Annotated in this window: 115 protein-coding genes, 6 tRNA genes, 1 other RNA gene and 2 pseudogenes (2 of these 124 only partly in view); 49 read left to right on the plus strand and 75 right to left on the minus strand. The window is 51.7% G+C overall.

Going from position 1 to position 115,001, the window contains the following annotated elements:
* On the plus strand, positions 1–55 hold the end of the coding sequence (locus NM686_RS18230) for a hypothetical protein (protein WP_255189259.1). Its footprint begins 449 nt before the window's first position; 55 of the gene's 504 nt are visible here — the last part of the coding sequence; its start codon lies beyond the left edge, outside the window; its stop codon occupies positions 53–55.
* A 38-nt stretch (positions 56–93) separates the two neighbouring features.
* Here NM686_RS18230 and NM686_RS18235 read toward each other — a convergent pair whose 3' ends face one another.
* Positions 94–1,401: a DUF3422 family protein gene (locus NM686_RS18235; protein WP_255189260.1), complete on the minus strand. Its 1,308-nt coding sequence runs from the start codon at positions 1,399–1,401 to the stop codon at positions 94–96.
* Positions 1,402–1,548: 147 nt separating this feature from the next.
* On the opposite strand from NM686_RS18235, the pseudogene NM686_RS21835 reads away from it, so the two are divergent.
* The 8 genes and pseudogenes from NM686_RS21835 to NM686_RS18275 all read left to right on the plus strand — a co-directional run.
* Positions 1,549–1,773: pseudogene (locus NM686_RS21835) on the plus strand (transposase); the annotation flags it as partial.
* Positions 1,774–2,551: 778 nt separating this feature from the next.
* The gene (locus tag NM686_RS18245; RefSeq protein ID WP_255189262.1) at positions 2,552–3,769 is read left to right on the plus strand and encodes a tyrosine-type recombinase/integrase; all 1,218 of its coding nucleotides are present in this window, start codon (positions 2,552–2,554) and stop codon (positions 3,767–3,769) included.
* A gap of 101 nt (positions 3,770–3,870) precedes the next feature.
* Positions 3,871–4,941 carry a hypothetical protein gene (locus tag NM686_RS18250; protein WP_255189263.1) on the plus strand — a complete coding sequence of 357 codons (1,071 nt, stop codon included), beginning with the start codon at positions 3,871–3,873 and terminating at the stop codon, positions 4,939–4,941.
* A 124-nt stretch (positions 4,942–5,065) separates the two neighbouring features.
* Complete coding sequence (locus tag NM686_RS18255) at positions 5,066–5,272, plus strand: helix-turn-helix domain-containing protein (RefSeq protein ID WP_255189264.1); 207 nt, start codon at positions 5,066–5,068, stop codon at positions 5,270–5,272.
* Between the two features lie 9 nt (positions 5,273–5,281).
* A complete protein-coding gene (locus NM686_RS18260) occupies positions 5,282–5,437 on the plus strand; it encodes a hypothetical protein (protein ID WP_255189265.1) in 156 nt (51 codons plus the stop codon).
* Positions 5,430–7,868 (plus strand): DUF3987 domain-containing protein, encoded by a 2,439-nt coding sequence (locus tag NM686_RS18265; protein ID WP_255189266.1) that lies wholly within the window; start codon positions 5,430–5,432, stop codon positions 7,866–7,868. The genes NM686_RS18260 and NM686_RS18265 overlap by 8 nt, the downstream gene beginning before the upstream one ends.
* Positions 7,865–8,143 carry a hypothetical protein gene (locus tag NM686_RS18270; RefSeq protein WP_269021887.1) on the plus strand — a complete coding sequence of 93 codons (279 nt, stop codon included), beginning with the start codon at positions 7,865–7,867 and terminating at the stop codon, positions 8,141–8,143. Before NM686_RS18265 ends, NM686_RS18270 begins: the two co-directional genes overlap by 4 nt.
* Positions 8,136–8,774: a hypothetical protein gene (locus NM686_RS18275; protein ID WP_255189268.1), complete on the plus strand. Its 639-nt coding sequence runs from the start codon at positions 8,136–8,138 to the stop codon at positions 8,772–8,774. Before NM686_RS18270 ends, NM686_RS18275 begins: the two co-directional genes overlap by 8 nt.
* Before the next feature lie 194 nt (positions 8,775–8,968).
* On the opposite strand, the gene NM686_RS18280 is transcribed toward NM686_RS18275, so the two are convergent.
* The 53 genes from NM686_RS18280 to NM686_RS18540 form a co-directional block, all read right to left on the minus strand.
* Positions 8,969–9,044: transfer RNA gene (locus tag NM686_RS18280), tRNA-Thr, on the minus strand.
* Between the two features lie 13 nt (positions 9,045–9,057).
* Positions 9,058–9,417 carry a 50S ribosomal protein L17 gene (gene rplQ, locus NM686_RS18285; protein WP_255189269.1) on the minus strand — a complete coding sequence of 120 codons (360 nt, stop codon included), beginning with the start codon at positions 9,415–9,417 and terminating at the stop codon, positions 9,058–9,060.
* A 17-nt stretch (positions 9,418–9,434) separates the two neighbouring features.
* Positions 9,435–10,442 carry a DNA-directed RNA polymerase subunit alpha gene (locus NM686_RS18290; RefSeq protein ID WP_255189270.1) on the minus strand — a complete coding sequence of 336 codons (1,008 nt, stop codon included), beginning with the start codon at positions 10,440–10,442 and terminating at the stop codon, positions 9,435–9,437.
* Positions 10,443–10,458: 16 nt separating this feature from the next.
* A complete protein-coding gene (gene rpsD / locus NM686_RS18295; protein ID WP_255189271.1) occupies positions 10,459–11,079 on the minus strand; it encodes a 30S ribosomal protein S4 in 621 nt (206 codons plus the stop codon).
* 19 nt (positions 11,080–11,098) lie between these two features.
* Positions 11,099–11,485 (minus strand): 30S ribosomal protein S11, encoded by a 387-nt coding sequence (rpsK, locus tag NM686_RS18300; protein WP_255189272.1) that lies wholly within the window; start codon positions 11,483–11,485, stop codon positions 11,099–11,101.
* A gap of 21 nt (positions 11,486–11,506) precedes the next feature.
* Entirely contained in the window at positions 11,507–11,863 is a 357-nt protein-coding gene (gene rpsM, locus NM686_RS18305; RefSeq protein WP_255189273.1) for a 30S ribosomal protein S13, read from the minus strand.
* A gap of 69 nt (positions 11,864–11,932) precedes the next feature.
* Entirely contained in the window at positions 11,933–12,046 is a 114-nt protein-coding gene (gene rpmJ, locus NM686_RS18310) for a 50S ribosomal protein L36 (protein WP_196435524.1), read from the minus strand.
* A 20-nt stretch (positions 12,047–12,066) separates the two neighbouring features.
* Positions 12,067–13,392, minus strand: coding sequence for a preprotein translocase subunit SecY (gene secY, locus NM686_RS18315; protein WP_255189274.1), 1,326 nt, complete (start codon positions 13,390–13,392; stop codon positions 12,067–12,069).
* A complete protein-coding gene (gene rplO / locus NM686_RS18320; RefSeq protein WP_255189275.1) occupies positions 13,393–13,827 on the minus strand; it encodes a 50S ribosomal protein L15 in 435 nt (144 codons plus the stop codon).
* On the minus strand, positions 13,827–14,012 hold the full coding sequence (rpmD, locus tag NM686_RS18325; protein WP_255189276.1) for a 50S ribosomal protein L30: 186 nt from the start codon (positions 14,010–14,012) through the stop codon (positions 13,827–13,829). Before rpmD ends, rplO begins: the two co-directional genes overlap by 1 nt.
* A gap of 5 nt (positions 14,013–14,017) precedes the next feature.
* Entirely contained in the window at positions 14,018–14,524 is a 507-nt protein-coding gene (rpsE, locus tag NM686_RS18330) for a 30S ribosomal protein S5 (protein ID WP_255189277.1), read from the minus strand.
* An 11-nt stretch (positions 14,525–14,535) separates the two neighbouring features.
* The gene (rplR, locus tag NM686_RS18335) at positions 14,536–14,889 is read right to left on the minus strand and encodes a 50S ribosomal protein L18 (protein WP_255189278.1); all 354 of its coding nucleotides are present in this window, start codon (positions 14,887–14,889) and stop codon (positions 14,536–14,538) included.
* Between the two features lie 8 nt (positions 14,890–14,897).
* A complete protein-coding gene (gene rplF / locus NM686_RS18340) occupies positions 14,898–15,431 on the minus strand; it encodes a 50S ribosomal protein L6 (RefSeq protein WP_255189279.1) in 534 nt (177 codons plus the stop codon).
* Positions 15,432–15,446: 15 nt separating this feature from the next.
* Positions 15,447–15,842, minus strand: a complete 396-nt coding sequence (gene rpsH / locus NM686_RS18345) for a 30S ribosomal protein S8 (protein WP_255189280.1) — start codon at positions 15,840–15,842, stop codon at positions 15,447–15,449.
* Positions 15,843–15,872: 30 nt separating this feature from the next.
* A complete protein-coding gene (gene rpsN / locus NM686_RS18350) occupies positions 15,873–16,178 on the minus strand; it encodes a 30S ribosomal protein S14 (protein WP_255189281.1) in 306 nt (101 codons plus the stop codon).
* 11 nt (positions 16,179–16,189) lie between these two features.
* On the minus strand, positions 16,190–16,729 hold the full coding sequence (gene rplE / locus NM686_RS18355; RefSeq protein ID WP_255189282.1) for a 50S ribosomal protein L5: 540 nt from the start codon (positions 16,727–16,729) through the stop codon (positions 16,190–16,192).
* Positions 16,730–16,741: 12 nt separating this feature from the next.
* Complete coding sequence (rplX, locus tag NM686_RS18360; RefSeq protein ID WP_255189283.1) at positions 16,742–17,059, minus strand: 50S ribosomal protein L24; 318 nt, start codon at positions 17,057–17,059, stop codon at positions 16,742–16,744.
* Between the two features lie 15 nt (positions 17,060–17,074).
* A complete protein-coding gene (gene rplN, locus NM686_RS18365) occupies positions 17,075–17,443 on the minus strand; it encodes a 50S ribosomal protein L14 (protein WP_013820378.1) in 369 nt (122 codons plus the stop codon).
* Between the two features lie 28 nt (positions 17,444–17,471).
* Entirely contained in the window at positions 17,472–17,735 is a 264-nt protein-coding gene (gene rpsQ / locus NM686_RS18370) for a 30S ribosomal protein S17 (protein WP_255189284.1), read from the minus strand.
* 2 nt (positions 17,736–17,737) lie between these two features.
* Positions 17,738–17,929, minus strand: coding sequence for a 50S ribosomal protein L29 (gene rpmC, locus NM686_RS18375; protein WP_255189285.1), 192 nt, complete (start codon positions 17,927–17,929; stop codon positions 17,738–17,740).
* Positions 17,929–18,342, minus strand: a complete 414-nt coding sequence (gene rplP / locus NM686_RS18380; RefSeq protein WP_255189286.1) for a 50S ribosomal protein L16 — start codon at positions 18,340–18,342, stop codon at positions 17,929–17,931. Before rplP ends, rpmC begins: the two co-directional genes overlap by 1 nt.
* Before the next feature lie 16 nt (positions 18,343–18,358).
* A complete protein-coding gene (gene rpsC / locus NM686_RS18385) occupies positions 18,359–19,030 on the minus strand; it encodes a 30S ribosomal protein S3 (protein WP_269021888.1) in 672 nt (223 codons plus the stop codon).
* Between the two features lie 12 nt (positions 19,031–19,042).
* Positions 19,043–19,375, minus strand: a complete 333-nt coding sequence (rplV, locus tag NM686_RS18390) for a 50S ribosomal protein L22 (RefSeq protein ID WP_255189287.1) — start codon at positions 19,373–19,375, stop codon at positions 19,043–19,045.
* 8 nt (positions 19,376–19,383) lie between these two features.
* Positions 19,384–19,656 carry a 30S ribosomal protein S19 gene (gene rpsS, locus NM686_RS18395; protein ID WP_255189288.1) on the minus strand — a complete coding sequence of 91 codons (273 nt, stop codon included), beginning with the start codon at positions 19,654–19,656 and terminating at the stop codon, positions 19,384–19,386.
* Positions 19,657–19,668: 12 nt separating this feature from the next.
* Positions 19,669–20,496 carry a 50S ribosomal protein L2 gene (gene rplB, locus NM686_RS18400; protein ID WP_255189289.1) on the minus strand — a complete coding sequence of 276 codons (828 nt, stop codon included), beginning with the start codon at positions 20,494–20,496 and terminating at the stop codon, positions 19,669–19,671.
* A gap of 31 nt (positions 20,497–20,527) precedes the next feature.
* Positions 20,528–20,827 (minus strand): 50S ribosomal protein L23, encoded by a 300-nt coding sequence (gene rplW / locus NM686_RS18405; protein ID WP_255189290.1) that lies wholly within the window; start codon positions 20,825–20,827, stop codon positions 20,528–20,530.
* Positions 20,824–21,438 carry a 50S ribosomal protein L4 gene (gene rplD, locus NM686_RS18410; protein ID WP_255189291.1) on the minus strand — a complete coding sequence of 205 codons (615 nt, stop codon included), beginning with the start codon at positions 21,436–21,438 and terminating at the stop codon, positions 20,824–20,826. The genes rplW and rplD overlap by 4 nt, the downstream gene beginning before the upstream one ends.
* A 3-nt stretch (positions 21,439–21,441) precedes the next feature.
* Positions 21,442–22,092 carry a 50S ribosomal protein L3 gene (gene rplC / locus NM686_RS18415; RefSeq protein ID WP_255189292.1) on the minus strand — a complete coding sequence of 217 codons (651 nt, stop codon included), beginning with the start codon at positions 22,090–22,092 and terminating at the stop codon, positions 21,442–21,444.
* Positions 22,093–22,121: 29 nt separating this feature from the next.
* Complete coding sequence (gene rpsJ, locus NM686_RS18420; RefSeq protein ID WP_013820389.1) at positions 22,122–22,433, minus strand: 30S ribosomal protein S10; 312 nt, start codon at positions 22,431–22,433, stop codon at positions 22,122–22,124.
* 5 nt (positions 22,434–22,438) lie between these two features.
* On the minus strand, positions 22,439–23,629 hold the full coding sequence (tuf, locus tag NM686_RS18425; RefSeq protein WP_255189293.1) for an elongation factor Tu: 1,191 nt from the start codon (positions 23,627–23,629) through the stop codon (positions 22,439–22,441).
* A gap of 27 nt (positions 23,630–23,656) precedes the next feature.
* A complete protein-coding gene (gene fusA / locus NM686_RS18430) occupies positions 23,657–25,753 on the minus strand; it encodes an elongation factor G (RefSeq protein WP_255189294.1) in 2,097 nt (698 codons plus the stop codon).
* Between the two features lie 25 nt (positions 25,754–25,778).
* A complete protein-coding gene (gene rpsG / locus NM686_RS18435) occupies positions 25,779–26,249 on the minus strand; it encodes a 30S ribosomal protein S7 (RefSeq protein ID WP_255189295.1) in 471 nt (156 codons plus the stop codon).
* A gap of 13 nt (positions 26,250–26,262) precedes the next feature.
* Positions 26,263–26,637, minus strand: coding sequence for a 30S ribosomal protein S12 (gene rpsL / locus NM686_RS18440; protein WP_255189296.1), 375 nt, complete (start codon positions 26,635–26,637; stop codon positions 26,263–26,265).
* Positions 26,638–26,789: 152 nt separating this feature from the next.
* A complete protein-coding gene (rpoC, locus tag NM686_RS18445) occupies positions 26,790–30,989 on the minus strand; it encodes a DNA-directed RNA polymerase subunit beta' (RefSeq protein WP_255190446.1) in 4,200 nt (1,399 codons plus the stop codon).
* Between the two features lie 76 nt (positions 30,990–31,065).
* Positions 31,066–35,142, minus strand: coding sequence for a DNA-directed RNA polymerase subunit beta (rpoB, locus tag NM686_RS18450; protein WP_255189297.1), 4,077 nt, complete (start codon positions 35,140–35,142; stop codon positions 31,066–31,068).
* Positions 35,143–35,268: 126 nt separating this feature from the next.
* On the minus strand, positions 35,269–35,637 hold the full coding sequence (gene rplL, locus NM686_RS18455) for a 50S ribosomal protein L7/L12 (protein ID WP_255189298.1): 369 nt from the start codon (positions 35,635–35,637) through the stop codon (positions 35,269–35,271).
* Positions 35,638–35,681: 44 nt separating this feature from the next.
* Entirely contained in the window at positions 35,682–36,176 is a 495-nt protein-coding gene (rplJ, locus tag NM686_RS18460) for a 50S ribosomal protein L10 (protein WP_255189299.1), read from the minus strand.
* Between the two features lie 179 nt (positions 36,177–36,355).
* A complete protein-coding gene (gene rplA / locus NM686_RS18465) occupies positions 36,356–37,051 on the minus strand; it encodes a 50S ribosomal protein L1 (protein ID WP_255189300.1) in 696 nt (231 codons plus the stop codon).
* The gene (gene rplK / locus NM686_RS18470) at positions 37,051–37,482 is read right to left on the minus strand and encodes a 50S ribosomal protein L11 (RefSeq protein WP_255189301.1); all 432 of its coding nucleotides are present in this window, start codon (positions 37,480–37,482) and stop codon (positions 37,051–37,053) included. The genes rplA and rplK overlap by 1 nt, the downstream gene beginning before the upstream one ends.
* A gap of 101 nt (positions 37,483–37,583) precedes the next feature.
* Positions 37,584–38,117, minus strand: a complete 534-nt coding sequence (gene nusG, locus NM686_RS18475) for a transcription termination/antitermination protein NusG (RefSeq protein ID WP_255189302.1) — start codon at positions 38,115–38,117, stop codon at positions 37,584–37,586.
* A complete protein-coding gene (secE, locus tag NM686_RS18480; RefSeq protein WP_255189303.1) occupies positions 38,117–38,497 on the minus strand; it encodes a preprotein translocase subunit SecE in 381 nt (126 codons plus the stop codon). Before secE ends, nusG begins: the two co-directional genes overlap by 1 nt.
* 32 nt (positions 38,498–38,529) lie before the next feature.
* Positions 38,530–38,605 (minus strand) — tRNA-Trp (locus tag NM686_RS18485).
* Between the two features lie 34 nt (positions 38,606–38,639).
* Positions 38,640–39,830, minus strand: a complete 1,191-nt coding sequence (gene tuf, locus NM686_RS18490) for an elongation factor Tu (protein WP_255189293.1) — start codon at positions 39,828–39,830, stop codon at positions 38,640–38,642.
* A 35-nt stretch (positions 39,831–39,865) separates the two neighbouring features.
* Positions 39,866–39,941 (minus strand) — tRNA-Thr (locus NM686_RS18495).
* 21 nt (positions 39,942–39,962) lie between these two features.
* A tRNA-Gly gene (locus NM686_RS18500) sits at positions 39,963–40,036 on the minus strand.
* 19 nt (positions 40,037–40,055) lie between these two features.
* Positions 40,056–40,140, minus strand: a tRNA-Tyr gene (locus NM686_RS18505).
* A 77-nt stretch (positions 40,141–40,217) separates the two neighbouring features.
* Complete coding sequence (gene pth, locus NM686_RS18510; protein WP_255189304.1) at positions 40,218–40,784, minus strand: aminoacyl-tRNA hydrolase; 567 nt, start codon at positions 40,782–40,784, stop codon at positions 40,218–40,220.
* A gap of 15 nt (positions 40,785–40,799) precedes the next feature.
* On the minus strand, positions 40,800–41,408 hold the full coding sequence (locus NM686_RS18515) for a 50S ribosomal protein L25/general stress protein Ctc (RefSeq protein ID WP_255189305.1): 609 nt from the start codon (positions 41,406–41,408) through the stop codon (positions 40,800–40,802).
* Between the two features lie 48 nt (positions 41,409–41,456).
* Positions 41,457–42,410, minus strand: a complete 954-nt coding sequence (locus NM686_RS18520) for a ribose-phosphate diphosphokinase (protein WP_269021889.1) — start codon at positions 42,408–42,410, stop codon at positions 41,457–41,459.
* A gap of 35 nt (positions 42,411–42,445) precedes the next feature.
* Positions 42,446–42,520: transfer RNA gene (locus NM686_RS18525), tRNA-Gln, on the minus strand.
* Between the two features lie 15 nt (positions 42,521–42,535).
* Complete coding sequence (gene ispE, locus NM686_RS18530; protein ID WP_255189306.1) at positions 42,536–43,393, minus strand: 4-(cytidine 5'-diphospho)-2-C-methyl-D-erythritol kinase; 858 nt, start codon at positions 43,391–43,393, stop codon at positions 42,536–42,538.
* Positions 43,394–43,401: 8 nt separating this feature from the next.
* On the minus strand, positions 43,402–43,965 hold the full coding sequence (gene lolB, locus NM686_RS18535) for a lipoprotein insertase outer membrane protein LolB (RefSeq protein ID WP_255189307.1): 564 nt from the start codon (positions 43,963–43,965) through the stop codon (positions 43,402–43,404).
* Positions 43,962–45,686, minus strand: coding sequence for a tetratricopeptide repeat protein (locus NM686_RS18540; RefSeq protein WP_255189308.1), 1,725 nt, complete (start codon positions 45,684–45,686; stop codon positions 43,962–43,964). The genes lolB and NM686_RS18540 overlap by 4 nt, the downstream gene beginning before the upstream one ends.
* A gap of 147 nt (positions 45,687–45,833) precedes the next feature.
* Here NM686_RS18540 and hemA point away from each other — a divergent pair, with 147 nt between their 5' ends.
* From hemA to NM686_RS18560, 4 genes are read left to right on the plus strand one after another with little or no spacing between them, the layout of a single operon-like run.
* On the plus strand, positions 45,834–47,081 hold the full coding sequence (hemA, locus tag NM686_RS18545; RefSeq protein WP_255189309.1) for a glutamyl-tRNA reductase: 1,248 nt from the start codon (positions 45,834–45,836) through the stop codon (positions 47,079–47,081).
* An 8-nt stretch (positions 47,082–47,089) separates the two neighbouring features.
* Complete coding sequence (prfA, locus tag NM686_RS18550; protein WP_255189310.1) at positions 47,090–48,175, plus strand: peptide chain release factor 1; 1,086 nt, start codon at positions 47,090–47,092, stop codon at positions 48,173–48,175.
* Entirely contained in the window at positions 48,168–49,037 is an 870-nt protein-coding gene (gene prmC / locus NM686_RS18555) for a peptide chain release factor N(5)-glutamine methyltransferase (protein WP_255189311.1), read from the plus strand. Before prfA ends, prmC begins: the two co-directional genes overlap by 8 nt.
* Entirely contained in the window at positions 49,034–49,456 is a 423-nt protein-coding gene (locus tag NM686_RS18560; protein WP_255189312.1) for a Mov34/MPN/PAD-1 family protein, read from the plus strand. The genes prmC and NM686_RS18560 overlap by 4 nt, the downstream gene beginning before the upstream one ends.
* Before the next feature lie 7 nt (positions 49,457–49,463).
* Here NM686_RS18560 and NM686_RS18565 read toward each other — a convergent pair whose 3' ends face one another.
* Genes NM686_RS18565 through NM686_RS18575 form a run of 3 tightly spaced genes read right to left on the minus strand, consistent with a single transcriptional unit; the run spans position 49,464 to position 54,887 of the window.
* Entirely contained in the window at positions 49,464–50,405 is a 942-nt protein-coding gene (locus tag NM686_RS18565; protein ID WP_255189313.1) for a cation diffusion facilitator family transporter, read from the minus strand.
* 31 nt (positions 50,406–50,436) lie between these two features.
* The gene (locus NM686_RS18570; protein ID WP_255189314.1) at positions 50,437–52,317 is read right to left on the minus strand and encodes a proton-conducting transporter transmembrane domain-containing protein; all 1,881 of its coding nucleotides are present in this window, start codon (positions 52,315–52,317) and stop codon (positions 50,437–50,439) included.
* Positions 52,314–54,887 carry a YbcC family protein gene (locus NM686_RS18575; RefSeq protein ID WP_255189315.1) on the minus strand — a complete coding sequence of 858 codons (2,574 nt, stop codon included), beginning with the start codon at positions 54,885–54,887 and terminating at the stop codon, positions 52,314–52,316. Before NM686_RS18575 ends, NM686_RS18570 begins: the two co-directional genes overlap by 4 nt.
* A 598-nt stretch (positions 54,888–55,485) precedes the next feature.
* On the opposite strand from NM686_RS18575, the gene NM686_RS18580 reads away from it, so the two are divergent.
* The 14 genes from NM686_RS18580 (at position 55,486) to NM686_RS18645 (ending at position 76,211) form a co-directional block, all read left to right on the plus strand.
* Positions 55,486–58,518, plus strand: coding sequence for an ATP-binding protein (locus NM686_RS18580; protein ID WP_255189316.1), 3,033 nt, complete (start codon positions 55,486–55,488; stop codon positions 58,516–58,518).
* 281 nt (positions 58,519–58,799) lie between these two features.
* The gene (locus tag NM686_RS18585) at positions 58,800–60,446 is read left to right on the plus strand and encodes a SulP family inorganic anion transporter (RefSeq protein ID WP_255189317.1); all 1,647 of its coding nucleotides are present in this window, start codon (positions 58,800–58,802) and stop codon (positions 60,444–60,446) included.
* Between the two features lie 12 nt (positions 60,447–60,458).
* A complete protein-coding gene (locus tag NM686_RS18590; RefSeq protein WP_255189318.1) occupies positions 60,459–61,160 on the plus strand; it encodes a phosphatase PAP2 family protein in 702 nt (233 codons plus the stop codon).
* Between the two features lie 33 nt (positions 61,161–61,193).
* Positions 61,194–61,910 carry a DUF2490 domain-containing protein gene (locus tag NM686_RS18595; protein WP_255189319.1) on the plus strand — a complete coding sequence of 239 codons (717 nt, stop codon included), beginning with the start codon at positions 61,194–61,196 and terminating at the stop codon, positions 61,908–61,910.
* Between the two features lie 189 nt (positions 61,911–62,099).
* A complete protein-coding gene (locus NM686_RS18600; protein WP_255189320.1) occupies positions 62,100–62,834 on the plus strand; it encodes a hypothetical protein in 735 nt (244 codons plus the stop codon).
* Between the two features lie 32 nt (positions 62,835–62,866).
* Positions 62,867–65,404, plus strand: coding sequence for a magnesium-translocating P-type ATPase (gene mgtA, locus NM686_RS18605; protein ID WP_255189321.1), 2,538 nt, complete (start codon positions 62,867–62,869; stop codon positions 65,402–65,404).
* Between the two features lie 33 nt (positions 65,405–65,437).
* Complete coding sequence (locus NM686_RS18610) at positions 65,438–66,799, plus strand: virulence factor family protein (protein WP_255189322.1); 1,362 nt, start codon at positions 65,438–65,440, stop codon at positions 66,797–66,799.
* 15 nt (positions 66,800–66,814) lie between these two features.
* Entirely contained in the window at positions 66,815–69,433 is a 2,619-nt protein-coding gene (gene mprF / locus NM686_RS18615; protein ID WP_255189323.1) for a bifunctional lysylphosphatidylglycerol flippase/synthetase MprF, read from the plus strand.
* Positions 69,434–69,449: 16 nt separating this feature from the next.
* Positions 69,450–69,923 (plus strand): hypothetical protein, encoded by a 474-nt coding sequence (locus NM686_RS18620; RefSeq protein WP_255189324.1) that lies wholly within the window; start codon positions 69,450–69,452, stop codon positions 69,921–69,923.
* 8 nt (positions 69,924–69,931) lie between these two features.
* Positions 69,932–70,288 (plus strand): immunoglobulin domain-containing family protein, encoded by a 357-nt coding sequence (locus tag NM686_RS18625; RefSeq protein WP_255189325.1) that lies wholly within the window; start codon positions 69,932–69,934, stop codon positions 70,286–70,288.
* Between the two features lie 302 nt (positions 70,289–70,590).
* A complete protein-coding gene (locus tag NM686_RS18630) occupies positions 70,591–71,841 on the plus strand; it encodes an ISL3 family transposase (RefSeq protein WP_255187011.1) in 1,251 nt (416 codons plus the stop codon).
* Positions 71,842–71,957: 116 nt separating this feature from the next.
* The gene (locus tag NM686_RS18635) at positions 71,958–73,343 is read left to right on the plus strand and encodes a sensor histidine kinase (RefSeq protein ID WP_255189326.1); all 1,386 of its coding nucleotides are present in this window, start codon (positions 71,958–71,960) and stop codon (positions 73,341–73,343) included.
* Positions 73,344–73,365: 22 nt separating this feature from the next.
* Positions 73,366–74,754, plus strand: coding sequence for a sigma-54-dependent transcriptional regulator (locus NM686_RS18640; RefSeq protein ID WP_255189327.1), 1,389 nt, complete (start codon positions 73,366–73,368; stop codon positions 74,752–74,754).
* A 140-nt stretch (positions 74,755–74,894) separates the two neighbouring features.
* On the plus strand, positions 74,895–76,211 hold the full coding sequence (locus NM686_RS18645) for a lipopolysaccharide biosynthesis protein (RefSeq protein WP_269021890.1): 1,317 nt from the start codon (positions 74,895–74,897) through the stop codon (positions 76,209–76,211).
* Here NM686_RS18645 and NM686_RS18650 read toward each other — a convergent pair.
* The 3 genes from NM686_RS18650 to NM686_RS18660 all read right to left on the minus strand — a co-directional run bounded on the left by NM686_RS18650 (position 76,183) and on the right by NM686_RS18660 (position 80,562).
* Positions 76,183–77,706, minus strand: a complete 1,524-nt coding sequence (locus tag NM686_RS18650) for a choice-of-anchor I domain-containing protein (RefSeq protein WP_407942364.1) — start codon at positions 77,704–77,706, stop codon at positions 76,183–76,185. The genes NM686_RS18645 and NM686_RS18650 overlap by 29 nt on opposite strands.
* Positions 77,707–77,809: 103 nt before the next feature.
* On the minus strand, positions 77,810–79,324 hold the full coding sequence (locus NM686_RS18655; protein WP_255189330.1) for an OprO/OprP family phosphate-selective porin: 1,515 nt from the start codon (positions 79,322–79,324) through the stop codon (positions 77,810–77,812).
* A gap of 392 nt (positions 79,325–79,716) precedes the next feature.
* Positions 79,717–80,562: an HDOD domain-containing protein gene (locus NM686_RS18660; RefSeq protein WP_255189331.1), complete on the minus strand. Its 846-nt coding sequence runs from the start codon at positions 80,560–80,562 to the stop codon at positions 79,717–79,719.
* A 186-nt stretch (positions 80,563–80,748) separates the two neighbouring features.
* Between NM686_RS18660 and NM686_RS18665 the strand changes: the two genes are divergently transcribed.
* Together NM686_RS18665 and NM686_RS18670 are read left to right on the plus strand one after the other, a co-directional pair.
* Positions 80,749–82,611: a GGDEF/EAL domain-containing response regulator gene (locus NM686_RS18665; protein WP_255189332.1), complete on the plus strand. Its 1,863-nt coding sequence runs from the start codon at positions 80,749–80,751 to the stop codon at positions 82,609–82,611.
* Between the two features lie 162 nt (positions 82,612–82,773).
* Positions 82,774–83,238: a hypothetical protein gene (locus NM686_RS18670; RefSeq protein WP_255189333.1), complete on the plus strand. Its 465-nt coding sequence runs from the start codon at positions 82,774–82,776 to the stop codon at positions 83,236–83,238.
* 153 nt (positions 83,239–83,391) lie between these two features.
* Here the strand turns inward: NM686_RS18670 and NM686_RS18675 are convergent, their stop codons facing one another.
* Positions 83,392–84,738 (minus strand): sigma-54-dependent transcriptional regulator, encoded by a 1,347-nt coding sequence (locus NM686_RS18675; protein WP_269021892.1) that lies wholly within the window; start codon positions 84,736–84,738, stop codon positions 83,392–83,394.
* Positions 84,735–86,360 carry a sensor histidine kinase gene (locus NM686_RS18680; RefSeq protein ID WP_255189335.1) on the minus strand — a complete coding sequence of 542 codons (1,626 nt, stop codon included), beginning with the start codon at positions 86,358–86,360 and terminating at the stop codon, positions 84,735–84,737. Before NM686_RS18680 ends, NM686_RS18675 begins: the two co-directional genes overlap by 4 nt.
* Before the next feature lie 123 nt (positions 86,361–86,483).
* On the opposite strand from NM686_RS18680, the gene sucC reads away from it, so the two are divergent.
* From sucC to NM686_RS18705, 6 genes and pseudogenes are all read left to right on the plus strand, one after another.
* Positions 86,484–87,704 carry an ADP-forming succinate--CoA ligase subunit beta gene (gene sucC, locus NM686_RS18685; RefSeq protein WP_255189336.1) on the plus strand — a complete coding sequence of 407 codons (1,221 nt, stop codon included), beginning with the start codon at positions 86,484–86,486 and terminating at the stop codon, positions 87,702–87,704.
* The gene (gene sucD / locus NM686_RS18690) at positions 87,701–88,567 is read left to right on the plus strand and encodes a succinate--CoA ligase subunit alpha (protein ID WP_255189337.1); all 867 of its coding nucleotides are present in this window, start codon (positions 87,701–87,703) and stop codon (positions 88,565–88,567) included. Before sucC ends, sucD begins: the two co-directional genes overlap by 4 nt.
* A 71-nt stretch (positions 88,568–88,638) precedes the next feature.
* Positions 88,639–88,809 (plus strand): annotated as a pseudogene (locus NM686_RS21840) (DUF4160 domain-containing protein).
* Entirely contained in the window at positions 88,787–89,032 is a 246-nt protein-coding gene (locus tag NM686_RS18695) for a DUF2442 domain-containing protein (protein ID WP_255189338.1), read from the plus strand. The pseudogene NM686_RS21840 and the gene NM686_RS18695 overlap by 23 nt, the downstream one beginning before the upstream one ends.
* Before the next feature lie 69 nt (positions 89,033–89,101).
* Positions 89,102–90,727, plus strand: coding sequence for an NAD+ synthase (locus NM686_RS18700; RefSeq protein ID WP_255189339.1), 1,626 nt, complete (start codon positions 89,102–89,104; stop codon positions 90,725–90,727).
* A 3-nt stretch (positions 90,728–90,730) separates the two neighbouring features.
* Positions 90,731–91,822 (plus strand): hypothetical protein, encoded by a 1,092-nt coding sequence (locus NM686_RS18705; protein ID WP_255189340.1) that lies wholly within the window; start codon positions 90,731–90,733, stop codon positions 91,820–91,822.
* 34 nt (positions 91,823–91,856) lie between these two features.
* Here the strand turns inward: NM686_RS18705 and NM686_RS18710 are convergent, their stop codons facing one another.
* Positions 91,857–92,489 carry a helix-turn-helix transcriptional regulator gene (locus tag NM686_RS18710; RefSeq protein ID WP_255189341.1) on the minus strand — a complete coding sequence of 211 codons (633 nt, stop codon included), beginning with the start codon at positions 92,487–92,489 and terminating at the stop codon, positions 91,857–91,859.
* Between the two features lie 198 nt (positions 92,490–92,687).
* Between NM686_RS18710 and NM686_RS18715 the strand changes: the two genes are divergently transcribed.
* Positions 92,688–93,065: a group I truncated hemoglobin gene (locus NM686_RS18715; protein WP_255189342.1), complete on the plus strand. Its 378-nt coding sequence runs from the start codon at positions 92,688–92,690 to the stop codon at positions 93,063–93,065.
* Between the two features lie 21 nt (positions 93,066–93,086).
* Positions 93,087–94,073, plus strand: a complete 987-nt coding sequence (locus NM686_RS18720; protein WP_255189343.1) for a 2Fe-2S iron-sulfur cluster-binding protein — start codon at positions 93,087–93,089, stop codon at positions 94,071–94,073.
* A 5-nt stretch (positions 94,074–94,078) separates the two neighbouring features.
* Here the strand turns inward: NM686_RS18720 and NM686_RS18725 are convergent, their stop codons facing one another.
* Positions 94,079–94,942: a LysR family transcriptional regulator gene (locus tag NM686_RS18725; protein WP_255189344.1), complete on the minus strand. Its 864-nt coding sequence runs from the start codon at positions 94,940–94,942 to the stop codon at positions 94,079–94,081.
* 129 nt (positions 94,943–95,071) lie between these two features.
* Here NM686_RS18725 and NM686_RS18730 point away from each other — a divergent pair, with 129 nt between their 5' ends.
* From NM686_RS18730 to ssrA, 6 genes are all read left to right on the plus strand, one after another.
* Positions 95,072–95,947, plus strand: coding sequence for a hypothetical protein (locus NM686_RS18730; RefSeq protein WP_255189345.1), 876 nt, complete (start codon positions 95,072–95,074; stop codon positions 95,945–95,947).
* Positions 95,944–97,524: a DHA2 family efflux MFS transporter permease subunit gene (locus tag NM686_RS18735; RefSeq protein ID WP_255189346.1), complete on the plus strand. Its 1,581-nt coding sequence runs from the start codon at positions 95,944–95,946 to the stop codon at positions 97,522–97,524. The genes NM686_RS18730 and NM686_RS18735 overlap by 4 nt, the downstream gene beginning before the upstream one ends.
* Entirely contained in the window at positions 97,524–98,966 is a 1,443-nt protein-coding gene (locus NM686_RS18740) for an efflux transporter outer membrane subunit (protein WP_255189347.1), read from the plus strand. Before NM686_RS18735 ends, NM686_RS18740 begins: the two co-directional genes overlap by 1 nt.
* A 5-nt stretch (positions 98,967–98,971) precedes the next feature.
* The gene (locus NM686_RS18745) at positions 98,972–100,129 is read left to right on the plus strand and encodes an efflux RND transporter periplasmic adaptor subunit (RefSeq protein ID WP_255189348.1); all 1,158 of its coding nucleotides are present in this window, start codon (positions 98,972–98,974) and stop codon (positions 100,127–100,129) included.
* A 281-nt stretch (positions 100,130–100,410) separates the two neighbouring features.
* Positions 100,411–100,842 (plus strand): hypothetical protein, encoded by a 432-nt coding sequence (locus NM686_RS18750; protein WP_255189349.1) that lies wholly within the window; start codon positions 100,411–100,413, stop codon positions 100,840–100,842.
* Between the two features lie 56 nt (positions 100,843–100,898).
* Positions 100,899–101,277, plus strand: a transfer-messenger RNA (tmRNA) gene (ssrA, locus tag NM686_RS18755).
* Between the two features lie 307 nt (positions 101,278–101,584).
* On the opposite strand, the gene nirJ is transcribed toward ssrA, so the two are convergent.
* The 11 genes from nirJ to NM686_RS18810 all read right to left on the minus strand — a co-directional run bounded on the left by nirJ (position 101,585) and on the right by NM686_RS18810 (position 109,467).
* A complete protein-coding gene (gene nirJ / locus NM686_RS18760; RefSeq protein ID WP_255189350.1) occupies positions 101,585–102,724 on the minus strand; it encodes a heme d1 biosynthesis radical SAM protein NirJ in 1,140 nt (379 codons plus the stop codon).
* 1 nt (position 102,725) lies between these two features.
* Positions 102,726–103,202 (minus strand): siroheme decarboxylase subunit beta, encoded by a 477-nt coding sequence (gene ahbB / locus NM686_RS18765; protein ID WP_255189351.1) that lies wholly within the window; start codon positions 103,200–103,202, stop codon positions 102,726–102,728.
* Between the two features lie 391 nt (positions 103,203–103,593).
* Entirely contained in the window at positions 103,594–104,037 is a 444-nt protein-coding gene (locus NM686_RS18770) for an Lrp/AsnC family transcriptional regulator (protein WP_255189352.1), read from the minus strand.
* A complete protein-coding gene (gene ahbB / locus NM686_RS18775) occupies positions 104,030–104,536 on the minus strand; it encodes a siroheme decarboxylase subunit beta (protein WP_255189353.1) in 507 nt (168 codons plus the stop codon). Before ahbB (NM686_RS18775) ends, NM686_RS18770 begins: the two co-directional genes overlap by 8 nt.
* A gap of 7 nt (positions 104,537–104,543) precedes the next feature.
* Positions 104,544–104,999 carry a hypothetical protein gene (locus NM686_RS18780; protein WP_255189354.1) on the minus strand — a complete coding sequence of 152 codons (456 nt, stop codon included), beginning with the start codon at positions 104,997–104,999 and terminating at the stop codon, positions 104,544–104,546.
* Positions 104,999–106,171 (minus strand): cytochrome D1 domain-containing protein, encoded by a 1,173-nt coding sequence (locus tag NM686_RS18785; protein ID WP_269021893.1) that lies wholly within the window; start codon positions 106,169–106,171, stop codon positions 104,999–105,001. Before NM686_RS18785 ends, NM686_RS18780 begins: the two co-directional genes overlap by 1 nt.
* A 17-nt stretch (positions 106,172–106,188) precedes the next feature.
* Entirely contained in the window at positions 106,189–106,794 is a 606-nt protein-coding gene (locus tag NM686_RS18790; RefSeq protein WP_255189355.1) for a Uma2 family endonuclease, read from the minus strand.
* A 66-nt stretch (positions 106,795–106,860) separates the two neighbouring features.
* The gene (locus NM686_RS18795) at positions 106,861–107,274 is read right to left on the minus strand and encodes a DUF3465 domain-containing protein (RefSeq protein ID WP_255189356.1); all 414 of its coding nucleotides are present in this window, start codon (positions 107,272–107,274) and stop codon (positions 106,861–106,863) included.
* Positions 107,271–107,585, minus strand: coding sequence for a c-type cytochrome (locus NM686_RS18800; protein WP_255189357.1), 315 nt, complete (start codon positions 107,583–107,585; stop codon positions 107,271–107,273). The genes NM686_RS18795 and NM686_RS18800 overlap by 4 nt, the downstream gene beginning before the upstream one ends.
* Entirely contained in the window at positions 107,582–107,890 is a 309-nt protein-coding gene (locus tag NM686_RS18805; RefSeq protein ID WP_255189358.1) for a c-type cytochrome, read from the minus strand. Before NM686_RS18805 ends, NM686_RS18800 begins: the two co-directional genes overlap by 4 nt.
* A complete protein-coding gene (locus tag NM686_RS18810; RefSeq protein WP_269022997.1) occupies positions 107,887–109,467 on the minus strand; it encodes a nitrite reductase in 1,581 nt (526 codons plus the stop codon). Before NM686_RS18810 ends, NM686_RS18805 begins: the two co-directional genes overlap by 4 nt.
* 206 nt (positions 109,468–109,673) lie before the next feature.
* On the opposite strand from NM686_RS18810, the gene NM686_RS18815 reads away from it, so the two are divergent.
* The 6 genes from NM686_RS18815 to leuD all read left to right on the plus strand — a co-directional run.
* Positions 109,674–110,237: a MarR family winged helix-turn-helix transcriptional regulator gene (locus NM686_RS18815; RefSeq protein ID WP_269021894.1), complete on the plus strand. Its 564-nt coding sequence runs from the start codon at positions 109,674–109,676 to the stop codon at positions 110,235–110,237.
* Between the two features lie 68 nt (positions 110,238–110,305).
* Positions 110,306–111,286 carry a 4-hydroxythreonine-4-phosphate dehydrogenase PdxA gene (gene pdxA, locus NM686_RS18820; RefSeq protein WP_255189361.1) on the plus strand — a complete coding sequence of 327 codons (981 nt, stop codon included), beginning with the start codon at positions 110,306–110,308 and terminating at the stop codon, positions 111,284–111,286.
* 127 nt (positions 111,287–111,413) lie between these two features.
* The gene (rsmA, locus tag NM686_RS18825; RefSeq protein ID WP_255189362.1) at positions 111,414–112,205 is read left to right on the plus strand and encodes a 16S rRNA (adenine(1518)-N(6)/adenine(1519)-N(6))-dimethyltransferase RsmA; all 792 of its coding nucleotides are present in this window, start codon (positions 111,414–111,416) and stop codon (positions 112,203–112,205) included.
* A 156-nt stretch (positions 112,206–112,361) separates the two neighbouring features.
* On the plus strand, positions 112,362–113,000 hold the full coding sequence (gene adk, locus NM686_RS18830) for an adenylate kinase (protein WP_255189363.1): 639 nt from the start codon (positions 112,362–112,364) through the stop codon (positions 112,998–113,000).
* A gap of 74 nt (positions 113,001–113,074) precedes the next feature.
* A complete protein-coding gene (leuC, locus tag NM686_RS18835; protein ID WP_255189364.1) occupies positions 113,075–114,481 on the plus strand; it encodes a 3-isopropylmalate dehydratase large subunit in 1,407 nt (468 codons plus the stop codon).
* Positions 114,482–114,484: 3 nt separating this feature from the next.
* Positions 114,485–115,001: the 5' portion of a 3-isopropylmalate dehydratase small subunit gene (gene leuD, locus NM686_RS18840; RefSeq protein ID WP_255189365.1), read on the plus strand. The gene runs 122 nt beyond the window's last position; 517 of the gene's 639 nt are visible here — the first part of the coding sequence; it begins with the start codon at positions 114,485–114,487; the stop codon falls past the right edge of the window.

The following is a 115,001-nucleotide window of genomic DNA, read 5'->3' on the forward strand; positions in this document are numbered from 1 at the left end:
CGGAAACACGGTGCTGCCGGGGCATGAAGGACATCACGCTTCGCCCGCCGAATAAAATACACAATGGTTATCCTGTTTTAAAACCCCTGCCTGCTAGGAGTCGGTGGTATTGGCGATTATTTTGTGAATTCGCTTGGTGCTGATGGCAATAATGATCAGAATGAACGGAATCGATACACCCTCGGCGAATTCAGGATTGACATGCCAACCTAGCGCGTGCAGGGCTTCGGCGATTTTACCGATAAGACTTGCGGCATAATACGTAATCGCAACCATAGAGATGCTCTCGACCATTTGTTGCATGCGTAATTGCATTTTCGCGCGCAAGGCCATGGATGCGAGCAAGCCCTGGTTCTGACGCTCGATAATGATATCGACCTTGGTTCGCAATAATTGGCTGGCATTGCTGACCCGTTCCGAAACCAGATTAAAGCGGTGAGATATTGAATTGCAGGTGTTCATGGCAGGCTCCAGTCGCCTTTTGATGAACTCGCCCAGGGTTTGAATGCCCTGAATGCGTACTTCCCGTAAATCGACCAAACGCTGTCCAACCAACTGGTAATACGCACTAGCCGCCGCAAAACGGAATTGATGGGATGAAATATGATTTTCTACTTCTGCCGCCAGCGCCGTTAATTCATCCAGCAATTTGGCGTCATCATTATCAGCCTGAGTCATGGAATTCGTGATGGCATACAGTTGGCGATCGGCTTTTTTCAATTCCGGATACAGCTTGCGCGCAATCGGAAACGCCAATAGCGCCATGACCCGATAAACCTCAATATCGAACAGCCTATGCAATAGCCTTCCCGCTTGCGCCGTTCTTAAATCGTGGTTTACCACCAAAAAACGACTAAAGCCATCGACATGAATGCGAAAATCCGTAAAAACAGAAGCGGCACCGCCACTTACTTTGGCACCAACAATCGCATTACCGGCAAAATAGGCTGATATCGGCGATAAATCCATTTCATCGTGGTAATGAATGCTCTCTGGCGAAACAATGCTCGCATGCGCGGCCACCATCACTTTTCCGCCAATCTGAGACAACCAATCGACTGGGACTTTTTTTAACGCGGGCTCCGCAAACGGTTCTTGCGTCGTATCATAGGCGTAAAAGATATAGGCACTAAATTCACCATGCTGCTCCCAACTCATCTGAAATGAATCAAAGCTTGCACTGAAGTGATCGACATCTGGATCTGGAGGCACACTACCGAACCGCTGACATAACGCCACTAGATGTTTACGTTCCTGGTTTTTTTCATCGCTGGATAGCGACACGGCAAGATAACTGGCTCTTACCGGTAAACTAGGAATCGAAGGAGCCCTAGCGTGTACCTCGTTATGTAAGGTAAATCGTTGCGGGTGATTTTGCGGTATTTGAAATAGGGTGGCCACAGCAGTCTGTCCTGATTGTAATTCGGTTCGATAGATCACGTAACGAAGTTTATTTTACTCGGAATTATGATCCACCTGGTTTCTGAAATGGTCTAATAAATCCGGACACTTCTAAAGGCAGAATTTATACTGCTAGCAGAGGTGACCATGAGTAACGAGAAAAAACACAATCGGCCAAAATACAGCCTGGAATTTAAACAAGATGCCGCCAGACTGGTTCTTGAAAAAGGCTACAGCCAGCAGCAAGCAGCCGATCATTTGGGCATATCGCAAAGTGCCCTGGGACGCTGGGTACGAGCGGAACGCAAGCCTTCGGCCAACGAATCGGCGGTAAAAAAGTCTTACCTGAATCTGGGGGATCATGACGAATTGATCCGATTGCGCAAGGAAAACGAACAACTGCGGATGGAGCGCGAGATACTAAAAAAGGCCGCCGTCTTCTTTGCGAAAGAAGCCGAATAAAGTACGGGTTGTTGACATAAATGAGACGAAATCGGGGCATCTTACATTTGCAATTATTGTGAGCCCGCGAATATGTATTGCGAGCCGGACCTGATAAATGCAAGCTCATTTGCAGATAATCTGAGCCGGAGTACAATTTTATTTGCATTTAATTCGAGCCCAAAATAGCGATAAATGCGAGCCCGACCGTTTTCAAACGCGAGCCCTTACATGTATGAGTGCGAACTCATGGATATTCTGACAAAGTAGAATTAGTCGTATTTGCGAAGGTTGGTCGGGATGGGTAAACATGAGTATGATTCAGTGCTTAGCAAAAACCTTGATTTTTCGTTTGTAACGCCTATAGCGCTAGATTTTTCTTGGAAGGAGTTGGAACAAATTTGAAAAATCCTGCTTATTATCCGCTTATTAATTTTTTTTAGGCATAAAAAAAGGACTTAGAAAATACTCTCTAAGTCCTTGATTTTAATAATGGAGCTGGTGATGGGACTCGAACCCGCGACCGGCTGATTACAAATTTGAAGGCCTTGCATTTCCGGCTGATTAACCAACCTTAACGAACCTTTACAAACCGCAGAATAAAGCCTATTATGACCTTAACGGGGTTACACGAAATTTCCCTAAATTTGCTCTACCGTGTAACCCCGGCGTAACCCCGGCAAATTTTGTAACCCCGGAAGGTGTAAATATGGCAGATAACAAGATCAACTTTACCAAGGCCGCATTGGATGCCCTACCCTTACCGGAAACCGGCAACCGTACGACCTACCACGACACAAAAACCAACGGCCTACAATTGCGCGTTACCAGCAACGGCGCAAAAACCTTTTCTTTGTTTCGACGGGTAAAAAACGGGAATCCCGAACGTGTAACCCTAGGGCGCTATCCTGATATGACAGTTGAACAGGCCCGAACCGAAGCAACCCGGCTCAATGGCTTACTTGTTCAAGGGATCAACCCAAACAACGACGCCAGAGCATTAAAAACCGAAACCACCTTGCAAGAGCTGTTCGACGACTTTTTACAGCACCGGCGCAACAAACGCGGCGCGTTCCTATCGGAGAAAACAAAGCGGAGTTATCGTTACGACTTCGGCCTGTATCTTGGCAAGTGGAGCAAGCGCAAGCTGTCGCAGTTCAAAGATACCGACTTCGGCAAACTGCATACTGAAATCGGCAAGGAACACCCCACCACGGCAAACCGTGTCATTGCGATGGCGTCTAGCCTGTTCAGTTATGCCAATGAGAAAAAGCTATTCAAAGGCGCAAACCCGGCACACGGAATCAAAAAATACCCGGAAACCAAGCGCGAACGCTTTTTGCAGGCAGATGAATTACCGGCTTTCTTTTCTGCCCTGGCCGAAGAGGAAAACGAAATCTTGCGCGATTACTTTCTAATATCGCTGCTCACAGGCGCAAGGCGATCAAACGTACAAGAAATGCAGTGGTCACAGATCAACTTTGACCGGGCAGAATGGCGCATACCGACCACCAAAAACGGCGAACCGCAAACCGTCACCCTGACCGCCGAAGCCTTGGAGATTCTACGCAACCGAAAAGCTGATAATGCTGGCCCGTGGGTTTTTCCTGGCAATGGTGCGACCGGCCATATCGTTGAGCCAAAGAAAGCCTGGAAACGGGTACTAGAACGCGCGGGCATTGACGATTTACGCATCCACGACTTACGGCGCACCCTTGGCAGTTGGCAAGCCAAAACCGGCGCATCATTGGCGATTGTTGGTAAATCGCTCAATCACAAATCACCGTCAACAACTGCAATCTATGCGCGTCTTGACCTTGATCCGGTTAGAGAATCCGTTGATAGAGCCACCGGCGCAATGTTGGCGGCGGCAGGTCTAAGACCAGCGGGCGAAGTGGTAGAGCTAAAGGCAAAAAAAGCAAAATAAACCGAATTTAACCCGCTAGGCTTAGCGGCTGAAAGCTGGAATCGTCAACCAGTTGCGGGTTAATCCTTTCACTGACGACAACACTTTGACGAGGTGTTTTGATGGATTTTCCCAGCTTTGTCCCGGAAGGGGCGCGAAGTCATGCGATACATTTTTTAGGCCACTATGAGCCAGCATTGGCCGAATGTGAGGCAAGGCTTGTTGAAATTCAAAATCGTATAAATGAATGGTCACAATCAAGGCTAGATAATGACACGATTCAATTTCAAATAACTAAATTACGCCAGAGTAAAGCCGAACAAACAAAATACCGTGATGACTTTGCGCGTGACATTGCGAGCATTAAGCGGCTGGTACACGATGCCCGAATGAAGGAAGCCTATCAGATTTTAACCAACGCTTTTTTTGATGATGAGGATTCGGAGCGGCAAAGGAAATTCGACGGCTTTATTTATGCCGCGTGGTCGGCACGGTTGGATTTTTCGCCTTATCGAGAAGGCTTAAAGCAAGCGGCGGAATTACGGGATGAAATAGCCAAAACCGCCGACAAATTGGCGGGCTTGTTAGATCGAATTGGCGAAACTGGCGTTTTATGCCCTGGTGAGTTTTTCTATATCCCCAGTTTGTTACGCAATACCGACAATCACGAAATGGACGACCATAACCTTTATATGTGGCGAGCAATGCGCGGTTATGTGTTGGGCGATCTGCCACAACGCGAAACATTGGAAAGCGAACAAACCGAAATTGATCCAGCGGGAAAACCTGAAATTGTTTTTCAGATCGTCGCAATGGACGAAAAGCCGGACATTGATCCAGCCGAAGAAGCGCGTAATACATTACGTTACGCATGGGAGAAATCCCCGCCATTATCGGAGCTACTCAAGACGGTGAGCAAAGTCGCCAAAGAGTTTAAACCCAGTGAAAGCGGCGTGATTGGCGCGGCTATTGATTCCAGAAAGCAAAGCCTTAAAGCTGAATATCTAAGGGCTTTTGGCAATTTACTAACCGAGCAACACGGCTTCATGCTGACCACCGATATTATGAAAGCAATGGCAATTGCCGCTAATGTTGTAATCAACGCACCCGATATTGATACGACTTATGACGACGTGAGAAAGGCGCTTGCTAAATTAGGCGGCGATTCTCTGGAAGATTCGAGGGCAAAATAGGCCGCGAATGTTCCAGTACATTGGAAGATTCGATGCCAAATAACCTTTTGAGTATCTTCGATATTAAGAGGGCGAATAAATAATCTACTGCCATGTTTAACAAAACCCAAAGAGGTTACACGACATGGCAACAAATCCAAGCAAAACCGACGATAAACTATTAGACAACACCGAGGCGGCGGCCTATATCGGTGTAACACCCCGCACCCTTGAGGTGTGGCGATGCACCAAGCGCCACACAATCCCGTTTATCAAGGTTGGCCGACTGGTTAAATACCGGAAATCGGCGCTAGATGCCTTTCTTGACTCTCGCACCATTGGCGCGGCGTAAGGGGGCAATATGACGGGCAACAAAAAAGCCGCGCCAGTCGGCAAACTGGCAACGGCTTCAAAATCATTTCAGGCAAGCCATTCTAACCCGATCCATTACCGCTTGAAAGCCACCATTTACAGGTTGGCCCCTTGGCTGTTTTTCGTGGGGGTGCTGCATGGTTAATGCTGTCGAATCCTTCAAAACGGCCATTCAAGCCCACGGCCTGCAACCGCCGGACACGATCCAACCCGGTAAGCTGCACCGCTTCCCCGGTTATGACAAAGGGCGCGGTAATGATGCGGCATGGTGCAAGTTGTTCGACGACTTGCGCGGCGGTGTGTTTGGTGACTTCTCCACTGGCTTAGATGAACATTGGCAAGCGGAAACCGAGCGCACCTATACCGCCGAAGAGCGGGCGGCCTTCAAGCAACGCATCGATGCCGAGCGCCAGCAACGCCAAGCCGAAGAATTGCGCCAGCATGAAGCGGTGGCAAAACATGCGGCTGAATTATTGGCGGGGGCTTTGTCCGATCCAACCCAACACCCTTACGCGATCAAGAAAGCCGTTGATTTTGGCCCCAGGGTGAAGCGTGGCGCATGGACGCAACGCGGTTGGATGGATGTATTGCTGATTCCGATCTATGGCGATGATGGCAAAATCTGGACGCTTGAAGCGATCAATTCAGACGGCGAAAAAGATTACCTGAAAGGCGGACGCAAGCGCGGCGGCTTTCATCCCTTGGGCAAAATCAGCGGCGCTAACCGGGTGTTAATCGGCGAAGGATTGGCAACCGTGGCGGCGGTTCATGCCGTGGATGGAGCGCCAGCAGTGGCAGCAATGGACGCGGGAAATTTATCCCACGTTGCAATGGCAATCCGCAAACTGGCCCCGGATGCCGAAATAGTTTTGCTGGCAGATAACGACATCAAGCCGGACGGCAGCAATCCCGGATTGAAGGCCGCCACTGAAGCGGCGCAAGCGGTGGGCGGGCGCGTGGCGGTTCCTGAATTGGACGGCCAAAAATGCGACTTTTGGGATCTATGGAGCGAACGCGGCACGGGTGCCGTGCGGAATGCACTGATTAAAATCCGGGACGTTGCGACAGTGACAGTTGCGACAATTGCGACAGATAGCACTGAAAGCCATTGGCCCAAGCCGCACCCCCTAACCGCCAAAATCAACCCCGAAGCCTACCCACTGGACGCCTTGCCGGACACGATCCGGGAAGCCGTGGAAGAAGTGGCGGCCTTTATCAAAGCGCCGTTGCCATTGGTGGCGGGTTCAGCATTGGGGGCGCTGTCGCTGGCGCTGCAATCCCATTGCGACATTAAGCGGGCTGAGAGGCTAACCGGGCCGACTGGCTTGTTCATGTTGAGCATTGCCGACAGTGGCGAACGCAAAACCACTTGCGACGGCTTTTTTACTTCGGCGATCCGCCAATATGAAGCAGAACAGTTAGAACTTGCCGCGCCTTTGCTGAAGGATTACGCGGCGGAATTGGCGGCCTGGAATGCCGAGCGAGAAGGCTTATTATCGGCGATCAAGGACGCGGGCAAAAAGGGCAGCAATACCCGCGATAAAAAGGACGATTTGATTGAGCTGGAACGATCAAAACCCGAACCGCCGAGAATCCCCCGGCTGATATTGGGCGATGAAACCCCGGAAAACTTGGCCTATACCCTGGCTAAAAACTGGCCTAGCGCGGGCGTGGTATCGAGTGAGGCGGGCGTAGTGTTTGGGGCGCATGGCATGGGCAAGGATTCTGTTATGCGGAACATGGCTTTGTTAAACGTGCTATGGGATGGCGGCGCATTATCCATAGGCCGCCGGTCGTCGGAATCCTTCACCGTGAAGGACGCACGGCTTACCGTGGCCTTGCAGATTCAAGAGGCAACCTTGCGGGCGTTCTTTGATAAGTCGGGCGGGCTGGCGCGTGGTACTGGCTTTCTGGCGCGGTTCCTGGTGGCCTGGCCCGAATCAACCCAAGGCAGCAGGCCGTTTACCGATCCGCCGGAAACATGGCCCAAGCTGGCGCGGTTTCATCAACGCATTACCGAAATATTAAACAACCCGGCACCGTTGAACGAGCAAGGCGGCCTTGATCCGGTAATGTTGACATTCACCCCCGCGGCAAAGGCGGCCTGGATAGCCTTTCATGATGCCATAGAAATCGAATTGAAAGCGAGCGGTGAACTGTACGACGTTAGAGACGTTGCCAGCAAGACCGCCGATAACGCGGCACGATTGGCGGCGCTGTTTCATGGCTTCACCAAGGAAATCGGCGGCGCGGTTGATGTTGATAGTTTTGAAAGCGCCAGCAGAATAGCCGCATGGCATTTATCGGAAGCCCGGCGGTTTTTCGGTGAGCTTGCCTTGCCGGTTGAGCTGGCGAACGCGGCGCGGCTGGATGCTTGGTTGATTGATTATTGCAGACGAGAACGGACGCATATTATCCCTAGGCGTGAAGCGCAACGATCCGGGCCGGTTCGAGATAAGGACGCATTGAAAAACGCCCTGCAGGAATTGGACGAATTAGGCCGGGCGCGTTTGGTGATGGAAGGCCGCCGGAAAGATATTTTAATCAATCCGGCATTGCTGGCAGGGGGTGAATGATGGCGCTGTCGGCATTGATCCACAAAAGCAAAACTGTACCTGTTGCGACGTTGACAGTTGCGACAATTGCGACACAAGACACCGAAACCCGGCCAACTGTCGCAAAAGTCGCAAGTGTCACAGTCGCAAACCCCACAGAGTCAAAAAATCATGAGTTGCTGGTAACTGTCTGGACACCGGCAGGTAATCCGATGCAGGTACAGGCGAGGGACGCGGAACACGCGGCCTTTTTGTTGAAAATGAATCCGAAACCAGCGCGGGGCAATAATGACTAAGAAAGGCAAACCAACACCACCCACAAAAGACAATGGCGTTTTGAGCGTGGTACAGCGCAAGGACGAAAGCGCAGATGCTGCAATGGCCCGCTGTATGCTTGAACCTGAGACACAAGCGGGGCTGACTATTCGGCAATGGCAAAACCCGACATTACCGGAAAGTTTAGGGATTAACGAAACGATAGCCGAGCTTAAAGCGCAAAGCAAAGCACTTAAAGCAAATAGCATGGACAGGGCCGAAGCGATGCTGTTAAGCCAAGCCCAAACCCTTGAGAGCCTATTTCATTTACTCGCAACAAGGGCGCAACGGCAAGAGTATCTAACGCAGTTTGAAGCAAACCTAAAGCTGGCGCTTAAGGCGCAAAATCAATGTCGAATGACGCTGGAAACCCTGAGCAATATCAAAAATCCGCCGGTTGTCTACGCGAAACAGGCGAACATTGCCAACGGGCCGCAGCAGATCAATAACGGCCTACCATCTACGCACACGGCGGAAAATCAAAATCAGCAAAACCAACTATTAACGGTGAACCATGGCGAGACATTGGACGGCGGAACAACGGGCGAAACAATCGGCGGCGATCAGGCAATGGAAGCCCTGGAAAAGCAGCACAGGGCCGCGAACCGATGAAGGCAAGGCAAAGGCCGCGCGTAATGCCTACAAAGGCGGACACCGGCAACTATTGAGACAGATAGCCGCAATATTGAAGGATCAAAAGCGGGATTTAGGACTGATTAAGTAGGTTTGATTTATTACAGTGTAACCCCGGCGTAACCCCAGAAAATAAAAAAGGCCTTCGATTTCTCGTAAGGCCTTGATTTATATGGAGCTGGCGATGGGACTCGAACCCGCGACCGGCTGATTACAAATCAGCTGCTCTACCAACTGAGCTACACCAGCAATATATTTTTTATTAAGCTCTATCTACTAGCTCGACATAGGCCATTGGCGCATCATCGCCTGGTCTGAAGCCACATTTGATGATTCTCAGATAGCCACCTTGTCTTTCTTTGTAACGAGGACCAAGATCGTTGAACAATTTAGTAACAACTTCACGATCGCCCAATTTAGCAAACGCTTGACGTCTTTTCGCTACAGAATCTTCTTTTGATAACGTAATCAATGGTTCTACCATCATACGCAATTCTTTCGCTTTTGGCAATGTGGTTTTAATCAATTCGTGCTTGAACAAAGAGCACGCCATATTGCTAAACAAGGCTTTTCTATGGCTGCTATTTAAGTTTAATTGTCTTCCAGATTTGCGATGTCTCATTTCAATGTGCCTATTTATTAAATACCGATCTGGGATTGATCTACCAGATTTTCTGGCGGCCAATTTTCAAGCCTCATACCCAGGGATAAACCTTTAATTGCTAGAATGTCCTTAATTTCGGTGAGAGATTTTTTACCTAGATTTGGCGTACGTAGCAACTCCACTTCAGTTCGCTGTATAAGATCACCAATGTAAAAAATGTTCTCCGCTTTAAGGCAATTAGCCGATCTAACGGTCAACTCGAGATCATCAACCGGTCTTAGCAATATCGGATCAAAGGTCTCCTCTTCGACCACGCTTTCTTCCGGCATTTGCTCCTTGACTTTTTCGAAATCAACGAACACTGACAACTGGTCATGCAGTATCGAGGCGGCAAGCTTAATTACCGCTTCAGGATCGACGGTGCCATTGGTTTCAAGCTCGATCACCAGTTTATCAAGATTGGTCCGTTGCTCGACTCGAGTAGTCTCTACGTGGTAAGCGACCTTGACGATTGGACTGAATGCCGCATCGACCATCAGAACACCCACTGGCGCATCATCCATCTGTTCTTTACGAACAGCGGCAGGAATATAGCCTCTTCCTCGCTCTATCTTGATTTTTATATCCAGCTGCTTATCTTGCGTCAGGTTTGCGATGACAAGATCTGGATTTACGATCTCTACATTGCTGGATACATCGATATCGCCCGCAGTGACAGGACCGACGCCCGACTTGGACAACGTTAGCATTACTTCGTCTTTGCCATGCAGAACGACCGCCAGCTTTTTCAGGTTCAACAAGATGTCAATAACATCTTCCTGAACACCTTCAATAGTGGTGAACTCATGCAAGACACCCGCAATAGATACTTCCGTAACTGCACAACCAGGAATGGAAGACAACATAACGCGGCGAAGCGCATTACCAAGAGAGTGCCCATAACCGCGCTCAAGCGGTTCGATAACGATTCTTGAGTGGTTTGCTGTATGGCTAACTACTTCGACTAACTTTGGCTTTAACAAACCAGCAATAGAACTCTGCATACTTTAATCCAAATGATTACTTAGAATAGAGCTCGACAACCAACTGCTCATTGATCTCGGAACCCAGATCAACCCGATCAGGCAGGGACTTGAAAATTCCGCTCATTTCTTTTGAACTCACTTCAACCCATTGTGGAAAACCATATTGTTCAGCCACTACCAGAGCTTCTTTAACCCGTTGCTGATTCTTTGCTTTTTCACGCAAGCTAACCTTATCGCCAGCACTGACCTGATAAGATGGGATATTGATCAGTTGATCGTTTACCAGAACAGCTTTGTGCGAAACTAATTGTCGAGCTTCAGCCCTTGTAGAGGCAAATCCCATTCTGTATACGACGTTATCCAGACGAGATTCCAAAAAATTAAGCAAATTTTGACCGGTTGCCCCTTTCTGCAAATCGGCAGCCTTGTAATAGTTCCGGAACTGTTTTTCTAAAACACCATAAATGCGACGAAGTCTTTGCTTTGCTCTCAACTGCAACGCATAGTCTGAGTTTCTGGTACGCTTAGCGCCATGCTGACCAGGTCTTTGATCAAGCTTGCATTTGCTTTCCAGGGATTTGCCTCTGCTTTTCAGAAACAAATCAGTTCCTTCTCGACGGCTTAATTTACAAACGGGTCCAATATATCTAGCCATTACTTATTACTCCAAAACCTTATACGCGGCGCTTTTTAGGGGGACGACAGCCATTATGTGGAATCGGCGTAACATCCACGATATTAGAAATCTTAAAGCCAAGCGCATTCAATGAACGCACGGCAGACTCCCTGCCTGGACCAGGACCTTTGATCATTACGTCCAGATTTTTCATACCGTACTCTTGTGCAACCAGGCCTGCTTTTTCTGCAGCAACCTGAGCGGCAAATGGTGTGCTTTTTCTTGAACCTCTAAAGCCTGAACCACCAGAAGTAGCCCAAGATAGAGCATTACCTTTTCTATCGGTGATTGTTACTATGGTATTATTAAAAGAAGCATGCACATGAGCGATGCCGTCGGCCACTTCTTTTTTAATGCGCTTTTTTACACGGTTTTGGGTTGCCATTAACTTGCCTATATAAAAACTTTATTTTGTAACTGGTTTTCTAGGGCCTTTGCGGGTCCTTGCATTTGTACGGGTGCGCTGACCTCTCAGCGGCAGACCTCTTCTATGCCTAATTCCTCGATAGCATCCAAGATCCATCAAACGTTTGATATTCATGGAAACCTCACGACGCAAATCGCCTTCAACCGTCATCGTTGAAATCACCTTGCGAATCGACTCCACTTGATCTTCAGTCAAATCTTTGATCTTTACGGTAGTTTGTATGCCAACCTTAGCGCAGATAAGCCTTGCTGTCTGCCTTCCAATTCCGTATATAGCAGTCAATGCAATTTCTGCATGCTTATGATCAGCTACGTTAATACCGGCTATACGAGCCATCCAGATACTCCTAAAGTTTGATTCTTAAGTTAATCGAGAATTATAACATTTTTATTTAAAAACACAAAATTAACCCTGACGCTGTTTATGACGACCATCCTTGCAGATGACGCGAACAACACCGCTTCTTTTAATAACTTTGCAGTTTTTACAAATTGGTTTTATTGATGCACGTACTTTCACGGCAAACTCCTTACAATAATTTAATTTCTTTTAAGATTTGCTTTTTTCATCAAGCTTTCGTATTGCTGTGACATCAAATGCGTCTGCATTTGGGAAATAAAATCCATTACCACAACAACGATGATCAATAGCGAAGTACCACCAAATGAAAACGGAACATTCCAATAAACGATCAAGAATTCAGGCAGCAAGCAAATCAAGGTGATGTATATTGCTCCAACAAGCGTCAAGCGGGTCATAACCTTGTCGATATATGCAGTGGTTTGCACACCTGGCCTGATACCCGGCAGATACGCACCGGACTTTTTCAGATTTTCCGCCGTTTCCTTTGAGTTGAATACCAGAGCCGTATAGAAGAAACAGAAAAATATAATAGCCAATGCATAAAACATGACATACACAGGCTGACCAGGTGATAGGACCGTAGAAACATCCTGCAGCCAAGCAAAACCATCAACATGACCAAACCAGCCGGCAATTGTAGCAGGAAAAAGTATGATACTCGAGGCAAAAATTGGCGGAATCACTCCAGCCATATTCAGTTTCAATGGCAGGAATGAAGACTGGCCTGCGTAAACTTTGTTACCTTGCTGACGCTTCGGATAATTAATGGTAATCCTACGTTGTGCGCGCTCAACAAAAACCACGATACCTGTCACCACAATAGAGATTGCAAACAACAACACAATGAAAGCAGGATTCATTTCACCGGTTCTAGCCAACTCCAAAGTACCACCAATTGCAGATGGCAATCCGGAAACGATACCCGCAAAAATGATCAAAGAAATACCGTTACCAATACCGCGCTCGGTTACTTGCTCACCCAGCCACATCAAGAACATGGTACCCGTGACCAAGGTAAGAGTAGTCACGACAACGAAGGCAACTCCAGGGTTGATAACAACCGCCATACCGCCGGCAGTCTGATTTTGCAAGGCAACGGAAATACCAATGGACTGGAACATGGCCAGCACGACTGTTGCGTATCGGGTGTACTGCGTGATTTTACGCCGCCCAGACTCGCCCTCTTTCTTCATTTGCTCCATCGCAGGAATGACTATGGTCATTAACTGCATGATGATCGACGCAGAGATATAGGGCATAATGCCAAGCGCAAAAATACTAAGCCTCATCAGAGCACCACCCGAGAACATGTTGAACATGTCCAGAATAGAACCCGATTGTTGTGCGAACATTGCTGATAACGCACTGGGATCAATACCGGGCACCGGTATATGAGCCCCAACGCGATAAACTACAAATGCACCAAAGACAAATAGTAGCCTAGCCTTCAACTCTCCAAACTGGAATTTTCCAGCTGAAACATCATACCCTTTCGTACTCACTTAAGCCTCGACTTTACCACCTGCCGCTTCGATGATTTCTCGTGCGCCAGCAGTTACGGATATACCTTTCAGAGAAACAGCCCTAGAAATCGAACCTGATTTTATTAATTTAATCTTCTTGGTAAAAACAGGAACGACATTGTTATCAATCAAGACTTGCAGATCTATAACATCAGCCGTAATCGAATTCAGCTCTCCCAGCCTAACTTCCGCACTGTATTTCTTCATGCGAGAGGTAAAGCCGACCTTTGGTAAACGTCTTTGCAAAGGCATCTGACCGCCTTCGAAACCTACTTTATGAAAACCACCAGCACGAGCTTTTTGTCCTTTATGCCCCCTGCCGCAGGTTTTTCCATCTGTGGAGCCGATACCGCGTCCGACTCTCTTGGCTTTTTTGCGTGCACCGTATGATGCCTGAATAGTATTAAGGTACATCAAACTTCCTCGACTTTTAGCATGTATGCAATTTTGTTAATCATTCCGCGGTTTTCGGGAGTATCGATAACCTCAACTGATTGCCGAATTTTATGCAGCCCCAAACCTTTTAAACATTCTTGATGACTTTTCAAGCGACCATGCTTGCTTTTAGTCATAGTCACACTTAATTTTTTGGCTACCATGGCAATTATCCTGTAATTTGTTCGACACTCAAACCGCGTTTCGCCGCGATTTGTTTTGGGTCATGCATCGCAGTTAAGCCATCGATTGTTGCCCTGACCACGTTAATCGGGTTGCTGGTACCGATGCATTTTGCCAACACGTTATGCACGCCTACTACTTCGAAAACAGCACGCATCGCACCACCTGCGATGATACCCGTACCCTCCGATGCAGGTTGCATGTAAACTTTTGCCGCGCCGGTTGTAGACATGACTGAATACTGCAAAGTACCGCCGTTTAACGCTACCTTTTTCATGTTCTTCCGCGCTTGCTCCAGCGACTTTTGGATAGCAACCGGAACTTCACGTGCTTTTGACACACCATAACCTACACGGCCTTCACCGTCACCGACTACCGTAAGAGCTGCGAAGCCGAATACCCTACCACCTTTAACAACCTTTGCCACACGTCTAACGTTGACAAGTTTTTCTTGCAAACCGTCTGTGCTACCTTGAGCTGGTGCTGTTGCCATTCTGATTCCCCTTAAAACTTCAATCCAGCTTCACGTGCAGCATCAGCCAATGCCTTTACGCGACCATGATATTTAAAACCTGAACGATCGAAGGCGACTTCGGTAACGCCTGCGGCAATCGCTCTTTCGGCAACTTTTTTGCCCACTTCGATAGCGGCTTTAATGTTGCTCGTGTTATTGACCGAGCCTTTGATATCGGCTTGTACAGTAGATGCAGATGCTAAAGTGGATTTACCATCGACACTTAGGACTTGGGCATAAATATGTTGCGAGGTTCTATGAATCGTTAGTCTGTTGACTTCCAATTTTTTAATTTTACAACGCAGCTTCAAGGCTCTTTTTAACCTGGCGGACTTCTTATCCATCTGTTTACCTATTTTTTCTTGGCTTCTTTACGGGCGACGTATTCGTCGGCTAGTCTTACACCTTTGCCTTTATATGGCTCGGGCGGGCGGAAAGCACGAATTTCGGACGCTACTTGCCCGACTTGTTGCTTATCACTGCCCTTGACATGAAGCTCGGTTTGAGAAGGAGCTTCAACCGTTACACCCGCAGGCACAATGTATTCGACTGGGTTTGAATAACCCAAAGACAATGTCAACAAATTGTCTTTGACCTGAGCTCTGTAACCAACACCAACCAGCTGCATTTTTTTGACAAAGCCTTCAGAGACACCTTTGACAATATTGTTTATAGAGGCTCTGGCCGTACCCGCAAACGCCTTTGCGTTTTTTACATCTTGATCCCAGCTAACTTTAATTTCGTTTTGCCCGATATCTAATTTGACTGCTTCGTGCAAACCAAAAGCCTGTTCTCCCAGCTTGCCTTTTACGATAACTTGATTACCGTTCAGCTTTACGTCAACACCCGCCGGAACTGTTATAGGAGCATTTGCTACTCTTGACATGATATCTCCTAAACTTTAGCAAACTGTACAAATGACTTCGCCGCCATGACCGATTGCACGTGCGGCACGATCGGTCATAACACCGTTGGATGTAGATACGATTGCTATACCTAATCCTCCCAAAACTTTTGGCAATTCATCCTTGGATTTGTAAATTCTCAAGCCAGGACGACTAACTCTTTTTACACTCTCGATCACAGGTACGCCATTGAAATATTTCAAATCAATGGTCATTTCCGTATGATTGCCATTTTGCTCGGTTTTATAATCCGTGATATAGCCTTCATCTTTTAACACTTTTGCGATTGCCAACTTCAACTTTGAGGAAGGCATCTTTACACTTTTTTTACCTGCAGACTGACCATTTCTGATTCTGGTCAGCATGTCTGCAATTGGATCTGTCATACTCATTAATAATCTCCAAAGACCTTAGGAACAGAGTTACCAGCTAGCTTTTGTAACGCCAGGGACGTCACCGCGCATGGTAGCTTCTCTCAGCTTGTTACGGCTGAGGCCAAATTTTCTATAATAGCCATGCGGGCGTCCGGTCAAATTGCAGCGATTACGCAATCTCGATTTGCTGGAGTCTCTAGGCAATTTTTGTAATTGGAGTTGAGCACTTTCTTTTTCTTCAAAAGAACTATTAGGTGATCTAATAATTTCTTTCAATGATTCTCTTTTTGCTTGATACTTTTTAATTAAAGACGCGCGCTTTACTTCACGTGCGATCATTGATTTTTTTGCCATGACTGCCGCCCTTAGTTTTTGAATGGAAAATTAAATTGCTTCAACAATGCCAAACCTTCTTCATCGGTTTTTGCAGTTGTTGTAATGCAAATATCCATACCACGAAGAGCGTCGATTTTATCGTAATCGATTTCAGGAAAAATAATCTGCTCTTTAATACCTAAGGTATAGTTTCCGCGACCGTCAAAACTTTTGGAATTCATGCCGCGAAAGTCACGGATACGAGGAATTGCGATAGTAATCAATCTATCAAAGAACTCATACATTTTCGCGCCACGCAAGGTCACTTTGCAACCGATTGGCATATCATCCCGAATTTTAAAACCCGCGATAGATTTTCTAGCCAATGTGACAACTGCTTTTTGACCTGCGATTTTTTCCATGTCTGCTACGGCTGATTGTAGAATTTTTTTATCAGCAATCGCCTCACCAACGCCCATATTCAGAGTGATTTTAGTGAGCTTTGGGACCTGCATAATGGATTCATATCCGAATTGAGCCTGCATAGCGGGCACAATTTCATTTTTGTATTTGGTTTCTAGTCTAGCCATTGCTTTATTACCTTATAGACCAACAACTTCTTTGGTTGATTTAAAAAATCTGACTTTTTTTCCGTCTTCCAGAATTCTAAATCCTACGCGATCCGCTTTTTTAGTCTTAGGATTATATAAAGCCACGTTAGACACATCGATAGGCATGTTTTTGTCGACGATGCCACCAGAAACACCCAGATTCGGATTCCCTCTTTGGTGTTTTTTGACAATGTTGACACCTTCAACCAACACCTTATTATCTTCTAAAACTTTCGAAACCTTCCCTAGCTTGCCTTTATCCTTACCTACAATCACGACGACTTCGTCGCCTTGTTTAATTTTTTGCATTTTAATACCCAATAATTAAAGAACTTCAGGAGCGAGCGAGATAATTTTCATGAACTTATCCCCTCTCAATTCTCTTGTTACTGGTCCAAATATACGGGTACCAATCGGCTGAAGTTGGTTGTTTAAAATGACGGCAGCATTGCCATCAAAGCGGATTACCGAACCGTCTGCTCTACGAACACCTTTTCTCGTTCTTACTACCAGCGCATTATAGACATCGCCTTTTTTGACGCGCGTACGCGGCATAGCGTCCTTAACGCTGACCTTGATAATATCGCCAATACCAGCATAGCGCCTGTGTGAGCCGCCCAATACTTTGATACACATGACCTTTTTTGCACCACTATTATCGGCGACGTCAAGGCTAGTTTGCATCTGAATCATTTTAAATTCCCAACTAAATTCTAATTAATTACTTGTTAGAAGCTTCTAACACTTCTACCAATCTAAAGGTCTTGTTTTTCGACAATGGTCTGCATGAGGCAATCGAAACGACATCACCTTCTTGGCATTGATTGTTTTCATCATGAACCAGGAATTTTGTCGAACGTTTTACATACTTGCCATAAACAGGATGCTTAACAAGACGCTCGACTAAAACCGAAACGGTTTTATCCATCTTATTGCTAACCACGCGACCAGTTACTGTACGGATTTTTGCCGAATTCTCGTTCATCGTTAGCCTCTCGCCATTTCGGTTAGAACAGTATTGATACGAGCTATATCACGTCTAACCTGCTTCACTTGACTTGACTTGACCAGCTGACCTGCGCCTTTTTGCATACGCATGTTGAATTGTTCACGAGCCAGCTCCAAAAGATTGGCCATTAACTCATCTTTTGATTTACTTCTTAGTTCTGTCGCTTTCATTACATTATTGTCCGTGCAGAGAATGTTGTTTTGACTGGTAGTTTTGCCGCTGCCAGACTAAACGCTTCACGCGCAAGCTCTTCAGAAACCCCTTCAATCTCAAACAGCATTGTTCCGGGTTTGATTTGAGCTACCCAGTATTCAACACTACCTTTACCTTTACCCATACGTACTTCCAAGGGCTTTTTCGTAATTGGCTTGTCAGGGAATACTCGAATCCAGATCTTGCCGCCCCGTTTAACGTGACGACTGATCGCTCTACGTGCCGCCTCAATTTGACGGGCGGTCATTCTACCACGACTTATAGATTTTAATCCATACTCGCCGAAACTGACGGAGGAACCTCTGAGTGCTGTTCCGTTGTTTCTGCCGGTATGCTGTTTTCGAAATTTCGTTCTTTTCGGCTGAAGCATTGTCTTATTCCTTCAACTATTTTTTAGAATCAGAGTTTAAAGAAGCAGTATGCGCATCCATGTCGAATACTTCGCCTTTGAATATCCAGACTTTGATGCCGATGATACCGTATGTAGTTTTTGCTTCAGCTGTGCCGTAATCGATGTCGGCGCGCAAAGTATGCAGAGGCACACGACCTTCTCTGTACCATTCGGTACGAGCGATCTCAGCGCCGTTCAAACGGCCAGCAACGGTGATTTTGATACCTTCAGCACCCAAGCGCATGGTATTAGTCACAGCGCGCTTCATCGCGCGGCGATACATAATCCGTTTTTCCAATTGTTGCGCGATGCTCTCGGCAACAAGATAGGCATCCAGCTCTGGCTTTCTGATTTCTTCTACGTTCAACTGAACAGGTACGCCCATCATTTTCGAGATATCTTGCCTCAAAACATCGATATCCTCGCCTTTCTTGCCGATCACAATACCAGGACGCGCTGTGTGGACCGTAATGTTTGCATTGTTAGCAGGGCGGTTGATTTGCACCCTACTGACAGATGCGTGCGCCAACTTTGTCTTGATATATTCGCGAACCTTCAAATCTTGTAACAAAAGAACAGGGTAGTTCTGGCTATTTGCATACCATCTTGAAGTCCAATCTTTAACGATCCCTAGACGTATGCCTGTGGGATGAACCTTTTGACCCATTTTCTACCTCTATTAGCGTTCTGCTACTTTAATTGTTATGTGACAAGTTCTTTTCAGTATGTGATTCGCACGACCTTTCGCACGCGCAGCAATGCGCTTCATCGTTCTGCCTTCATTCACATAAACAGTTGATACTTTTAACTCGTCTACGTCCGCGCTCTCATTATGTTCCGCATTCGCGATGGCAGATTCCAATATTTTCTTAAAGATCCCTGCCGCTTTTTTTGAACTGAAATTCAGAACATTCAAAGCCTTTTCCACCGGCAAACCGCGGATTTGATCACCCACCAATCTAGCTTTTTGAGCCGATAGCGGAGCATTACTCAATTTTGCTGAAACTTCCACAATCACTCCTATCTCGATTTTTTATCAACAATATGGCCTTTGTAGGTTCTTGTAGGCGAAAATTCGCCCAGTTTATGACCGACCATATTTTCCGAGATCAAAACAGGAATGTGCTGTTTGCCATTGTGCACAGCTATGGTCAAACCCAACATATCCGGGCTGATCATGGATCTTCTTGACCAAGTTTTAATCGGTTTCCGGTTATTTGTTCTCACTGCTTCTTCAACTTTTTTCAGCAAGTGATGATCAATAAATGGACCTTTTTTAATTGAACGCGGCACGTGTAATACCTCTTATTTTTGCTTACGGCGTCTAACAATCATGTTGTCAGTACGTTTATTTTTGCGAGTTTTATAACCTTTTGTCGGTGTACCCCAAGGTGAAACCGGGTGTCTGCCACCTGATGTTCTACCTTCACCACCACCATGAGGGTGGTCGACCGGGTTCATTGCCACACCTCTCACGGTCGGACGAACGCCTCTCCATCTTTTTGCGCCAGCCTTACCCAATGAAATCAGGTTATGCTCTGAATTAGATACTTCACCAACCACACCTCTACAATCTGAGGATACTTTACGCATCTCGCCAGAACGCAAACGGATTGTCACGTACGCGCCATCTTTAGCGACTAATTGCACTGAAGTACCGGCACTTCTTGCGATTTGCGCACCTTTACCAGGCTTCAATTCAACGCAATGAATCGTGGTACCCAGCGGCATATTCCTCAACGGCATGCAGTTTCCCGGTTTTACCGGAGTCGTTTCGCCGCTCAAGATTTCTTGACCTACTTCGATTCCTTTTGGCGCAATGATGTATCTACGCTCACCATCTTTGAACAAAACCAATGCAATATTGGCTGTTCTATTTGGATCGTACTCGATCCTTTCAACCTTACCTGGAATCTCGGTTTTATTGCGCTTAAAGTCAATAATGCGGTAGAACTTTTTATGTCCACCACCGATATGTCTGGTAGTAATTCTACCTGTGTTATTACGACCACCGGATTTGCCGTTTTTGTCTAGTAGTTGCGCAAATGGCTTACCCTTATGCAAATCATTATTTTGTACACGCACTACAAACCGAGAACCCGGAGATGTCGGTTTAGATTTTAGAATAGCCATGCTCTTCTACCGCTCCTATTGATCTTTTAACTTAAGCTGTTGCTAATTCAATACTGTGGCCAGACTGCAATTTGACATAAGCCTTTTTCCAGTCCGATCTTTTACCTAATGTGCGACCAAAGCGTTTAATTTTGCCTTTTACATTCAAAACCCGCACGGACTCAACCTTTACATCGAACATGAGCTCGACTGCGTTTTTGATTTGTAATTTGGTCGCGTTTTTTGCCACTTTAAATACAAATTGATTATTTTTATCTGCAGCTATAGCGCTTTTTTCCGAAACGATCGGCGCAGACAGCACGCTCGCTAATTTAATTTTTTGAATACTCATGCCAAACGTTCCTCAATCTGCTTAAGAGCTGCAGTCGTTGCAATGACTTTGTCGGCAGATACCAGGGATACTGGATCAACGCTGCTAGGAGTCATCACTGCGATATAAGGCAGGTTTCTTGCTGCCAGAATCAAATTTTCGTTCAATTCATCAACCACTACCAACAAACGTTTCGCGTCGATGTTTTTAACCTTTGCCAGAAATTCTTTTGTTTTTGGCGCCGCAGGCATAATGTCGTCGCACACGGCAATTCTTTCTTGTCTCAACAACTCAGAAAAAATAGAGCGGATACCGACCTTGTACATTTTTTTATTTAATTTTTGATCAAACGATCTTGGCTGAGCTGCGAAAGCAACGCCACCAGACCTCCAAATCGGCCCTCTTGTCGTACCAGCACGCGCGCGACCTGTTCCTTTTTGACGAAAAGGTTTAGAACCACCACCACTAACCGCAGAACGGTTTTTTTGGGCTTTCGTGCCGGCTCTAGCGGCAGCCATGTACTTAACCACCAACTGATGAACCAGTGTTTCGTTAAAATCTTGGCCGAAAACGGCTTCTGATACGTCGCACGCTGAACCTTGATTACTAATAGCAGGTATTTGCAGACTCATAACTTAACCTTTATTTAACATTTTGACTGCAGGCGTAATGACAATATCGCCACCTTTAGCACCAGGAACAGCACCTTTAACCAAAATCAGGCTTCTTTCCGCGTCGATCGAATGAATCGTCAAATTTTGGACAGTGGTCTTGGCCGCGCCCATATGACCACACATTTTTTTACCTTTAAAGACGCGACCTGGCGTTTGGTTCATACCATTTGATCCAGGTACCCTATGCGATCTGGAGTTACCATGTGTCGCATCTTGGGTTCTGAAGTTGTGTCGTTTCACGGTACCGGCAAAACCTTTACCAATGCTCGTGCCCGATACATCTATCACTTGACCAGCTTCAAAGACATTTACAGTCAATTCTGAACCGGCAGACAATTCAACGCCTTCATCGTCTTTTAATCTGAATTCCCACAAACCACGACCCGCAGTAACATTAGCTGCCGCATAATGACCAGCCATGGCTTTGTTTACTTTTGAAGATTTCACGTCACCTGCTGCGACTTGAATCGCACGGTACCCGTCTTTTTCAACACTCTTGACTTGAATCACACGATTAGAATCGATATGTAATACAGTCACTGGCACTGAAGTACCATCTTCACAAAAAATACGGGTCATACCACATTTACGACCAACAAGACCTATTGACATCTGCCAATTCCTCTAATTATTTCTAGCTTTTATTTAAGCTTAATTTGAACATCAACCCCGGCTGCAAGATCCAATTTCATCAATGCATCCACGGTTTTATCGGTTGGCTCGACAATATCCAGCAACCTTTTGTAGGTTCTCAATTCATACTGATCACGCGCATCTTTATTGACGTGCGGCGAGATCAGAATGGTGAAACGCTCTTTTCTTGTTGGCAGCGGAATCGGCCCCTTAACCTGGGCTCCTGTTCTTTTCGCCGTCTCAACAATTTCACCGGCCGATTGATCAATCAGCTTATGATCGAAAGCTTTCAATTGGATTCGGATAGTTTGATTAGCCATCTTTTTTACTCAATGATAGAAGCAACGACACCCGCACCAACGGTACGACCACCTTCACGAATTGCGAAACGCAAACCATCTTCCATCGCGATCGGCGCGATCAGTTTCACGGTTACCGCGATATTGTCGCCAGGCATAACCATTTCAACACCTTCCGGCAACTCGACCGCACCGGTTACGTCGGTGGTTCTGAAGTAGAACTGTGGACGATAGCCGTTGAAGAATGGGGTATGGCGACCGCCCTCGTCTTTTGACAAGACGTAGATTTCTGCTTTGAAATGTGAGTGCGGTTTAATGCTATTTACGTGCGCCAAGACTTGACCACGCTCTACTTCGTCGCGTTTGGTACCACGCAACAACACACCTACGTTATCGCCCGCTTGACCTTGATCCAGCAACTTGCGGAACATTTCCACGCCAGTACAGGTGGTTTTGATGGTGTCTTTGATACCAACGATCTCGACCTCTTCACCGACTTTGATGATACCGCGCTCTACACGACCGGTTACCACGGTACCGCGACCAGAAATCGAGAATACGTCTTCGATCGGCATCAGGAATTTGCCATCAATAGCGCGCTCTGGCTCAGGGATATATGTATCCAGGGCTTCAACCAGTTTTACGACAGATTGAACGCCGATTTCGCTTTGCTCGCCTTCTAAAGCTTTCAACGCCGAACCCACGATGATCGGGGTGTCGTCGCCTGGGAATTCATATTGATTCAGCAATTCGCGGATTTCCATCTCAACCAGCTCGATCAACTCAGGATCGTCAACCATGTCGGCCTTGTTCAGGAATACCACGATGTAGGGCACACCTACTTGGCGAGACAACAGGATGTGTTCGCGGGTTTGCGGCATAGGACCATCGGCCGCGGAGCAAACCAGGATGGCTCCGTCCATTTGGGCCGCACCGGTGATCATGTTTTTAACATAGTCGGCGTGACCTGGGCAGTCTACGTGCGCATAGTGACGCGTAGCTGACTCATATTCTACGTGCGAGGTAGAAATAGTGATACCACGTGCGCGTTCTTCTGGGGCATTGTCAATTTGATCGAAAGCTTTTGCTTCACCGCCTTGCAACTCCGCCATTACCTTGGTCAAGGCTGCAGTCAGCGTGGTTTTACCATGGTCAACGTGACCAATCGTACCGACGTTTACGTGCGGTTTTTTTCTTTCAAATTTTTCTTTAGCCATGAGTCAATACCTAATATTTACAAAGATTTAAGATACTTTTCTAATTATAGCTTCCGCAATATTTGCAGGTGCTTCGTTATATTTTTCAAACTGCATACTGTATGTCGCCCGTCCCTGCGTTGCAGAGCGCAGATCGGTTGCGTAGCCAAACATTTCTGCCATGGGAACTTCGCATTCGACCGCTTTACCAGCAGGCACATCATCCATACCATGTATTACGCCTCTACGCCGGTTGATGTCACCGACGACCTCACCCATATAATCCTCTGGCGTTACCACCTCGACTTTCATAATGGGTTCGAGCAATACAGGATTTGCAGTTTCTGCCCCATCCCTGAAGGCTATTGATCCTGCAATTTTGAAAGCCATTTCATTCGAATCGACATCGTGATATGACCCATCGAACAAACTAACTTTTACATCTACCACAGGGAAGCCGGCTATTATGCCATTTTCCATTTGTTCTTGTACGCCTTTATCGATCGCAGGAATAAATTCTTTCGGAATGGCCCCGCCAACTACTTCGTTGACGAACAAATAACCCGATCCTAATTCCCTTGGCTCCAAACGCAGCCAGACGTGACCGTATTGTCCGCGCCCTCCGCTTTGCCGAATGAACTTTCCTTCACACTCTACCGTTTTGCGAATGGTTTCTCTGTAGGCCACTTGCGGTGCCCCTACATTTGCCGCAACGTTGAATTCCCGCTTCATCCGATCAACGATTATCTCTAAGTGCAATTCACCCATTCCCGAGATAATGGTCTGCCCCGATTCACCGTCCGTATTTACGCGAAACGACGGATCTTCTTGCGCCAAACGCGCGAGCGCCCCCCCCATCTTGTCTTGGTCCGCCTTTGTTTTTGGCTCAACCGCAACCGATATAACGGGTTCTGGAAATTCCATTTTTTCCAACAAAATCGGAGCCTCCATGGCGCTAAACGTATCACCCGTGGTGACATCTTTTAATCCGATTACAGCAGCTATATCGCCCGCCCTGACCTCGCCAACCTCTTCCCTACTATTGGCGTGCATCTGGACAATTCGACCAACCCGCTCACGCTTTCCTTTCGCGACATTCAGGATCACATCACCGGATTTCAGCACACCGGAGTAAACCCTAAAAAATGTCAAAATCCCTACAAAGGGATCTGAAGCAATTTTGAATGCCAACGCTGAAAACGGTTGATCATCTCCAGCCGTTCGCAACTGCTCCTCATCACTCCCCTCTAGCATTCCCTTCACTGCGGGCTTATCTATTGGCGCAGGCAAAAACTCGATGACTCCATCCAGCAAGCACTGAACACCTTTATTCTTGAAGGCGGAACCGCAATAAACCGGAACCAAGCTATTTTGCAGCACTTGATCACGAATTCCTTTTTTTATTTCCTCTTCCGAAAGAACACCGTCTTCCAGATATTTCTCAGTGAGGTCTTCGGAACCTTCTGCCGCCCTCTCGATCAGAAGCTCTCTATATTCGGCGACCATGCCCACCATTTCCGCAGGAATTTCCTTTTCCTCATGCGTGACACCCAAATCAGCATCATTCCAGTAAAGCGCTTTCTGCTTGACCAGATCGATGACACCGACAAATCCATCTTCAGAACCAATTGGCAGTTGCATCGCTACAACCGATGCCCCAAGCCGAGTTTTTAACTGCTCCACAACACGCGGAAAATCGGCACCGACACGATCCATCTTATTGACGAATGCCAACCTGGGAACATGGTATTTATTCGCTTGACGCCACACCGCTTCCGATTGCGGCTCCACACCACCTACGGCACAAAAAACCGCACACGCGCCATCCAGCACCCGCAGCGAGCGCTCTACTTCTATCGTAAAATCGACGTGGCCCGGCGTATCGATGATATTGATACGGTGCTGCGGATATTGTTTTTCCATTCCCGACCAAAAGCAGGTAGTCGCAGCCGAGGTTATCGTAATCCCTCTTTCCTGCTCCTGCTCCATCCAGTCCATGGTTGCAGCACCATCATGCACCTCACCCATTTTATGAGACACACCGGTGTAAAACAAAATGCGCTCGGTAGTGGTTGTTTTACCGGCATCTATGTGAGCCATGATCCCGATATTACGGTAATGCTCTATTGGCGTCTTCCGTGCCATATCAACCACCCAAAAAGGCTATCGCTTACCAGCGATAATGAGCAAACGCCTTGTTTGCTTCAGCCATTCTATGCGTATCTTCGCGTTTCTTAGCAGCTGCACCACGGCCTTCCGAAGCATCCAGCAACTCACCAGCCAACTTTGCAGCCATGGTTCTTTCATTGCGTTTTCTAGCCGCATCGATCAGCCAACGCATGGACAATGCAACTCGTCTCGCCGGACGAACCTCGACAGGCACCTGATACGTCGCACCACCTACGCGGCGTGATTTCACCTCAACGCGAGGCTGAACATTTTCCAGCGCTTTCGCAACCAGTTCCAAAGATTCTTTATGACCTTTGCTCTCGATAACATCCAAAGCGCCGTAAACAATTTTTTCAGCTACGGACTTTTTACCGTCCTGCATAATCATGTTCATAAACTTCGACAGCATATCGCTACCGAAGCGCGGATCCGGATTGATTACTCGCTTTGCAGCTACTCTTCTTCTAGACATTGGTTAACAGCCCTTATTTTTTAGGTCTTTTCGCACCATATTTGGAGCGACCACACTTTCTATCTTTCACACCAGAAGTATCAAGACTTCCCCGAACAACGTGGTAACGCACACCTGGCAAATCCTTGACACGACCACCGCGGATCAACACAACAGAGTGCTCTTGCAGATTATGCCCTTCACCACCAATATAACTACTTACTTCAGCCCCATTGGTCAATCTGACCCTTGCCACCTTACGCAAGGCCGAGTTCGGCTTCTTCGGCGTCGTGGTGTAAACACGGGTACAAACCCCCCTTCTTTGAGGACATGCTTCCAATGCAGGCACATTGGTTTTCTCGACTTTCTTAGCACGAGGCTTACGGACCAACTGATTGATCGTGGCCATTCTTAACTACTCCGATATGCAATTTGTAACAAACAAAAACCCGCAAACAAGCTTTTCGCAGGCCACGGTTGCCAGACCCAAATCTCTTGACTCATGTGAGCAGAGCATATTACCGCCTCTTCATCACATGGTCAAGAACTTTTGGTTATTTTTTATTCAATGTTGAGTGCCTGTTTCAGGGCCTCTTCAACATCCACTGCTTCGGCGGCGCTGATTGCGGAATCGACTTCCGGCGCCGACTCCATTGCCCTTCTCTTACGGCGCTGCTCATGATACGCCAAGCCGGTACCGGCTGGAATCAACCTACCGACAATGACGTTTTCCTTCAGACCATTCAGACTGTCGCTGATACCCCTAACGGCGGCATCAGTCAGCACGCGAGTGGTCTCCTGGAAGGATGCCGCGGATATGAAGGACTCGGTCGCCAGTGACGCCTTGGTAATACCCAATAACAGCGATTCGTAACTTGCAGGAATCTTGCCTTCTTTCTCGGCTTGCTCATTGACCGCATTGAGTAATGTACGCTCAACCTGTTCGCCTTTGACGAAATCCGTTTCACCTGAAGCGGTGATTTCCACTTTACGCAACATCTGACGAATGATCGCCTCGATGTGCTTATCGTTGATTTTCACCCCTTGTAACCGGTAAACATCCTGAATCTCCTTGACCAGGTAATCAGCCAACTCTTCCACACCGCGCAAACGCAAGATGTCATGCGGCGTCAATTCACCTTCGGCGATCGTCTCGCCTTTTTCGACGAATTCACCTTCAAATACCGTGATATGTCGCCATTTCGGTATCAGGGTCTCGTAATGCTCACCCTCAGCGTCGGTAATGATGACGCGCTGCTTACCCTTGGTTTCCTTACCAAACGAAACCATACCGGTTGCCTCCGCCAAAATCGCAGGATCTTTAGTTTTGCGCGCCTCGAACAAGTCGGCAACACGCGGCAAACCACCGGTGATGTCCCGGGTTTTACTGGATTCTTGTGGAATCCGGGCCAGCACGTCGCCGACCTTCACTTCGCCGCCATCTTTAACACTGACGATTGCACCCGCAGGCAAGAAATACTGTGCCGGTATATCGGTGCCTGGCAGATTGATCAAGCCACCGTGCTCATCGATCAATCGAACCATAGGCCGTAATTCCTTACCCGCAGCGCTACGTTGCTTGGGATCGGTAACCACGCGTGAAGTCAAGCCTGTTACCTCATCCGACTGTTCCTGAACGGTCACCCCATCGATAAAATCGTGCAATTGGATAAAACCATCTACCTCAGTAATAACTGGATGGGTATGCGGGTCCCAATTGACGATAATATCGCCAGCTTTGACCGGACTACCGTCTTCTATGGACAACACTGCGCCATAAGGAATTTTATAACGCTCGCGTTCGCGACCGTATTCATCCATCACGCCAACCTCGCCCGATCTGGAAACCGCCACCAGATTGTTCTCGCGGTTTTTGACCGTCTTCAAGTTGTTCAGCTTCGCACTACCGGCGGACTTGACCTGAACATTGCTGACAGCAGCCGATCTCGATGCCGCACCACCAATGTGGAACGTACGCATGGTCAACTGTGTGCCAGGCTCACCGATAGACTGAGCGGCGACAACACCAACAGCCTCGCCGATATTGACCAGATGCCCTCGACCCAAATCGCGACCATAACACTTAGCACACACACCCTGTCTGGATTCGCAAGTAATGACGGAACGCACGATCATTTTATCGATACCGTGATCCTCCAGCACGCTTACCAGATTCTCGTCAATCATGGTACCCGCTGGAATCAACACATCATTGCTCGCAGGATTAGTGACATCTATCGCAGCGACCCGGCCCAATACTCGTTCGACCAATGGCTCGACCACATCGCCGCCTTCAATGATAGGCATCATGGTCAGACCGTTCTCGGTACCGCAATCGGATTCGGCAATCACCAAATCCTGGGCCACGTCGACCAAACGTCGAGTCAAGTAACCCGAGTTCGCGGTTTTCAGCGCGGTATCCGCCAGACCTTTACGCGCACCGTGAGTTGAAATGAAGTATTGCAACACGTCCAAACCTTCACGGAAATTCGCTGTAATCGGCGTTTCGATGATGGAGCCGTCCGGCTTGGCCATCAAACCGCGCATACCCGCCAACTGCCGGATCTGAGCCGCGGATCCCCTCGCGCCCGATTCGGCCATCATAAAAATGGAATTGAACGACTTCTGCTTGACCGTCTGTCCGCTGGCGTCAACGACTTCATCCTCACCCAGGCCTTCCATCATCACTTTCGCAACCTGATCGTTCGCACGAGACCAAATGTCGACGACCTTGTTATAGCGTTCGCCATCGGTGACCAGACCTGACGAATATTGGTTCTGGATTTCGTTGACCTCTGCTTCTGCGGCGCGAATGATGTCCGCTTTCTTGGCCGGGATTTCCATGTCCTCGATACCGAATGAAACTCCGGAACGCGTGGCGTAGCGGAATCCCAAATACATGATTTGGTCCGCCAGAATTACCGTTTCCTTGATGCCCAAATAACGATAGCTATAGTTGATCAACCGAGAAATATTTTTCTTGGTCATATCCACATTGACCAACTCGTAAGGCATGCCGTCGGGCACGATGCCCCAGATAATCGCTCGACCTACGGTTGTTTTCTTCCTGCTAACGATGGTTTCGAATTCGCCATCGGCATTTTTCAATTTTTCAGTGACTCTGAGCTCGATTTTGCTTTGCAGCTCGACAGCCTTTGCATCCAAGGCCTTCATCACTTCGGCGAGATCGGTAAATATACTCCCCTCACCTTTGGCGTTGACCTTTTCACGACTGATGTAATACAACCCCAAGACCACGTCCTGCGACGGGTTGATGACTGGCTCACCATTGGCAGGCGACAAAATATTGTTGGTCGCCATCATCAAGGTACGTGCTTCCAATTGTGCCTCGATCGACAACGGAATATGCACCGCCATCTGGTCACCGTCGAAGTCGGCGTTGAACGCGCTACAAACCAACGGATGCAATTGAATCGCTTTACCTTCGATCAAGATTGGTTCAAACGCTTGAATACCCAAACGGTGCAGCGTCGGCGCCCGGTTCAGCAATACCGGATGTTCGCGAATGACTTCTTCCAGAATATCCCAAACCTCGGCTCCTTCGCGCTCGACCATTTTCTTGGCCGCCTTGATGGTGGTGGCTAAACCACGCAGTTGCAACTTGCTAAATATGAACGGCTTGAACAGTTCCAGTGCCATTTTTTTCGGCAACCCGCATTGGTGCAGGCGCAAGGTAGGACCTACCACGATAACGGAACGCCCCGAATAATCGACCCGTTTGCCCAGCAAATTTTGCCGGAAACGGCCTTGTTTACCCTTGATCATATCGGCCAGGGATTTCAAAGGCCTTCTGTTGCTGCCCGTGATTGCACGACCGCGGCGACCGTTATCCAACAAGGCATCGACCGCTTCTTGCAGCATGCGTTTTTCGTTACGCACGATAATGTCTGGCGCATTCAAGTCCAACAAGCGTGTAAGACGATTGTTACGGTTGATGACGCGGCGATAAAGATCATTCAAATCCGATGTCGCAAAGCGGCCACCATCCAGAGGCACCAATGGGCGCAATTCCGGCGGCAACACCGGCAATACGTGCATGATCATCCATTCCGGACGGTTATTGGAAGCCAACAAGGAATCGATGACCTTCAAGCGCTTCGAAAACTTCTTGATTTTGGTATCCGAACTGGTCGAATTGATCTCTTCGCGAAGAATATTGATTTCTTCCTTTAGATCAATCGATTTCAACAAATCATAGATCGCTTCAGCGCCCATTTTGGCGACGAAATCATCGCCATGCTCTTCAACCGCATTCAGGTATTCTTCGTCGGTCAACAATTGGCCTTTTTCCAGCGGCGACATACCCGGATCGGTAACGACGAATGTTTCGAAGTACAACACGCGTTCGATCGAACGCAATGTCATATCCAATAACAATGCAATTCTGGAAGGCAGTGATTTCAGGAACCAAATATGTGCAACCGGGCTGGCCAATTCGATATGGCCCATGCGTTCGCGGCGGACTTTGGATAAAGTGACTTCCACGCCGCACTTTTCGCAGATGACGCCACGGTGTTTCAAACGCTTGTACTTACCGCATAAGCATTCGTAATCACTGATAGGGCCAAAAATTTTGGCGCAGAACAGGCCGTCTCTTTCCGGCTTAAAAGTACGGTAATTGATGGTCTCCGGTTTCTTGACTTCACCATAGGACCATGAACGAATCATGTCAGGTGATGCCAAGCCGATACGGATAGTGTCAAAATCATCGGTACGACCTTGACGCTTTAGGAAATTCATTAAATCTTTCAAGAGCTTATCCTCTTTAAATGTTAACCATTATTGCCCAGATTCCAGTCATCCAGCTAGAAGCAGGTTATTCCTGCTCCATTTCGATATTGACTGCCAACGAACGTATTTCCTTGACCAATACGTTGAAGGATTCCGGCATACCGGCTTCCATTGTGTGATTACCATCGACGATATTTTTGTACATACGAGTCCTTCCGGTAACATCGTCCGACTTGACCGTCAGCATTTCCTGCAAGGTATATGCTGCGCCATAGGCTTCCAACGCCCACACCTCCATCTCACCGAAACGTTGTCCGCCGAACTGGGCCTTACCGCCCAACGGCTGCTGAGTCACCAAACTGTATGGCCCCGTTGAACGGGCATGCATTTTATCGTCGACCAAATGGTTCAATTTCAGCATGTACATATAACCCACGGTGACTTCACGCTCGAACGGTTCACCGGTCAAACCATCATACAATGTGGTTTGGCCATGCTCGGGCAGGTCTGCCAATTGCAACATGGTACGAATGTCCTCTTCCGAGGCACCGTCGAATACAGGGGTCGCCATCGGCACGCCGCCCACCAGATTCGCCGCAAGCTCCAGGATTTCTTTATCGGAAAAGGAACTGAGGTCCTCTTTTCTGCCACTGCAGTTATAAATTTTTTCCAGGAAACCTCTGATTTCTTGCACCTTGGCCTGTGCTTCCAACATCTTGCCGATCTTGATACCCAAGCCTTTCGCAGCCCAGCCCAAGTGTGTCTCCAACACCTGTCCGACGTTCATGCGTGACGGTACACCCAGCGGATTCAACAAAATATCGACTGGATTGCCATCGGCCGTGTATGGCATGTCTTCTATCGGCACGATTTGCGAGATCACACCCTTGTTACCATGGCGGCCCGCCATCTTGTCACCGGGCTGAATGCGTTTTTTGACGGCCAAATAAACCTTGACCATTTTCAACACACCTGGCGCCAAATCGTCGCCCATGGTGATTTTCTTTTTCTTCTGCTCGAAACGCTCGTCGAATTCCTTGCGTTGTTGTTCGACTTGTTCGGCGATGGTTTCCAGATAGACGTTGACATCTTCGTCTTGAGTCTTGATTTTCAATAACTCGGAATGCGTCAAGGTTTCGAGATAATCTTTAACGATCTCCTCGCCTTTTTTCAAACCATTTGGCCCCTTTTCGGCCTTCTTACCTAGGAGAGTCGACTTCACACGCGCAAAGATGTCGTGCTCGACGATCTTCAATTGATCATCCAAATCCTTACGATAACGTTTGATTTCTGCTTCTTCGATTTCCAACGCACGCTTGTCTTTTTTGACGCCGTCGCGAGTAAATACTTGTACGTCGATCACTGTACCGCGCACGTTGTTCGGCACACGCAGCGAAGTATCTTTTACATCGGCGGCTTTCTCACCGAAAATCGCGCGCAGCAATTTTTCTTCCGGCGTCAGTTGTGTTTCGCCTTTTGGCGTCACTTTACCGACCAGAATATCGCCGCCTTTGACTTCGGCACCGACATAGACGATGCCGGACTCGTCCAGTTTGGACAAGGCTTCCTCGCTGACGTTTGGAATATCGGCGGTAATCTCTTCCGGGCTGTGCTTGGTTTCACGCGCCACGCAGGTTTTTTCTTCGATATGGATAGTCGTGAAACGGTCTTCCTTCACCACTCGCTCGGAAACCAGGATCGAGTCCTCGAAGTTATAACCGTTCCAAGGCATGAACGCGATCAACATGTTTTGACCCAATGCCAATTCACCCAAATCGGTCGAAGGGCCATCAGCCAGGATATCGCCTTTTCTAACCAGGTCGCCCAGCTTGACCAAAGGTTTTTGATTGATACAGGTGTTCTGATTGGAACGGGTGTATTTGATCAGATTGTAGATATCCACACCTGGTACACCGGCAACGGTTTCATCGTCATTGACCCGCACCACGATGCGCCCCGCGTCCACGGCCTCGATACGACCACCGCGAGTGGCGACCACGGTTACACCCGAGTCTTTGGCCACGACACGTTCCATGCCGGTACCCACCAGCGGTTTTTCGGCTCTCAACGTCGGAACCGCTTGCCGCTGCATGTTAGACCCCATCAACGCCCGGTTCGCGTCATCATGCTCCAGGAACGGAATGATGGACGCCGCCACGGATACGATCTGCTTGGACGATACGTCCATGTATTGCACGGTATCCGAAGATGCCAAGGTGAATTCGTCTTTGTAACGGCATGACACCAGGCCTTCGACCAGCTTGCCATTTTCATCGACGGCCACGCTGGACTGCGCGATCACATATTCGCCTTCTTCGATCGCGGAGATGTAATCCACCTGGTCGGTGACATAGCCATCGACGACTTTGCGATACGGGGTTTCCAAAAAGCCGTATTCGTTGGTGCGGGCGTAAACCGACAAGGAGTTGATCAAACCGATGTTTGGCCCCTCCGGCGTTTCGATCGGACATACCCGGCCATAATGGGTCGTGTGAACGTCGCGCACCTCGAACCCGGCACGTTCACGCGCCAAACCGCCTGGACCCAACGCCGATACCCGACGCTTATGGGTAACCTGTGACAACGGGTTGTTTTGGTCCATGAATTGGGACAACTGGCTGGAACCGAAGAATTCCTTGACCGCGGCTGACACAGGCTTGGCGTTGATGATTTCTTGCGGCATCAAGCCTTCCGAATCGGCCAGGGTCAAGCGCTCTCTGACCGCGCGCTCAACTCGGACCAAGCCGATGCGGAATTGGTTTTCGATCATTTCGCCCACCGAACGCACCCGGCGGTTACCCAGATGGTCGATATCGTCCACGACGCCATTGCCATTCCGGATTTTGATCAGCTCCTTCAATACGTCGATGATGTCTTCCTTGCTGAGCGTACCCGTACCTTCGATCTCTTCGCGACCGAGACGACGGTTGAATTTCATCCGGCCCACGGCTGACAGGTCGTAACGCTCGTCGGTAAAGAACAGGTTTTCAAACAGATTTTCAGCGGACTCCGCGGTCGGTGGCTCGCCAGGACGCATCATGCGGTAGATCTCTACCAGCGCTTCCATTCGATTACTGGTGGTATCCAAGCGCATGGCATTGGAAATATAGGGACCGCGATCCAGGTCGTTGACATATAGCGTATTGATTTCGCGCACATCGGCATCGATCAATTTCTGCAATAATGGCTCGGTCAACTCGTCATTGACACTGGCAATCAGCTCGCCGGTCGAGGTGTCGATGACATTATGGCCCAAAATTTTGCCATAGAGGTAGTCTCTAGGCACTTCGATTTCAGTAACGCCCGCTTTTTCCAGTTGGCGCACATGTTTCGCGGTGATGCGCCGTCCTTCTTCGATCAGTACGGCGCCGTCGTGTTTGATGTCAAATACCGCCATTTCGCCGCGCAATCTTTCGGGGATTACGTGGAACATGAACTTATCGGCACTCAATGAAAATTTGTTGGTATCGAAGAAGATGCTGATCATCTCTTCGTTGTCGTAACCCAAGGCCCGCAGCAGGATGGTAGCCGGAATTTTACGGCGTCTGTCGATACGGACATACACCGCATCTTTATGATCGAACTCGAAGTCCAACCAGGAGCCACGATAAGGAATTACGCGGGCATTGAATAACAGTTTGCCTGATGAATGGGTTTTACCTTTGTCGTGATCGAAGAACACGCCGGGCGATCTGTGCAATTGCGACACGATGACCCGTTCGGTACCGTTGATCACAAAAGTACCATTGTCGGTCATCAGGGGCAGTTCGCCCATGTAGACTTCTTGTTCACGAATGTCTTTGACGACTTTCGTATTTGCCGGCGCATCTTTGTCATAAATGACCAAACGCACTAAAACTCTCAACGGCGCAGCAAAGGTAGCTCCGCGCTGTTGGCACTCTCTTACGTCGAAAGTGGGTTCCCCCAAGCGATATTTTACATACTCGAGCACCGCATAACCTGAGTGGCTAACCACCGGAAATACGCTGGAAAATGCGGCATGCAAACCTTGATTACGTCGTTTTTCAGGTTGAACACCCAATTGCAAGAAGTTTGCATACGAATCGATTTGTGTTGCCAAGAGATAGGGAACATCCAGAACTTCTGAACCTTTCCCAAAATTATTACGGATACGCTTTTTTTCGGTAAAAGAATAGGCCATATTGCTTCTATACCTTCGTCGTCAGAGATTATTACTACTGCCCATTTTACAAGCAGTAAAAGGCCGACGGCAAAATGCCGTCAGCCCGGTTTGGTAGGCTTATGCCTGATATGCAGATCAAGATACTTATTTGATCTCGGCGGTTGCGCCTGCTGCTTCCAGTTCTTTTTTAGCAGCTTCGGCTTCGGCTTTGCTGATGCCTTCTTTCAATGTGCTTGGTGCGCCTTCTACCGCGTCTTTGGCTTCTTTCAAGCCCAAGCCGGTGATGCCGCGTACGGCTTTAATAACCGCAACTTTGTTGTCGCCGAAACCGGTCAGAACCAGGTCAAACTCGGTTTTTTCTTCTTCAACGGCAGCGGCGGCAGGCGCGGCAGCAACAACGGCCGCGGCCGCGGATACACCGAATTTTTCTTCCATGGCGGAAATCAGATCAACGATTTCCATAACAGTCATGTTCGCAACTGCTTCCAAGATATCTTCTTTTGAAATTGCCATTTTTATATTCCTCTATTTTATGCGTATTAACTAGTCGAATCGATTTATGCAGCTTCTTTCTCGTCTCTGACCGCAGCCAAGGTACGAGCCAGTTTTTCGACTGGAGCCTTCATGACTGACATCAGCATTGCGATACCTTGATCGCGGCTCGGCAATTTCGCCAAACGGTCCAGTTCGGAACCGTCATACGCTTGACCGCCAATCGCTACGATTTTGGCAATGAGATTTTTATGAGTTTTTGAAAACTCGCTGATCAAACGTCCCGCGCAACCTGGGTCTTCGATAGAAAACGCCAGAATCAGCGGACCAACCAGCTTGTCCTGCATACATTCGAACTCAGTTCCAGCGACCGCACGTTTTGCCAGAGTGTTTTTGACTACGCGCAAATAAACACCCGTTTCTCTCGCGGTTTTGCGCAGCTCTGTAAGCTCAGTAACTGTCAAACCACGGTATTCCGCCGCAACAGCGGAATGGGCTTTAGCGGCGAATTCAGCAACTTCCTCTACGACAACTTTTTTGCCATCTAAATTGAGTGCCACATCTACCTCCGGTAGTTTCCCGATATGAATCAGGAGCTATGAAACGCATCTTGCGATGCCCCTTACGGTTTCTTTCACCACAGTTGGTTAGAGCTCCCGTCTGCGTAGGATAATTAAGCGTCATGCACCTACGGTCTTTGACGGTTGCCGAAGGACTCGGCAACCCAAAGTCTTTTGTATTAGATTTCGATACTGTTTTGATCGATCCACAGACCGGGGCCCATGGTTGAAGAAAGAGAGATTTTTTTCAGATAAACGCCTTTCGCCGCCGTCGGCTTGGCTTTTTTCAGGTCTCCAATCAGAAATTCCAAATTTTGTTTGATCGAATTTTCGTCAAAAGACACTTTGCCAATCGAACAATGAATGATGCCGGATTTGTCGGTACGGTATCTAACCTGCCCCGATTTTGCATTTTTTACCGCTGTAACGACATCGGGTGTCACGGTGCCGACTTTTGGGTTAGGCATCAAACCGCGCGGCCCCAGAATTTGACCCAATTGACCGACCACACGCATTGCATCAGGCGAAGCGATCACGACATCAAAATTCATTTCTCCACGTTTGACCTGCTCGGCCAGGTCATCCATGCCCACGACGTCGGCACCGGCTTCTCTGGCGGCATCGGCATTAGGACCTTGGGTGAACACTGCAACACGTACGCTTTTACCCGTACCATGCGGCAATACGGAGGCGCCACGCACATTTTGATCGGATTTGCGCGGATCGACACCCAGGTTGACGCTGACATCAATCGATTCATCGAATTTGCTGTTAGCGAATTCTTTCAACAAGCTCACGGCTTCGGCAACAGAATATTGCTTGCTGCTGGAGACTTTTTCTCTGATTGCTTTTGCTTTTTTGCTCAACTTAGCCATTACACGCCCTCCACGTTCAAGCCCATGCTGCGAGCGCTTCCCGCAATAATTCTAATTGCCGCATCCATGTCGGCGGCATTCAAATCTTCCATTTTGGTTTTCGCAATCTCTTCCAACTGCGCACGAGTTACGGTACCTACTTTATTGGAGTTAGGCTTGCTGCTTCCGCTTTTAATGCCAGCGGCTTTTTTCAACAGAATGGAAGCGGGGGGTGTTTTGGTAACGAAGGTGAAACTTTTATCACTATAGACAGTGATAACAACAGGCAGTGGCAGCCCTTTTTCGACATCTTGGGTTCTCGCATTGAACGCCTTGCAAAACTCCATGATGTTGACACCACGCTGACCCAACGCTGGACCAACCGGAGGACTAGGATTCGCTTCGCCTGCTTTTACTTGCAGCTTGATATAGGAATCAATCTTTTTTGCCATTTTTTACTCCTAAACGGGTACAAACGCTTTTAGGCTCCCCAACAAACAAAAATCCCCGCCATTAAAAATGGCAGGGATCCCTAAAATTTTCTTATGAGAAATTAGACTTTCTCAACCTGCACAAACTCAAGCTCCACAGGTGTAGACCGACCAAAAATCAGCACCGATACTCGCAGGCGACTTTTTTCGTAATTGACTTCTTCGATACTACCATTGAAATCCTTGAACGGACCGTCAATGATACGAATGACTTCACCAACCTCAAACAGAATCTTGGGCCTAGGCTTATTGACGCCTTCTTCCACTCTGTTCAGGATTGCCATGGCTTCCTTATCCGAAATTGGCGAAGGCCTGTCGGATGCACCACCAATAAATCCCAAGACCCTTGGCACATTCCTTACCAAGTGCCAGGTTTCGTCATTAAGTTCCATTTGCACCAGGACGTAGCCTGGAAAAAACTTTCTTTCGCTTTTCCGCTGCTGCCCCATCTTCATTTCGACAACTTCTTCGGTTGGAACCAGAATCTTGCCGAAATATTGCTCTAGGCCTTCGCGTTTTATTCTCTCTTCAAGCGCCTGTTTAACCTTGTTTTCATAGTTTGAGTAGGCGTGTACCACATACCAGCGCAGAGACATTATTGCATCCCCTGATTCATCAGCAGCTGTACAGCCCAGAATAAAAACATATCCAACAACCAAAGGATCAGACCAACAACAAAGACCATTGTAAACACTAACAATGTAGTCCTGACCGTCTCATCTTTGGTGGGCCAAACCACACGCCTCATTTCCTGCTTGGACTCGCCAATGAATTGCCATACCGCTCGCCCTCTGGCAGTGGTAAAGCATATCCCGACGGACAAAGCCACGATAATGACCAAGCCCAATACACGATATAACAGCATTAAATCAGAGAAATGATAGAACGCAACTACGCCGGCCGTTATTAAAACTGGACAAATTACCAGTTTTACGATATCTGCTACCGAGGTAACTTCTTCTGCTTGTGCGTTCATTTTAATTTTCTATTTTTTGAATGTATTTCTGGTGGCAGGCCAGGAGGGACTCGAACCCCCAACTTGCGGTTTTGGAGACCGCTGCTCTACCAATTGAACTACTGACCTATTCCAGAAACATTTAACTCAGCTATCGATTGAATTATTCAATGATAGAGGCAACGACACCCGCACCCACGGTACGACCACCTTCACGAATTGCGAAACGCAAACCATCTTCCATCGCGATCGGCGCGATCAGTTTCACGGTTACCGCGATATTGTCGCCAGGCATAACCATTTCAACACCTTCCGGCAACTCGACCGCACCGGTTACGTCGGTGGTTCTGAAGTAGAACTGCGGACGATAGCCGTTGAAGAATGGGGTATGGCGACCGCCCTCGTCTTTTGACAAGACGTAGATTTCTGCTTTGAAATGTGAGTGCGGTTTAATGCTATTTACGTGCGCCAAGACTTGACCACGCTCTACTTCGTCGCGTTTGGTACCACGCAACAACACACCTACGTTATCGCCCGCTTGACCTTGATCCAGCAACTTGCGGAACATTTCCACGCCAGTACAGGTGGTTTTGATGGTGTCTTTGATACCAACGATCTCGACTTCTTCACCGACTTTGATGATACCGCGCTCTACACGACCGGTTACCACGGTGCCGCGACCAGAAATCGAGAATACGTCTTCGATCGGCATCAGGAATTTGCCGTCAATAGCGCGCTCTGGCTCAGGGATATATGTATCCAGGGCTTCAACCAGTTTTACGACAGATTGAACGCCGATTTCGCTTTGCTCGCCCTCTAAGGCTTTCAACGCCGAACCCACGATGATCGGAGTGTCGTCGCCTGGGAATTCGTATTGATTCAACAATTCGCGGATTTCCATCTCAACCAGCTCGATCAACTCAGGATCGTCAACCATGTCGGCCTTGTTCAGGAATACCACGATGTAGGGCACACCTACTTGGCGAGACAACAGGATGTGTTCGCGGGTTTGCGGCATAGGACCATCGGCCGCGGAGCAAACCAGGATGGCTCCGTCCATTTGGGCCGCACCGGTGATCATGTTTTTAACATAGTCGGCGTGACCTGGGCAGTCTACGTGCGCATAGTGACGCGTAGCTGACTCATATTCTACGTGCGAGGTAGAAATAGTGATACCACGTGCGCGTTCTTCTGGGGCATTGTCAATTTGATCGAAAGCTTTTGCTTCACCGCCTTGCAACTCCGCCATTACCTTGGTCAGGGCTGCAGTCAGCGTGGTTTTACCATGGTCAACGTGACCAATCGTACCGACGTTTACGTGCGGTTTTTTTCTTTCAAATTTTTCTTTAGCCATTACGAAAACACCCTAGAAGAACAATTAATCAAAACTGGAGCTCATAACCGGATTTGAACCGGTGACCTCTTCCTTACCAAGGAAGTGCTCTACCTACTGAGCTATATGAGCGACATTACCGTAGCCAAAAAATGGAGCGGGTGATGGGAATCGAACCCACGTGATCAGCTTGGAAGGCTGGAGTTCTACCATTGAACTACACCCGCAGATCCAATTCAAATTTGATGGTGGAGGGGGGAGGATTCGAACCTCCGAAGGTAGAACCGGCAGATTTACAGTCTGATCCCTTTGGCCGCTCGGGAACCCCTCCTTCATGTAATTTGGTCATTATCCTTACATCAACCAACTCGGTCAAGTTTTTTTTCAAAAAACTTAAAAATTTTTTATTTATTGGGCAAGACTGTTATTAATCGCAGCCAGATCACCTGAAATCAGCGCGTTCATTTCGCCCTCCAGGCGACCAAACAGACCATCCCAAATCGTGAACACTTGAGATGAAGGCCTGGAGAGCACATAATCAGCGACATTACCCCCATTCGAGGGTCGACCGATACCCAATCTCAAGCGGAAAAAATCTCGTGTATCGATGTGAGCAATAATATCCCTCAAGCCATTATGCCCCGCATGCCCGCCATCACGCTTCATTTTTACCGAGCCTTCTGGCAGATCCAATTCATCATGAACCACCAACAACTCATCAGGCTTGAATTTGTAGTAGCGTAGCACCTTACCTACCGACGAGCCACTTCTATTCATAAAAGTCATCGGCTTCAACAAGACCAACTTATGCCCCGATATATCGAGACCGGCAACCTCCCCTTGGAACTGAGTATTGGCCGACCATCGCGCACCTTGCGCCCCAACCAAGTGATCCACAAAAAGAAACCCGGCATTGTGCCGGGTTCTTTCATACTGCTGCCCCGGATTCCCGAGACCCACGATCAGCTTAATCATCAAGCAATCGCATGATTATGCAGAAGCTTCCTCGGAAGCGCTCTCGCCTTTCGGTTTTGAGATCTGCACAACCGGATGATCATGCTCAGAACCTTGTTGCAATTCCGGAATTTCTACCCCTGCAGGCAAAACCAGATCGGACAAATGCAAAGTAACACCCACATCGACATTGGCCATATCGACCTCGATGAACTCAGGCAATGCGGAAGGCATGCAAGCTACTTCGACATCAGCCATGGCATGACTGACGGCGCCGCCTTTTTTCACACCGATAGATGTCGCTTCATTAATGAAATGCAGCGGAACATGGACTTTAACCTTATGGCTTTCGTCGACGCGCATAAAGTCGATGTGCAGAATTTGCGGCTTCGCCGGATGACGCTGAATGTGCTTCAAAATAGCTTTTTCAGTCCTGCCGTCAACCTTGATATCCAACACATGCGAGTAAACGGCTTCGTGAGCCAATTGCTTCAACAACTCATTGTGATCCAAAACCAACATCGCAGGCGCTTCACTGCCGCCATAAATCACAGCCGGCACTTTGCCTTGACGACGAACGATTTTCGCCGCACTACTACCCGTTGCACTGCGAGTTTCCGCAACAAATTCAAACACGTTAGCCATTATTTTCTCCAAAAGCCTGTTCTACAAGCACTACTCAATAGTTATAAACTAATCTACATAAAGCGAGCTAACAGACTCGCCAACAGCTATCCGCCGTATCGTTTCAGCCAGCATCTCAGCGACACTCAACTGCCTAATTTTTCCTATGGATTTCAATTCATCGGTCAGCGGAATCGTATCCGTCACTACTAATTCATCCAACACTGAATTTCTGACATTATCGGCCGCCGCACCCGATAAAACCGGATGAGTACAATAAGCAACCACTTTAAGCGCACCATGCTTCTTTAATGCCGAAGCAGCGTGACACAGGGTACCTGCCGTATCCACCAAGTCATCCACCATCACGCAGGTCCGCCCTTCGACATCACCGATGATATGCATGATCTCAGACACATTTGGCCTGGGACGACGCTTGTCTATGATCGCCAGATCCGCATCCCCAAGACGCTTCGCAAGCGCCCTAGCCCGCACAACCCCCCCCACATCAGGGGACACGACAATCAAATTTTCATATTCTTGCCGCCAAACATCACCCAATAAAATTGGCGATGCGTAAACATTATCCACAGGGATTCCAAAAAAACCCTGAATTTGATCCGCATGCAAATCCACGGTCAACGCCCTGTCGGCGCCGGCCTGACCTATCATATCGGCCACTAGCCTGGCGGTAATCGGCACCCTAGCCGACCTCGATCTTCTATCCTGCCGCGCATATCCATAATAAGGTATTACCGCGGTTATACGCGCCGCCGATGCCCGTCTTAAGGCATCGATCATCACGAGCAATTCCATCAGGTTTTCATTCGTCGGAGAACACGTGGGCTGCACCACGAACACATCCCGACCCCGAACGTTTTCCTCGATTTCTACAAATATCTCACCATCACTGAAGCGACCAACCGACGCCATACCCAGGCGCATGTTGAGCTTCCTCACAATACCCTCAGACAATGCCTTATTGGCATTACCCGAAAATACCATTATCGAAGCATCACGCATTCAAGGACTCCCGAGGATTTGTTTGTGTAGAGATATGGCTGGGCTGCTAGGATTCGAACCTAGGTATGCGGGGATCAAAACCCCGTGCCTTACCGCTTGGCGACAGCCCAATAAACTGATTTGACTCATCCCTGTTCTAATTTCTTGTAGAGCGCAGACTGATTCGAGCCTTTAGCCAAGAACACCAGCCACCGATCTTTCAATCCTTCTAACGCACTCTCAGCATCTTCCTTGTTACAAAACTGAGCGAACACACATGCACCGGTCCCCGTCAATCTCGCTTCCGCATAGAATGACAACGCATCGATTGCGTCTTTCACCGGCCGATATAACTTGCAAACTACTTCCGAACAATCATTCCGATTATCCCCTGCAAGAAAGTCGCTCATTGTAATGACTGCACTATTCCTTGTCAAATTTTCTGCAGAAAAAATTTCTCCAGTATTCACATGGCAATCCGGTTTAATGATGACAAACCATTGTTCCGGCAACGTTATTGCCTGCAAATCCTCGCCCACACCTTCGCCCCAGGCCGAACAACCAAACACAAACACAGGCACATCGGCACCAAGCCTCAAGCCCAAATCCATCAACTCACGCTTCGACAAGCCCAAGCCCCAAAGCCGATTTAGAACTACCAAGGTTGTAGCGGCATCGGAACTTCCACCACCCAAACCACCACCCATAGGCAGATTTTTCTCGATATCGATACAAACTCCGCGCACGCAGCCGGTATGAGACTTCAACAAATTAGCCGCCCGAACAGTCAAGTCATCCTGCTCTGGAACGCCGGAGATTGGATTTCGCAGAGTCACACGGCCATCATCAACCGGATGAAACGTCAACCAATCGCATAGATCGAGCATTTGAAACACCGTTTGCAACAGATGATAGCCATCTGGCCTGCGACCGGTAATCCTCAACATTAAGTTCAATTTTGCCGGCGCAGGCCATCTTTCGCCCCATCCAGCCATAAAATCCATTCTCGTTGTCACGGAAAATTCCACTGATCCACAATTAGTTTAATTCTTGCCTTGTCTTTTTCTGCTGTCATTTTTTTCGGCAACAGCCATTCACCAACTTTTTGCATCTCCCGGTAGCGAACCAGCCAGCCATCCTGGTAGAACCCCCCCGGCTGCTCGACAAAAGTCTGTTCCGGCGCATTACCCCCCAACACCCAAAATTTTAAGGCATTAACCGGCATATCCACACCCAATTGTTCGGCAACGACTCGTTCAGACTCTCCGTAATACACATTTCGAGTCTCACCGTCATCGACCTCGACCCTCCCGGCCGTAACCGAAATCTTCACCCGGCCTTGCGCAAGGGGCCCCACCAATTCAATGTCATCTCGTGCCTCATCATGCTGCCAAGCAATAGAAACGGAAACCGAATCTTTTTCATCGACCAAAGCCAGACGCCCCTCAAAAGCCCATTGCTTTTTCTGCTGCAAATGCTGCATTTGCCCCAGCTGATAATCCTCGAGCGGCTTTTCCGGCACCATGGAACAAGCACTCAACAACAGTAGACATAAAATTGCGATTTGCCGCATCATAAGTCGGCAGGCAAAAAGCGGTTTTTAAATTTCAACAGATATTCATCATCCGGAAATTTTTTAAAAATAGGATCAAAAAACTCTTTTGCCTCCTTTTCTTTACCCATCACCCATAACACTTCGGCAATGTGAGCGGCAATTTCATTTTCCCGCTGTTTTTCATAGGCTTTGCGTAAATATTCCAGCGCCAAATCATGCTTACCCTGCTTGAACAGCAACCATCCGTAACTATCGATGATTACCGCTTCGTCAGGCTGCAAACTCAACGCCTTGAGCAAATATTGCTCGGCTTCGGCATAGCGCTGCGTCCTGTCCGTCAAGGTATAACCCAACGCGTTCAGCGCACCGACGTCATCCGGATTTTTTGCCAAGATCTTCTGTAAATCAGACTCGACGACATCCAATTTATCCAACCTTTCGGCGATCAAGGCCCGCGCATACAAAACATCTCGACTTTCGGGCGCATCTTTCAATGCCAGCGTCAACACATCGTAGGCTTCCTGATACTTATCCCAGTGATTGTAAAGCTCCGCCTTCATCATCATGATGCGCAGATGCTGATCCGGATATTTGCCATCCATTTTTTTGATGCGCGCTTCAGCCTCATCCAATTGCTTCTGATTCAATAGCACGGACATGGCGGCCATATCGGCATCAAAACCATAGCCACTAGCCCCCGCACGATCGAACCACTTCAATGCCTTATCCGGACGTTGCTGCTCAATTTCGATCTTGCCCAGATAAAAACTGGCCTGACCTTCCCATTCGGGATTGTTCAGCAACTTCTCCAGATAATTATCGGCCTTGTCCAACTGGTTTTGCTGCATATAGATCAGCGCAATCGTAAACAGCGTTTCACCATCATCCGGCGTCTCTTCCAATACCGATTGGCAAAGCTTAATCGCATCATCGAAGGCACCGGTATTCACCATGACCTCCAACAGCATCTTTCTCAGCTGCCGGTCATCGGGCGCCTGCCTGACGGCCTTTTCCAGATACTCTCTCGCCTTCGCCATATCGCCGCTACGACCAGCCAATTGCGCCTGAAAAATAATCGCCTTGTTCCAATCCGGCTGCAGTTCCAGCACTCGGCTAATCTTCAGTTGAGCCAACTCATTGTCCTGCAAAATCGATGCAACCACTGCTTGCAAAAACAATAAGCTGGATTGATCGGGATGCAGTTGAATCAAATCCTCGAGCACGTCGTAAATGAACCGCGTACGCCCTTCCTTTTCCAGCAATTTCAGCATTTCCAGCATGCCACCTTCGAAGCCCGCCGGATCTTCTTGAAAAATAGCATCCAAATTATCGGCTGCCGCCTTGCGGTCACCGTTTTTGATCGCCAGCAAAGCCGCAAATTTTCTTGCCGACAAATTTTGCTGATCCTTGGACAACCAAATCTCTAACGCCTCGCTCGTGCGTTTTTCATCCTTCAGGAACATGCCGATTTTGACGGCGCGTTCCGCGATTCTGGGATCATCCACCCGTTTGGCCGCTTGCAGATAGGCGTCCAGCGCCAAATCGTATTGACTTCGCTGCCCGGCCAGTTCCGCTGCCATCAACAGATACAGCACTTCCTCATCGATAACCGTGTTCTTGTTGACGCGAGGCGCCAAGGCTTCTTGAGGCGTAATTTTGGATTCAGTTTCTGTTGTCGTTTCCGGCGCAATCGCGCAACTCGACAAAGAACAAAATAGTGCTGCACCTATCCATTTTTTCATGCAATTCAAACGACCTGGTTTGGTAAGATTTGGTGACATAGATTATCAGAAAATTCCATTAGTTCAGACTATCGACGCATTCTATTTGGACAAAAACAATGCATTACTTAAAATAAGCCTATTTTAATGGGCTCTCGTTTCCAGATAATGACTCTTCTTGCGGTAGGGATAAATTACAACACAGCGCCGGTTTCGATCCGCGAGCGCCTTGCGTTTCCCGCGGACATGCTCGATAACACCTTGAAAAACCTGCGCAATGTCGGCAGCATTTCCGAAGCGGCGATCCTATCCACCTGCAATCGCACCGAGTTTTATTGCAATACGGAAAACGACGACCAAGCACCGCTGATCGATTGGATCGCGGCGACCAAGGCGCTCAAGACCACCGAGTTTACCCCTTATTTGTACAGCTACACGGATAGCCAATCCATCCGACACATGTTCCGCGTGGCATGCGGCCTGGATTCCATGATACTGGGCGAGCCTCAAATTCTCGGACAGATGAAAACCGCCTATCAGGCCGCCTATCAAGCCGGCACGCTAGGCAAAAACCTCAGCAAGCTGTTTCAGCATACGTTTTCCGCCGCGAAAAAAGTACGCACCGACACCGCCATAGGCTCCAGCCCGGTTTCGGTGGCGTTCGCCGCCGTGCAACTGGCGCAACAGATTTTCGACAAACTGTCCGAACAAACCGCCTTGCTGATTGGCGCCGGGGAAACCATAGAACTGACCGCCCGTCATCTGTATCAACACGGCATAGGCCGCATCATCATCGCCAACCGCACCTATGACAAGGCGCATGCCTTGGCCACGCAATTCAACGGCTATGCGATCGCGCTATCGGAAATACCCACGCATCTAGCCGAAGCCGACATCGTGGTTTCGTCCACCGCCAGCCCCTTGCCGATACTCGGCAAGGGGCGTGTCGAAAGCGCAATCAAGATACGCAAGCACAAACCGATGTTCATGGTCGATTTGGCCGTGCCTCGCGACATCGAAGCCGAAGTGGAGCAATTGCGCGACGTGTATCTTTACACCGTCGACGACCTGCAAAACACCATCAACCAAAACATGGATTCGCGCCGCCGCGCCGCCGAGCAAGCCGAGGAAATCATCGACACCCAGGTCGAACATTTCCTGGCCTGGCTGCGTTCACAAGGCGCGCAGGAAACCATCCGTGACTTTCGCCAGCAGGCGGAAATCACCCGCGACGAAGTGCTGCAAAAAGCCCTGGCTCAACTGAACAGCGGCACCGCGGCCGACGAAGTGCTGCAACGTCTGGCCCACACATTGACCAACAAACTGATTCACACCCCTTGCGCGCAATTGCGCGAGGCCGGCGCCAACGAACGCCATGACTTAATCGCCGCCTCGCGCGAAATTTTCAAATTATAAATTGCCCAATGAAACCCTCGATCAGAACCAAACTGGAAAACCTCGGCGAACGCTTCGAGGAAATCACCGCCCTGCTGACGCAGCCGGAAGTCCAGAACAACCAGAACCAATTCCGCAGCCTAAGCCAGGAATACGCGCAAATCGAGCCTATCGTCGCCTGCTACAAAGCCTATCAGGACAACCAAGCCAATCTGGAATCGGCCCAGGAAATGACCAAGGACAGCGACCCGGAATTACGGGAAATGGCGAAAGAGGAAATCGCCGCCGCCGCAGAAAAACGCGAGCAACTCGAACAGGAATTGCAAATTCTGTTATTACCCAAAGATCCCAACGACAACCGCAACATCTTCCTGGAGGTACGGGCTGGCACCGGCGGGGACGAAGCGGCGATTTTTTCCGGCGACCTGGCGCGCATGTATCAACGCTATGCGGAGCGTCAAGGCTGGGGCGTAGAAATCATCAATGAAAACCGCGGCGAGCATGGCGGCTATAAAGAGGTCATCATGCGCATCAGCGGGCAAAACGTGTATTCGCAATTGAAATTCGAATCGGGCACCCACCGGGTGCAACGCGTACCGGAAACCGAATCGCAAGGCCGCGTGCATACCTCGGCCTGCACCGTCGCGATCATGCCGGAGGTCGACAGCGTCGACGAAATCGACATCAACCCGGCCGACCTGCGCATCGATACCTACCGCGCCTCCGGCGCCGGCGGCCAGCACGTCAACCGGACCGATTCTGCTATCCGCATCACCCACATTCCGACCGGCGTGGTCGTCGAATGTCAGGACGAACGCTCGCAGCACAAAAACCGCGCTCGCGCGATGTCTGTATTGCAAGCGCGTTTGTTGGCCGCTGAACAGGAAAAACAGCAAGCCGAACAATCCGAAAGCCGCCGCTTGCAAGTCGGCAGCGGCGACCGTTCCGAACGCATTCGCACCTACAATTACCCGCAAGGCCGCTTGACCGACCACCGCATCAACTTGACCTTGTACAAATTGGAAGAAATCATGGAAGGCGGCCTGGAACACGTGATTCAACCCTTGATCCACGAGCATCAGGCGGAATTGCTGACACAATTGGGCAATGCCTGATTCGGCGAACCCTAGCGCGGACTCGATCCAAAACTTGCTGGCTCAAGCCGGTCAAGCGTTATCTGCGGTCTCGGAAACCGCGCTACTGGATGCCGAAGTGCTACTGTGTCATTGCTTGCAAAAAACCCGCACGTTTCTGCGCACCTGGCCGCAACATTGCCCAAGCCCCGCGCAAATAGCGCAGTTCCAGGCACTGATAGCGCAACGCAGGCACGGCACGCCGGTCGCCTACCTGACCGGGCAGCGCGAATTCTGGTCGCGGACTTTCAAAGTCTGCCCGGACGTGTTGATTCCGCGGCCCGACACCGAATTGTTGATCGAACTCAGCCTCGACCTCTTACCGGCCCAGCAAGCCAGCAAGATCATCGATCTCGGCACCGGCTCCGGCATTTTGGCGATCACATTGGCCGCGGAAAGGCCTTTGGCCAGCGTAATCGCCACCGACATCAGCCCGGCGGCCTTGCAAGTGGCACAGGAGAATGCCGAGCAACTCAAAACCGGCAATGTGCATTTGCTACGATCACATTGGTTCGATAACGTGAGCGATCGGGACTTCGATCTCGTCATCAGTAATCCGCCCTATATCGATGACAGCGACCCGCATCTAAAGCAAGGCGATGTCCGCTTCGAACCGCAAAGCGCCTTGGTCAGCCCGGAAAACGGCTTACATGACATCCGTCTGATTGCCGAACAAGCGCGCCAGCATTTAAAAAACGGCGGACATTTGTTAATCGAACACGGCTACAATCAGCAAAACCCAGTACAGGCCATCTTCACGGCCTTGAACTACCGCCAGGTCAAAACGCACAGCGATTTGGGCGGCAATCCCCGCGTGACTTCAGGACTATGGAAACCGACATGAACACCGACGAAATTTGTTTACCACGTAAACTAACCCATCAGTTACTGCACCTGGCGCAACAGTCGCCGTCCGCCGAAGTTTGCGGCCTGATCGGCGCCGACGCCAATGGCCAGCCGGTGAACTGCTATCCGGTCAGCAATGGTGCCGACACCCCGGAAAACCGTTTTCTGTTGGATGCGCGCGAGCAAATCAGCGCGATGAAACAAATGCGCGATGCGGGCCAAAAACTGTTCGCAATTTATCATTCCCACCCCAGCGCGCCGGCCGAACCCTCGCCCACCGATCTGGAACAAGCCAGCTACCCCGAGGCTTTGCATCTGATCATTTCATTGAACACCAAAGGCGTGCTGGAGATGCGTTGTTTCAAGATCAACGAAGGCCGCGCCCGCGAGCTGAATTTACGCTTGATCGAGGCTTAACAGGCGATTAATGCCGCCAGGACGCCGCATCCTCGATGGGCTCCAAATGGGTATCGATATCGATGGTATCGAAGCGCTGGCTGATCTGTCGTTCTATGGTTTCCAAAAGATCGTGGCCGCGCTGCACGCTCCAGTCCCCGGGCACCAGCACGTGTACCGACATGAAACGCCGGGCGCCGGCATAACGGGTACGCAAGGCATGATATGCAATCCGCTCCGAGGCCACGAATTGCTCCAAGACCGCGACGATCTCGGCCAGTTCCTCCGCGGGCAGGGCGGCATCCATCAAGCCCGACACGGTACGCCGAATCAAATGCAAGCCGGTCAATACGATATGCAACGCCACGGCAATAGCGATAATCGGATCGAGGATTTCCCACCCCGACATCCCCAAACGCTTTGCCAAAGCCAGCGCCGGCTCCAGGCGATTGGCGACGACGATCAGCGCGATACCGACCAGGATGCCCACCGTGGTCCAGACATCGGTCATCAAATGCTTGCCGTCGGCTTCCAGTGTGATCGATTGCCGCCGACGGCCCACACCGATTAGAATCCGCGCCACGATCAAATTGATCAATGACGCCAGCACGGAAATGGCTATGCCCACATCCAGTTGCTGCAAGGGCTGCGGATGCCATAGCCGCTCCCAGGCGGTAAACGCGATGCTAACCGCCGCCAACAAAATCATGATGCCTTCGGCGCCGCTGGAAAAATATTCGATTTTCTCGTGACCATAAGCATGACCGTCATCCGGCGGCCTAGCCGCAATGCTCAACACGATCAATACGATGACGGCCGCCACTAGATTAATCAAAGATTCCAACGCATCCGACAATAAACCGACCGACCCCGTCAACCAATAGGCATAACTCTTCAAGGCTATCGTGACCAGGGCCGCGGCGATCGAAAGCCAGCCATAGATGGCCAGCGACTGGGATTTATCGGTCATGTTTCAGTCCATGGAAAAACAAAGCCGCAGTTTAGCAGTTTGCTTGCCTCAGCTCGACCGGCCGCCCCATGCACAAGCGCAAAAATATACTGGCGGCGGCGATACCATTGATCACGAACGAAACCATGATGGGCAGCGCAAACCAGGGATGTTGACTACTGGCATGCGACAGCAACAAGTCCTCGCCAAGAAACGCTGGCGTGATCGGAAAACCGGCCAAACCGAGAAATCCCAAGAACAAGATCAGCGACCAACCCGGCCGGGTTTCGGCAAAAGCCCGATAGACAAAAGGGGCCGCGGCAAAATCGGCGTTTCGCAACAGCATCCGCAATGCCACCAGGCCCAGCAACCAGGACGGCACAATACCGCTGAGAAACAGCATCACATCGGCGCCTGCATGCGGTGCCATCAACCAGACGGCGACACCGGCCAACACGCTGCTCGAGGTTATGCCGTGCCAAACCTGAAAGGGACTGTGTTTGTTGCTGAACGCACTCAATGACACCAGTGCCATCGCCAACGATACCGGCATGGCCAAATAGGTCTTGTCCATGCCGCCGGCGCCCGTTGGCCCCATCACGACAATCGTCAGCAAACCGATAGCCGTGACCCACTTGACCCACAAACTCAAGGCATTGATTTGGTTGCCGAGTTTTTTCAGCGGCTCCCATAAAATCTTGCGCACCAGCAATTCCAACTGCCCTTCCTGTAAGGCAAAGACATACAACGTGTTTTGCAACACCTCCGGCAAGGAATCCCGAATCGATGGCGGTAAAAAGGTCAGTTTCTCGTTGTTTTTGATATAAAAATCGCTGTTGACATTGCCCGCCACCCGCAACAAGTGGGCGACGATGGACGGCGACACCAGTAACTGGTAGCAACGCAGGAATGCATTACCCATGAAATGCAGCAATACCAAGCCTTCCAATCCCAATGCCAACTCGACGAACATGATCCCCACCTGGGCAATCGATGCATAGGCAATTTGGCCTTTGATATTGGACTGGGTTTTTTCTGCCAGCGAGGCCACGAACACCGTCAATACGCCAATGCTCAACACGATCAGCCGCGGCAGGACGTTGTAACTCCAGATCGGCAGGGTTCTAAGCAATAAAAACACGCCCAAATGGATGGACAAGGCACCGTAAAAAATCGCGCTGGACGGCGTCGGCCCTTCCATCGCCCTCGGCAGCCAGAAACAGAACGGAAATTGCGCCGACTTGCCGGACGCCGCCAAGATGATCAGCCAGGACAACAACGACAGCGCGGCATAACCCGTAGGCGGTATGGTCTGGTTCTCGAACATCGCAAGCAGCCGGCTGAAATTCTGGCTGTCATGAAACAGCAAATGGCTCATCCAGGTACCCATCAACAAGCCGACATCGCAAAAACGGTAGATCGTGTAAGCGCGCAGCGCATTGCGAACCGGCTGAGGACGATGCCGGTAAAACGCGATCAACAGGAACGACGAAATGCCGACGATTTCCCAACCCGCGAACAGCATGTCGATACTGCCGGCCAGTACGATCAGGTTCAAGCCAAAGGCAAAACCGAAAATGGCCTGGAAAAAGCGCTTGTAACCCGTTTCACGGTGCAGATAAACCCGGCAATATTTGACGATCGCCGAAAACACCGTCCAAACCACGAACAAATACGCCGCGCCGACCCTATCCAGGAAAAACAGCACCGGGAACTGATAATCGTCGTGCTCGTACAGCACCCACCACTGATACTCGTAATTCTCAAAGCCGCTGGCCGCCCAAAATGTCAGCAGCCCCAGCACCGCGACCCCCTTTAACCGCGTCAGCCAAAGACTGATGGCGGCAATGCGATGCTCATTGTCGGGGCTGAAAAATATCAACAAAAACCCCAACAAGGGCAACAATACACAGGCCAATAAAAACACACTCATGCCAATCTCCTTTCCAATTGATGCACCGGTATGGTTCGGGTCTGCCCCACGATGATTTTTTCCGACCGGCTGGCGGCCGGCAGCGGATGATCGGTGGCCGGCTCAGCGGCTTGCCAACCGTTATGGCTATACAAAAACAATGCGTGACTCACCGGGTCGCACGCCACGAAGCGGATCCATTCGTTGTCCAACCATTCCCGCAAAGCGCCAAGCTGCGCGACCGCCTTATCGACGATCGCGGTGGTTTGCTCCACCACCAGCAACAACCTGGCCGGTTCATGCACTTCAATCATTTGAGACGGTAAGCCGGTGCGCAAGTCGCCTTCCACACCATTGGCGACGCCAAGCAAACCGATTACGTTGTGCGGAAGCTTGGTGCCAGCACCGTACACCGAGTTGTCGATGCGCGAGAACAAATATTCCAGATTGATGCCACCGCAAACAGGAATCACCGCCGACAACACCCTGGCCAAAATAGCGCCGTCGCCATCGCTCAGAGGATCGTAGGACTGCAAAAATGAGCGCCGGTCCAGAAACAGGTGCCGGGTCAAACTGCGCCGTCCAACCACGCTATACAGGTTGTTGGAATGGTTGAGTTCGGGACGCGGCTCGAAAATCGAGGAAGCGCGAGCCATCACGTGGCTGTGGGCCTCCTGATTATCCGGCGACTTCGGCCCCAATTCGAACCAGCGGCAACGCTCGCGGGCATTGCGCTGCAAGGCATGCTGCATGGTGTGTTGAAATTCATGCAAGGCCGTACGCGTAGTTTTATCCAGATCGTTGAGATCGAAATAACTGATTTCATCGCGGCTGGTGTTATGCAGCGCCGGCACGAAATGCGTACCTTCGGGTATATCGATGCCGCGCTCGCGCAAAATCGCCCGCACCGACGGATGGTTGGCCATCCAGGCAAAGGCGCGGGCATTCGGTGCACCGGGCTTGCCGGCACAAGCACCGCAGTCGTAAGCAGCAAAATGCGGGTTGTTGACGCTGCTGGAGCCATGGGCGACCACCAGCACCAACGGTGCGAAATCCTTGATCAACCCAATATTCCGTAGCAGACTGCCAACCCGATCGGCCATTTCGGACAGCGAAAAGCCCAGCAAATAGCCCTCTTCATTCGGCTCATCACTCTCGCGCAATAAATGCAGATGACCATGCGCATCAACCTCGCTCAAGCTTTGGATGCCCGGCAACTGCCCACTCGGCCGCAACACACTCCAACCCAGACGCAAGGCATAGGCCAGACCTATGGTTTGCGTGTACAGCCAGCCCCGAAACATGGAATGCGCGCCAAAATGCAGGTCAGACAGTTTGTCGCCATTGTGTTTTTTCTCCACCTTGGCCTTGCCGTTGGATTCGAGAACCAGATGCTTGGGCTTGATGACCACCGGGCATTGAGCCACGGGATACACATCATCCAAGCCTTGATAGAGAAAATCGATGCCGAAAAAGCCCGGCGCGCCGAAGGTTTCGATGCCTGGGTCGAGTTCTTCCAGATAACGTCGCAACGAGCATTCCCTATCGTCTATGCAAAACAAGGCCTGCACCTTGGCCGCCTGAGCACGGCCTAGTACCGCCGGCGGTTGCCTGCGCAAGGCTTCCAACAACTCGGAGTGCAGCGACCATTCCATCGCCTCATGCCAAACCCGCATTTTTAATGGCACTTGCGGCTTGACGGCATCGCGCTCCAGCAACGGGATCGCCTGCAAATTAGGCAAGTCGGCAATTTTGATGAATCTGTGCCCGCGCTTTTTATCCAGAAAAGCCAGCTCACAAGCCAATTCCACCGCCAACAATTGCTTCAACGAAATCGAACGCGGCGCAAGCAAAGCCTGGGGCTGGGTTTCGATGATGCGCACCATGCCTGACCAACCGGGGTGCGCCAGCAACACTTCCAACAAATACTGGGCATACAAACTCGGGTCGCCGACTATTTTATCCAGACAGTTCCGGATAACCTGCTCGGGGCCTTGATCCAGCATGTCCCGCACCAACGCTTGATGAAAGGGGTACAACGGCAACAGGCTGTTTTGCACCAAACGCAACACGCAATCCCAAAAATTTTCGCCGGGCTTCGGCAACGCCCAGCGACTGATGCCCTGGTCGAGGAAATTGCTCAACAGGCGAAACATGACGGGATGCACCAAGGCGTTCAGATCGAGTTCCAAGTAATTCAGCCAGGCGCTACGAATACCGTGGTTGGCCAGCGACAACGGTGGATAATGGCTATGATGATCGGGCTCGAACAATTCCGCCCGCAATACCCGCTCTTCCTCGGCGCCAACACCGGCCTGAGCGATAGCCCAATCTAGGGCCCGGTCATTGATGCGGCCTTCGTGATAGCGTTGCAAATAATCAGTCAGCGGCAGATAACTCTTGGCGCCGAATACTTTAGCCGCTATCGCCACTCCCTCATGGAAAGGATGATCCTGCACCGCATGCAGCGTATTGTGATGAATGAAATCCTTGATCGGCCCCTGGCTAGGCAACCAATGGGCGATATGAACAATGATGGCATCGAGATCGATGCCGCCGTTGGTTGAAATATGACTTTGAGAGTGGGACATCTTCGCAATAGGCAATCTGAATAATCGGAAAATCGCGCTGGACTCTAGGCCCTTCGCTTTCCACTTCAGCACATGGCATGCCAAATGACTGCAAGCCGCGCCGTATCGGCTGCGCACCAACACGCCAGCTAGAGTTTCAGGTGACATTGGTTGATTTAAACCAGGCTGACCGGTTGAATCTGGATAGTCTCACCTTGTCGGCTCACTCATAAACCTAACATGCTGAATGATCCCAAATAATCAGTTGAGCATTTCAAACTCCGTTCGCCCCAAGCCTAACCCGAAGGACTCGGCACGAAAGGACTCCGCGCACTGAAGCTTTTACTCTGAAAGTCATTGTGGGAACGACGCACAGTCGCGATAAATGGCTTCAATTCGCGACCATGCGTCGCTCCTACAGCTAGATCTTTCATTTGCCGGGGCGATGCACAGCCTTCATGAACGATAGGGGAATGAAACATGTGGTTTGCAAGTCAGGTTTGATATATAACGCTGAGTCATCCGTTCGCATCAATTTGTTGGTCAAGAAATTCCTTCTTCTGAAGTTGGGGATATCCTCATATACAATGCAGGATCATCCGTTTGAATTTTCATCAGCATGCGCGCAGCTACTTATTTGATCAATCGTCGGGATAGTTATCTGCTTTTGGTATTGGCATTGCTTTTGGCCAGTTATGGCCTTCGCGATGCCGATTGGCAAGGCAGTCAGTCGCTGCATACCGTGATGGAGTCGCTGGCGACGCTGTTGGCGTTTTTGGTCGGCATTCTGGCGCTGATCCGCTATTTCAGCCAGCGCGACAGTCAGTTTCTCTATATTGGTACGGCCTTTCTGGGAACGGGTTTTCTTGATGCCTACCATACCGTGGTGACATCGGCGTTCTTCTTGCCGTATATGCCTTCCGATTATCCGCATCTGGTGCCCTGGAGCTGGTTTGCGTCGCGCTTGTTTCTATCGGTGATGTTGTTCATGAGTTGGTGGCTCTGGTACAAACACCGCCATGATCCAGATTACCGGCATAGAACGGTTCTCATTTTCTGGGTCACGGGGTTGGCCACCCTGACCTGCTTTCTGTTCTTTGCCTTGTTTCCGCTGCCGGCGGCAACGGAACCGGATTGGCCGATTCCAAGGCCTTACGATTTTGCCCCGGCGCTGTTTTTTTTATGCGCGCTGATCGGTTATTTGCGTAAAGGCTTATGGCCCCGGAACGATTTTGAGCATTGGCTGGTGTTGTCGTTGATCGTGGGCCTGGCAACGCAAACTACCTTCATGCCCTTTTCCACGCATTTGAATGATACCGAATTCAATGTCGCTCATTTGTTGAAAAAGCTCAGTTACATCTTGGTCATGGCGGGCTTGTTGATCAATCTGTATCAAAGCTATCTGGCGTTGAAGCTGGAAACCAAACTGCGGATCGCGGCGGAAAAACAAAGCAGGGCCAGCGAAGCCAAGCTAACCACGATTCTGGACAATGTCGATGCCTTCATTTATCTGAAAGACATCGCGGGGCGTTATACCTATGCCAACCGCCGGACGCGCGATTTGTTTCGAGCCGAGCTGAGGCACATCATCGGACAAGGCGATGAATGCTTCTTTGCAACCGAGACCGTGCGGCAAATACATGGCAATGATAGACGAGTGCTGGATGACGGAGAAGTCCTGCGCTGCGAGGAAGCCAATATCGACCTGAAAACGGGCCGACTCACTCACTATTTAACGGTCAAACTGCCCTTGCGGCAGGATGATGGCTCGATTTATGCGCTGTGCGGCATTTCGACCGACATTTCCGAGCTCAAGCAAATCGAAGCGGAGCTCAGGCGCTACAAGGATCATCTTGAACAGGAAGTGCGGCAACGCACGGCAGAATTGCTGCAGAGCAACGCCCGCTTGTCCGACACCCAGTTTGCCATGGACAAGGCCGGTATCGGCATTCATTGGGTGGATTTTGCCAGCGCCCGTTTCCTCTACGTCAACGATTACGGCGCGCAATTATTTGGTTACACGCCCGCCGAATTGCAGCAATTGCGCGTTATCGACATCGATCTTAACTTTACCCTGGAAAATTTCCAAGCGCGCTTTGAACACATGCGCGAAGCGATCGCGGCCACCATCGAAACGATAGTGCGTCATAAAGACGGACACATCATTCCAATCAGCGTGACTTACTACTATCAGGCGGAGGCAGACGACCGCAAGGCCCGGTTTATCTGTTTCGTCAGCGACATTACCGTGCGCAAGCAGGCGGAAGCCCAGTTGGTCGAAGCCAAGAACGCCGCTGAAGCCGCGAGTCGTTCCAAAACCTTGTTCTTGTCGAATGTTTCGCATGAGTTGCGCACGCCGCTGAATGCAATTTTGGGCTTTACCCAGCTCATGGAACGTGACCCGCGCATTCCGGAAGATCAGCAGCGCAATATTGCCACGATCAATCGTTCCGGTAACCATTTATTGGCCCTGATCAACGATGTATTGGAAATTTCACGCATCGAGGCCGGGCGAACCACCACCGTCAAGGAAGCGTTTAACTTGCTGGCGACGCTGAACATGGTCGAAGAAATGATCAGGACTCGCGCCAAGGGAAAAGGTTTGACGTTCTTCGTCGACTGTTTCGAAAATCTACCAACCTTTGTACTTGGTGATGCCCATCATTTACGGCAGGTGTTGATCAACCTGCTGAGCAATGCGGTCAAATATACCGAACACGGCCAGGTCGGCCTCATCGTCACCCCAGGCGCTGGACAGGACATCCGTTTCGAGGTCATCGACACCGGGCCCGGTATCGCAACGGGAGAAAAGGAACAAATCTTTCATCCTTTTTACCAAACCGAATTCGGGATCGCCAAGGGCGAAGGCACGGGATTGGGACTGGCCATCAGCCGTAATTTCGTGAGTCTGATGGGCGGTGAATTGCAGGTTGAAAGCACGTTGGGCGAGGGCAGCCGTTTCTATTTCACGATACCCTTGCAGCCCGTCGCACCGCTGGCCAATGCAACCGGTGACCGCATCATCGGTCTGATGCCAGGCCAGCCCTCTCCGCATATCTTGCTGGTAGAGGATCACCCGGACAACCAGCGGGTGGCCGCCGAAATGCTCAAGCAAATCGACTGTGAAGTCTCGATTGCCAGCAACGGCCGTGAAGGTGTCGAATTATTCCAAAGTTTGCAGCCTCAGCTGATATTGATGGATATGCGCATGCCGGAAATGGATGGTTATGAAGCCACCCGCATCATCCGCGCCCTGCCAGGCGGGGACTCGGTACCGATTGTGGCGCTGACCGCCTCGGCCTTCGAGGAGGACAAAAGTACGGTGATTGCCGCAGGGTGTAACGAAATGCTCAGCAAACCCGTCGAAGCTCAAGTATTGTTCGAAACCATTGGCCGTATCCTCGATTTGCATTTTGAATATGCCAAGCCGAATGCCCCGATAAACATCGACGACCTCCCCCATCTGAATGCGTTGCCCAGCGAGTTACGGCACGAATTGAAAGAAATGGTCATCATGCTGGACGTGGAAGCGGCCCAAGCCATGGTTGAACGTTTACGTGCAGATTTTCCCGCCGAAGCCGATCTGCTCAAAGGGCTGATCGAGGATTACAATTTCGACCGGATCTTGACGCTTTTGGAATGCAGTTCATAGTTCCTTTTTCTGGATTTCATCCATCGGTTCTTAATCCTGAAAAAATCACTTGAGCACTTTAAATTCCGTTCGCCCTCTCCCTCAATATCCGGTTTGATTTTGTCCGCTGGCGACCATACGGTTTAAAACAACCAGACGCTTGGTTGAATGATCCCCGGCGAGCGCCTGAATCGTGGTTGAAATTCACCTGAAATCGCGTGCCAAGCCTTACAGATCAAGGTTCACAAAAAATGGCATGCTTTTGGCTTTACTGTGGTTTTCCTTTGTTGCAGAGAAAAACCATGTCCACTCCATCGATAGCTGCTCTTCCCAAAACCGGGCTTCCCGGCTTGCTCGAAAACTGGCGTAGCGATCTGCTATCCGGCTTTCTGGTGTTTTTGATCGCGCTGCCTTTGTGCCTGGGCATCGCGATGGCATCCGGCTTCCCGCCAATGTCCGGCATCATCACCGCCATCATCGGCGGGGTGGTGGTGTCGCGTATCAACGGCTCCTATGTCACCATCAACGGCCCGGCGGCCGGTTTGATCGTAGTGATCGTCGATGCGGTGCAATCGCTGGGCCAGGGCGATGCGATGGCGGGCTACCGTTACACCTTGGCCGCCATCGTCGTAGCCAGCGTATTGCAAATTTTGCTGGGCATTTTCAAGGCCGGCAAGCTCAGCGCATTTTTCCCGTCTTCGGTCGTACATGGCATGCTGGCGGCGATCGGCATCATCATCATGGCCAAGCAGGTTCATACCTTGCTCGGCGTGAAGCCGGAAGCCCAATCCCTGCTGGGCACCATCGCCGAGATTCCGCACTCATTGCTCAACCTCAACCCCGAAGTGTCCTTGATCGGAGGGATCGGCTTGCTGTTGCTGATTGCCTGGTCGCTGATCAAACACCCGACCCTGAAGATGATCCCGGCGCCGCTGTTGGTGGTATTGACCGGTTTGGCGCTCGGCCAATATTTCGATTTGGACCATAGCCACCAATACCTGTTTTTACCAAATGCGGAAATCCTGCCGCATCACGAATTCACCGTCGGCCCTGCGTTTTTGGTAGCCGTGCCACAAAACTTCCTGGCCGGCTTTTATTGGCCTGACTTTTCCAAAATTGCTACCTCCGAATTCTGGTTGGCGGTATTGACCATCTGGCTGGTCGGCAGTTTGGAAAGCTTGCTCAGTGCCTCGGCGGTCGACAAACTGGACCCTTACAAACGCAATTCGAATTTGAACCGCGACCTGACCGCCGTCGGCATTGGCAACCTGATCGCCGGCATGATCGGCGGCTTGCCGATGATCGCGGAAATCGTCCGTAGCTCGGCCAACATCAACAACGGCGCCAAAACCGCCTGGGCCAACTTTTTCCATGGTTTATTCCTGTTGATTTTCGTGGCCTTGTTTCCGAAGTTGATCCACGAGATTCCATTGACAGCGCTTGCGGCACTGCTGGTGTTCACCGGCTTTCGCTTGGCATCGCCTAAGGAATTCGCCAAAACCCTGGCCGTTGGCGTCGATCATTTCGCGGTATTCGTGATTACCATTCTGGGTGTGTTGGCGACGGATTTACTGGTCGGCGTGGCCATCGGCATCGTGGTCGAACTGGGCATCCATCTCAGCCGCGGCCTGAAATTGAGCAACGCTTTTTCGATGGCCTACCACGTACATCAAACCGATGACGACACCTATCACATCGAAGTATCGGGTGCGGCGGTATTCTCCAATTTCATCACCTTGAAAAGTTTATTGGCGGACTTTCCCACGGGCCAAAACGTATTCTTCGATCTTTCGGAGACCGACTTGATCGACCATACGGTGATGGAATTCATCCATCACTTCGCGGAAGACTACAACCAGGCCGGCGGCCACTGCGAAATCCTCGGTCTGGACAACCATGAGCGTTATTCGGCTCACCATTTGTCCGCCAGACGCAAAATCGTATTGTAAGGAAGCCGCATCATGATCTTGCTGCGCTGCCACTACGAATTGCTGACATGGCTGTCCCTGACCTTATCGACCACCTTGTTGTTCTGGTTTACCGACCTGGATCACAAGGCGGCGACGCTGTTTTACCACCCGGAGCTAGTGCGCGACGTCTGGCCCGAACAACATTGGTGGCTGTGGAAGGCACTCTATGACTATGCTTTTCCCTTCACCGTGGGCGCCGGCATCCTGGCCTTCCTGCTGTACCTGGCCAGCCATATCCATGACGATGCCCGCATATTCAGACGCCAAGCTCTTTATATCCTGCTGGTGATAGCGCTGGGACCCGGCATCTTGGTGAATCTGGTGGTGAAAGACCACTGGGGGCGTCCCCGGCCGGTTCACACCAAGGAATTTGGCGGGAAATACGATTATGTTCCGCCGTTGAAAGTCGGCCAAACCCCGGACAAATCCTTCGTTTGCGGGCATTGCTCGGTGGGTTACGCCTTCTTTGGCTTGTATTTTCTGGCACAAAACTATAAGGCGCTTTGCTTGATTTTGACGTTAGGCCTGGCCGGGACGCTGGGATTGACCCGGATGACCGCCGGTGGTCATTACCTTTCCGACATTTTATGGTCGGGTTATCTGGTTTTTTTGGTGGCTTTTGCCCTGTATTACGGCTGGTATGGGCGTTGCTCTCAGCTAACGGCCACATCGCCGCAAGCGGCCACCGGCTAAAGCCAGTCAGTTACCAATTTCCTGGAGATCGATATGCCTGCGACTCTTGCAACACCCTTATTGCGCCTGTGGGTTTTGGCGATGCTATCCGTTTTTGCCATCCCAGTGTCCGCCGACGACCTTACCGAAGACTCCGGCGCCTGGCTGCAAGCCGTCACCGAAGGCAGCATGGAGTTCATCGATCCTTCGCTGAAAAATGGCCGCATTTGGCTGGAAGGTCAATCGCGTTTCGACGGTGACTGGAGCCACTGGTATCAAGGCATGGTTCGCGCGGCAGCAGGTTACTCACTGAGCGACCGCGCCACGATTTGGGCCGGCTATACCTGGCTGCCGACGCAAAACATTGGCAAGGATTACATTGCTCAACAAGACATCTGGCCGGCGTTTCGTTATGTGTTGCCAACCGACATCGGCACCTTCACCTTCCGCACGATGTGGGAGACCAACTTTTTGCGCGGCGACCAACTGCGCGAACGCCCGCGGCAAATGATCAAATTCATGCACCCTTTCGAATTCGAGCCGCGTCTGAGCCTGATCGCCTGGGACGAAGCGTTTTACCGGGTCAATACCACCGAATGGGGCGGCAAATCCGGTTTCGATCAAAACCGCGCTTTTGCGGGGTTAGGCTGGAGTTTCAACAAAAACGTGCGCACCGAAATGGGCTATCTGAACCAGATTGTCGATGACGCCAAGCATGAAAATGCCACCATGCGGCATTTGGCAATGGCTTCGGTGTTCGTCAACTTTTGACAAACTCCGGCTGCCACGCACCAACATCGTGAGCCGCAATGCTTCGAATAACAAACCCTTGTATTTCAATGCCTGGCTGACGTTTTAACGACTGTCGTGTGACTATGCTGTGCCTCACCGTTTCATAGTCGCCTCCCGCCTGACCGGCACCGAGGTGCCGGTCTTTTTTGATAGGAAAATCCAAACACCATGCAAGCACCCCATCGCTATCAACGCTTTTGCGATATTTCCACCAGCGAACGGATTTTGAATACCGTGTTCCTGCTGACCATAGGCCTGGCTTACCTGATGGCCTTGATCAACATGGTCTACACCCACCAAGGCAGGGACGGCAAGCCCGGACTTTCGATAGAAGACATCGTCATCATGTATCACGGCTCCAATAACCAAACCCGGCTGGGTTCGGCGATCAACGGCATCATGGAACCGAATTTGAAATACAAGAGCGACAAGGAAGTGATTTTGAAATGGATACAAGAGGGCGCGGAAGAAACGGGTTATCAGCAAGACATCGCGCCGATCCTGAACCGCGACTGCACGCACTGCCACAACCCCGGCGAGAATCCTTCCTTGCCGGACCTGACTCATTACGCCGGCGTCGCCGAAGTGGCAAATGCCGGAGGGGCGACCTTACCGGCCTTGGTCAGAGTGTCCCACATCCACTTGTTCGGCATTGCCTTCATTTTGTATTTCATCGGCAAAATCTTCCTGCTGTGCGACATGAACATTTACGTCAAGCGCATCGCCGTGGTGATCCCGTTCGTGGCCATGCTGTTGGACGTGCTGTCTTGGTTCATTACCAAGCATGTTGCCCAATTTGCTTATGTCGTGGTATTGAGCGGTGCATTGATGGGGCTGTCGATGGGGGTACAAATCCTGTTAAGCCTTTACCAAATGTGGTTCTATCGTAATAGCCGATATTAGGGCCGCTTTTAAATGTCGAGGGGGAGCTTGTCATGTCAATCAAACGCCTAGAAACCAAACCGACTGCACCGTTTTGGCACATACCGCTCCCCGCCTTGTTCACCCAACTGCAAAGCCAGGCGCAGGGACTATCCCAACAAGAAGCCGAACACCGTCTGAAACTCTACGGTCACAACCGTTTGCGCGATCACCACGCCGTCACAGCTTGGCAGTTGCTGCTAGGTCAATTCAAAAGCTCAATTATCCTGATTTTGTTATGTGCCACGCTGCTGTCGTTTTATCTGCACGACAAGCTGGATGCATTGATCATACTCGGCATAATCTTGATCAGCGCGTTGCTCGGCTTCTGGCAGGAAAAAGGCGCTGCGGATGCGGTTGGCAAGCTCATGGCCCTGGTGCAAATCCAATCCTCCGTGTTACGCGATGGCGTTCAGTCAGAGTTGCCAGCCGAGCATTTGGTGCCGGGCGATATAGTGACTCTGAGAGCCGGCGACATCATCCCTGCCGATTGCCGATTACTTACGACTGATAATCTGTTCGTTGATGAAGCGATACTGACTGGCGAAAGCTATCCCGCCGAAAAATCACCCGGTGATATTGCCATTGGCGTGAGTTTGAGCCAGCGCCACAATTGTCTTTGGATGGGGTCGCACGTGCAAAGCGGCAGCGCCACGGCACTGGTGGTGGCAACAGGAACCCGTGGCGAATTCGGCAAACTCTCAGAGCGCATCAATCTCAAGGCGCCGGAAACCGAATTCGAGCGTGGCATACGCCGTTTTGGTTATTTGTTGATGGAAGTGACGCTGATTTTGGTAATACTGATTTTTGCCGTCAACGTTTATCTCGACAAACCGGTCATGGAGTCGTTTCTTTTTGCGCTAGCCTTGGCGGTAGGGTTGACGCCGCAATTGCTGCCCGCGGTTATTAGCGTTAACCTGGCCCATGGTGCCAAACGCATGGCCGAACAAAAAGTCATCGTCAAAAAACTGTCTGTAATAGAGGACTTTGGCAGCATGAATGTATTGTGCTCCGACAAGACCGGTACCTTGACAATGGGCACAATACAACTCAAACAAGCGTTGGATGTCTTTGGAAAACCTAGCGAGAAAGTGGCGCGTTACGCCTATTTGAATTCGTATTTTGAAACCGGCTTCAATAACCCGATTGATCAGGCAGTCAGAGACTTCAAAACCTTCGATGTCGATCCGAACGGCAAAGTAGACGAAATTCCCTATGATTTCCATCGCAAGCGTTTGAGCATGTTGGTGGAGGACGGCGGCTTTAGCTTGTTGATCTGCAAAGGCGCGCTGGACAATATTTTAGCAGTCTGCAGCGAGGCTGAAGACGAACACGGCTCACGGCAACCGATAACCGCAGTTAGTGATGTCATACAGGCACGCTATGCGGATTACAGCAGTCAAGGCTTTCGCACGCTGGGGCTGGCTTACAAACCTATGCCCGGCAGCCGCACGATAACAAAGGCAGATGAAACTGACCTGTGTTTTCTGGGCTTTTTGACCTTCATGGATCCTCCGAAGCCAGACTGCACGGAAACCATCGCCATGCTCAAGGCACAAGGCGTGACACTAAAAATCATTACCGGGGACAATCGCTTAGTAGCAGAAACCGTGGCCGAACAATTGGGCCTGGACGGCAGAAAGCTAATGACCGGTGGAGAGATTGGCAGCATCAGTGAAAGCGCGCTGATCCATCAGGTGGCTAAGTTCAATCTGTTCGCAGAAGTAGAGCCCAATCAAAAAGAACGCATCATCGTCGCTTTGAAGAAGGCTGGCTACGTGGTTGGCTACATGGGTGACGGCATCAACGACGTTTCCGCACTTCACGCCGCCGATGTCGGAATATCGGTAGACAGCGCCGCGGACGTCGCCAAGGAAACCGCGCAAATCGTACTACTGGAAAAAAACCTTAGAGTGCTGCTGCACGGCATTCGTGAAGGCCGCCTCACTTTTGCCAACACCCTGAAATATGTATTCATGGCCACCAGCGCCAACTTCGGTAATATGTTTAGCATGGCCGGTGCCTCGCTATTTCTGCCGTTCCTGCCGCTGCTACCCAAGCAGATTCTACTGACCAATCTGCTGACTGATTTTCCAGAAATGACCATTGCCACTGACCATGTCGACGAAGACCTGTTGAACCGTCCTAGGCGCTGGAACATCCAATTCATACGCCGGTTCATGGTCGTATTTGGCATGATCAGTTCGCTGTTCGATTTTTTGACGTTCGCTGTGCTACTGACCTTGCAGGTTCCCGTCGAACAATTTCGCACCGGTTGGTTCACCGAATCGGTGATCTCGGCTGCCTTGATCGTCTTTGTGGTCCGCAGCCATTTCCCCATGTTCGCTAGTCGGCCTGGGAAATACCTCTTACTAGCCACAACCATGATCGTCGCGATCACCTTAGCCTTGCCTTATTCACCGGTAGCGAGTGCACTGAATTTTAGCCCACTACCCCTACATATTTTAGGCACCTTGGGTTTAATCATTTTGCTGTATTTGCTAAGTGCAGAGCTTGCCAAACGAATTTTCTATCGCCACGTCATTCCATAAGCAATTTGTCCATTTCTAGACGGAAACATCACTATGAAACTGCCGTTCCAACCCTTACTGATCGTACTTGCCAGCGCCTTACTTTGTATAACAGTGCTATGGCATATCAAGCATCGGTTGCCCTCGCCGCCTCTGCAAACCCAATTGAAAACCCGCTATTTTGGCGACGTGGTGGTGGCCAAACCGGATAAAGCCGCCGCCGGCTTGAGCCTGCTGTTCGTCAATAGCCGGCAATTTGTACTGCAAGAGCTCGCAAAACAAATCGCCGCTCAAGGTAGCGCCGTGGCGATCATAGACAGTAACAAAGCCTTCAGGGAGCTTTCAGCCTCGTGCAATCATTTCCTGGACGCCACCGCGATAGCCGAACCGATGCAGCAATTGGCCGACTGGGCTGAAATCAAAGGCTACGAAAAAAGCATCATCGGCGGCATTGGCGATGGCGCCTTGCTGGCATTTTTAGCCGCACAGACCTACCCCAGCAAAAACACCGATTACTTATCGATCGATTTTTCCGTCCATGTTCCGAACAACGTCAATCTATGTCCGCCCTTCGAGATCGATCAATCCAGCCGCACATTGAAGTTTTCGCCCGACAGGGCCTCGCGTAATCACTGGCGCGTCGCCTGGACCGACCAACCGCCGGCTGAGACCGGCGTCTTCGTTCGAGCGCAGCCCAATGCGGATACCGTGATTGCCCCGTATGACACGCCATTGCCCCAAGTCACGATCGACGAAATCAACAATTTGTTAGGCCAAAGCCATTCATCGGCGCCCCCGATGCCGATTGTGGAAGTGCCAGCAAACAAACCCTATTCGACTCTGACCTTGTTTTATTCCGGCGATGGCGGTTGGCGCGACCTGGATCGTTCCGTGGCCCAAGAAATGGGCAAAGCGGGTTTTCCGGTGGTCGGCATCGATGCCTTGCGCTATTTCTGGAAACACAAATCGCCCGAGCAAGCGGCGCTCGATCTGAGCACGACACTGGCTTATTATCGAAATACCCGCGGCATCAAGTCCTTCGCCCTGATCGGCTATTCCTTCGGCGCCGACATTTTGCCAGCCATCTACAATCGTCTGCCCAGCACGGATAAAAACGCGATCAAACAGTTGGTGTTACTGGCTCCCGGCGAACAAGCCAATTTCGAGATTCATGTCTCGGGCTGGCTAGGCAAGCAAGACGGCGAAGCGCCGCTGGCACCGGAATTGGCGCGGATACCGGCCGACAAAATCCTGTGCGTCTACGGCCAGGAGGAAAATACCCATCAAGGCTGCAAGAACCTGGAGAACACCGCCGCCAAATTACTGGAATTACCGGGCGGCCACCATTTCGATCAAGACTATCCCAAACTGGCGCAACAGATCATGGATGTCTATCCCCGCCATACCTGGGAATAAACCGAGGTTATCGCCTTGATCCGTCGTACAGGATTCTGCCACGCGCTGCGAAAGATCAGCTATTTTCTGCCCTTGGCGCTATTTGCCTGCGCCTTGGTCATCGTGCACAACGAACTGAAAATACATGGTCTCGATGAGATCATGGCCAACCTGCAAGCCACACCCCGGCTGCAAGTCTTGGCCGCGCTGGCGTTGACCGTGTTGAATTATCTGGTGTTGGCCGCCTACGACTGGCTGGCACTGCGTTTTACCGGCCATGCCGACATTCCATTACCGAAAATGATCGCCGCCGCCCTGCTCAGTTATGCCATCAGCAATAACACGGGACACGCCTGGGCTGCCGGCGGTTCGGTGCGCTACCGCTTTTATTCCAAGTGGGGTGTGCCAGGCTGGGATATTCTGAAAATTTCGCTGTTTCAAGCCATCACCTACTTGTTGGGTGCCTTGACATTGGGCTTGATCGGCAGTTTGCTGCTACCGCTGTTTTTACCGCCTTCAAACTCGCAGCCGGCCATCATCCACTGGATTACGGCGATTTGCGCGCTATCGCTCGCCGGCTATTGGCTTGCGGTATTACTCTGGCGTCGACCAATACGCCTGCAAGGCTTCGAACTGTGCCTACCCTCGGCAACCATGACCAGCTGGCAAACGCTGGTTGCCTGTGTCGATGTGGTGTTGTCGTCCTGGGTGTTATGGGTTCTCTTGGTCGGCAAACTTGAACTGGGTTTTGCCGGCTTTCTGGTGGTTTTCGTCGTGGCGCAAGTGATTGGCGTAATCAGCCAAGTTCCCGGCGGTATTGGGGTATTTGAGAGCGGTTTCCTCTGGCTGCTGTCCGACAGCATCGACCAGGATGAACATTTGTTCGTGGTTGGCGCGTTATTACTGTACCGAGCCATCTATTATTTCGTGCCGCTGATGCTCGCCGGCCTGGGATTGATTGGCAATGAACTCTACGCCCGGCGGCCAATGCTAACCGCCGCGGCCGACAATCTCGGCCGCCTGTTGACCGCCGTACTGCCGCAACTCTATTCCGTTTTGCTGTTGCTGGCCGGCGGCATTTTGCTGTTGTCCGGCTCCATCCCGACCAATCCGGACGTGATGGATTGGCTGCGCGACATCGTCCCACTGCCGGTGATGGAACTCTCGCACTTGACCGGCAGCTTGGCCGGCTTGTTACTGATATTTCTGGCCCGCGGCATCCGGCTGAAAATCGACACCGCCTGGCATGGCAGCGTGATACTCTTGAGCATCGGCATCCTGGCATCGCTGCTGAAAGGCTTCGATTGGCACGAAGCCTTGGTCTTGACCCTGATCTTGCTGCTTTTCATACCCTGTCGGGGCCATTTCAGCCGCCCGTCATCGTTATGGCACATGCCGTTCTCCCGCTACTGGCTGGCGATGATTGCACTGATCCTGGCGACCACGGTCTGGCTGGGCTTTTTCGCCCATCGCGACACAGCCTATGCTCATGAACTCTGGTGGCAATTTTCCACCGAAGGCAGTGCGCCCCGTTTTTTGCGTGCCACCTTGCTGCTGGCCGTGATCACCAGCTGCTACATCTTGTTCCGCCTGTTTGGCGTGGCGCAGCCTTTCACTTTGCGCAAACCTGATGCCGATGAGCTGGATGAAGCTCAACGCCTGATTGCCCAAGGCTCCGACTGCCAAGGCTTCTTAGCCCTCTTGGGGGATAAATATTTATTTTGGAGCGCAAAGCGCAGCGCCTTCCTAATGTTTACCACGATCTCTCAATACTGGATCGCCATGGGCGATCCGATCGGCGAACCACGCGAATTCGAAGAATTGCTGTGGCAATTTCGGGAACAGGCCGACCATTACGGCGTCGCAACGGTGTTTTATCAGGTTAACGAGAAACTGTTGCCGGTTTATCTGGATCTTGGCCTGTCGCTGTTCAAGCTGGGCGAAGAAGCCAAAGTGGATTTATGGGAATTTTCCTTGAAAGGCAAACAACGCGAATCCCAACGCGGTGCCCTGAACAAGTTCACCAAGTTGAATTACCGCTTCGAGATTCTGCCCGGCCCGGACGTGCCAGCGATTTTACCGAGATTGCAGCGTATTTCCGACGACTGGCTATCCGGCAAGCGTACGCAAGAAAAAGGCTTTTCGTTGGGTTTTTTCGATCCAACCTATTTATGCCGCACCCCGATAGCTGTCGTCAAAGACGATAAGGGCCAAATCCGGGCGTTCGCCAACCTCTGGCAAACCGACAACCGCGAGGAAATTTCCATCGACTTGATGCGTTATGATCAAGACAGCCCGAAAGGTATCATGGATTATCTGTTTACCGAACTGATGCTATGGGCGCAAAGCCAGCAGTATCGTTGGTTTTCGCTGGGCATGGCGCCGCTTGCGGGCCTGGAGCGGCGGCCTTTGGCGCCACTTTGGCACAAAATCGGCAACGTAATATTTGATTTGGCCGGCGAGTTTTACCATTTCGAAGGCCTTTACGCGTATAAAGCCAAGTTTGCGCCGAGTTGGCGGCCTCGCTTTCTGGCGGCACCAGCAGGCCTGTCGGTACCGCTGATTTTGCTGTCGATTGCCCGTAAGATTGCCGGTGGCTGGATCGGCATTTTTGGCAATCGATCGCATGGCTCATCTCACTCAATTGATACTTGAACTCTTGGAGGACATCATGTCTTGCAGCAAACTCTTGATTTATCTGTTCGCTCTCTGCTTACTAAGCCACGGCGCCTTGGCCGCCACCCTCAGCGAAGTACCGTTCGACAGCTTGCCCGACGCCGTCAAAACCACCGCGTTGAACATCATCGATAAACCCAACATCAGCAAGGTGTCCAAGATCGACGACAACGGCTTGGTTAGATTTGAAATTGAAGCCGACAAAACCGAAAACAATCGGCCGGTGGTCAGCTGGGATGTGGTGATTGCGGTGAATGGCAAGATCATGAAACTGGCCAAGGAAGTGCCATTTTTCGAGTTGTCTTACCCGCAAATGCAAGCCATGGAACAACGCTATCCGGGCATAAAGGTCATCGAAGCGGAATCCGTCGATCTGCATTTTTTGGACGTGATCGGCACGGTCGATGGTCAGGACATCAAGTTACGGCTGTATGAAGATGGCCTGATCGAAGAACAATCCAGTCGCTGAGAAGTGCCATGACGACGCGTATTCCTCGACATACCAGCTGGAAAATCATCGCGCTAGGGTGCCTGCTGGCCGCATTGCTGTATGGCTTTCACCCGGAAGTCGGTCAGTTCACTTTGTTGATCAATGGCCAACCGATTACCAATCCCGTGTTTCGACTGGCCGCCGGACCTGCCTTGTTCGTGACGCTTTTGTTCGTCGCCGGCCTCAGCGCACTGGCATTGCTGGGCATGGGCATGATGATTTTTTTGGGATTTGTCGGTTTGGTCTTCCTGGCCCTGATATTCATCGCGCCCTATTTTGGGCCGGTATTATTATTGTTCTGTTTGATCATTGCGATCTTGTCCGCAGGCGGCACCAAGGAATGAACATGAAATGACCTATGCAAGTATTCGGTGTAGGTGCGGATTTATCTGCGCAGTGCGAATGAATTCGCACCTACCAATGCCGAGCTTATTTCTCACACATTCCTAAATGATCATCCAAATGACAAACAAGTTGTTCACAGAAACGATGACAAAACATCCATTTCCAGTCTTCATCTATCTTAAACCCTAAAAAGTTCTGGCTCTTCCGTATTTTGCGGAGAAACCACTACATGTAGTGCTATAGTCTTTGCCTGCCACAGTGAGTTTTGCTAAGGTCGACAATTTAACGCTGGAGTATCGTGATGACACAGTCGCTACTTCAAATACCGCTGGATATACCTGATGTTTGTATCGAAAAAGTTGAAACCACCGCCAAAGGCGAGTTCATCATCACGGTCAGTAGTACGTTAACCAGTGCAACCTGCCATCAATGCGGCCAGAGGATCGATAAGTTTTATGGCTATGGCAGAGAAATCACCTTGCGTCATTTGTCGATTTTCGATCGGCCGGTTTGGATCAAGCTAACCCCCAAGCGCTATCGATGCCCTGACTGCCCCAAAGGTCCGACGACCACGCAACAATGTGGCTGGTATAACTGGAAAAGCCCCCATACCAAAGCGTATGAGCAGTGGATATTGCGTGAATTGATCAACAGCAGCGTGACCGACATGGACGTGAAGCACGGCATCAGCGCCGAAGCGGCGGAAGGGATTATCAATCGGCACGTGGCCCAACAAGTTGATTGGTCTGCCATCCAAGGCATTCGCTTGCTGGGACTGGATGAAATCGCTTTGAAAAAAGGGCATCAAGATTTTGTGGTCATCGTGTCGGCTATCGATACCGAGGACCATAAGCGGATTCTGGCGGTGCTGCCCGACCGCAAAAAAGAAACGGTTAAAGCCTTTTTGCAGAATATTCCCGAGGCACAGCAACACGCGTTACAACGCGTCTGCGTGGACATGTATGAAGGGTATCGCAACGCCGTCTATGAGACATTGCCCGGCGTCGAGGTGGTGGTTGATCGCTTCCATGTCGCCAAGCATTATCGAGACGGCGCCGACCAGGTCCGCAAGGCGGAAATGAAAAAACTCAAGAATACCCTGTCTGCCGAGGATTATGCCAAGCTGAAAGGCGCGATGTGGGCTTTTCGGAAGCGCTGGATGGAACTCTCTGCCGATCAGCAAACCGTTTTGCTTTTTCTATTCCAGCAAGCCCCCATTTTGCGAGAAGTCTATATCCAACGGGAGCTTTTGACGGGTATTTTTGAGCGCCGACTCAATAAGGCTGAGGCCGAAAAAGCCTTGGATCGCTGGATGGAGCATATCAAAGTCTTGAAGTTGAAGGGCTTTGATGCGTTTGTCAAAACCTATCAAAACTGGCGAAATGAAATCACCAACTATTTCATTCGCCGGGAAACCAGTGGCTTTGTTGAAGGGCTTAACAACAAAATCAAAAGCATCAAACGACGCTGCTTTGGCATTTACAATACCGTCCGCCTGTTTCAGCATATCTGGCTTGATATCGAAGGGAGACGGTTGTTCGGTTATGCATAACCCTATATGTCGGGGCTACTCCGCGAAATACGGAAGAGCCAAAGTTCTTGCCACTCCCCCCTCATTAGCCCATGCGCCAACTCCTACTCCGCCCGATTATTTTCGTCACTATCGTCATGAGTATTTTGGTTCTCGGCGAACTGCTGGCGATTGGCCGCCTAACCTGGCTGAATCACCAGCGTATCAACGTCATCGAAAATGACATTGGCGAAGGCCACCGCCTGGAAGAAACCATCTTCGAAATGTTGCAGTTACAGTCGAAACTGGCCATCCATAAAAACGATCCCTCGGTGGGCCCCGAACAAATCAATGACATCCAGAATCGCTTGCTGGATTTATTGCAAAGTCAGCAAAGCTCGAATTATATGGTCCCGATTGACTTGAATCATTTGCAGGACCTATTCGACAAGGCCATCAATGGTGACCAGCAGGCGCTGATAGAAACCCTGACCTCGATTCATCAGGTATTGGACCAACAAACCGCCGAGGAAGAAAAACTGCTGATCAACGTCGAAAACGACAGCCGGCTTGAATTGCAATTGGCCATCATCCTGCCTATCCTGCTGTTTTGGATAGGACATTATTTTTTTCGCAACAATGTATTGGAGCCCCTGGACGCGCTGCGCGACCTGCTGTCGGGGCTGGCGGAAGGGGTCAAGCAACCCATCAACCGGAAAACCTCGGACCCAGTGTTACGCGATTTATTCGACCGCTACAACCAACTGGTCGATCATTTGATCGAGCTGGAGCAGGCCTACCTCACCTATACCACCCGCCTGGAAAGCCAGGTTCGGGAAACCAGTCATGCCCTGTTGGAGCAAAGCCAGCGGCTGGCCAAGGCCGAACGGCTGGCGGCATTGACCGAAATGGCCGCCAGTACCGCCCACGAATTGCGCAACCCCTTGGCGGTGATTCAAGTGGCGCTGGAAAACATGCAGGCCGAATCCAACGACCCGGATTTTCGTGAGCGCGTCGGCTTGCTGCACCGGGAAGTGCATCGTTTGACCAAACACTTGAACGACTTGCTGAGTTCCGCCCGCAACAGCAGCGAATCCGCCCAGGCCATCAACATCACGCAAGCCACCCAGGAATTGATCCGCTTGCTGAGTTATCAGACCAAAGGCAACGTCGAGATCGACATCCAAAGCCAAGCCGACATCATGGCGACCCTGCCGGAAACCGAATTTAGACAAGTCCTGCTCAATTTATTACAAAACGCGGTGCAGGCGATCGGCGATCAACCCGGTACGATAAGCATCCAAATCGGACAGGATCGACAAAACCTGGTCATCACGGTGACCGACAGCGGCGGCGGTTTTAGCCCGGATTTGTTACAACAAGGCATACGCCCCTTCGTCAGTTTGAAAGAAAAAGGCAGCGGCCTGGGTCTAGTGATGGTACAACGTTTTGCCCGCGAACAAAGCGGCACGCTGAAACTGGAAAACGACGACGCCGGCCATGCCCGCGTCACCCTGACCCTGCCCATGACGCCTGCCCGATAAATCCACCCGTTACCTCCTTATGATGACTAACACCTTACTGATCATAGAAGACGAAGCCCTGCTGGCCGCCGAATTGGCGCGCTTTTTCAGAAAAGCCGACTGGGAAGTCAGCATCGTCAATTCCCTGCAAGAAGCGGAAAGTTTTCTGCGCGAACAGGATTTGGACCCTTTGGTGGTGCTGTCGGACATGAATCTACCCGACGGCAACGCGCTGGATTTGCTGGAAAAGCTGAAACCGGAAATCGAAAGCAGCGAATGGGTGTTTTTGACCGGTTACGGCAGCGTGGCCGATTCGGTGCGCGCCGTCAGGCTGGGCGCTTATGACTTCATCGAAAAGCCCTGTTCGGTGGACCGATTGAATCTGCTGGTGGAAGGCGCCGCGCGTAGTGCCCGCGCCCAACGCCGCGTTCAGTTGCAAACCGCGGTGCAAAACAGCCAGTACAGCATTGACAACTTATTGGGCGACAGCCAGGCCATGGTATCGTTGCGCACCATGCTGCGGCAGGTCGCCAAAGTGCCGTTCTCCAGCCTGATCATCAGCGGCGAAACCGGCTCCGGCAAAGGCATGGTCGCCCGCACCCTGCATTATTCCGGCGTGCGCTCGCAGGCACCCTTGGTCGAAATCAACTGCGCCGCCTTGCCGCGCGAGTTGCTGGAAGCGGAATTGTTCGGTTACGAAGCCGGCTCCTTTACCGGCGCCAAGAAGCGCCATCGCGGGCTGTTCGAACAAGCCCATACCGGCACGCTGTTTCTGGATGAAATCGGCGAAATGGATTTGGATTTGCAAAGCAAGCTATTGAAAGCCGTGGAAGACTTGCGCATCCGCCGCCTCGGCGGAGAAGCCGAAATCAGTGTCGATGTGCAAATCATCGCCGCCAGCAATTTAGACTTGCAGGAAAAAGTCGCCGCCGGCCTGTTCCGGCAGGATTTGTATCATCGCCTGAACGTGATCAACATTCGGGTGCCGGCCCTGCGTGAGCGCAAGCGGGACCTGGAACAACTGGTGCCGCAATTCATCGCCGACTGCAACCGCAAATCCGCCAAGTCGGTCAGCCAGATTTCCGAGCAAGCCTGGCAATTGATCAAGGCCTACAATTGGCCGGGCAATATCCGTGAATTGCGCAATGTGCTGGAACGCTGCGTGTTATTGGCCAGCGACAAAAATCTGCCGGTGGAATGGCTGCAATTGCAAAATGTCCAAGGCACGACGACCGCGCCCAGCACCACGCAAGAAGGCGTGTTCATTCCGCTGGACGGCAGCTTGAGCCTGCACGAAATGGAAAAATTCATCATTCAGGAAGCCTTGAACCGCTGCGACGCCAACGTCACCGCCGCCGCCCGCATGCTCGGCACCACCCGGGAAACCTTGCGCTACCGGGTGCAGAAATATCATTTGAAGGCCAGGTTTTGATGTTATGCGTGACCGAGGATGACAGGGGCATCAAAGCTCAATTGTAACAATTCGGTCATACGTTCAAGGTTAGAATAGTGCTGTAATCACGGTAGTTCGCGGACTGCCGATGCCAATCCTACTGTTCTCAACCCAAACCATTGAATCCCAACTTTTCCGTCCATCCCAATAATTTCAATTCGTTGATGCTGTTTGGCCTGAGCCTGGGCAATTATGCCCTGATGTACTGGGCCAATATCTTCCTGGCCAGGCATCTTGAAATCGGCGAATTCGATGATTTCAGCGTTGCCGTGTCCACCGTCACGTTGCTGTCCACCTTGGCGACACTGGGGCTGGAAAAATACGCCCTTCGCGGCATTTCCCTGTTCATCGAGCGGGAAAACTGGCCGCGCCTGCGCGGTTTTTTGAGGTTTTCGCTACGCGCCATCCTCCTATTCAGTTTAATGCTGATCGGTTTCATAAGTTTCGGTCTGAAAGGTTTTTTGGCTTGGCAACAGGCTGATTTTCATATTGCGATCGCCCTGTATACGGGCTTCCTCCCCGTCATCGCCACTTGCCTGTTTCTGATCGAGGTCGTCACGGTTTATGGTCAGCAAATCCTGGCACTGGCCTTGTATCGATTTTTTTTACCCGCGTTATTTTTGTTGCTGCTGATGCTACTAAAAGATATGCGGATTGAACTTACGGCAGCCTCGGCGGTGGTTTGTTTTGGCAGTGCGTGGTGCGTTACGCTATTGTTGATGTGGATTACCACGCAAGCGGCCCGCCCGAGCGATTTGCGCCATACGCCGGGGGAGAATTATCGGCGCAAATTTTGGCTGAGAAAGTCGCTACCGTTACTACTCAGCAGTTTAATGATGAGCATATTGACCAGCGCGGGCACCATTATTTTGCAGATATTGCACCCTTCACAAGCCACCGTGGCGATTTACGCGATTGCCATGCAGACCAGCGCGTTGATTTCGTTGATCGGCACCTCCACCAATCGTTATTACCTGCCTATGCTGGTCGTGCTGCTAGAGCGACGCGACCAGCGCGCAATCAAGCACTTGCTCCGCAAGCGCCTCCAATTGATCGTGGGGTTTGTCGCCGTGTTTCTGACAGTGATCGGTATTTGGGGCCACGAAATACTAGATTTGTTCGGCCCGACTTTCTCGCAAGGGTATTGGGCCTTGATGATTAGCGCAGGCGGCACGGTGTTCATGACGCTGTTTTCGGATGCTCTTTATTACCTGCAGTTCATGGGACGCAATGTCACAGTGATAGTCCTGATGTCTTTATTTGCTGCCTGCATGGTCGCTTTGAGCCTGCATCTTGGCGCCACGCATGAAGCCACCGGTGTTGCCATCGCATACGCCGCACCGACAGCATTACTTTTTTGCAGCCTGAAACTACTGGCTAATCGACACATGCACTACTATTTGTCCGCTAATGCTCCAAATGCACCTCGCCTTTGACCACTTTGAAACAGGCTACCGTGCCGTTCATTTCGTTGGCGGACAGCACATAATGCTCGCCGTTACGCTCGAAATGAGCCACGCCTTCGGGCGCCCGGCTCTCTTCGCCGGGGATTTTACCTAGCGCCACCACTTGCGGCTGTTTCGGATTAGCCAGCGACACCAATACCAACGCATCGGCCCGCTCCATCCCGACCACGGCCCATGGCTGTCCTTCCATTTCGAACACTGTCACGCCTTCGGGTTCGGCGCCTTTTTTGTTGCTGCGCCTATCTGGATACACGCCTTTGGCAAAAGTGATTTCATCCAGTTGATTGCCGGTGTCGGCGACAAAAGCCCCAGTTTTGGCATCGAATACGCTTAAGGTCCTGCCACCACTTTGCAGGGTTTGGGCTTCATCGGCGGCCTCGGTATCGCCTTCATCCGCAGTAACAAAATAACGTCCATCCGGCGTCAATGCAATGCCATCCGGTTCACGCAAGGCCATCACCGACTGATTGAATTCCACCCAGCCGTTGGCTTTCCTATCGGCACCATGTTCGGCAATACCCATGTTGAAATAACCCAGCACTCTAGCATTTTCCACATCCACTTCCGCCACTTCATTGGTTTCCTGCAGCGTGACATAAGCGCGTTTAGCATCCGTTGAAATTGCGATATATTCCGGTTCCAACAAGGCTTTTGAATTGGCGGAAACCGGTATCAGAATTTTGGCTTCGCCCTTGTTTTCGTTGGCATAAACATCAACGCCTTCGAAACGGCCGATTTTGATCTTTTTGTTTTCGATGACGCCGTTGCCGTCGAAATCGGTTTTTTTACTGATTTTGCCGTCACCGTCCCAATCGATTTCCCGCTCGAGAAAATGACCTTTTTCCGCCACGATAAATCCTTCACGATGCGAAACATCGGCCATCTCGATATTGGCGTTGGCTTTGATGTGACCGTCTTGATCCAAACAAATTACCGAAATACTGCCTTCAGCGGAAAAAAACTCCCGGTTGGCCTGATCGAAGAAAAAATCCTCGCCTTCGTTGGCGATCAGCAACACGGAGCCGTCTTTGGAAAATACCGCCGCATCCGGGCCGTAACCGACTTCGGCTCCATCAAGCAACTTTCCGTCCGCCGCGGACCGAATTTCTAACCGGCCAGACTTCAGTCCGGCATCGATCACCGCCACGAACACATTCAAACTCGGATGAAAGGCCACCGAAGTCAGTTCTTCGCCCTTCTTCAACCCCAAGTCGAAGCGGCTGATGCGGGTCATTTTTTCCGGGCGGTTCAAATCTAGAACATCCACCTCACCCGTCTTGTAATTGTTTACCACGGCTCTCAGCGTGGCTTGCTGCACACTGACAATTTCAGTCCCTGCCTCCCGACCAGAAAAGTACATGCATTCAGGCTTTAATTGCCAAGGCAACGCATCACTATTCAAGCCGGGATTACTGGCACAGGCTGTCAGCCAAAAAGTCGAAAGCAGTAGAAGATTTTTTTTCAAATTCATCGTCGTTAGAAAGTAATCAATCAACGTAGCATCTTAACGTAAAAAAGCCGCACCGGAAGGCTCCGGCACGGCTTCAATTGAACTGAAAATCAGCTGATTAAAATGCGACCTGCCCCCGCATCATGAAGGTGTCCAACGCATCGGGATCACCCCCGCCTACAGTAGTAACCGCCGGATTCGAGAAGTTGAAGTTACGGTTATAGTCCGCCATGAAACGTACGTTCTCGTTGATGTACCAGTTTAATGCCACGGTCAATTGCGACATTTGTCCGCCTCTAAACTCGCGATCGTTCAGATTGACTTCCGACCAACGGGTGGCCAATTCCCACGCGCCCCAGTGACCATTTTTCAAACTGAATTTGTTTTTGGGTTTCAAATAACCGAAGTTACCTTCCTTGTAAGAACGTGACTCGCCGGTAATACTCCACGCCGCTTCCGCATACCAACCGTCGAAACTCAAGTCTTCGGAACCATCCTTGCGTTCGATCCAAGTGTGAGTGTATTCACCGCCAGCCGAGAATGGTCCATACATGCCGGCACCTTCCAGGCCGAGCATTTTGAAATTATCCACATCCTTGATGTCGTGGCTGTCCAACACTGTCAGGTTGCTTTGATTATTCGTGGTGCGGTAACGATAACGTAGCGCCTTGGATTCAGCGACATCCCCTGTATCATCCGGGGTACGGTAGTTACCGGCGACACCCAAGTGGATCAATTTATCCTTTTCCAGAATCGGGTTATAAGTCAAACGAGATGAAACAGCCCAGCCTTCATCGCCCGCGTAGTCGTTCTCAGGCTCAGTACCGGTTCTGGAAGGTTTGATGGAATCGCCATAGATACCCAGTTTCGCAACCCAGGCATCATTGCTGCTTATCAAACCCTTGCCTTTGGTCTGGTAGTTCAAACCAATCGCCCGGTCGACGGTATCGGTGTTCAAGACGTCCATCAACGAACGCTCCATGAACATCAAATCGTTAGAACTTTCCTGCAACTCACGGCTGAAGTTTTGTTTTTGCTGACCGACGGTAATGGTGCCCCAGTTCCAGCCTCTGTACTCGATGAAAATATCCTTCATAGCCACTGAATCGTCGGCGAAATCGGCTTCGGTCCGATAAAACCAATCCTTATCGAACACACCATCGAAACGCATCCGGGCTCGGCGGATATAAGTACCATCGTTAGCTTCGGACGGGTTGCCCTTGGAGTCAAGAAACTTATCATCGTTACTATAAGTCGCATCGGCATGAACACGACCGCCAAGCTTAAATGAGTATTTGCCATCGGCCGATTGCGCTTGCAAACCGCCCTTGTCGACTTTGACTTTATATTCCTCGGCGACCTTCATGTGCTCATCCAAAGCTTTCAGTTCGTTGTCCTTCAACGCCAAGTCTTGTTTGATTTGTTCGACTTCAGCTTTTAAAGCAGCGTCAGAAGTTTGGGCAGCCGCATCGCCCACTTTTTGAAATTCGCCCAACAACACCCGGCCCGGACCTGGCTCGGCGTAGATTTGTTGGGTTTTGGTATCGACATATAAATCCAGCGCCATTGCTTCTGTCGCAAGCCCCGCGCCCATCACCGAAAGCATAGCCAAACTGAGTTTGGTTAATTTCATTTTCAAAGTCTCCCAAAGGTTTTTGTAGTTGAATCGACATGCAGCGGCTGCGGCGCGCAACACAAACCCTGTGCGATGACGTAAATTCTTGGGGGGAAATTAGCGCCACAACCGTGCAATTGCGGCGGATTCTAGGGAGGGAATATGACAGTTTTATGACAGCCGCCAATTAAACGACATCGCGTTGCTCAATCGCTACAGCTGTGAAACGGGTTTATGAACATGAGCGTTCAAATGACATGACCCTATTTAGTGGCCCGGCTTCAGCCAGGATTTCACTGAAATCCTGCCTTGAAAACACATTTTTCAGCTTGAACCGGCATTGCTGATCGGCTAAAGGGTGCGGTGCGCTCGGGCTACCGGATACCGCCATCGACGGCCTGATTGAAGTCTTACTTGGAAGGGTAAAACAGACTAAAGATCACCTCGAATTCATCGTGGGTCTTATCGAGGATTTGGCTGATTTGTTCCGGCGACAATGGCAAGGCATGGGCAAATTCCCTGGAATGAACCGAGTCGATTTTACCGAAAAGATTGGCGGTACGAACGATGTCGGCGATATGCGCATGAGGGCTGTTGTTGCCGGGGTGATCATGCAACAGAATTGATTCGACCACGACGTCCGGCAGTTTCCATAGCCGGCACAACGCCGCGCCCAATTGGAAATGATCGAAACCTATCACCTGTTGCTCTATTGCAACTTCGTCGACGTCATCGGACGCTTGAGACTGGATCAATAAATCCACTTCGCGCGCCAGCACCGGAATGCGCCGATACAAGACCAACTGGCCGATATTGTGCAGCAATCCGCATAAAAAAGCCGTATCGGCAAATTTCTTGCCTGACAGGGCATCTAGCTCCCGCGCAATCAGCGCACAGCGCAAATTCCTGGCCCAGAAATCATGGATCGAAAACAGCTGCCCCGGCAAATCCGAAAATCGCTCGATCACGATCGCCGCCAAAGCCAGGTTTTGCAATTCCCGGGTGCCGATTAGCGTGATTGCGGTAGCGATAGAGTTGATCTTACCGGGAAAACCGTAAAACGCGCTGTTGACAATCTTCAACAACCGCGCCGCCAAGGCCGCGTCACTTTCAATCACGATGGCCGCATCCCTCACCGTTTTGGCCGGATCATCGATAACCTTGTTCAAAGCCCAATAAATCGTCGGCGGTGAAGCCAGTTGAATATCGCCTCGTAACAAATCGGTAACGTTTAAAGTGGGAGCGGAAATTATCATCGCATATTACAAAATTTAAAATTACGCCTATACTGGACCAAGCGTTGGTAGAGAGAAGAGATTGTGCGCAAACTAAGACTAACTGTTTTCACCAGAATTACAAGTCTCACGTAATCATTTGATTAAATTGAAATTTTAAATTCATATCACTTTGTTTCTTTATAACTCAAATTACGCAGCCGGTACATGATTGTTTGTAACTCCCTCAAAGAAAAAATCATTATTGTTGCCGAGCATGACAAGGTTTCAGCCCAACAGATCGCTGCGACACTCAAGGACAATGGCTTTTCCGATATTCGCCACGCCAACAGTGGCGAAGCCATCTATGAAATACTGAGGCCCCTGCATGATCAACCGGAAAAAATCGGCTTGATCGTGTTGAACGAAAATCTGCCAAACTGCCAATTGACCGAAATGAGCCGCAGCCTTTCCTGCGCCCCGGATGGTTCGGTCATTCCGTTTGTGATCGTGCAAGAGGCCGTTCAAAGCCCAAAAGTTCAATCGATTGATTTTCAAGCCGATAATCAGTTGGTTTACTCGATTACGTCGCCCATCGAGCCTCAGGTATTGCTGCTGGCGATAAAATTCTTGATGCGCCTGAAACAGGAACGTTTTTTACGCCATCAACAAGAAGAACAACTGATCAATGAGTTGGCCTCCAAAAGCGTCATCGAAGCCAAACTGAAATTTCTGGTCGCGCACGACGAACTCACCGGATTATTCAATCGCAACAGCTTCGAGCGTCAGCTGCGGCTGATCATGAATCTGAGCAACAAGCTCAAGAAAGAAGGCGCTTTGTTATTCATCGATATCGATCGCTTTAGTTTGATCAACGAGCTGGAAGGGTTTGATGTAGGCGACCGTTTGCTGGTGGAGCTGACGATTCTGATTCGAAAACTGGTGCCGCCCAGCAGTCTTTTTGCCCGCATCGGCGCCGATGAATTTTGTCTGTTTCTGGAGAACAAGAGCAAAAAACAGGCGCAGATCATTGCCGAAACCATCCGCGCGGCAATCGAAAACTTCAGATTCTTTACTGGCGAAAGCTGCCATAGCGCGAGTGTCTCGATTGGCATCACCGCTCTGGACAATTCGTCGCCCGCGCAACACCCCAGCGAAATGATCCTGCATGGCCGCCAAGCGTGTAATCTCGCCAAAATCAACGGCCGGCAAAAAATCAAACTGTATAACCAGGAAGACATTTCCATCAAGGAGCGCCGCCGCGATATTTACTGGATCCCCATCATACGCAAGGCGGTGCGCGATAACGATCTTTTCCTGGTGTTTCAACCGGTAGTACAGCTGAATAACGGCGACGTCTCGCATTATGAAGTCTTGGTGCGCATGCGCGGCGAAAACGATCAGATCATCACGCCGGATCAATTCATCCCCGTGGCGGAACGCATGGGCTTGATTCACGCGATTGATTTATGGGTGGTGGAAAATGCCATCGATTTTCTGGCGGCCCTGCCTTCCTATTTGTCGCGCATTTCACTGGCCATTAATTTGTCGGGTTCCGCCTTTCAATATCCGGATTTACTGCAAGTGATTCGGGACAAACTGGAATTGACCTGGGTCGATGCAGGCCGTTTGACCTTCGAAATCACCGAAACCGCCGCGGTGGACAACTTCGAGCGCACGCGGGACATGATCATTAAAATCCGCGAACTTGGCTGTAAATTTGCGCTGGACGATTTCGGTGCCGGTTTTTGTTCGTTCAATTACCTGAAAACCTTTCCGGTCGATTATGTAAAAATCGACGGTCAATTCGTCAGAAACCTGGATCACAATGAAACCGATCAGATTCTGGTGAAATCGATGGTCGAAATCGCTGGCAAACTCGGCAAAAAAACCATCGCCGAATTTGTCGAAACACCTGCTATTGCGTTGAAATTAAAAGAAATTGGTGTCAACTTGGGCCAGGGTTACGCATTTGGCAAGCCGGAGCGTAGTTTACTCGATGGCCAACAAGTGTCTTTGGCCATATTGCTTAATTCCGATAAAAGTTTACAGCCTGGAACCGAATTTCATGGCAATGGCACCATAAAATGAGCGTTGGATTGTTTCGTCATCGACGAAACCTTGGGGGAGGGCTTTGCGCCAGGCTTTTCGGTTTACCGCTTTAGCCTGCTCTGGTATATTCGGTCTCGGTGCCGTCTATTGGCATTTAGAGTTCTATCAACTTAAAAATTAAAATAATCAAGGGGAAAGGTTATGGCAGAACTACTCTTTATAGCGACGACCATTTTTGTTGCCTATGTTTTGTTTGTGGTTGTCGGTGGCGATAAGAAAGACAAAGCGAAAGCCGCCGAGCCAGTCGCCAAACCGGTTACGACAACAGCCAGCGCCGCCCCCGTCACCAAAGAAATCAAACAAGAAGCCGCGGAACCCGCCAAACCCGTTTCAAAGCCCTCTGCAGCGAAAGCCAAAGCGGCTCCGGCGGCCAAGAAAACAGCGCCGGCCACCCCGGTCCGGGCAGATAGCCTAAAGAATCCTAAAACGGGTGAGGTGGCAAAAATGCCCAACAATTATGCTTTCGCCAAACGTTGGATCAAGGAAGCCTTGGTCGAGGAAGGCTTGCTGGACAAAATCTACAAAAACAACGAACTGGATGCGGCCACCACCAGCAAAATCCATGACGCTCTGCAGCAATTGAAAGCGCTGGAAAAATACCAATAAACGTCTATCCCCCCTGATTTCCACATTAGGCAATAGCTAAAGCGATTGCACTCCTGGAGTGAAAAGCTTTGGCTTTTTCCTGCCAAATCCAATAGTCGCAAAAAACTCGGCTTTCTGCCGCCCCCAGCCTGCAGCAGGCCTATCGTGACCGGCTTACTCCAATCCCAGTTTTTTCAAGCGATAGCACAACGAACGTATCGTCATGCCCAATTGCTGCGCGGCGGCGACTTTGTCGCCGCTGTTGTCTTTTAAAACCGCGACCAACGCCTTTTTTTCGACATTCGCCAGGTAAGTTTCCAGCGAAATGGCTTGGGCTCGCACACCATCGGGTTCTGCCGCGGGCTGTCCTTCCGCGGCAGGCAAACTCAAATCCTCGACTTCAATACATCTGCCTTCGTGCAGGGCCAGCGCGCGTTCCAGGATGTTTTCCAATTCGCGTACATTGCCCGGAAAAGCATACCGCATCAAAGCCTTCAACGCCGATTCGGTTAACTCCGGAACAGGCAAGCCGTTGGCTTTGGCCAGACGCGCCAGCAAATGCGTGGCAATCTGCGGGATGTCGCTGGCCCGCGCGCGCAATGGCGGCAAATGCAGTTCAATCACATTGATGCGGTAATACAAGTCCTGTCTGAAGGAGCCCTCTTGCACCATCTTCGCCAATTCCTTGTGCGTGGCGCTCAGTAAACGCACGTCAACCGGCACTTCGAGCTGCTCGCCAACGGGGCGAATCTTCTTTTCCTGTATTGCTCGCAGCAATTTAACCTGCAGGCTTAACGGCAAATCGGCCACCTCGTCCAGAAACAAGGTCCCGCCATCGGCCGCCTGGAAAAAACCTTGCTTGTCGGCAATCGCACCGCTAAAGCTGCCTTTTTTGTGCCCGAAAAATTCGCTCTCCATCAATTCATGCGGGATGGCACCGCAGTTGATCGCGACGAAAGGCTTGTCGCTGCGTGGGCTTTGCTGATGAATCAGCTTGGCGACCAATTCCTTGCCGGAACCCGATTCGCCGCTGATATAGATGGGAGCCTGGTTGCGCGCCACTTTTTGGATTTTCGACCGAATCTCGCGCATCACAGCCGACTCACCCAGCAAGATGTCGCGGGTTCGGCGATCCTTTCCCGTAGCCTGGAATTGCGAGGTTTGCAGGGCATTGTTGACCAACTGCCGCAACGCCGCCAAATCGACGGGCTTGGTCAAAAAATCGAACGCGCCTTTCTTCATGGCTTTTATCGCCACGTCGATACTGCCATGCGCCGTGATGACCGCGACCGGCAACGATAGCCCGCGCTCTTGAATATAGTCGATCAATTCCAGACCGTCCCCATCCGGCAGGCGCATATCGGTCAGACACAAATCAAAACGCTGTTTGGCCAGCAGTTGCCGGGCCGCGCCTAGATTCTCGGCGCAACAGGTCTGGATATTCATGCGCCCCAGCGTAATCTCCAACAGTTCAAGGATATCGGGTTCATCATCAACCACCAGTGTGAGGGGCATATTCATAATTCGATTACGACGTTATCGGCGTTGGCCATTGCCAGAGTAAAACAAGACTTATCAAGGTATTTAGCATAACTCAATTCGGCCTGATTCAGCTCCGCCAACTCTCTGGAAATATACAGACCCAGTCCCGTGCCTTGATGCGAGGTGGTAAAAAAGGGCTCGAACAATCGCAACCGGCCTTCCTGGTCTATCCCTTCGCCGTTGTCGATGACCCGAACACAAGGTTGATCGCCGATGCGATCGACTTCGAGCACGATAGGGCCAAGCTCCGGCTTGCCGTATTTGACGGCGTTGGCGCACAGATTATCCAGAATTTGCTTCAGATGACCGGGATCGATCAAGACGTTGAGCCCATGCTGCTTGAGCATCAGCACGAATCCATCATTCTGTTCCGCATAGTGCAGATTTTGCTCCTGCACGAAAGCCGGCAACCATTGCTCCAGGGCAATGCGTTGTTTTTGCGAGGCATTGCGCCGGGACAGCTGCAAAATACTTTCGATGATATTGTTGACGCGCCGACAATGGGTTTGAATGATCTCGGTCAACCTGAGTTCCTGCGGTTTCAGCTCCGGTGTCTCCGACAATAGCTGGCTGGCATGACTGATCGCGCTGAGCGGGTTACGGATTTCATGCGCAATGCTGGCCGTCAACCTGCCCAGGGACGCCAGCTTGCTTTGCTGCAGGCGTTGATTGTAAAGCCCGATATCCTCGAACAACAGCATATGTAACCTTTCGCCATCGACCAGCAAGCGGGAAAACCGAACCTGAACCTCGCCGCGATTCGGCAATTGTATGATGGCGTAGTCCTGCTCCGAATTATCCAGCCAGATCAAAAAAGCCTGCTGCAACATGGGCGACACATCCGTTAAACAACGCGGCGGCTCATCGAGCGCCAGCAAACGTAGGGCCGACTGATTGTTGAGTACATTTGACTGGCGCTCATCAATGATCATGATGCCGGATTGCAAATGCTGAATGATGTATCGGTTCAGTTCTTCCAGGCGGACGATGGTTTGCTCTTGACGCCGGGCCAGACTGGCCGACTGCTCGACGCGCTGAGCCAGAATCACCGAAATCAACGCAATCGCAAAAAACGAAATGCCCAACAAGCCGGAATAATTGAAGGAAGCGACATCGAAGGCGTGCGTCTGCATCGCATACAACTCTTCCGCCAGCACGGCCAAGCTGGCCAATGCCGCAAACACCAAGGCACAACGCCCGCCGATCAACAAACCGGCGGCGGCAATGGAAATGGCAAGCAGACTGCCAACCCCGCTACCGACCCCGCCGCTGGCATGCATCAATAACGTGATGAATACAATGTCGGTAAAAATGAAGAGCTGTGCTAGATTCGTATAACTCAACAGACGCCGAAAAATGAACGGCACACTCAGCACTGAAATCGCCAGATATGTCAGACTGGTGAACTGATACAATTGCATATCGTGCCTGCCCAACGAAGATGGCCCGAAGCGCAAAAAAAACAGAATCACAAACGAACTGGCGCTGATGAAACGATAGATGAAAAAAATCTTTAGCAGTAGCCAGGCTTGGCGAGTGGGAATGCCATAATCCTTGGAAAAGGGACATGGGTATATGGTGTCGCTTTGATTGATGGACATCGGGCACTTTTTCGAAAGTTGATTGACTGGATACAAGATACAGGGTTCAAGGATTGGGAAAAAGACGAAAGTCGAGGCTGTTTTGAATCTTGCGCCCCGCACCTAAACACAACGGAGTCACAGATGAACATTCACGAATACCAGGCCAAGCAGTTGTTTCGCGATTACACGATTGCCGTGCCACAAGGCATAGTCGCCGATTCGCCGGCACAGGCCCGGCTAGCCGCCGAGCAATTGCCGAGCTCTGCCTGGGTGGTCAAGGCGCAAATCCACGCCGGCGCCCGCGGCAAGGCCGGCGGGGTCAAAGTCGCCCGAAGCCTGGATGAAGTTGGCGCGCATGCCAAGGCCATGCTGGGCACTCGCTTGGTCACGCATCAAACCGATGCCGCAGGCCTGCCGGTCAATGCTGTTTGGGTCGAAGAGGCGTCCGCGATCAAAAACGAATTTTACTTGAGTCTGCTGATAGACCGTGACAGCGAACGCCTGATCTTTATCGCCTCCGCCGCCGGCGGCATGGATATCGAAGCCGTGGCCGCCGAAACCCCGGAAAAAATCGTTCGCGTAAAAGTTCACCCCGCGGCCGGATTACAAGCTTATCACTGCCGTCAAATCGGCGCGGCCTTGCAATTGGGCAAAGAGCAACAGGGCCAGCTGCAAGCCATCATGAGCGGCATGTACCACCTGTTTCTGGCCAAGGATTGCAGCCAGATCGAAATCAACCCGCTGATCGAAACCGAAGACGGCCATTTAGTTGCCCTGGACGCCAAGATCAATTTCGACGACAACGCCCTCGCCCTGCATCCCGACATCGCCGGCTTACGCGACCCCTCTCAGGAAGACGCCAAGGAGGCCGAGGCCAAGCAGTTTGACCTGAATTACATCACCCTGGGCGGCAACATCGGCTGCATGGTCAACGGCGCCGGCCTGGCGATGGCCACGATGGACATGGTCAAGCTGAAGGGTGGCGCGCCGGCGAACTTTCTGGACGTCGGCGGCGGCACCAACAAGGACAAAGTCAAGGAAGCCTTCAAACTGATTCTGTCCGACGGTACGGTCAAGGCCGTGCTGGTCAACATATTCGGCGGCATCGTCAAGTGCGACGTGATCGCCGCCGGCATTCTGGCCGCGGTCGAGGAAATGCATCTGACCATCCCGGTGGTGGTGCGCCTGGAAGGTACCAATGTGCAGCAAGGCTTGGACATGCTGAAAAATTCCGGCCTGGGCCTGGTGCCGGCCGCAGACTTGAATCAAGCCGCCGAACTGGCGGTGACATTGGCGGAGGTCGACGCCGGTTCCCGACCATCGTCGACACTTACTCCATCCATGGAGGGCGACCGCCCATGAGCATTTTGATCGACAAAAACACCAAGGTTATCTGCCAGGGCTTCACCGGCAAGCAAGGCACTTTCCATTCCGAACAAGCACTGGCCTATGGCACGCAATTGGTCGGCGGCGTCACGCCCGGTCGCGGCGGCTCGACACACCTGGACTTGCCGGTATTCGATACCGTTGCCCAAGCCGTCAAAGCCACCGGCGCCAGCGCGACGATGATTTACGTACCACCTTTCTTTGCCGCCGACGCTATTCTGGAAGCGGTCGATGCCGGCATCGAACTGATCGTCTGCATCACCGAAGGCATTCCGGTGCTGCAAATGATGCGGGTCAAAGCCGCGATGCAAGGCACGAGCTCGTTACTGGTCGGCCCCAACTGCCCTGGCGTGATCACGCCCGGCGAGTGCAAGATAGGCATCATGCCCGGCCACATTCATCTGCCCGGCAAAATCGGCATCGTCTCCCGTTCCGGCACCTTGACCTACGAAGCCGTGCATCAAACCACCCGCGAAGGCTTGGGACAAAGTACCTGCGTCGGCATTGGCGGTGACCCGATCCACGGCATGAATTTCATCGACGTACTGAGTCGCTTCCAGAATGACCCGGACACGCACGGCATCGTGATGGTCGGCGAAATCGGCGGCAGCGACGAGGAACAGGCGGCAGAATTCATCAAAGCCCATGTCACGAAGCCGGTGGTTGGCTACATCGCCGGCCAGACCGCGCCGCCCGGCAAACGCATGGGGCACGCAGGCGCGATCGTGACCGGCGGCACCGGCACCGCGAACGGCAAGATTGCTGCGATGAAGGCGGCCGGCGTAAGCATGGTCAGTTCGCCGTCGGACATCGGCGCGGCGATGCGGGATTGTTTTTAACGAAACAAATGCCGACCTTGCTCAATCTAATGGGTTTCAAGTTTTTCTTCTATGCAAACGAGCATCAACCCATGCACATTCACATCAGCAAGGGCGACGAATTTGCCAAAATTGAATTGGAAAACTTATGAGTAGTCCGTACTAATTTGAAACCCAAGGATTTGAAACAGGCGCTTGAAATCACCTCTATTCATCAACGATCATTCATGGAGGCATGGCATGAGTACTTTTGTGACCGGTAAAAGCATACGTTTAGACGAGCAATATTTACATGTCGAATTGGCGGACGGCCGTATCATTTCGACCCCGCTGAGCTGGTATCGTGAATTACAAAGCGCCGACGAACCATCACGAAACCATCACCACTTTATTTGTGGTGGAACCGGTATCGAATGGCCCGCTCTGGATTATCACTTGAGCATAGAAAGTATGTTGATCAACGTACCCCACCAGCAAGCAGCGTAATTTCTGATCGTTACCACGTAAAGCCGGCTACGAACCAACAGTCAACCCACTCGTTGTGAACCCTACCTAATGTCCTTAAAAATCGCCCTCGCCCAGCTCAATTTCACCGTTGCCGACATCCAGGCCAACCGCGCCAAGATCATCGCCGCGGCCGAGCAGGCCAAACGGCAACAGGCCGATGTGATTCTGTTTCCGGAATTGTGCATGACCGGTTACCCGCCGGAAGATCTTTTGCTGCGCGAGGACTTTATCCAGCAGGCACAGCGGGCGGTCGAGCATATCAAACAGCAGGTTCGCGGCATCACCCTGGTTATCGGCTATCCGCAAATTCGCGGCAAATGGCGCTACAACGCCGCCGTCGCCTTGCGCGACGGCCAGGTGATCGCCGAATACCATAAACAGGCCCTGCCGAATTATGGCGTCTTCGACGAGCATCGTTATTTCAACGCTGGCCATCAAATCAGCTTGTTCGAAATCAAAGATTGCACGCTGGCACTGACTATTTGCGAGGACATCTGGATACCCGGCATCATCGCCAAAAACCGCGAAGCCGGAGCCGATGTCATTCTGGCGTTGAATGCCTCGCCGTTTCATGCCGGCAAGATGCATGAACGCGAGAACATCATCTGCAGCCAGATCAAGGACGCCGGGGTACCGCTGGTCTATGTCAACCAGATCGGCGGCCAGGACGAATTGGTATTCGATGGCGCCTCGTTCGTCGCCGACCAACATGGCGAAGTGGTGTTTCGCGCCAAGGAATTCGAAGAGCAACTGGACATTGTCGAGTTCATCGATCATCGCCCCATCAAAACCACTATAGCCCCGCTCTATCAGCCGGTAATCAGCGAATATAAAGCCTTGGTGCTCGGCATCAAGGATTACGTACGCAAGAATGGCTTCGACGGCGCCTTGCTGGGCCTGTCCGGCGGCATCGATTCGGCCGTGGTGTTAGCCTTGGCGGTGGACTCTCTGGGTGCCGACAAGGTCGAGGCAGTGTTGATGCCTTCGCGCTACACGCAGGATATGAGCGTCGAGGATGCCAAACTGGAAGCCGACGCGCTGGGGGTCAAATACCATATTCTGCCGATAGAACCCGCAGTGACTGCCTTTAACGACATGCTGGCGCCGCTGTTTGCCGGCACCCGAAAAGACACCACCGAAGAAAACATTCAGGCTCGCTGCCGTGGCATTTTGCTGATGGCGCTATCCAACAAACAAGGCAAGTTGCTGCTGACCACCGGCAACAAGAGCGAAATGAGCGTCGGTTACGCCACGCTCTACGGCGACATGGCCGGCGGCTTTGCGCCGCTAAAGGACGTGGCGAAATTGATGGTGTACCGCCTGGCCGAGTATCGCAATACGCTGTCGCCGGTGATTCCAGAGCGCGTGATCACGCGGGCGCCATCGGCGGAACTTGCGCCCGATCAAAAGGACGAAGATTCGTTACCGCCTTATGCGGTGCTGGATCCAATTCTGGCGCTGTATATCGAGCAGGACAAGTCGGCCAAGGAAATCGTTGCCTTGGGTTATCCCGCCGATGCGGTGCTACGTACCACCAGCCTGGTCGATCGCAATGAATACAAGCGCCGGCAATCGCCACCCGGCATCCGCATCACCACCAAAGCTTTCGGCCGCGACCGCCGTTATCCGATCTCGTCGGCTTATCGAGGTGGCGCCACCCTTATCGAGGAGTAAATCATGACCCTACTGCGTACCCTGCTCATCGGCGCCAGCCTGCTGTCGTCCACCGCCAGTTTTGCCCGCGAAATCAATGTCCCCGTGCCATTGGACTATCGCCTGATTCGCAATGTGCTGGTCAGCCAACTATTTACCGGCGAAGGCCAAACCGCCCGCCTGTGGCATGATGGCAAGCAATGCAGCTTTCTGGATTTATCTGACCCGCACATTGACGGTGAAGACGGTCAAATCAAAATCGACAACCATGTACACGCACAATTCGGCGCCAAAATGGGCGGCAAATGCATGACCTTGATCAAATGGAACGGCATCCTGGAAACCTTGCAAAAACCGACGCTGGATAAAAGTGGCAACGTGCTGAGTTTTCCAGTCACCCGCACCAACGCCATTGACAGCAGCGGTCAGCCACTGAACATCGCGCAATTGCAGGAGCTGTTGCAAAAAGTCGTTGCGCCCAAACTGGCGGATTTAAAAATCGACCTGAACAAATCGCGCGGCGACATCGTCAAAACCCTGCTGCCTTACGTCCCGGCGGAAGATAGCGAACAACTGCACGATTCGGTCAACAGCCTGCGCTTCAACTCGGTCAAGGCCGATGCGACCAGCATTTTGTTGAATTTGGGGTTTACCTCCAACCTGAAAGCGCCGAACACCACGCCGGCGGCAGCCTTCAGCGACAGCGAACTGGCACAGTGGCAAACCCTCTGGCAGGACTGGCAGGCTTCGCTGGACCAGGCCATTGCCCAGGCCCCGCTGGAAGGCGAACTGGCGGCCAGCCGCAATACGCTGCGTAACGTCCTGCAAAAAGCCGGCGCCGCGTTTGAACGAGGGCTGACCGCCAACCCTAGCGAAGGCGACGATCCGGTAAGAATGTTTATCAACGAATCCTGGGACGAATTGAGCCCTTTGCTGCGCAGCGTGTCCAAGCAATTGCCCGGCGCCGAGGGTCTGCGTTATCTGACGTTGATCGCCGCCACCGATTTGATGTACGAGCTGGAATCGATAGGCTCTCCGTTTGGCCTGGAAATATCCTCCAACGGCCTGCGCAAGATCGCCCGTAGCTACATCAACCATAAAGCCAAGAACGGCTGAAACCTCAAACCCAATCCCGTTCGAAATAATCAGCTTACGCGCTTGACCTGGCAATATTGAATCGGCAAGCGCAGTCTTTTTTCGCCATGCAACTAATCTGCTCGACGGGCTTTTCCAGCAAGGTGGTAATCAGAGCCTGATCGAAATGGCACAGCGCGGGATGCTGCTGGGCCAAGTCGTGATAGACACAGTTGACCGCCTTGATGCTCTGCCCCCCCTCTTGCTGCTCCAATTCGGCATGATAGCCCAGACTTTGCATCAGCTCGACCAGCGCCTCCAGTTTTTGCTGCGTATTTTTGTGGCCGAATTGAGGGGCTAGCGAGTTAGCCAATTTAACGCCCATGTTCCACATCATTTTTTCCAGCGATTCCGGCGTCATTTCCGCAGCCAGGTCGTTCAACAACAAATTGCAGAACCAGGCATATTGCTTCGGAAAATGATTGACGCCTTGCTCGGTCAAGGCATAACAGCGCGCAGGCCGACCACCTGTACTGGTCAAGATCCCTTCCTTCACCAGCTGCTGCTTCTCCAATACCACCAGATGCTGCTTGACCGCATTGCGCGAAATATCCAATTTTGCCGCCATGTCATCGATACTCAAGCCGCTTGAGGCATTCAACAACAACGTCATAATCTGTTCTTGGCGAGAACCGGTATGTGTATTCATCGTACAAAAAATCGTCAAAGGTTGAACAATGATAATCCTAACGGCCCAAGCATAACATAGCTAAACGCGAGCACCTCCCATTACTTAATAAAAAACACTTTTATAATAAATTTATTGCAAAACCATTTTCTTTACCTTACCCTATCTCCGAGCCTGAAGGCTTGCGCAATTTTTTACTACAAGCAGAGGAAAATCATTATGAGTGCAACCGCTACTACGCTGTATGAACAATTAGGCGGCGAAGCCGCCGTAAATGCCGCCGTAGACATTTTTTATCGAAAAGTGCTGGATGATCACCGCATCAACCGTTTTTTCGATCACACCGATATGGAAAAGCAGGCGGCCAAACAAAAAGCCTTTTTAACCATGGCATTCGGCGGGCCGAATAACTACAGCGGCGCTGACATGCGCAGAGGACACGCGCACCTGGTGAAAATGGGTTTGGATGATTCCCATTTCGATGCTGTAATGGAACACCTGACCGGCACCTTGCGCGAACTCAACGTGCCGCAAAACTTGATCGACCAAGTCGCGGCCATCGCGGAAAGCACACGCACCGACGTATTGGGTCGCTAACTAAATCAACAGGAGCCGGGGATGTCGCCAAAAAAAATCACCACCGCCGACCATGAGATCGTTTGCCAAGAAGGTGAATCGGTTTTGGATGCCTTATTGCGTGAACATATCGACATCCCCTATTCCTGCAAGGAAGGCGCCTGTCAAAGCTGCATGATTCGCAGCACCGACGGCGCGCCTCCCACCAACGCGCAAAAAGGCCTGAAAGACGTGCTGAAACATCAGAACTACTTTTTGGCCTGCTTGTGCATCCCGCATGAAGACATGCATGTCAGCATCGGCGACAGCCCCGTCACCTTTACTGACGGCACGGTGACCGGCAAGGAATTGCTCAACCCTGAAACCCTGCTGCTGACGATAGAATTCGACGAACCGCTGGATTTTTACGCCGGCCAGTTCGTCAATCTGAAACGGGCGGACGGCTTGATACGCAGCTATTCGATCGCCAACAACCGCGTTCACGCGCATAAACTGACTTTTCATATCCGCCGCCTGGCGGGTGGCCGTTTCAGCGAATGGGCGCATCAGGAATTGGCGGTCGGCGACAAGATTGCCGTTTCGGACCCGCAGGGGCTGTGTTATTACCTGCCCAACGATCTGGAGCAAAACATGCTGCTGGTCGGCACCGGCAGCGGCTTGGCGCCACTGGCCGGCATCATCGAGGAAGCCCTGCACCACGGCCACCGCGGCGAGATTCATTTGTATCACGGTAGCCGGGAAGTGGATGGCCTGTACTGGATCGATGAAATGCGGCAACTGGCCAAGGCACATCCCAACTTTCATTACACCCCCTGTGTATCGCGCGGCGACGCGCCGGCAGGCATCACGCAAGGCCGGGCCAATGAAGTGGCTCTGGCAGCGTTACCCAGCCTGAAGGAATGGCGCGTGTACTTGTGCGGCCATCCGGAGATGGTCAATCAAACCAAGCGCAAAGCGTTTTTGAAAGGCGCCAGCTTTCAGAATATTTATAGCGATGCTTTTCATGTCGCGTCCTCGACCTTGGAATAAGGACATCAGGGATAGGATTTCTGTCTTTCCTGCTCAGCCAGCGCACGCAATCGTGCCAAAATGGGCCCCAACACGTCGGCATCGCCGTCGCGCGCGGACACTAAATAAGCAGGCAACGTAAAGCGCGGGCTGCCTGCGACGTGAAACAACTTACCCGCCGCCAGCCAGGGCTCGGCCAAGCGAATCGGCAAGAAACAAGAACCACCACCCTGGGCCAGCATCAATTGCAGCGCCAGCCAACCGATATTGACCACCTGCGCCGACCGCTCCAGATTTGGGTAGCTATTGCTATGCTGGGCGTAAAAACCCGGCCCCCAATCGACGTAAATGTAATCGTCGTTCGGCCAAGGGCGACCAGGATCGCTGGTCAGCAAAACCAAGGTTTCATCGAACAAATGCTCGACTTGCAAACCGGCGCTATGCTGCGGCGTATACATCATGCCGATGTCTATGCTGCCTTCGATCAAGCCGCGCATCAAATCATCTTCAAACCCGATATCGCTGCGAATCGAAATATCCGGCATCTCGCGCCGGATCTCGCTGATCCAGCGCGGCAGCAACATTTCCCATAACGCGATCCTGGCCCCGATGGTGACGCTGGCGCGAAAGCGACTGGGCAAGCCGATGTCGTGGCGCGCCTGCTCCAGGGTCAGCAACAGGGACTTGGCGTGCCGAAGAAAACGCTTGCCCTGCAAGGTCAAGCTGGCCCCCGAACGATTGCGCACGAACAGCGGTACGCCCAAATAAGCCTCCAGGCGCTGAATCCGGGTACTGACCGTAGATTGCGTCACATACAAACGATTGGCCGCTTCCAAAAAACTGCCGTTGGCGACGACGCTGAGAAAGGTTTTGATTTGATCGATGTCCATGGATTTATTATCGACATCATCAATATTAAAGTCTAATAAATATCGTTTGTCTTATATAAAAACCTCATCTATATTGAATCGCTACCAGACGCATCGCGCCTTTTCCGCAACCCTTATCGGAGAGCCGATATGAACAATACCGCAGACACCATGCCATGGCCTCACACAAATCCGGCATCCTTCTTTACTTTGATAAAACTATCAAGCCTGTGCCTGCTGCTGGCGTGCTTGTTGACTGGCTGTTGGGCCGCGGATATCAAGCCCGCCAGACAGGACCCCGCCAAACTGCAATCCCTGCTGCTCGTCCCGCTGGAATCCCCACCGCTGGAAGTCATACCCGACCCATTAACGCAACGGATGCCCGCATATGGTCATTATGACAACATGGCCATGCCTGTCGCATTGACCAGCAAACGCTATCGAAATGCCGGCGGCGTCATCATTGCGGGTTTGCTCAGCGCGGATGACGAACAGAATCATCCGCTCGACGCGCCCATGACAGCGGACAGCGCCACAGAATTGGTCTGGAACCCCGTCCAAATGGTAGCGGAGTTGGCGCAAACTCAATTCGAATCCCGGAATATCGACGCCAGGCTGAATCGCGCCCCCTATCCGCTGCCAATGGCAGATAATCACCGCAATGCGAATTTGCAGCACTGGCGCCGGGCCACGCAAGATTGGTACGCACAGGAACAAAGCCCCATGGATTATCGCCAGCTCGGCGACTTCGATGGCGTCCTGGAAATCGGCATAGGCAACTATCGAATCTTCGAAGGCCAGACCTCCCTGCAGATTTTGCTGAAGTTGATCGATCCCATTACCGGCAGAGTCATCGCCCGTACCCGGACCGAAGATTTCAACGTGGACGGCGCGGCGCTGGCTTCGCTGCAAACCGACAGCCAGGCCTTCAAACGGCGGATTGCCGCGCTTGGTGAACAGTTATTGCCGCAAGCATTGGAAAACCTGGGCTGGCCTGGCTTTTCCCGTATCCTAGCTAGGCGATGAGCATTGCGTATGGCAAACGCTTGCGTGGCTGGCGCTTTACGCTATTCAACCTGTGTCTGGGCGCCAGCCATGCACTGGTGATTTTCAATGCCGGCGCCTACATCGCGATGCTGCCGCGCGTGGCCGGGGGCTTGGGCATACCGTTGAGTTTCTCGACCTGGACCCAGACCGATTACATGATCAGCCTGGCGCTGGGGGTTCCGCTCGGCGGCTGGCTGGCGCGCCGCTTCGGCGAATATCGGCCGTTCGTCGCAGCCTTCGTAGTGTTCGCGCTGGCCTCGACGATGTGCGCGCTGGCGACCCAACTCCCTGTTTATCTCGCCTCCCGTATCGTGCTCGGCTTCGCCGGCGGCTTGACCTTACCACTGGGACAGGCTTTATTGCTCAAGGAATATCCGGACAAACGCAAATCCATCGGCATTGGTATCTGGAGCCTGTTTACGCTGACGCCGTTTACACTGGGCCCGCCATTGGGCGGCTGGATTGCCGACACCTTGGGCTGGCGCTGGCTTTTCTGGCTTAATGCACCGGTGGCGTTGACGATTGCCGGCACCATTGGCGCCCTGTTATACCAGCGAGGCAGCCCACGCTTGCGCCAGCGTTTCGATACTCTCGGTTTTTTGCTGTTCTGCCTGGTGCTGCTCGGCGTGCAGACCCTGCTGAACCAGGGCAACGACTGGGACTGGGGCAATTCCTCTTACCTGATAGGCCTGGGGATTTTCATCATGGTCACGCTAGGCTATTGGATCATCTGGGAACTGAGCCAGCGCCGGCCTTTTCTGGATATTCGTTTGTTCACCCACCGTAATTTCACGATAGGCGTCTTCACGCTGTTTTTCGGCTTCTTGATGTTTCAAGGTCTGCTGTCCATGCTGATCGTGCAATTGCAGGTGTCGCTCGGTTATTCCTCGCTGCTCGCGGGCCTGGTGTTTCTGCCGATGGCGATTTTCGCCAAACCGATGGCCGGCATATTCCACGAAGTCGTCAAACGCTGCGATGCCCGGCTGCTGGCCAGCGCCAATCTGCTCTGCTTTGCGGCTACCTATTTCTGGTTGAGCCGCTTCGACGACCCAGCCTCATTCGAGCAACTGTTCTGGCCCAAATTGCTGGAAGGCGTTTGCCTCGGCAGTTTTTTCGTCCCACTGACCGCATTGCTGTTGCACGGCTTACCCCCCGAACGCCATCCCAAGGCTCTGGAATTGGCCAATCTGCTCCGCATCGCGGCCGGCGCGATCGGCATTACCTTGCAAGGCATCGTGCTATATCGCCGCACACCGTTTCATGTCACCCGCTTCGCCGAAAACCATGCCGGGTTCGACGAATTTCGGCTGCAAACCGTGCAAACATTGACTAGCGTCGGATTCGACGAAACCATGGCGTTTGCCAAATTCGCCAAGCTGACCACCCAGGCCGAATTGATCCGTAGCCTCGATGACGCGTTTTGGCTGGCCGGCTGCGCGTTCGTGGGGCTGGCACTGCTGGTCTGGTTCGCCCAGCCGACACGCGTACCGGTCAAAGTCAGCGCGCGCGAGGAATTACGCCGCGAAACCGAAGAAATCACCGCCGAGGAAGTCTGATGCAAAGCCGATCACTGCTAATCGCTCTGTTGCTGTCCACGTCGGGTTGTGCCTGGTTCGGCGAGGAAAGCGAGCGCGCGCGCATGAACGCCATGCCGGACATCGGCCACACCTTGCAGTCGGCGCGCACGGAACGGCCATTCCTCGATGAATGGCCACGGCAAAACTGGTGGTGGCGATTTAACGACGCCACGTTGAGCCGGCTGATCGAAACCGCGCTGGCCGACAACCCGGATTTCAAAGCCACCGAAGCCCGCCTGCGCCAATCACAAGCCATGGTCGACGCGCAAGCCGCCGAACTCTACCCAACCGTCGACGCCAATATCAGCTTCAGCGCGCAACGCTATTCCGCCAACAGCGTACAGGCCAAATTCGCCGGCGAAAATTTCCGCCAATTGTTGATCAACCCGCTGATCTTGCGCTACCACCTGGATTTTTGGGGCCGAGACGAAGCCTCGTTGCAAGGCGCGGTCAGCCGTTCGCTGGCCGTGGCCGCCGAAACCGCCGACGCCAAGCTATTACTGGCCGTCGCGGTAGCTGGGGTCTATTTTGATTTACAGGCGGCAACGGAAAAACTGGCAATTGCCGAAGACATCGTCGGCGATCACACAGCGCTGGCAAGACTGGAACAAGCCCGTTTCGACAATGGCTTGAGCGGCGAAGCTCCGGCGCTGCAAGCGCGCATCGCGCTGAATAACGCCAAACAGCAACAAGCCAGCTTGCAAGCCGAACGGGAACTGCAGCGGCATCTTTTGGCGGCGCTGACCGGTAAGGGCCCCGACGTGGAACAAATCATTCAAATTCAGCCACTCTCGGCACTACAGCCCCCTCCATTACCGGCCGACCTGCCGCTACACCTGTTATCGCGCCGCCCCGATCTGACGGCCGCGCGCCTGCACGCGGAAGCCGCCGCCGAGGAAATCAAGGTTGCCGAAACCGCGTTTTACCCCGACGTGAACTTGATCGCCTTTACTGGTCTGCATAGCGTCGATCTGGCCGACATCGCGCTGCAAGGCTCCAGCCTGGCTTATGCCGTGGGACCGTCGATAGAATTCCCGATCTTCGAGGGCGGCCGCCTGCGCGCCAATCTGAGCTATCAACAGTCCAGCTACGATGCCGCCGTCGAACGTTACAATGCCAGCCTGGTACATGCCGTGCAGGAAGTGGCCGACGCCCTGAGCCGTTGGCGCGAGCTCGAGGCGCGCCTGACGGAACAAGCACAAAGCCTGGCCAATGCCGAAACGAATAATCGCCTCGGCGAGAGCCTGGCCCGCACCGGCCTCGGCGACCAAAGCAAACCCTTGTTGACCCGTCTCCAAGCCAACCGGGAACGGCTATTATTGACGGCCTTGACAGCCGAACAGCGCAAGGCAGCGGTCCGTATCATCAAGGCGCTGGGCGGTGGCTACGACGCCAGCACCCAAACCAATCCAAAATCCTGAACCCTATGCACAAAAAGATTCGTCCGCGCGAAATCCTCCGCCAGCGCAACCGCCGCCTGAAACTGATGACGCTGGCCTTGCTGTTGGCCGCCCTGCTCGGTGGCTTATACTGGTGGCTGGAGCATCGCGACTGGGTCAGCACCGACGATGCCTTCATCGCCGGGCATTTGATCACGCTCAAGGCACAAAGCGACGGCACCGTCGTCGAATTGCTAACCGAAAACACCCGCGAGGTCAAAAAAGGCGATGTACTGGTCAGACTAGACGGCAACCACGCCCTGGTCGCCCTACAACAGGCCCAGGCCGAACTGGCCGAAACCGTGCGTAACATCGTTACGCTGAAAAGCAAGGTGGAAACCCTGAAACAGCGCATTCTGGCCAAGGAGGCCGCGCTGAGCCAAGTCAGGCATGACCTGAGCCGCTTTAGCGCCGCGGCCGCGGACGGCGCCGTCTCCGAACAACAAGTGCAAAATGCTCAGGACAAGATGCGCGAACTGGAGGCCGTGATCCGCGAAACCCGCGCGGAGCAACAAGGCATCGAGGCACAATTGCTCGATTCCTCTCTAAACGATCATCCGGCCGTCGAAAAAGCCAAAAGCAAGCTGCGTAAGACTTACTTGGATTATGAACGCCGTAACGTCATTGCGCCGGTTTCCGGTTACGTCGCCAAGCGCAAGGCGCAAATCGGCGACAGCCTGAAAAGTGGCGCGCCCTTGCTGGTCATCGTGCCGCTGGAGGAAGTCTGGGTGGAAGCCAATTTTCTGGAAACCCAGGTGGCCGATATTCGCCCCGGCCAACCGGCGGAAATCCGCGTCGACGCCTATCGCAATGAAAGGTTATACCACGGCCGCGTCGAAGGCCTGACCCCCGCCACTGGCAGTACCTTTGCCTTGCTGCCCACCGACAATAGCACCGGCAATTTCATCCACATCGCAGAGCGCGTGCAAGTGCGCATCGCCTTGGATGCCGACGAACTGCGCGAGCATCCGCTGCAACCCGGTCTGTCCACCCTGACCCGCGTCAAAATCGACGAAACTGACGCCTTGCGCCTGAAATCGAATGTCAGTCTGGCAAACGCCGCGTATCGCACCGACATTTACGAGCACGAACTGGATGGCGCCGAAGCACTGATCCGGCAGATCGTGGAAACAAATAGCGATTGACGGCCCGCGCCGGATTGATTTGGGCAAAATCCGGTGCATTCTCCGACCGGCAAAAATGGCATGGTCTGTTATAGTGCCAAAAATCCAAATGGAATTCGCGGGTCAAGGCCATTAAGTTAAGAAAAAACTTGTCGTTCCGGCAGGGATTAGCGGAACCCAGAAACCAAGAATGGCAAAGGCCTTTCACTTCCTTGTGAACTGGATACCGACACGCGTCAGAGCGCGAAGCAAATCCCTGCCGGTATGACGGCTTAACTTAATGACAGTGGGTTCGAAGGTGCATGAAACGATTTTACGGTCTGGAAAATCTTGACCTATCTCATCATGGCAGTCTGCAGGCTAGCACCTTGGCCCAATGGCTAACGCATGACTTGCAACAGAGCCAATGCCACATTTACGGCTGCATAGCCGATGACGACACCATCCTGCTGGCAACTTTGAGTCTCGTACCCGACTCCTTGGTTTACGACACTTTCGATCAACGCCTTGATTTTGTCGTTGCAGGTCCCATAGTAAGAAACGACTGCGTGCCGTTGACTTATCGGCTACAAGGCAATCAATTCGCCATCAGCGGTCGCTGTTCGATGATTTCCAAGGTCTGCGGCGTGGATTTATACCTGCATGGCAGCTACACCGGCAGCGTTGGCGATGAGGCCAGACAGTATTTTTCGGTCTCTATCAAGCCATTGTTAAAACTAATAAAATCAGCTTGATAACAAAAAAATATTTGTGACAATTTTTTTTGAAATTAGATAGAATGAACTTACTTGGGGGCGACATGGCTTCGACGTGGGTAGCAAAACCTCAGGTGCATGCCGAGCACAGTACAGCTCGTAAAACCTACTGAAAAAAAGTATTCGCAAACGACGAAAACTACTCAGTGGCCTTAGCAGCTTAAAACCTGCACCACTTCTCTGACCAGATGTACTTATGCGTCTGGAGTTCCTTCGGGAGCGCTCAGGGATCATATTACATAAGATCGCGCCAAGGCTTAGTCCGGAGCCAGCAGCGCTAAATCCAATCGGAATCGCTGTTGATTTTCTTGGCCCGACGGGTAGTCAACAGTTAAATCAAAAGCGCGGGATAAGCATGTAGAGCTTGTGGCGGAGTGCTTGCGGACGCGGGTTCAATCCCCGCCGCCTCCACCAAGTATTAGTATCAAGAAGTATCAGAAAGACTCAAAACCCGCAGCCCGTAAGGGTTGGCGGGTTTTTTCTTGTCTCAAGAAAACCCAGTAAATCCCACCACAGCGCAGAAAATTTGCAGTAACTCTCAAATTTTCGGCTACTGTAGTTGAAAGTTACGCTGAAAGTCATGGTGGGAACGACGCACAGCCTTCATGAGCGTTACTGCAATCTTCTCTAGCTGTTGTCTCATCTAGCTTCCGCAAAATCAGTCACCGCCCTAGTCGTGAATTGAATCGCTCTTACTGCAAGTAAAAATGGGATATTAATCCTAGCTGAAAACTTCCTCGTCATCCAGGTAGCAGCCTGGATCTTCAGCCCAAAAATCGCCGGTCAGTTGTTGGGCGCGGACGCGGGTATTGCCGTTGCAAATGCTTTGATAATGACAGGTGCCGCAGCGGCCTTTCAGCGGGCGCGGCGAGGCCTTCAGCCCGGCCATCAATGGGTCGGACACATCCTGCCAGATCTCGGAAAACGGCCGCTGGCGGACACTGCCCAAGTTGTAATGCCACCAAAAGGTATCGGGATGCACGTTACCCAGATTATCGATATTGGCTACGTTGACGCCGGAAGCATTGCCGCCCCATTGCTGCAACTTGGCCTGGATATGCTCGACGTGCTCGGGAAAGCGGCGTTTGACCCAATGCAGGAAATATACGGCATCGGCATCGTTGTTGCCGGTGACCACTTCGCGGTGCAGGCCTTGCTGTTCCCAGCTCAGCGCCTTTTCGAACAAGGCGTCCATGACCTTGCGGGTCAATTGAAACTCGGCGTCGTCTTTCCGGTTTTTATTGCCGCGGCCGCCGTAATTCAGATGCGACAGATAGAATTTGTCGATGTCTTCGTCGTCCATCAACTGGAGCAAGGCATCGAAATCGTGGGCGTTGTCCCGCGTCAACGTGAAACGCACGCCGGCCTTGATGCCGCGCTCTCGGCATAAGCGGATGCCGGCCAGCGAGGCGTCGAACGAACCTTGTTTCTGGCGGAACTTGTCGTGCGCCTCTCGCATGCCGTCCAGGCTGACGCCAATATATTGATAATCGATCGCGGCGATTTGCTCGATATTGTTTTTGTCGATCAGCGTACCGTTGCTGGACAAGGCCACGTAAAAGCCCATGTCGCGGGCGCGTTGCGAAATCGGAAAAATATCCGGATGCAGCAACGGCTCGCCGCCGGACAGAATCAATACCGGCACTTTGAAGGCTTTCAGATCGTCCATCACCGCATAAATTTCCGGCGTCGTCAGTTCACCTGGAAAATCGATGTCGGCAGACGTGGTATAGCAATGCTTGCAAGTCAAGTTGCAGCGGCGGATCAGATTCCAGATTACCACCGGGCCGGACGGTTTGCGCGGCTTGCCCAACGGCGTTGGATGCACGAGTTCGCGCATGTATTGACTCAGACGAAACATGTTACCCTGCAATCCTCAAGCCGGTTTTCTTCAAAATCTTGGTGCTGTACAGCACCGCGTGCCGGTAGCAATCCTCGCCCAACAATTCGGCGATCACGGCGATTTGTTTTTCGGCGTCTTGTTCCGTCTTGCCGTGCACCATCGCGAACAGGTTATACGGCCAATCCGGCAAATGGCGAGGCCGTTGGTAGCAATGACTGACGAACGGCAATTCGGCGACGCGCTGCCCCAGGCTGTCTACATGCCGGTCATCGACATCCCAGACCGTCATGCCGTTATGGCGATAACCCAGTTTGTAATGATTCGGCACCGCCGCAATCCGCCGAATGATGCCAGCCTCCAGCATGTCCGCCATGCGCAGCATCACTTCTTGAGCCGTGATGCCCAATTGCTCGGCGACGGCCTGATAAGGTTCCGCGACCAGCGGCAAGCCGGCCTGGGTGGCCTGGATGATTTGACGGTCGATAGTGTCGATCATTATTTTGACTGGTTCGGAGTCCATAGAAATTACTTAGGAATGAACATGCCTATTCACCAAAACACTGAAATGTGTGATTGGGTGGCGGCTGGTTGAGATCGATACGGTTCATAAACCGACAACCTCGGTTTCCAATTTTTTGGATGGAAGGTTCATCCAAGCCCAATTTCAGCCCACGGCGGCGGCCATCTTGCGCGGACAGATACAACATCATGGCCTTGCGCAAAATTTCGCTTTTGTTGGCTTCGTTTTCCTGGGCCACGCTATCCAACTCGCGACTGAGGTCATCGGACAATACGACATTGACATGTAAAACTCCTGCAAATAGAACGATATGCGTTTTATATACTCATTTTACATATCAACCAATGATCCAACAGCCGCGTCTCCATCAAGCCTCCAACTGCAAGCCCACGTAATATTCCTTGATTTTCGGCATGTTGTAGACCGTCAAGCCGGTTTGCCGTTCGATGGCATCGATGACCGCCTGCACTTGTTCCGGCTTTTCGGTCGCCAACACAAACCACATGTTCAAGGCGTGGTTACGCGCATAGTTATGCGCCACCTCCGGAAAGCCATTGACGATGTCTGCGATTTCGTCGAAACGCTCCCCTGGCACCTTCATCGCCGCCAAGGTCAAGGCGCCGCCCATTTGCTCGGCGTGATACATCGGCCCAAAGCGCGATAAAACGCCCTGGTTCAACAAGTTTTGCAGCCTCTCCAGCAATTCCGCCTCGGCCACACCAAGCTGCTCGGCGACATATCTATAAGGCGACTCGCAAATCGGCAAGCCCTGTTGCAAACGGTTGATGATGGCTTTGTCGATGTCATCCATGACTAAACTCCAATGGCTCAATCACGGGCGCTTTATAAATAGCCCCACGCTGCTTGAAACAACGACGACTGAATAAAATCTCGTGCCGACAGGCTTCCAGGCCGCAACTTTGTTGCAGATCGGCCCATTGCTGCAAAACCGTCTCGCGATTTTTGCCGTGTATCATGCAATAAAGGTTATACGGCCAAACCTCGCCTTGACGTGGTCGGCGATAACACAGATTGACGAAGCTGTGCTGGCTGACACGCAGGCCCATTTCCGCAACTTGATCGTCAGGAATATCCATCACGATCATCGCATTGGCGCGATAACCTAGCTGCCGGTGCTTGACCACGACGCCCCAGCGCCTGATCAAACCTTCCGTTTTCAGACGCCCCAGCCGAACGATGACATCCTGCTCATCCATGTCCAATTGCGCGGCGATGGCGGCATAGGGCCTCGCGGTAAGCGGTAAGCCCGCTTGCACGGCGGCAATCAAGCGATAATCCAAGGCGTCCATGGGGATTTCAGTCGTTCAGATTGAGTTCAAAACCCAGGTTGATGAAATAATCGGCCAACATCGGCAACAACATGGTTTTATAACCGGTTTGAGTCTCGATATCGCTAATCACCCGCTGCAAGTGAGCCTGATCGGAGGCGATCAGCACGAACCACAAATTGAAGCGGTTTTCCCGCTCGTAATTATGATTGACTTCCGGATAGGCGCTCACCAAGGCGGCGACGTGCGCCAAATCCTGCTCCGGAACCGCCATCGCCACCAAAGCGCTATTGCCGATGGCGTTCGGCGCGATCACGGGACCGATACGGCTAATCATCTGTTGCTCGGCCAATACCTGAAACGCCGCCAGCACTTCGCCTTCCGTGACGCCAAGCTGCTCGGCGATATCCAGAAACGGTGTCGGGCTCAGCGGAAAATCCTGCTGATAATCGTTCAGCAAATGCTTGTGCAAGGACGCCAGCATCACAACCCCAACTGATTGGCGCGATTACTGAAAAAGATCCCGCTGGGTTTTTGCGCCGGCAGGCGGGCGGTCTCATTAAACGATTCGGTGTCGTAAACCATCACCCTGTCCTCGTCGCGCACCGCCATCCAGACGGCTTCGCCGCGCGGGCTGAATTCCATGTGCAGCACGGCCTTGCCGGGTTGCAGGGTCTTGACGACATTGAAATCCTTGACGTCTATGACCTGTACGGTTTGATTGTCCGGAAAGGCGAAATTCACCCACACCTGGCGACCATCCGGTCGGGACATCACGAACACGGGCTGTCCGACGACCGGAATGCGTTTGACCAGTTCCCAATCGTGTTTATCGATCACCAACACCTCATGCAAGCCGATGGCCGGCACGAATAGCAGTTCACCAGCCACCGTCCAGCCTTCCAGATGCGGCATTTTGTAAACCGGTAATTGCTCGTCGTCCTTGCCATAGTCATCCAGGATATGTTTCACGCCTAGCTCCGGCTGCCACAAATCCAGCAAAGCCAGGCCTTTTTCGCCGAACAGTCCGGCCGCGTAGAAATGGCCATCCGGCGTCAGCAAGGCATCATAAGGCTGCTTGCCGATGTCCTTGAATTTCTTGACGACCGGCTGGCGTGGATTCTTGGCGTCTATCAGCCAAATCTCGTTACCTTCGAACAGGCTGCAAACGAAACGGCCGCCCGGCGCATCGACCAAGCCGACCACTTTTGATAACTGGTTGTCGTCGCCGTAAACGGCCGGAATCTCGGCCAGCTGCTCCAAGGTCTCAGCATCGAACAGCTTGACACCACCCGGCGTGTAGTTGGATACGGCAATGACTTTGCCATCCTGCGAAATCGCCCCGCCTATACTGTTGCCGGCCTGCACGACGCGTTTTTCGATTTTGTCCTGCAACAGATCGATTTTGCTCAAGCCGCCGTCGCGGCCAAACACGTAGGCATAGCGCTGATCACGCGAGAACACCACCGAAGCGTGGGACAAGTCGCCCAAGCCTTCAATCCGGCTCAGCATCTTGGGCGTGCTGGTGTTGATGACTTGCACGCTGCCGGTCTCGCGCTCGATCACGACACCCAAATCGCCGGTGGCGCGCAGGTCTGCAACAGCCGATGCGGCAAAAAAATAAGCCGCACCAGCTAATGTTAAAAATCGCTTCATAAAAACCTGTTTAAAAATCACTCTGCAAAGGCTTCCTGCAAGTCGACCTCGCAATCGGGGAAGACATGCGATGTGGCGAGGTCTTCGCCGGAAAACATGGCCAGCAACTCATATTTGTCGTGTTCTTCGTCGAGCACGAACTGATGCACGGCCTGTTCGAACGGGTAAACGATCCAATATTCCTTGACCCCGCTTTCCCGGTATAGCTCGAATTTCGTCTGCATTTCCTTCTTGGAATTGCCTTTGGACAATATCTCGATGATCCAGTCCGGCGCGCCCAGACAACCGCGCTGATCCAGTTTGCCGGTGTCGCAGATCACACATAAATCGGGCTGCACCACGGTGTAAATATCCTGATTGGCCACGACCGATTTGCGGCGGTCGTATAGGCGTACATCAAAAGGTGCCGCAAAAAGCTGGCAAGGCTGTTTCTTGAATTGAGCGTATAAAATTCCAGTCAAGCGGGTGGAAACGCGCTGATGATCCAGACTCGGCGCAGGACTCATCAAGCTGATCTTGCCCTTGATCAGTTCTATGGTTTCGTCCAGCCGCCAGTTCAGGTAGTCGGCATAGGAATAATGCCCGTTCAGATCCAGCTGAGAAAGTTGAGTGATCGTCGCCATGCCATGCCCTCGAAATTCAAAACATCCAATCTGGGTTTAATACGTCGACTCTAAATGACCAGAATTTTATTGATAGATCTTGCCATCATGCTTCAACCAGCCATCCACATGCCGTCCGGCCGGGTCGTGATGGGTCCAGTGCAGCGTGCCGCCCTTATGGTTCCATTCGTACTCGCCGAAGAACGCCACCGTATCGCCTACTTTCAAATCGTGGATTTTCGGCGCCAGATCGATGTTGTGAGCAATCAATAAAGTTTGTCCGGATGGCAAACGGATGATGAAGCGTTGATGGCGGCTGCCGCGATTGTCGTCGGCAAGCAGCTTGATTACCGTACCTTCACTTTCGATTTGCAGATCGCTACGCTGTTGTTGATAAGCCTGCTCAATAGCAGTATCGCCAACGCTGACGGCACTATCTGCCCAAACCTGGGGTTGCGCGAATAAAGCCGCGCAACCTAGCAGTACCCTCAGCCATCTCATGGCTTGATGCCTTGCCGCAGTTGGCCGATCAGCCAACGGCTTTCATCCACGTTCAGAAACTGCCGCCAAGGCGGCATCGCCGTGCCGGCGCGGCCGTTTTGAATCGCATCTATCATTACGGCATCGTTTTTTTCGACCAAGACTTCCGGCATCAACGAAGGCCCGAGGCCGCCTTTCGGCGGCAAGCCGTGGCAGGAACCGCAATCATGCTTGAGCATGTTCAGCAATTCCTGCTGCCGCTGCGGACTCGGTTCGTCCGCAACGGCAACGGCACAGACCAGGCCGAGCAACCAGCCATAACGCCTACTCAAGGTTTGACGCTACCGTAATAGCTGGCGATATCGTTGATTTCGTTATCGGTCAACGAACCCGCGATCGCATTCATGATGTCGGACTTGCGAGTCTTGTCACGATATTGCTTAATCGCAGTTTTCAGATACTCCACATCACGCCCGGCCAATGGCGGAAACGGCGCATCGGCACTCGGGTTGCGAATGCCGTGACACTGAGAACAGACCGCCGCGGCCTTGGACTGGCCCGCGTACAAACTGGCCGCCTGGCTGGAACCGGCGGCCATCAGACCGCTCAGCAGGATCAAGGAGATTTTTGCTCTCATTTGCCTTGCTCCATTTCATCGGGTGACAGACCGCGAGTCATGTATTTGACACGGCCTCTGGAGAAGATACCAGCAGGACTTTCCATTGGCACGGTCGCCACTTTTTGCAAGGAATTGGAATCGTAAACCAGGACTTCGTCGCCATTGTAGCCGGCACTGACATAGAGGAATTTGCCGTCGGCGCTATATTCCGGGAAGTAGGCGTGGCCGCCGACATCCAGGGTTTTGGCAACTTCCAGGGTTTTCTTGTCGATCAACTGAATGGTGCGTGCACGTCTGTCTTTGCTGATGATGTCAACCGCGACATAAGGTGCGTTGGCATGAGCCGCAGGCGATTCAGTGCCACCTGAAACCGGTACTTGTTTGACGACTTCCATTTTGTCCAAATCCCAAACGCTGACGACCATCTTGTCGCAATCGCCAAAGTTGGTACCGAAGCCCAAGGTACGACCATCAACCACGACCGCCGCGCCGCCACCGACGTGCGGTACGCAACCCGCTGGCAATTGCTTGATCAGTTCGCGTTTTTCCAGATCGATCGCGGCGACAATGCTGTCGTCATAAGACGCCACCATCAGTTTCTTGCCGCCATGCGTCAGGAAGGCGTCGTGCAAGTGACGGCCCACTTTCTCGATTTTGGTGACAGGGAAGCCTTCTTTGTTGTAATCGACGATCCAGACCTGGCCGGCATTTTCCAGCGCAATCGCGAACACGTCGGCATAAGGGGTACCGATGATCATGCCCGAGTCGGACGACACATGTTTACCGTCGGGATCGATGCCTTCCAGTTCGAAAGTTTTCAAAGGCTCCAAAGTTTCGGCATCCAGGATTACGGCGTTATGCGGCACGAAGGAGCCGGCCATGATGTATTTGCCGTCGCGCGATACGCCCATGCCGGGCCCGTTGTAACCGGTTTTGATGCTGCGGACCGCCTGCATCGAATATAGATCAACCTTGAAAATCTCTGCAGTGTCGGTTTTGACATAGGCCCAACGCGGATTGGCCGGATTGAAGTCGATGATGTGCGCGGCGGTGCCGGTAGCCACTTCGCCGACTTTTTGATGATTGGTGCTGTTGATGAAAATGGCTTTGGAGCCTTCGCCACGGCCGTATTTGCCGCGTGCCGCCACGCCGATCAGATTATCGATGTTATCGATTTGGAAAGTCGGCTTGCCAGGCAGAGTGCTCTCATCCTTGACGTAAACCTTCAAGGACTTCTTCATGTCGTCGATGGTCCAGGCCGGATTCGGTTGTTTCGGGGTTTCTTGCAAATGCTTGATCACGCCGCGAATCTCGTCGTCGCTCAGTTTGCCGTAGAAGGGAGGCATCAGCGTATCGAAGCTGCCGGCCATGACGATGGTACGCAACGCCGTAGGGCTTCGACCTTTCAAGGTATCGGCATTCAAGGCTGGCGCCAGATAGCCACCGTGATCCGCGCCGTGGCAGCTGGCGCAATTATCCATGTAGATGTCGTGTGGGCTGTCGGATTTCGCCAGCACCGCACCGGACGACAGTAACGCGGCGATAGCGCTCGCCAGAAGGGATTGATTCAGTCGTCTTTTAGTTGTTGTTTTCATCATAGAGCATTCCTGTCATCCGTAAATTAAAAAAAGAGCCAACTCAGGAACATTAAACCATAAAGCAGAGCGGTTCCGCCCTTTGAAAGCCTTTATGGAAGAATTTCTGGTTGACTCGAGGCCGAATGTTATAAAATTTCGAATCGATATTAAAGCGCCTGAGACCCACGCTTGTCAACCCTAGAGGCAATGTTAAAATGTTCTCCATGCCACAGACCGATATATACGAACTTATAGAATGCATGACCGCGCTGATACGCTCCGAGGAACGTAAAAAATGCACGGAACTTGGCCTGCAGCCCGTGCATTTCCAGGTACTCAACTACCTTTCCCGCGCCAATAAATACAGCAACACGCCCGCAGCGGTCGCCAATTACCTTGGCATGACGCGCGGCACAGTGTCGCAATCCTTGATCATCCTGGAAAAGAAAGGCTTCATCGAAAAGATTCCGGACACCCAGGACAAGCGTGTAATCCATTTACGCCTGCTGCCAGAGGGTGAAGCTATTCTGAAACAAGCCCGACCGTCGAACTTGTTCGATAGCGCCACGGATATTCTGCACAGCACCACCCCGGTCACGCCGGATGCCAATGTATTTCAGCAAGCCTTAACCGCCTTGCAAAAAGCCAATCAATCGCAATCATTCGGCGTTTGCAAGACCTGCCGCAATTTCAGCGAAAAAGACGGCGAGTTTTTCTGCCTGCTGACACAGGAAAAACTCAGCGACGGCGACAGTCAGCAAATCTGCCAGGAACACACCCCTGTCTGAGTATTTTGCAACATCATTCATGGTAACGGTGTGTTACGATTTCCGCCACATCCAACACACCGCCGCCCATGACCATAGCACGTATCGCTCTCACCCCCGGAGAACCCGCCGGCATTGGTCCGGATTTGTGCGTGCAATTGGCGCAGGAAACGCAGCCCTGTGAATTGGTGGTCATTGCCGATCCCGATTTGCTTGCGCAACGCGCCCACCAATTGGGACTGCCGCTGACCCTGCACCTATTCGATCACACCCAAGCCGCGCGCGCGCATGCGCCCGGCCACCTGACAGTCTTACCCGTAACCCTGGCGACACCCAGCGTTTCCGGGCGACTAGACGCCGCCAATAGCCGTTATGTCCTGGAGACCATACGTCAAGCCACATTAGGTTGCTTGAATCAGACATTTTCCGCCATGGTCACCGCTCCGGTACACAAAGGTGCGATCAATGATGCCGGCATTGCTTTTAGCGGTCATACCGAATTCATCGCCGAGATCACGGGCGGCACTCCGGTCATGATGCTGGCAACGCCAGGCCTGCGCGTCGCGTTGGCAACCACCCACTTGCCGCTATCCCAGGTCAGCGGCGCAATCACGCCGGAATCCTTATCCAGCGTAATCCGTCTGCTCGACCAGGATTTGCGCCAGCGCTTCGGCATAACAAGTCCCCAAATATTGGTCTGCGGCCTGAATCCGCATGCCGGCGAAGGCGGTCACTTGGGGCGCGAGGAAATGGAGATCATAGAACCGACGCTGGAACGTTTGCGCCTCGAAGATATACATCTTTACGGCCCACTGCCCGCTGACACTTTATTCACACCGAAATATCTGGACCATGCCGACGCCGTATTGGCCATGTACCACGACCAAGGCTTGCCGGTTTTGAAATTCAAAGGCTTCGGTCAGGCGGTCAATGTAACCTTAGGCTTGCCCATAGTTCGCACCTCGGTCGACCACGGCACCGCGCTGGAATTGGCCGGCACCGGCAACGCCAATCTCGGCAGTTTGCGGTTTGCATTACAAACGGCGCTGGATATGACCTCAAAAACCTAACCAACGCAACAGGACACTTTGTCGCAACGAAGCGTCGATGCCACTAGGATTCATGGCAACCCTTTCATTTCGTGCCTTTTGTGCTTTTCGTGGACTATCAATCTTTCAAATCACACCAACACCTATCATGACCCATCAAGCCCGCAAACGCTTCGGCCAAAACTTTCTGCACGACACCAGCATCATCAACAACATCCTGGCCTACGCCCACCCGCAGGCAGGCGAACACTGGGTTGAAATCGGTCCCGGTCTGGGCGCGCTGACCCAGCCTCTGCTGGAAAGCGGTATCAAGCTGGATGTGGTGGAACTGGACAGGGACTTGGTTGCCCGCCTGCAAAAACAACATGCCGGCAATACCCGTATTACGATACACAGCGCCGACGCACTGGATTTCGACTTTGCCGCCTTGGCAACGAACGACGAAAAATTGCGAGTGATAGGCAACCTGCCCTACAACATCTCGACCCCATTGATGTTTCATCTATTGGAAAGCACGGACTGCATCGAGGACATGCATTTCATGCTGCAAAAAGAAGTCGTCGACAGGATTTGCGCGGAGCCGGGCAGCAAGAAATACGGCCGCCTCAGCGTGATGATGCAATATTTCTGCGAAACCGAATGGCTGTTCGACGTACCGCCGGAAAGCTTCGATCCCGCGCCGCAAGTCATGTCGGCCATCGTTCGCCTGTTGCCTTACGCAAAGCCGCCTGTGGAAGTTGGTAATTTTCAGCATTTCAGTCAGTTGGTAACGCAAGCATTTTGCCAGCGGCGCAAGACCATCCGCAATGCGCTGAAGAACTACATCGATGAGCAAAGCATGCTGGATTTGGGCATAGACGCAACGCTACGCCCCGAATCGCTCACCCTGGAAGAATTCGCCCTGCTCAGCCGGCACAGCCTCGCGAATCAAACCAATTAACATCCCAATATACCCCACAACATTTGCCGGCATGCAGCGGGCGATTGCGCTAAAATGTCCGGTTTTTTACCGGCATCGGCAGATACAACGTCTGCGCGTGCTGTTTTACGTTACTTACAAGGCGCACAGCCTTATTCATGCTCGGGAGTTAAAACTATGCGTATCATCCTGTTAGGCAGTCCTGGTTCGGGCAAAGGCACCCAGGCACAGTTCATCACCGAAAAATTCGCCATCCCGCAAATTTCCACCGGTGACATGCTGCGTGCCGCGGTTCGCGAAGGCACACCTTTGGGCATCGAAGCCAAAAAAGTCATGGATGCCGGCGGCCTGGTTTCCGATGGCATCATTTTAGGCCTGATCAAGGAACGTATCGCCCAGGATGATTGCAAAAACGGCTTCTTGCTGGACGGCTTCCCGCGCACCATCGCCCAAGCCGAAGGCCTGGAAAAAATGGGCGTCGAGCTGGATTATGTGGTCGAAATCGCCGTCGGCGACGACGAAATCATCAAACGCATGAGCGGACGCCGCGTGCACCCGGCATCCGGACGCAGCTATCACGTCGTGTTCAATCCGCCGAAACAAGAAGGCCTGGACGATGTCACAGGTGAGCCTTTGATCCAACGCGACGACGACCAGGAAGAAACCGTGCGCAAACGCCTGAGCGTCTACCACGAGCAAACCAAGCCGCTGGTGGATTACTACTCCGCGCCGGGCCAAAAAGCCAAATTCGCCTCGATTGCGGGTGTCGGCTCGGTCGGTGACATTACCGCTAAAGTATTCGCGGCCTTGAATTAAACCATCGCAGGGTACGCTGTGCGCACCTTTAGCTTTCGGTACGCGATGCGTACCCCACCTATAGAGAAACCCATATGGCAGGTAAAACTTTATACGACAAACTCTGGGACGATCATGTCGTCCATACCGAAGACGACGGCTCGTGCCTGATTTACATCGACCGGCAGTTGCTGCACGAAGTGACTTCGCCGCAAGCCTTTGAAGGCCTGCGCATTTCCGGACGCCAGCCTTGGCGCGTGGCCCGCAACCTGGCCGTGGCCGATCACAACATCCCGACCACCGACCGCGCCAGCGGCATTGCCGATCCAGTTTCGCGCTTGCAAGTGCAAACGCTCGAAAACAACTGCAAGGAATTCGGCATCACTGAATTCCACATGACTGACATCCGTCAAGGCATCGTGCATGTGGTCGGCCCCGAACAAGGCGCCACCCTGCCCGGCATGACCGTGGTGTGCGGCGACTCGCATACCTCGACCCACGGCGCCTCCGCGGCTTTGGCCTTCGGCATCGGCACCTCGGAAGTGGAACATGCGCTGGCCACCCAAACCCTGGTTCAGAAAAAAGCCAAAAACATGCTGATCAAGGTCAATGGCAAAGCCGGCCCAGGCGTCACCGCCAAAGACATCGTGCTGGCCATCATCGGCAAAATCGGCACCGCCGGCGGCACTGGCTACACCATCGAATTCGGCGGCGAGGCGATTCAGGCGTTAAGCATGGAAGGCCGCATGACCGTCTGCAACATGGCCATCGAAGCGGGCGCCCGTGCCGGCCTGATCGCCTGCGATGAGAAAACCATCGAGTTTTACCGCGACCGTCCTTACGCCCCCAAAGGCGACGACTGGAACATGGCGGTACGTTATTGGGAAAAACTGCATTCCGATGCTGACGCCAAATTCGACAAAGTCATCGAATTCGACGCCGCCGCGATCAAACCGCAAGTCAGCTGGGGCACCTCGCCCGAGATGGTATTGCCGGTTGACGCCACCATCCCCGATCCGGCTCAGGAAACCGATGCTGTCAAGCGCCAAAGCATAGAGCGCGCCTTGCACTACATGGGCCTGACAGCCGGTCAGAAAATCACCGACATCAAGCTGGATAAGGTCTTCATCGGCTCTTGCACCAACTCGCGCATCGAAGACTTGCGAGCCGCTGCTGCCGTGATCAAAGGCCGCAAGAAAGCCGATTCGGTCAAGCAAGTGCTGATCGTGCCAGGCTCAGGCTTGATCAAGCAGCAAGCTGAAGCCGAAGGGTTGGACAAAATCTTTACCGAGGCCGGCTTTGAATGGCGCGAGCCCGGCTGTTCGATGTGCCTGGCGATGAACGCCGACCGTCTGGAAGCCGGCGAACATTGCGCATCCACCTCGAACCGCAACTTCGAGGGCCGCCAAGGTTACGGCGGACGCACCCATTTGGTCAGCCCCGCGATGGCCGCCGCCGCCGCGATCGCCGGTCACTTTGTCAATGTCGCCGAGGAGGCTTAATCAATGAGAGCTTTTACTACTTTGACCGCCTTGGTTGCACCGCTGGACAGAGCCAATGTCGACACCGACGCGATCATCCCGAAACAATTCTTGAAGTCGATCCGCCGTGCCGGTTTCGGCCCGTATTTGTTCGACGAATGGCGCTATCTGGACCGGGGCGAACCTGACATGGATTGCACGAACCGTCCACTAAACAAGGACTTCGTGCTGAACCAGCCGCAATTTCAAGGCGCGCAAATCCTGCTGACCCGGGAAAATTTCGGCTGCGGTTCTTCACGTGAGCATGCGCCGTGGGCCCTGGAAGACTATGGTTTTAGAGCCATCATCGCACCGAGCTTTGCCGACATTTTCTTCAACAACTGCTTCAAGAACGGCATCTTGCCTATCGTGTTGCCGGCGGAAACCGTCGATCAATTGTTCAAGGAAGTCGTCGACGGCTACCAGCTGACCATTGATTTACAAGCGCAAACCATCACGACGCCGAGCGGCCAGAAGATCGGCTTCACGGTCGACGAAACCC

It is taken from the genome of Methylomonas rapida (genome assembly GCF_024360925.2).
GTDB lineage: Bacteria > Pseudomonadota > Gammaproteobacteria > Methylococcales > Methylomonadaceae > Methylomonas > Methylomonas rapida.

Excerpts from the sequence above, each read along its gene's own strand:
- NM686_RS18245 (WP_255189262.1), top strand. The coding sequence starts at position 2,552 with ATGGCAGATAACAAGATCAACTTTACCAAGGCCGCATTGGATGCCCTA.
- NM686_RS18250 (WP_255189263.1), top strand. The coding sequence starts at position 3,871 with ATGGATTTTCCCAGCTTTGTCCCGGAAGGGGCGCGAAGTCATGCGATA.
- NM686_RS18255 (WP_255189264.1), top strand. The coding sequence starts at position 5,066 with ATGGCAACAAATCCAAGCAAAACCGACGATAAACTATTAGACAACACC.
- NM686_RS18260 (WP_255189265.1), top strand. The coding sequence starts at position 5,282 with ATGACGGGCAACAAAAAAGCCGCGCCAGTCGGCAAACTGGCAACGGCT.
- NM686_RS18265 (WP_255189266.1), top strand. The coding sequence starts at position 5,430 with ATGGTTAATGCTGTCGAATCCTTCAAAACGGCCATTCAAGCCCACGGC.
- NM686_RS18270 (WP_269021887.1), top strand. The coding sequence starts at position 7,865 with ATGATGGCGCTGTCGGCATTGATCCACAAAAGCAAAACTGTACCTGTT.
- NM686_RS18275 (WP_255189268.1), top strand. The coding sequence starts at position 8,136 with ATGACTAAGAAAGGCAAACCAACACCACCCACAAAAGACAATGGCGTT.
- rplQ (WP_255189269.1), bottom strand. The coding sequence starts at position 9,417 with ATGAGACATCGCAAATCTGGAAGACAATTAAACTTAAATAGCAGCCAT.
- NM686_RS18290 (WP_255189270.1), bottom strand. The coding sequence starts at position 10,442 with ATGCAGAGTTCTATTGCTGGTTTGTTAAAGCCAAAGTTAGTCGAAGTA.
- rpsD (WP_255189271.1), bottom strand. The coding sequence starts at position 11,079 with ATGGCTAGATATATTGGACCCGTTTGTAAATTAAGCCGTCGAGAAGGA.
- rpsK (WP_255189272.1), bottom strand. The coding sequence starts at position 11,485 with ATGGCAACCCAAAACCGTGTAAAAAAGCGCATTAAAAAAGAAGTGGCC.
- rpsM (WP_255189273.1), bottom strand. The coding sequence starts at position 11,863 with ATGGCTCGTATAGCCGGTATTAACGTAGCTGATCATAAGCATGCAGAA.
- rplO (WP_255189275.1), bottom strand. The coding sequence starts at position 13,827 with ATGTACCTTAATACTATTCAGGCATCATACGGTGCACGCAAAAAAGCC.
- rpmD (WP_255189276.1), bottom strand. The coding sequence starts at position 14,012 with ATGGTAGCCAAAAAATTAAGTGTGACTATGACTAAAAGCAAGCATGGT.
- rpsE (WP_255189277.1), bottom strand. The coding sequence starts at position 14,524 with ATGGCAACAGCACCAGCTCAAGGTAGCACAGACGGTTTGCAAGAAAAA.
- rplR (WP_255189278.1), bottom strand. The coding sequence starts at position 14,889 with ATGGATAAGAAGTCCGCCAGGTTAAAAAGAGCCTTGAAGCTGCGTTGT.
- rplF (WP_255189279.1), bottom strand. The coding sequence starts at position 15,431 with ATGTCAAGAGTAGCAAATGCTCCTATAACAGTTCCGGCGGGTGTTGAC.
- rpsH (WP_255189280.1), bottom strand. The coding sequence starts at position 15,842 with ATGAGTATGACAGATCCAATTGCAGACATGCTGACCAGAATCAGAAAT.
- rpsN (WP_255189281.1), bottom strand. The coding sequence starts at position 16,178 with ATGGCAAAAAAATCAATGATCGCACGTGAAGTAAAGCGCGCGTCTTTA.
- rplE (WP_255189282.1), bottom strand. The coding sequence starts at position 16,729 with ATGGCTAGACTAGAAACCAAATACAAAAATGAAATTGTGCCCGCTATG.
- rplX (WP_255189283.1), bottom strand. The coding sequence starts at position 17,059 with ATGCAAAAAATTAAACAAGGCGACGAAGTCGTCGTGATTGTAGGTAAG.
- rplN (WP_013820378.1), bottom strand. The coding sequence starts at position 17,443 with ATGATTCAGATGCAAACTAGCCTTGACGTCGCCGATAATAGTGGTGCA.
- rpsQ (WP_255189284.1), bottom strand. The coding sequence starts at position 17,735 with ATGAACGAGAATTCGGCAAAAATCCGTACAGTAACTGGTCGCGTGGTT.
- rpmC (WP_255189285.1), bottom strand. The coding sequence starts at position 17,929 with ATGAAAGCGACAGAACTAAGAAGTAAATCAAAAGATGAGTTAATGGCC.
- rplP (WP_255189286.1), bottom strand. The coding sequence starts at position 18,342 with ATGCTTCAGCCGAAAAGAACGAAATTTCGAAAACAGCATACCGGCAGA.
- rpsC (WP_269021888.1), bottom strand. The coding sequence starts at position 19,030 with ATGGGTCAAAAGGTTCATCCCACAGGCATACGTCTAGGGATCGTTAAA.
- rplB (WP_255189289.1), bottom strand. The coding sequence starts at position 20,496 with ATGGCTATTCTAAAATCTAAACCGACATCTCCGGGTTCTCGGTTTGTA.
- rplW (WP_255189290.1), bottom strand. The coding sequence starts at position 20,827 with ATGAGTATTCAAAAAATTAAATTAGCGAGCGTGCTGTCTGCGCCGATC.
- rplD (WP_255189291.1), bottom strand. The coding sequence starts at position 21,438 with ATGAGTCTGCAAATACCTGCTATTAGTAATCAAGGTTCAGCGTGCGAC.
- rplC (WP_255189292.1), bottom strand. The coding sequence starts at position 22,092 with ATGTCAATAGGTCTTGTTGGTCGTAAATGTGGTATGACCCGTATTTTT.
- rpsJ (WP_013820389.1), bottom strand. The coding sequence starts at position 22,433 with ATGGCTAATCAAACTATCCGAATCCAATTGAAAGCTTTCGATCATAAG.
- tuf (WP_255189293.1), bottom strand. The coding sequence starts at position 23,629 with ATGGCTAAAGAAAAATTTGAAAGAAAAAAACCGCACGTAAACGTCGGT.
- fusA (WP_255189294.1), bottom strand. The coding sequence starts at position 25,753 with ATGGCACGGAAGACGCCAATAGAGCATTACCGTAATATCGGGATCATG.
- rpsG (WP_255189295.1), bottom strand. The coding sequence starts at position 26,249 with ATGTCTAGAAGAAGAGTAGCTGCAAAGCGAGTAATCAATCCGGATCCG.
- rpsL (WP_255189296.1), bottom strand. The coding sequence starts at position 26,637 with ATGGCCACGATCAATCAGTTGGTCCGTAAGCCTCGTGCTAAGAAAGTC.
- rpoC (WP_255190446.1), bottom strand. The coding sequence starts at position 30,989 with ATGAATTTCCTAAAGCGTCAAGGTCGTACCGATGATTTTGACACTATC.
- rpoB (WP_255189297.1), bottom strand. The coding sequence starts at position 35,142 with ATGGCCTATTCTTTTACCGAAAAAAAGCGTATCCGTAATAATTTTGGG.
- rplL (WP_255189298.1), bottom strand. The coding sequence starts at position 35,637 with ATGGCAATTTCAAAAGAAGATATCTTGGAAGCAGTTGCGAACATGACT.
- rplA (WP_255189300.1), bottom strand. The coding sequence starts at position 37,051 with ATGGCTAAGTTGAGCAAAAAAGCAAAAGCAATCAGAGAAAAAGTCTCC.
- rplK (WP_255189301.1), bottom strand. The coding sequence starts at position 37,482 with ATGGCAAAAAAGATTGATTCCTATATCAAGCTGCAAGTAAAAGCAGGC.
- nusG (WP_255189302.1), bottom strand. The coding sequence starts at position 38,117 with ATGTCTCTGCGCTGGTATGTGGTACACGCCTACTCAAACTATGAAAAC.
- secE (WP_255189303.1), bottom strand. The coding sequence starts at position 38,497 with ATGAACGCACAAGCAGAAGAAGTTACCTCGGTAGCAGATATCGTAAAA.
- tuf (WP_255189293.1), bottom strand. The coding sequence starts at position 39,830 with ATGGCTAAAGAAAAATTTGAAAGAAAAAAACCGCACGTAAACGTCGGT.
- pth (WP_255189304.1), bottom strand. The coding sequence starts at position 40,784 with ATGATTAAGCTGATCGTGGGTCTCGGGAATCCGGGGCAGCAGTATGAA.
- NM686_RS18515 (WP_255189305.1), bottom strand. The coding sequence starts at position 41,408 with ATGGCTAACGTGTTTGAATTTGTTGCGGAAACTCGCAGTGCAACGGGT.
- NM686_RS18520 (WP_269021889.1), bottom strand. The coding sequence starts at position 42,410 with ATGCGTGATGCTTCGATAATGGTATTTTCGGGTAATGCCAATAAGGCA.
- ispE (WP_255189306.1), bottom strand. The coding sequence starts at position 43,393 with ATGGATTTTATGGCTGGATGGGGCGAAAGATGGCCTGCGCCGGCAAAA.
- lolB (WP_255189307.1), bottom strand. The coding sequence starts at position 43,965 with ATGATGCGGCAAATCGCAATTTTATGTCTACTGTTGTTGAGTGCTTGT.
- NM686_RS18540 (WP_255189308.1), bottom strand. The coding sequence starts at position 45,686 with ATGAAAAAATGGATAGGTGCAGCACTATTTTGTTCTTTGTCGAGTTGC.
- hemA (WP_255189309.1), top strand. The coding sequence starts at position 45,834 with ATGACTCTTCTTGCGGTAGGGATAAATTACAACACAGCGCCGGTTTCG.
- prfA (WP_255189310.1), top strand. The coding sequence starts at position 47,090 with ATGAAACCCTCGATCAGAACCAAACTGGAAAACCTCGGCGAACGCTTC.
- prmC (WP_255189311.1), top strand. The coding sequence starts at position 48,168 with ATGCCTGATTCGGCGAACCCTAGCGCGGACTCGATCCAAAACTTGCTG.
- NM686_RS18560 (WP_255189312.1), top strand. The coding sequence starts at position 49,034 with ATGAACACCGACGAAATTTGTTTACCACGTAAACTAACCCATCAGTTA.
- NM686_RS18565 (WP_255189313.1), bottom strand. The coding sequence starts at position 50,405 with ATGACCGATAAATCCCAGTCGCTGGCCATCTATGGCTGGCTTTCGATC.
- NM686_RS18570 (WP_255189314.1), bottom strand. The coding sequence starts at position 52,317 with ATGAGTGTGTTTTTATTGGCCTGTGTATTGTTGCCCTTGTTGGGGTTT.
- NM686_RS18575 (WP_255189315.1), bottom strand. The coding sequence starts at position 54,887 with ATGTCCCACTCTCAAAGTCATATTTCAACCAACGGCGGCATCGATCTC.
- NM686_RS18580 (WP_255189316.1), top strand. The coding sequence starts at position 55,486 with ATGCGCGCAGCTACTTATTTGATCAATCGTCGGGATAGTTATCTGCTT.
- NM686_RS18585 (WP_255189317.1), top strand. The coding sequence starts at position 58,800 with ATGTCCACTCCATCGATAGCTGCTCTTCCCAAAACCGGGCTTCCCGGC.
- NM686_RS18590 (WP_255189318.1), top strand. The coding sequence starts at position 60,459 with ATGATCTTGCTGCGCTGCCACTACGAATTGCTGACATGGCTGTCCCTG.
- NM686_RS18595 (WP_255189319.1), top strand. The coding sequence starts at position 61,194 with ATGCCTGCGACTCTTGCAACACCCTTATTGCGCCTGTGGGTTTTGGCG.
- NM686_RS18600 (WP_255189320.1), top strand. The coding sequence starts at position 62,100 with ATGCAAGCACCCCATCGCTATCAACGCTTTTGCGATATTTCCACCAGC.
- mgtA (WP_255189321.1), top strand. The coding sequence starts at position 62,867 with ATGTCAATCAAACGCCTAGAAACCAAACCGACTGCACCGTTTTGGCAC.
- NM686_RS18610 (WP_255189322.1), top strand. The coding sequence starts at position 65,438 with ATGAAACTGCCGTTCCAACCCTTACTGATCGTACTTGCCAGCGCCTTA.
- NM686_RS18620 (WP_255189324.1), top strand. The coding sequence starts at position 69,450 with ATGTCTTGCAGCAAACTCTTGATTTATCTGTTCGCTCTCTGCTTACTA.
- NM686_RS18625 (WP_255189325.1), top strand. The coding sequence starts at position 69,932 with ATGACGACGCGTATTCCTCGACATACCAGCTGGAAAATCATCGCGCTA.
- NM686_RS18630 (WP_255187011.1), top strand. The coding sequence starts at position 70,591 with ATGACACAGTCGCTACTTCAAATACCGCTGGATATACCTGATGTTTGT.
- NM686_RS18635 (WP_255189326.1), top strand. The coding sequence starts at position 71,958 with ATGAGTATTTTGGTTCTCGGCGAACTGCTGGCGATTGGCCGCCTAACC.
- NM686_RS18640 (WP_255189327.1), top strand. The coding sequence starts at position 73,366 with ATGACTAACACCTTACTGATCATAGAAGACGAAGCCCTGCTGGCCGCC.
- NM686_RS18655 (WP_255189330.1), bottom strand. The coding sequence starts at position 79,324 with ATGAAATTAACCAAACTCAGTTTGGCTATGCTTTCGGTGATGGGCGCG.
- NM686_RS18660 (WP_255189331.1), bottom strand. The coding sequence starts at position 80,562 with ATGATAATTTCCGCTCCCACTTTAAACGTTACCGATTTGTTACGAGGC.
- NM686_RS18665 (WP_255189332.1), top strand. The coding sequence starts at position 80,749 with ATGATTGTTTGTAACTCCCTCAAAGAAAAAATCATTATTGTTGCCGAG.
- NM686_RS18670 (WP_255189333.1), top strand. The coding sequence starts at position 82,774 with ATGGCAGAACTACTCTTTATAGCGACGACCATTTTTGTTGCCTATGTT.
- NM686_RS18675 (WP_269021892.1), bottom strand. The coding sequence starts at position 84,738 with ATGAATATGCCCCTCACACTGGTGGTTGATGATGAACCCGATATCCTT.
- NM686_RS18680 (WP_255189335.1), bottom strand. The coding sequence starts at position 86,360 with ATGTCCATCAATCAAAGCGACACCATATACCCATGTCCCTTTTCCAAG.
- sucC (WP_255189336.1), top strand. The coding sequence starts at position 86,484 with ATGAACATTCACGAATACCAGGCCAAGCAGTTGTTTCGCGATTACACG.
- sucD (WP_255189337.1), top strand. The coding sequence starts at position 87,701 with ATGAGCATTTTGATCGACAAAAACACCAAGGTTATCTGCCAGGGCTTC.
- NM686_RS18695 (WP_255189338.1), top strand. The coding sequence starts at position 88,787 with ATGAGTACTTTTGTGACCGGTAAAAGCATACGTTTAGACGAGCAATAT.
- NM686_RS18700 (WP_255189339.1), top strand. The coding sequence starts at position 89,102 with ATGTCCTTAAAAATCGCCCTCGCCCAGCTCAATTTCACCGTTGCCGAC.
- NM686_RS18705 (WP_255189340.1), top strand. The coding sequence starts at position 90,731 with ATGACCCTACTGCGTACCCTGCTCATCGGCGCCAGCCTGCTGTCGTCC.
- NM686_RS18710 (WP_255189341.1), bottom strand. The coding sequence starts at position 92,489 with ATGAATACACATACCGGTTCTCGCCAAGAACAGATTATGACGTTGTTG.
- NM686_RS18715 (WP_255189342.1), top strand. The coding sequence starts at position 92,688 with ATGAGTGCAACCGCTACTACGCTGTATGAACAATTAGGCGGCGAAGCC.
- NM686_RS18720 (WP_255189343.1), top strand. The coding sequence starts at position 93,087 with ATGTCGCCAAAAAAAATCACCACCGCCGACCATGAGATCGTTTGCCAA.
- NM686_RS18725 (WP_255189344.1), bottom strand. The coding sequence starts at position 94,942 with ATGGACATCGATCAAATCAAAACCTTTCTCAGCGTCGTCGCCAACGGC.
- NM686_RS18730 (WP_255189345.1), top strand. The coding sequence starts at position 95,072 with ATGAACAATACCGCAGACACCATGCCATGGCCTCACACAAATCCGGCA.
- NM686_RS18735 (WP_255189346.1), top strand. The coding sequence starts at position 95,944 with ATGAGCATTGCGTATGGCAAACGCTTGCGTGGCTGGCGCTTTACGCTA.
- NM686_RS18740 (WP_255189347.1), top strand. The coding sequence starts at position 97,524 with ATGCAAAGCCGATCACTGCTAATCGCTCTGTTGCTGTCCACGTCGGGT.
- NM686_RS18745 (WP_255189348.1), top strand. The coding sequence starts at position 98,972 with ATGCACAAAAAGATTCGTCCGCGCGAAATCCTCCGCCAGCGCAACCGC.
- NM686_RS18750 (WP_255189349.1), top strand. The coding sequence starts at position 100,411 with ATGAAACGATTTTACGGTCTGGAAAATCTTGACCTATCTCATCATGGC.
- nirJ (WP_255189350.1), bottom strand. The coding sequence starts at position 102,724 with ATGTTTCGTCTGAGTCAATACATGCGCGAACTCGTGCATCCAACGCCG.
- ahbB (WP_255189351.1), bottom strand. The coding sequence starts at position 103,202 with ATGATCGACACTATCGACCGTCAAATCATCCAGGCCACCCAGGCCGGC.
- NM686_RS18770 (WP_255189352.1), bottom strand. The coding sequence starts at position 104,037 with ATGGATGACATCGACAAAGCCATCATCAACCGTTTGCAACAGGGCTTG.
- ahbB (WP_255189353.1), bottom strand. The coding sequence starts at position 104,536 with ATGGACGCCTTGGATTATCGCTTGATTGCCGCCGTGCAAGCGGGCTTA.
- NM686_RS18780 (WP_255189354.1), bottom strand. The coding sequence starts at position 104,999 with ATGCTGGCGTCCTTGCACAAGCATTTGCTGAACGATTATCAGCAGGAT.
- NM686_RS18785 (WP_269021893.1), bottom strand. The coding sequence starts at position 106,171 with ATGAAGCGATTTTTAACATTAGCTGGTGCGGCTTATTTTTTTGCCGCA.
- NM686_RS18790 (WP_255189355.1), bottom strand. The coding sequence starts at position 106,794 with ATGGCGACGATCACTCAACTTTCTCAGCTGGATCTGAACGGGCATTAT.
- NM686_RS18795 (WP_255189356.1), bottom strand. The coding sequence starts at position 107,274 with ATGAGATGGCTGAGGGTACTGCTAGGTTGCGCGGCTTTATTCGCGCAA.
- NM686_RS18805 (WP_255189358.1), bottom strand. The coding sequence starts at position 107,890 with ATGAGAGCAAAAATCTCCTTGATCCTGCTGAGCGGTCTGATGGCCGCC.
- NM686_RS18810 (WP_269022997.1), bottom strand. The coding sequence starts at position 109,467 with ATGAAAACAACAACTAAAAGACGACTGAATCAATCCCTTCTGGCGAGC.
- NM686_RS18815 (WP_269021894.1), top strand. The coding sequence starts at position 109,674 with ATGCCACAGACCGATATATACGAACTTATAGAATGCATGACCGCGCTG.
- pdxA (WP_255189361.1), top strand. The coding sequence starts at position 110,306 with ATGACCATAGCACGTATCGCTCTCACCCCCGGAGAACCCGCCGGCATT.
- rsmA (WP_255189362.1), top strand. The coding sequence starts at position 111,414 with ATGACCCATCAAGCCCGCAAACGCTTCGGCCAAAACTTTCTGCACGAC.
- adk (WP_255189363.1), top strand. The coding sequence starts at position 112,362 with ATGCGTATCATCCTGTTAGGCAGTCCTGGTTCGGGCAAAGGCACCCAG.
- leuC (WP_255189364.1), top strand. The coding sequence starts at position 113,075 with ATGGCAGGTAAAACTTTATACGACAAACTCTGGGACGATCATGTCGTC.